Source organism: Pseudomonas sp. PHC1 (assembly GCF_046487845.1).
Taxonomy (GTDB): Bacteria; Pseudomonadota; Gammaproteobacteria; order Pseudomonadales; family Pseudomonadaceae; genus Aquipseudomonas; species Aquipseudomonas sputi.
Genome location: NZ_JBJXHJ010000024.1, coordinates 1 through 113,638 on the forward strand (window position 1 = coordinate 1; position 113,638 = coordinate 113,638).

The 113,638-nt window shown below is 60.6% G+C and carries 98 protein-coding genes and 6 pseudogenes (1 of these 104 cut by a window edge); 40 read left to right on the forward strand and 64 right to left on the reverse strand.

Features of this window, described 5'->3' with window-relative positions:
* Positions 1-82: 82 nt before the first annotated feature.
* The 4 genes from ACKJSM_RS23995 to ACKJSM_RS24010 all read right to left on the reverse strand — a co-directional run bounded on the left by ACKJSM_RS23995 (position 83) and on the right by ACKJSM_RS24010 (position 5,771).
* Positions 83-553: a hypothetical protein gene (locus tag ACKJSM_RS23995; RefSeq protein WP_410239054.1), complete on the reverse strand. Its 471-nt coding sequence runs from the start codon at positions 551-553 to the stop codon at positions 83-85.
* Positions 554-743: 190 nt separating this feature from the next.
* Positions 744-1,385 (reverse strand): DUF1345 domain-containing protein, encoded by a 642-nt coding sequence (locus ACKJSM_RS24000; protein WP_410239055.1) that lies wholly within the window; start codon positions 1,383-1,385, stop codon positions 744-746.
* A gap of 114 nt (positions 1,386-1,499) precedes the next feature.
* Positions 1,500-4,598, reverse strand: coding sequence for an efflux RND transporter permease subunit (locus ACKJSM_RS24005; protein ID WP_236179157.1), 3,099 nt, complete (start codon positions 4,596-4,598; stop codon positions 1,500-1,502).
* Between the two features lie 15 nt (positions 4,599-4,613).
* Entirely contained in the window at positions 4,614-5,771 is a 1,158-nt protein-coding gene (locus ACKJSM_RS24010; protein ID WP_410239056.1) for an efflux RND transporter periplasmic adaptor subunit, read from the reverse strand.
* Positions 5,772-5,974: 203 nt separating this feature from the next.
* Here ACKJSM_RS24010 and ACKJSM_RS24015 point away from each other — a divergent pair, with 203 nt between their 5' ends.
* Positions 5,975-6,676 carry a response regulator transcription factor gene (locus ACKJSM_RS24015; RefSeq protein WP_236179191.1) on the forward strand — a complete coding sequence of 234 codons (702 nt, stop codon included), beginning with the start codon at positions 5,975-5,977 and terminating at the stop codon, positions 6,674-6,676.
* Between the two features lie 4 nt (positions 6,677-6,680).
* Positions 6,681-7,982: an ATP-binding protein gene (locus ACKJSM_RS24020; protein ID WP_410239057.1), complete on the forward strand. Its 1,302-nt coding sequence runs from the start codon at positions 6,681-6,683 to the stop codon at positions 7,980-7,982.
* Positions 7,983-8,041: 59 nt separating this feature from the next.
* On the opposite strand, the gene pncA is transcribed toward ACKJSM_RS24020, so the two are convergent.
* The 4 genes from pncA to ACKJSM_RS24040 form a co-directional block, all read right to left on the reverse strand.
* Entirely contained in the window at positions 8,042-8,668 is a 627-nt protein-coding gene (gene pncA, locus ACKJSM_RS24025; RefSeq protein ID WP_410239058.1) for a bifunctional nicotinamidase/pyrazinamidase, read from the reverse strand.
* A 50-nt stretch (positions 8,669-8,718) separates the two neighbouring features.
* Complete coding sequence (locus ACKJSM_RS24030) at positions 8,719-9,477, reverse strand: anti-sigma factor family protein (protein ID WP_410239059.1); 759 nt, start codon at positions 9,475-9,477, stop codon at positions 8,719-8,721.
* Positions 9,474-9,959 carry an RNA polymerase sigma factor gene (locus ACKJSM_RS24035; protein WP_410239126.1) on the reverse strand — a complete coding sequence of 162 codons (486 nt, stop codon included), beginning with the start codon at positions 9,957-9,959 and terminating at the stop codon, positions 9,474-9,476. Before ACKJSM_RS24035 ends, ACKJSM_RS24030 begins: the two co-directional genes overlap by 4 nt.
* 62 nt (positions 9,960-10,021) lie before the next feature.
* Positions 10,022-10,555 carry a tetratricopeptide repeat protein gene (locus ACKJSM_RS24040; protein ID WP_410239060.1) on the reverse strand — a complete coding sequence of 178 codons (534 nt, stop codon included), beginning with the start codon at positions 10,553-10,555 and terminating at the stop codon, positions 10,022-10,024.
* 158 nt (positions 10,556-10,713) lie between these two features.
* On the opposite strand from ACKJSM_RS24040, the gene ACKJSM_RS24045 reads away from it, so the two are divergent.
* The 3 genes from ACKJSM_RS24045 (at position 10,714) to nudC (ending at position 13,219) form a co-directional block, all read left to right on the forward strand.
* Entirely contained in the window at positions 10,714-11,487 is a 774-nt protein-coding gene (locus ACKJSM_RS24045) for a class I SAM-dependent methyltransferase (RefSeq protein WP_236179233.1), read from the forward strand.
* An 82-nt stretch (positions 11,488-11,569) separates the two neighbouring features.
* Positions 11,570-12,382 carry a crotonase/enoyl-CoA hydratase family protein gene (locus ACKJSM_RS24050; protein WP_410239061.1) on the forward strand — a complete coding sequence of 271 codons (813 nt, stop codon included), beginning with the start codon at positions 11,570-11,572 and terminating at the stop codon, positions 12,380-12,382.
* A gap of 6 nt (positions 12,383-12,388) precedes the next feature.
* Positions 12,389-13,219 (forward strand): NAD(+) diphosphatase, encoded by an 831-nt coding sequence (gene nudC / locus ACKJSM_RS24055; protein WP_064381471.1) that lies wholly within the window; start codon positions 12,389-12,391, stop codon positions 13,217-13,219.
* Here nudC and ACKJSM_RS24060 read toward each other — a convergent pair.
* From ACKJSM_RS24060 to ACKJSM_RS24070, 3 genes are all read right to left on the reverse strand, one after another.
* Positions 13,187-13,966 (reverse strand): TSUP family transporter, encoded by a 780-nt coding sequence (locus ACKJSM_RS24060; protein WP_027611974.1) that lies wholly within the window; start codon positions 13,964-13,966, stop codon positions 13,187-13,189. The two genes, nudC and ACKJSM_RS24060, sit on opposite strands and share 33 nt — an antisense overlap.
* 201 nt (positions 13,967-14,167) lie before the next feature.
* Entirely contained in the window at positions 14,168-14,647 is a 480-nt protein-coding gene (locus tag ACKJSM_RS24065; RefSeq protein ID WP_410239062.1) for a DUF1348 family protein, read from the reverse strand.
* A gap of 53 nt (positions 14,648-14,700) precedes the next feature.
* Positions 14,701-15,267 carry a TetR/AcrR family transcriptional regulator gene (locus tag ACKJSM_RS24070; protein WP_236179237.1) on the reverse strand — a complete coding sequence of 189 codons (567 nt, stop codon included), beginning with the start codon at positions 15,265-15,267 and terminating at the stop codon, positions 14,701-14,703.
* A 240-nt stretch (positions 15,268-15,507) separates the two neighbouring features.
* Here ACKJSM_RS24070 and pssA point away from each other — a divergent pair, with 240 nt between their 5' ends.
* A complete protein-coding gene (pssA, locus tag ACKJSM_RS24075; protein WP_410239063.1) occupies positions 15,508-16,851 on the forward strand; it encodes a CDP-diacylglycerol--serine O-phosphatidyltransferase in 1,344 nt (447 codons plus the stop codon).
* 63 nt (positions 16,852-16,914) lie between these two features.
* Here pssA and efeO (ACKJSM_RS24080) read toward each other — a convergent pair whose 3' ends face one another.
* From efeO (ACKJSM_RS24080) to efeU, 4 genes are read right to left on the reverse strand one after another with little or no spacing between them, the layout of a single operon-like run.
* Positions 16,915-17,739, reverse strand: a complete 825-nt coding sequence (gene efeO / locus ACKJSM_RS24080; protein ID WP_410239064.1) for an iron uptake system protein EfeO — start codon at positions 17,737-17,739, stop codon at positions 16,915-16,917.
* Between the two features lie 25 nt (positions 17,740-17,764).
* Positions 17,765-19,063 (reverse strand): iron uptake transporter deferrochelatase/peroxidase subunit, encoded by a 1,299-nt coding sequence (gene efeB / locus ACKJSM_RS24085; protein ID WP_410239065.1) that lies wholly within the window; start codon positions 19,061-19,063, stop codon positions 17,765-17,767.
* Positions 19,064-19,080: 17 nt separating this feature from the next.
* Positions 19,081-20,280, reverse strand: coding sequence for an iron uptake system protein EfeO (gene efeO, locus ACKJSM_RS24090; protein WP_410239066.1), 1,200 nt, complete (start codon positions 20,278-20,280; stop codon positions 19,081-19,083).
* A gap of 8 nt (positions 20,281-20,288) precedes the next feature.
* A complete protein-coding gene (efeU, locus tag ACKJSM_RS24095) occupies positions 20,289-21,128 on the reverse strand; it encodes an iron uptake transporter permease EfeU (RefSeq protein ID WP_236179265.1) in 840 nt (279 codons plus the stop codon).
* Between the two features lie 179 nt (positions 21,129-21,307).
* Here efeU and ACKJSM_RS24100 point away from each other — a divergent pair, with 179 nt between their 5' ends.
* The 6 genes from ACKJSM_RS24100 (at position 21,308) to ACKJSM_RS24125 (ending at position 28,106) form a co-directional block, all read left to right on the forward strand.
* Positions 21,308-22,324: an AraC family transcriptional regulator gene (locus ACKJSM_RS24100; RefSeq protein ID WP_236179267.1), complete on the forward strand. Its 1,017-nt coding sequence runs from the start codon at positions 21,308-21,310 to the stop codon at positions 22,322-22,324.
* A gap of 211 nt (positions 22,325-22,535) precedes the next feature.
* Positions 22,536-24,200 (forward strand): AMP-binding protein, encoded by a 1,665-nt coding sequence (locus tag ACKJSM_RS24105; RefSeq protein ID WP_410239067.1) that lies wholly within the window; start codon positions 22,536-22,538, stop codon positions 24,198-24,200.
* A 16-nt stretch (positions 24,201-24,216) separates the two neighbouring features.
* The gene (locus tag ACKJSM_RS24110; protein ID WP_410239068.1) at positions 24,217-24,978 is read left to right on the forward strand and encodes an SDR family NAD(P)-dependent oxidoreductase; all 762 of its coding nucleotides are present in this window, start codon (positions 24,217-24,219) and stop codon (positions 24,976-24,978) included.
* 12 nt (positions 24,979-24,990) lie between these two features.
* Positions 24,991-26,181, forward strand: a complete 1,191-nt coding sequence (locus ACKJSM_RS24115; RefSeq protein WP_410239069.1) for an acetyl-CoA C-acyltransferase — start codon at positions 24,991-24,993, stop codon at positions 26,179-26,181.
* A 9-nt stretch (positions 26,182-26,190) separates the two neighbouring features.
* Entirely contained in the window at positions 26,191-27,318 is a 1,128-nt protein-coding gene (locus ACKJSM_RS24120) for an acyl-CoA dehydrogenase (RefSeq protein WP_410239070.1), read from the forward strand.
* Positions 27,319-27,332: 14 nt separating this feature from the next.
* The gene (locus tag ACKJSM_RS24125) at positions 27,333-28,106 is read left to right on the forward strand and encodes an enoyl-CoA hydratase (protein WP_236179286.1); all 774 of its coding nucleotides are present in this window, start codon (positions 27,333-27,335) and stop codon (positions 28,104-28,106) included.
* 37 nt (positions 28,107-28,143) lie between these two features.
* Here the strand turns inward: ACKJSM_RS24125 and ACKJSM_RS24130 are convergent, their stop codons facing one another.
* The 11 genes from ACKJSM_RS24130 to argH all read right to left on the reverse strand — a co-directional run bounded on the left by ACKJSM_RS24130 (position 28,144) and on the right by argH (position 39,862).
* Positions 28,144-29,295: an acyl-CoA dehydrogenase family protein gene (locus tag ACKJSM_RS24130; RefSeq protein ID WP_039768643.1), complete on the reverse strand. Its 1,152-nt coding sequence runs from the start codon at positions 29,293-29,295 to the stop codon at positions 28,144-28,146.
* 3 nt (positions 29,296-29,298) lie between these two features.
* Positions 29,299-30,405 (reverse strand): enoyl-CoA hydratase/isomerase family protein, encoded by a 1,107-nt coding sequence (locus tag ACKJSM_RS24135; RefSeq protein WP_410239071.1) that lies wholly within the window; start codon positions 30,403-30,405, stop codon positions 29,299-29,301.
* Positions 30,406-30,594: 189 nt separating this feature from the next.
* The gene (locus ACKJSM_RS24140; protein ID WP_410239072.1) at positions 30,595-31,281 is read right to left on the reverse strand and encodes an HPP family protein; all 687 of its coding nucleotides are present in this window, start codon (positions 31,279-31,281) and stop codon (positions 30,595-30,597) included.
* Positions 31,282-31,438: 157 nt separating this feature from the next.
* Complete coding sequence (locus tag ACKJSM_RS24145; protein ID WP_410239073.1) at positions 31,439-32,617, reverse strand: MFS transporter; 1,179 nt, start codon at positions 32,615-32,617, stop codon at positions 31,439-31,441.
* A gap of 16 nt (positions 32,618-32,633) precedes the next feature.
* A complete protein-coding gene (locus tag ACKJSM_RS24150; RefSeq protein ID WP_410239074.1) occupies positions 32,634-33,986 on the reverse strand; it encodes an MmgE/PrpD family protein in 1,353 nt (450 codons plus the stop codon).
* Positions 33,983-34,873 (reverse strand): polysaccharide deacetylase family protein, encoded by an 891-nt coding sequence (locus ACKJSM_RS24155; RefSeq protein ID WP_410239075.1) that lies wholly within the window; start codon positions 34,871-34,873, stop codon positions 33,983-33,985. The genes ACKJSM_RS24150 and ACKJSM_RS24155 overlap by 4 nt, the downstream gene beginning before the upstream one ends.
* Entirely contained in the window at positions 34,866-35,714 is an 849-nt protein-coding gene (locus ACKJSM_RS24160; RefSeq protein ID WP_410239076.1) for a polysaccharide deacetylase family protein, read from the reverse strand. The genes ACKJSM_RS24155 and ACKJSM_RS24160 overlap by 8 nt, the downstream gene beginning before the upstream one ends.
* A gap of 141 nt (positions 35,715-35,855) precedes the next feature.
* Positions 35,856-36,680: an ABC transporter substrate-binding protein gene (locus ACKJSM_RS24165; protein ID WP_236179320.1), complete on the reverse strand. Its 825-nt coding sequence runs from the start codon at positions 36,678-36,680 to the stop codon at positions 35,856-35,858.
* A gap of 39 nt (positions 36,681-36,719) precedes the next feature.
* The gene (locus tag ACKJSM_RS24170) at positions 36,720-37,484 is read right to left on the reverse strand and encodes an amino acid ABC transporter ATP-binding protein (RefSeq protein WP_039768627.1); all 765 of its coding nucleotides are present in this window, start codon (positions 37,482-37,484) and stop codon (positions 36,720-36,722) included.
* 10 nt (positions 37,485-37,494) lie between these two features.
* Positions 37,495-38,373, reverse strand: a complete 879-nt coding sequence (locus ACKJSM_RS24175) for an amino acid ABC transporter permease (protein WP_410239077.1) — start codon at positions 38,371-38,373, stop codon at positions 37,495-37,497.
* Between the two features lie 61 nt (positions 38,374-38,434).
* Complete coding sequence (gene argH / locus ACKJSM_RS24180) at positions 38,435-39,862, reverse strand: argininosuccinate lyase (RefSeq protein WP_410239078.1); 1,428 nt, start codon at positions 39,860-39,862, stop codon at positions 38,435-38,437.
* A 308-nt stretch (positions 39,863-40,170) separates the two neighbouring features.
* On the opposite strand from argH, the gene ACKJSM_RS24185 reads away from it, so the two are divergent.
* Positions 40,171-41,136 carry a LysR family transcriptional regulator gene (locus tag ACKJSM_RS24185; RefSeq protein ID WP_410239079.1) on the forward strand — a complete coding sequence of 322 codons (966 nt, stop codon included), beginning with the start codon at positions 40,171-40,173 and terminating at the stop codon, positions 41,134-41,136.
* Here ACKJSM_RS24185 and ACKJSM_RS24190 read toward each other — a convergent pair.
* Genes ACKJSM_RS24190 through arnB form a run of 10 tightly spaced genes read right to left on the reverse strand, consistent with a single transcriptional unit; the run spans position 41,120 to position 52,082 of the window.
* Entirely contained in the window at positions 41,120-41,647 is a 528-nt protein-coding gene (locus ACKJSM_RS24190; protein ID WP_410239080.1) for a GNAT family N-acetyltransferase, read from the reverse strand. The genes ACKJSM_RS24185 and ACKJSM_RS24190 overlap by 17 nt on opposite strands.
* A 36-nt stretch (positions 41,648-41,683) precedes the next feature.
* On the reverse strand, positions 41,684-43,303 hold the full coding sequence (locus ACKJSM_RS24195) for an ArnT family glycosyltransferase (protein WP_410239081.1): 1,620 nt from the start codon (positions 43,301-43,303) through the stop codon (positions 41,684-41,686).
* Positions 43,276-44,655, reverse strand: coding sequence for a UDP-glucose dehydrogenase family protein (locus tag ACKJSM_RS24200; RefSeq protein ID WP_410239082.1), 1,380 nt, complete (start codon positions 44,653-44,655; stop codon positions 43,276-43,278). Before ACKJSM_RS24200 ends, ACKJSM_RS24195 begins: the two co-directional genes overlap by 28 nt.
* The gene (arnF, locus tag ACKJSM_RS24205) at positions 44,652-45,056 is read right to left on the reverse strand and encodes a 4-amino-4-deoxy-L-arabinose-phosphoundecaprenol flippase subunit ArnF (protein ID WP_410239083.1); all 405 of its coding nucleotides are present in this window, start codon (positions 45,054-45,056) and stop codon (positions 44,652-44,654) included. Before arnF ends, ACKJSM_RS24200 begins: the two co-directional genes overlap by 4 nt.
* Positions 45,053-45,397, reverse strand: coding sequence for a 4-amino-4-deoxy-L-arabinose-phosphoundecaprenol flippase subunit ArnE (arnE, locus tag ACKJSM_RS24210; protein WP_410239084.1), 345 nt, complete (start codon positions 45,395-45,397; stop codon positions 45,053-45,055). The genes arnF and arnE overlap by 4 nt, the downstream gene beginning before the upstream one ends.
* Positions 45,394-47,031: a lipid IV(A) 4-amino-4-deoxy-L-arabinosyltransferase gene (gene arnT, locus ACKJSM_RS24215; RefSeq protein ID WP_410239085.1), complete on the reverse strand. Its 1,638-nt coding sequence runs from the start codon at positions 47,029-47,031 to the stop codon at positions 45,394-45,396. The genes arnE and arnT (ACKJSM_RS24215) overlap by 4 nt, the downstream gene beginning before the upstream one ends.
* The gene (gene arnD / locus ACKJSM_RS24220; RefSeq protein WP_410239086.1) at positions 47,028-47,912 is read right to left on the reverse strand and encodes a 4-deoxy-4-formamido-L-arabinose-phosphoundecaprenol deformylase; all 885 of its coding nucleotides are present in this window, start codon (positions 47,910-47,912) and stop codon (positions 47,028-47,030) included. The genes arnT (ACKJSM_RS24215) and arnD overlap by 4 nt, the downstream gene beginning before the upstream one ends.
* A complete protein-coding gene (gene arnA / locus ACKJSM_RS24225; protein WP_410239087.1) occupies positions 47,912-49,918 on the reverse strand; it encodes a bifunctional UDP-4-amino-4-deoxy-L-arabinose formyltransferase/UDP-glucuronic acid oxidase ArnA in 2,007 nt (668 codons plus the stop codon). Before arnA ends, arnD begins: the two co-directional genes overlap by 1 nt.
* The gene (gene arnC / locus ACKJSM_RS24230; RefSeq protein ID WP_410239088.1) at positions 49,915-50,937 is read right to left on the reverse strand and encodes an undecaprenyl-phosphate 4-deoxy-4-formamido-L-arabinose transferase; all 1,023 of its coding nucleotides are present in this window, start codon (positions 50,935-50,937) and stop codon (positions 49,915-49,917) included. The genes arnA and arnC overlap by 4 nt, the downstream gene beginning before the upstream one ends.
* Positions 50,934-52,082, reverse strand: a complete 1,149-nt coding sequence (arnB, locus tag ACKJSM_RS24235; protein WP_410239089.1) for a UDP-4-amino-4-deoxy-L-arabinose aminotransferase — start codon at positions 52,080-52,082, stop codon at positions 50,934-50,936. The genes arnC and arnB overlap by 4 nt, the downstream gene beginning before the upstream one ends.
* A 431-nt stretch (positions 52,083-52,513) precedes the next feature.
* Between arnB and xerC the strand changes: the two genes are divergently transcribed.
* Positions 52,514-53,404: a tyrosine recombinase XerC gene (gene xerC, locus ACKJSM_RS24240; protein ID WP_011334252.1), complete on the forward strand. Its 891-nt coding sequence runs from the start codon at positions 52,514-52,516 to the stop codon at positions 53,402-53,404.
* On the opposite strand, the gene ACKJSM_RS24245 is transcribed toward xerC, so the two are convergent.
* From ACKJSM_RS24245 to ACKJSM_RS24270, 6 genes are all read right to left on the reverse strand, one after another.
* Positions 53,405-54,457 (reverse strand): ABC transporter ATP-binding protein, encoded by a 1,053-nt coding sequence (locus tag ACKJSM_RS24245; RefSeq protein ID WP_410239090.1) that lies wholly within the window; start codon positions 54,455-54,457, stop codon positions 53,405-53,407.
* A complete protein-coding gene (locus ACKJSM_RS24250) occupies positions 54,454-56,049 on the reverse strand; it encodes an ABC transporter permease (RefSeq protein ID WP_410239091.1) in 1,596 nt (531 codons plus the stop codon). Before ACKJSM_RS24250 ends, ACKJSM_RS24245 begins: the two co-directional genes overlap by 4 nt.
* Before the next feature lie 3 nt (positions 56,050-56,052).
* Entirely contained in the window at positions 56,053-57,066 is a 1,014-nt protein-coding gene (locus ACKJSM_RS24255; RefSeq protein ID WP_410239092.1) for an iron ABC transporter substrate-binding protein, read from the reverse strand.
* Positions 57,067-57,266: 200 nt separating this feature from the next.
* Positions 57,267-58,796: an ArnT family glycosyltransferase gene (locus tag ACKJSM_RS24260; RefSeq protein WP_410239093.1), complete on the reverse strand. Its 1,530-nt coding sequence runs from the start codon at positions 58,794-58,796 to the stop codon at positions 57,267-57,269.
* Positions 58,793-60,502 carry a lipid IV(A) 4-amino-4-deoxy-L-arabinosyltransferase gene (gene arnT / locus ACKJSM_RS24265; RefSeq protein ID WP_410239094.1) on the reverse strand — a complete coding sequence of 570 codons (1,710 nt, stop codon included), beginning with the start codon at positions 60,500-60,502 and terminating at the stop codon, positions 58,793-58,795. The genes ACKJSM_RS24260 and arnT (ACKJSM_RS24265) overlap by 4 nt, the downstream gene beginning before the upstream one ends.
* Positions 60,503-60,782: 280 nt before the next feature.
* A complete protein-coding gene (locus tag ACKJSM_RS24270; RefSeq protein WP_410239127.1) occupies positions 60,783-61,436 on the reverse strand; it encodes a histidine phosphatase family protein in 654 nt (217 codons plus the stop codon).
* Between the two features lie 326 nt (positions 61,437-61,762).
* Here ACKJSM_RS24270 and ACKJSM_RS24275 point away from each other — a divergent pair, with 326 nt between their 5' ends.
* The gene (locus ACKJSM_RS24275) at positions 61,763-63,076 is read left to right on the forward strand and encodes a sensor histidine kinase (protein ID WP_410239095.1); all 1,314 of its coding nucleotides are present in this window, start codon (positions 61,763-61,765) and stop codon (positions 63,074-63,076) included.
* On the opposite strand, the gene ACKJSM_RS24280 is transcribed toward ACKJSM_RS24275, so the two are convergent.
* From ACKJSM_RS24280 to ACKJSM_RS24300, 5 genes are all read right to left on the reverse strand, one after another.
* Complete coding sequence (locus ACKJSM_RS24280) at positions 63,034-63,585, reverse strand: membrane integrity-associated transporter subunit PqiC (RefSeq protein WP_410239096.1); 552 nt, start codon at positions 63,583-63,585, stop codon at positions 63,034-63,036. The genes ACKJSM_RS24275 and ACKJSM_RS24280 overlap by 43 nt on opposite strands.
* Before the next feature lie 16 nt (positions 63,586-63,601).
* On the reverse strand, positions 63,602-65,257 hold the full coding sequence (locus ACKJSM_RS24285; RefSeq protein WP_410239097.1) for an intermembrane transport protein PqiB: 1,656 nt from the start codon (positions 65,255-65,257) through the stop codon (positions 63,602-63,604).
* 112 nt (positions 65,258-65,369) lie between these two features.
* Positions 65,370-66,671, reverse strand: a complete 1,302-nt coding sequence (locus ACKJSM_RS24290; RefSeq protein WP_410239098.1) for an NAD(P)/FAD-dependent oxidoreductase — start codon at positions 66,669-66,671, stop codon at positions 65,370-65,372.
* On the reverse strand, positions 66,668-67,756 hold the full coding sequence (locus tag ACKJSM_RS24295; protein ID WP_410239099.1) for a polyamine ABC transporter substrate-binding protein: 1,089 nt from the start codon (positions 67,754-67,756) through the stop codon (positions 66,668-66,670). Before ACKJSM_RS24295 ends, ACKJSM_RS24290 begins: the two co-directional genes overlap by 4 nt.
* A gap of 73 nt (positions 67,757-67,829) precedes the next feature.
* A complete protein-coding gene (locus tag ACKJSM_RS24300; RefSeq protein ID WP_007951306.1) occupies positions 67,830-69,188 on the reverse strand; it encodes a glutamine synthetase family protein in 1,359 nt (452 codons plus the stop codon).
* Positions 69,189-69,349: 161 nt separating this feature from the next.
* Between ACKJSM_RS24300 and ACKJSM_RS24305 the strand changes: the two genes are divergently transcribed.
* The 4 genes from ACKJSM_RS24305 to ACKJSM_RS24320 all read left to right on the forward strand — a co-directional run bounded on the left by ACKJSM_RS24305 (position 69,350) and on the right by ACKJSM_RS24320 (position 74,282).
* Entirely contained in the window at positions 69,350-70,258 is a 909-nt protein-coding gene (locus ACKJSM_RS24305) for a helix-turn-helix domain-containing protein (RefSeq protein ID WP_410239100.1), read from the forward strand.
* Between the two features lie 99 nt (positions 70,259-70,357).
* A complete protein-coding gene (locus tag ACKJSM_RS24310; protein WP_108562011.1) occupies positions 70,358-70,867 on the forward strand; it encodes a sigma-70 family RNA polymerase sigma factor in 510 nt (169 codons plus the stop codon).
* On the forward strand, positions 70,867-71,814 hold the full coding sequence (locus tag ACKJSM_RS24315; protein WP_410239101.1) for a FecR domain-containing protein: 948 nt from the start codon (positions 70,867-70,869) through the stop codon (positions 71,812-71,814). The genes ACKJSM_RS24310 and ACKJSM_RS24315 overlap by 1 nt, the downstream gene beginning before the upstream one ends.
* 68 nt (positions 71,815-71,882) lie before the next feature.
* Positions 71,883-74,282 (forward strand): TonB-dependent receptor, encoded by a 2,400-nt coding sequence (locus ACKJSM_RS24320; protein WP_236179420.1) that lies wholly within the window; start codon positions 71,883-71,885, stop codon positions 74,280-74,282.
* 94 nt (positions 74,283-74,376) lie between these two features.
* Here ACKJSM_RS24320 and tspO read toward each other — a convergent pair whose 3' ends face one another.
* The 5 genes from tspO to ACKJSM_RS24345 form a co-directional block, all read right to left on the reverse strand.
* Entirely contained in the window at positions 74,377-74,823 is a 447-nt protein-coding gene (gene tspO / locus ACKJSM_RS24325) for a tryptophan-rich sensory protein TspO (RefSeq protein ID WP_236179668.1), read from the reverse strand.
* 37 nt (positions 74,824-74,860) lie between these two features.
* On the reverse strand, positions 74,861-77,422 hold the full coding sequence (locus ACKJSM_RS24330; RefSeq protein WP_410239102.1) for a PAS domain-containing protein: 2,562 nt from the start codon (positions 77,420-77,422) through the stop codon (positions 74,861-74,863).
* 157 nt (positions 77,423-77,579) lie between these two features.
* On the reverse strand, positions 77,580-79,118 hold the full coding sequence (locus tag ACKJSM_RS24335) for a cryptochrome/photolyase family protein (RefSeq protein ID WP_410239103.1): 1,539 nt from the start codon (positions 79,116-79,118) through the stop codon (positions 77,580-77,582).
* 25 nt (positions 79,119-79,143) lie between these two features.
* Positions 79,144-79,686, reverse strand: coding sequence for a DUF3833 domain-containing protein (locus tag ACKJSM_RS24340; protein WP_236179431.1), 543 nt, complete (start codon positions 79,684-79,686; stop codon positions 79,144-79,146).
* 376 nt (positions 79,687-80,062) lie between these two features.
* Complete coding sequence (locus tag ACKJSM_RS24345; RefSeq protein ID WP_165369533.1) at positions 80,063-80,224, reverse strand: hypothetical protein; 162 nt, start codon at positions 80,222-80,224, stop codon at positions 80,063-80,065.
* 334 nt (positions 80,225-80,558) lie between these two features.
* Here ACKJSM_RS24345 and ACKJSM_RS24350 point away from each other — a divergent pair, with 334 nt between their 5' ends.
* The gene (locus ACKJSM_RS24350; RefSeq protein WP_236179497.1) at positions 80,559-81,218 is read left to right on the forward strand and encodes a carbonic anhydrase; all 660 of its coding nucleotides are present in this window, start codon (positions 80,559-80,561) and stop codon (positions 81,216-81,218) included.
* Between the two features lie 374 nt (positions 81,219-81,592).
* Here the strand turns inward: ACKJSM_RS24350 and ACKJSM_RS24355 are convergent.
* Positions 81,593-82,474, reverse strand: a pseudogene (locus tag ACKJSM_RS24355) (DUF4113 domain-containing protein); the annotation flags it as partial.
* Positions 82,475-82,507: 33 nt separating this feature from the next.
* Here ACKJSM_RS24355 and ACKJSM_RS24360 point away from each other — a divergent pair.
* Positions 82,508-83,242 (forward strand): annotated as a pseudogene (locus ACKJSM_RS24360) (TRAP transporter large permease subunit); the annotation flags it as partial.
* Positions 83,222-83,604: pseudogene (locus ACKJSM_RS24365) on the forward strand (DUF1850 domain-containing protein). The pseudogenes ACKJSM_RS24360 and ACKJSM_RS24365, both read left to right, overlap by 21 nt.
* Before the next feature lie 65 nt (positions 83,605-83,669).
* Here the strand turns inward: ACKJSM_RS24365 and dctM are convergent.
* The 3 genes from dctM to ACKJSM_RS24380 form a co-directional block, all read right to left on the reverse strand.
* Positions 83,670-84,953 (reverse strand): C4-dicarboxylate TRAP transporter large permease protein DctM, encoded by a 1,284-nt coding sequence (dctM, locus tag ACKJSM_RS24370; protein ID WP_410239104.1) that lies wholly within the window; start codon positions 84,951-84,953, stop codon positions 83,670-83,672.
* Complete coding sequence (locus ACKJSM_RS24375; protein WP_236179501.1) at positions 84,950-85,582, reverse strand: TRAP transporter small permease; 633 nt, start codon at positions 85,580-85,582, stop codon at positions 84,950-84,952. The genes dctM and ACKJSM_RS24375 overlap by 4 nt, the downstream gene beginning before the upstream one ends.
* Positions 85,583-85,649: 67 nt before the next feature.
* Positions 85,650-86,645: a TRAP transporter substrate-binding protein gene (locus ACKJSM_RS24380; protein WP_410239105.1), complete on the reverse strand. Its 996-nt coding sequence runs from the start codon at positions 86,643-86,645 to the stop codon at positions 85,650-85,652.
* Between the two features lie 169 nt (positions 86,646-86,814).
* Here ACKJSM_RS24380 and ACKJSM_RS24385 point away from each other — a divergent pair.
* A pseudogene (locus tag ACKJSM_RS24385) lies at positions 86,815-87,974 on the forward strand (IS3 family transposase).
* A gap of 3 nt (positions 87,975-87,977) precedes the next feature.
* On the opposite strand, the gene ACKJSM_RS24390 reads toward ACKJSM_RS24385, so the two are convergent.
* A complete protein-coding gene (locus ACKJSM_RS24390) occupies positions 87,978-88,217 on the reverse strand; it encodes a hypothetical protein (RefSeq protein WP_410239106.1) in 240 nt (79 codons plus the stop codon).
* A gap of 18 nt (positions 88,218-88,235) precedes the next feature.
* Positions 88,236-90,089 carry a DUF1302 domain-containing protein gene (locus ACKJSM_RS24395; RefSeq protein WP_410239107.1) on the reverse strand — a complete coding sequence of 618 codons (1,854 nt, stop codon included), beginning with the start codon at positions 90,087-90,089 and terminating at the stop codon, positions 88,236-88,238.
* A gap of 335 nt (positions 90,090-90,424) precedes the next feature.
* On the opposite strand from ACKJSM_RS24395, the gene ACKJSM_RS24400 reads away from it, so the two are divergent.
* From ACKJSM_RS24400 to ACKJSM_RS24410, 3 genes are all read left to right on the forward strand, one after another.
* Positions 90,425-91,972 carry an AMP-binding protein gene (locus tag ACKJSM_RS24400; protein ID WP_410239108.1) on the forward strand — a complete coding sequence of 516 codons (1,548 nt, stop codon included), beginning with the start codon at positions 90,425-90,427 and terminating at the stop codon, positions 91,970-91,972.
* 13 nt (positions 91,973-91,985) lie between these two features.
* Entirely contained in the window at positions 91,986-93,149 is a 1,164-nt protein-coding gene (locus tag ACKJSM_RS24405) for an acyl-CoA dehydrogenase family protein (protein ID WP_410239109.1), read from the forward strand.
* A gap of 110 nt (positions 93,150-93,259) precedes the next feature.
* Positions 93,260-94,516: an MFS transporter gene (locus tag ACKJSM_RS24410; RefSeq protein WP_123419696.1), complete on the forward strand. Its 1,257-nt coding sequence runs from the start codon at positions 93,260-93,262 to the stop codon at positions 94,514-94,516.
* A gap of 37 nt (positions 94,517-94,553) precedes the next feature.
* On the opposite strand, the gene ACKJSM_RS24415 is transcribed toward ACKJSM_RS24410, so the two are convergent.
* Positions 94,554-95,507 (reverse strand): LysR family transcriptional regulator, encoded by a 954-nt coding sequence (locus ACKJSM_RS24415; RefSeq protein ID WP_410239110.1) that lies wholly within the window; start codon positions 95,505-95,507, stop codon positions 94,554-94,556.
* Positions 95,508-95,726: 219 nt separating this feature from the next.
* Here ACKJSM_RS24415 and ACKJSM_RS24420 point away from each other — a divergent pair, with 219 nt between their 5' ends.
* The 3 genes from ACKJSM_RS24420 to ACKJSM_RS24430 are packed head-to-tail and all read left to right on the forward strand — an operon-like array spanning position 95,727 to position 97,763.
* Positions 95,727-97,091, forward strand: coding sequence for a DUF1329 domain-containing protein (locus tag ACKJSM_RS24420; RefSeq protein WP_410239111.1), 1,365 nt, complete (start codon positions 95,727-95,729; stop codon positions 97,089-97,091).
* Positions 97,091-97,477 (forward strand): YidH family protein, encoded by a 387-nt coding sequence (locus ACKJSM_RS24425; RefSeq protein WP_410239112.1) that lies wholly within the window; start codon positions 97,091-97,093, stop codon positions 97,475-97,477. Before ACKJSM_RS24420 ends, ACKJSM_RS24425 begins: the two co-directional genes overlap by 1 nt.
* Positions 97,478-97,505: 28 nt before the next feature.
* On the forward strand, positions 97,506-97,763 hold the full coding sequence (locus tag ACKJSM_RS24430; protein ID WP_410239113.1) for a DUF202 domain-containing protein: 258 nt from the start codon (positions 97,506-97,508) through the stop codon (positions 97,761-97,763).
* Between the two features lie 13 nt (positions 97,764-97,776).
* On the opposite strand, the gene ACKJSM_RS24435 is transcribed toward ACKJSM_RS24430, so the two are convergent.
* The gene (locus ACKJSM_RS24435) at positions 97,777-99,738 is read right to left on the reverse strand and encodes an alkyl/aryl-sulfatase (protein WP_410239114.1); all 1,962 of its coding nucleotides are present in this window, start codon (positions 99,736-99,738) and stop codon (positions 97,777-97,779) included.
* 100 nt (positions 99,739-99,838) lie between these two features.
* Positions 99,839-100,756 carry a LysR family transcriptional regulator gene (locus ACKJSM_RS24440; protein WP_410239115.1) on the reverse strand — a complete coding sequence of 306 codons (918 nt, stop codon included), beginning with the start codon at positions 100,754-100,756 and terminating at the stop codon, positions 99,839-99,841.
* An 80-nt stretch (positions 100,757-100,836) separates the two neighbouring features.
* On the opposite strand from ACKJSM_RS24440, the gene ACKJSM_RS24445 reads away from it, so the two are divergent.
* The 5 genes from ACKJSM_RS24445 to ACKJSM_RS24465 are packed head-to-tail and all read left to right on the forward strand — an operon-like array spanning position 100,837 to position 106,692.
* Positions 100,837-102,075 carry a 3-hydroxyacyl-CoA dehydrogenase NAD-binding domain-containing protein gene (locus tag ACKJSM_RS24445; protein WP_410239128.1) on the forward strand — a complete coding sequence of 413 codons (1,239 nt, stop codon included), beginning with the start codon at positions 100,837-100,839 and terminating at the stop codon, positions 102,073-102,075.
* Positions 102,072-103,847, forward strand: a complete 1,776-nt coding sequence (locus ACKJSM_RS24450) for an acyl-CoA dehydrogenase C-terminal domain-containing protein (RefSeq protein ID WP_410239116.1) — start codon at positions 102,072-102,074, stop codon at positions 103,845-103,847. Before ACKJSM_RS24445 ends, ACKJSM_RS24450 begins: the two co-directional genes overlap by 4 nt.
* 36 nt (positions 103,848-103,883) lie before the next feature.
* A complete protein-coding gene (locus ACKJSM_RS24455; protein ID WP_410239117.1) occupies positions 103,884-105,047 on the forward strand; it encodes an iron-containing alcohol dehydrogenase in 1,164 nt (387 codons plus the stop codon).
* A complete protein-coding gene (locus ACKJSM_RS24460; RefSeq protein WP_410239118.1) occupies positions 105,047-105,511 on the forward strand; it encodes an acyl-CoA thioesterase in 465 nt (154 codons plus the stop codon). The genes ACKJSM_RS24455 and ACKJSM_RS24460 overlap by 1 nt, the downstream gene beginning before the upstream one ends.
* Positions 105,508-106,692: an acetyl-CoA C-acyltransferase gene (locus tag ACKJSM_RS24465; RefSeq protein ID WP_410239119.1), complete on the forward strand. Its 1,185-nt coding sequence runs from the start codon at positions 105,508-105,510 to the stop codon at positions 106,690-106,692. Before ACKJSM_RS24460 ends, ACKJSM_RS24465 begins: the two co-directional genes overlap by 4 nt.
* Before the next feature lie 653 nt (positions 106,693-107,345).
* Here the strand turns inward: ACKJSM_RS24465 and ACKJSM_RS24470 are convergent.
* Positions 107,346-107,461, reverse strand: a pseudogene (locus ACKJSM_RS24470) (FAD-dependent oxidoreductase); the annotation flags it as partial.
* A 510-nt stretch (positions 107,462-107,971) separates the two neighbouring features.
* Here ACKJSM_RS24470 and ACKJSM_RS24475 point away from each other — a divergent pair.
* The 4 genes from ACKJSM_RS24475 to ACKJSM_RS24490 all read left to right on the forward strand — a co-directional run bounded on the left by ACKJSM_RS24475 (position 107,972) and on the right by ACKJSM_RS24490 (position 110,793).
* Positions 107,972-108,514, forward strand: a complete 543-nt coding sequence (locus tag ACKJSM_RS24475; protein ID WP_410239120.1) for a redoxin domain-containing protein — start codon at positions 107,972-107,974, stop codon at positions 108,512-108,514.
* Positions 108,515-108,525: 11 nt separating this feature from the next.
* Positions 108,526-109,065 carry a DsbA family protein gene (locus ACKJSM_RS24480; RefSeq protein WP_078047886.1) on the forward strand — a complete coding sequence of 180 codons (540 nt, stop codon included), beginning with the start codon at positions 108,526-108,528 and terminating at the stop codon, positions 109,063-109,065.
* Between the two features lie 98 nt (positions 109,066-109,163).
* Entirely contained in the window at positions 109,164-110,264 is a 1,101-nt protein-coding gene (locus ACKJSM_RS24485) for a low temperature requirement protein A (protein ID WP_410239121.1), read from the forward strand.
* Between the two features lie 226 nt (positions 110,265-110,490).
* Complete coding sequence (locus ACKJSM_RS24490; RefSeq protein WP_410239122.1) at positions 110,491-110,793, forward strand: putative quinol monooxygenase; 303 nt, start codon at positions 110,491-110,493, stop codon at positions 110,791-110,793.
* A 161-nt stretch (positions 110,794-110,954) separates the two neighbouring features.
* Here the strand turns inward: ACKJSM_RS24490 and ACKJSM_RS24495 are convergent, their stop codons facing one another.
* Positions 110,955-111,938 carry an LLM class oxidoreductase gene (locus tag ACKJSM_RS24495; RefSeq protein ID WP_410239123.1) on the reverse strand — a complete coding sequence of 328 codons (984 nt, stop codon included), beginning with the start codon at positions 111,936-111,938 and terminating at the stop codon, positions 110,955-110,957.
* 571 nt (positions 111,939-112,509) lie between these two features.
* On the opposite strand from ACKJSM_RS24495, the gene ACKJSM_RS24500 reads away from it, so the two are divergent.
* Together ACKJSM_RS24500 and ACKJSM_RS24505 are read left to right on the forward strand one after the other, a co-directional pair.
* Positions 112,510-112,728, forward strand: a complete 219-nt coding sequence (locus tag ACKJSM_RS24500) for a hypothetical protein (protein WP_410239124.1) — start codon at positions 112,510-112,512, stop codon at positions 112,726-112,728.
* 128 nt (positions 112,729-112,856) lie between these two features.
* Positions 112,857-113,438: an MliC family protein gene (locus ACKJSM_RS24505; RefSeq protein WP_410239125.1), complete on the forward strand. Its 582-nt coding sequence runs from the start codon at positions 112,857-112,859 to the stop codon at positions 113,436-113,438.
* Between the two features lie 117 nt (positions 113,439-113,555).
* Here the strand turns inward: ACKJSM_RS24505 and ACKJSM_RS24510 are convergent.
* Positions 113,556-113,638, reverse strand: a pseudogene (locus ACKJSM_RS24510) (integrase) (its annotated part continues 55 nt past the right edge of the window); the annotation flags it as partial.

Genomic DNA, 113,638 nt, shown 5'->3' on the forward strand with positions numbered 1-113,638 from the left:
TTGAAATACAAAACGCCCGATGCGATGCATCGGGCGTTGGGGTGAAACAGGTGTAAACCTATTTCAGGACTAGACAGAGTTGTTATCGGCGTTGAGACCATTTCTCTGCCTTTAAATCAAACTCGAGAGTGAGCTCGTGTGTCTTGGCCTGTTCAAGACCATCAGATACTGTTGCACTGATGTTGCCTTTGATAGAAGCGTTTTCTGAATCGAACGTGAAAGCTGTGGTGGGAGTGTTCGTAAAATATTCTGATGGCGGATCTTCAGCCGTGTCACTGTAAGTAACCAACACATCTGCATTTGCTAATTTAGCTTTGGAGTCGACTGGGTCTTTCAAAAGTATTACCCGGATAGTCTTAATCTGATTGTCTATTGGATTGCGACTGGCAGCATCGATTGTCCAGCGAGGTGGTTCTCCCACTTGCGGGTAGCTGATTCGACTGAAGGTAGCTTTGAAACTCAACGGTTCACCTTTGTCGATAGACGCATTGAATTCGGCGGCACGGGTGAGCCTGCCTTTTTGAAGTGTATTGACTTTCTGTGCAGCACTCATGAGCAGAATCTCCATCATTATTTGGGCGAGAGTCAGCCGTGGTTCGGTATTATGCTAACCACGGAAGTTGCATCTGATCCCAACTACTTCTGCTTGTAAACTGTCAGACTTGTCAGTTTACATATCAGTTTTTTTATGATTCTTCTGCAGCAGTTTCTCGCGTAGCTTGTGATCGAACACATTTTTCTTATTAGCCAAACAATCCCGCCGCAATATTGATCGAGAAACCCAGTATCGCCGTATTGAACACAAACCCGATCAACGACTGTGCCAGCACGATCTTGCGTATCTCCCGAGTGGCGACGCCAACATCCGCCGTCTGCACGGCCACGCCGATGGTGAACGAGAAGTACAGAAAGTCCCAATAGTTGGGCGTTGTCAGGCCTTCGGCAAAGCGCAGCGCCGGCTCCTTGCCGTCCCAGGTATAAAACAGCCTGGCGTAGTGGACGCTGAAAATGACCCCGATCAGCAACCATGAGCCAATCACCGTCAACGCGGTAAAGCCGTAGTGCAGGAGCCTGTGGGAAGTTTGCAGATCCTTGCTGCCGACCAGTTCCAGGGTAATGGCTGCCAGACTGGCCAGCGCCGCGATACACACCACGAACAATACCAGGCCGGCGTTCTCGTCCTCGACTTCGGCGATGCGCCTGACGTCCGGCGCTTTTGCCCGGGCTGTCAGCCAGAACATCAGGATCAGATAGGTCCAGACGCCGGTGTTCCAGCCGATGAGGATTTTGCTGATGACGGAGTCGGCCGGGGCCAGCAGGCCGACGGCGAGTCCGAATAACGCGGCAGCGGAGAGGCGAGGGTGGGTGCGGGCGAGGAAGCGCATGGGAACTCGATGGGCCAGGGTGTGCAGACACCTTAGCCCAGCGCTGGCAGATGCGGCCACAACGCCGGATGTTTGCAAAACCCTGAGGGAGCGAGCCCGCTCCCTCAGTTGGGATCACTGGGGTTTGGCAAACCTGCGCACAAGTTTGATCACGACAACGAAGAACACCGGCACAAAAATCACCGCCAATGTGGCCGTAATCATCCCGCCAATCACCCCGGTTCCGATCGCCTGCTGACTCGCGGAACTGGCGCCCGTGGCGATCGCCAGCGGCACCACGCCCAGAATGAACGCCAGCGAGGTCATGACAATCGGCCGCAAACGCAGACGTGCCGCTTGCAGCGTGGCGTCAATCAAATCATGACCTTCGTCATACAGGCTCTTGGCAAACTCGATGATCAGAATCGCGTTCTTCGCCGACAGACCGATGATGGTGATCAGTCCGACCTTGAAGAACACATCGTTGGGCATCCCGCGCAAGGTCACTGCCAGCACTGCGCCGAGTACGCCCAGCGGTACAACCAACAACACCGATGTTGGAATCGACCAGCTCTCGTACAGCGCCGCCAGACACAGGAACACGATCAGCAGCGACAACCCGAGCAGGATCGGCGCCTGGCTGCCGGACAAACGTTCCTGCAACGACAGACCAGTCCATTCCTGACCCAGACCTTTCGGCCCCTGGGCCACCAGCCTTTCAATCTCCGCCATGGCTTCGCCGGTGCTGTGGCCGGGCTTCGGCTCGCCGGAAATCGAGATCGCCGGGTAGCCGTTGTAGCGGGTCAACTGCGCCGGGCCCTGGGTCCATGTGGCTCTGACGAACGCCGACAGCGGCACCATCTGCCCGGCATCGTTGCGTACGTGCATCTTCAACAAGTCATCGACCTGACTGCGACGGTCACCTTCAGCCTGCACAACAACCCGTTGCATCCGCCCCTGATTGGGGAAGTCGTTGACGTACGCAGAGCCGATGGCAGTGGACAGCACGTTGCCGACATCGGCAAAGGCAACACCCAGGGCATTGGCCTGTTTACGATCCACTTCCAACTGCACTTGCGGCGCTTCGGCCAGTGCGCTTTCACGGACGTTCATCAGGATCGGGCTTTTCTCGGCAGCGGCCAGCAGTTGGGTACGGGCTTCCATCAAGGTCGCATGGCCGAGGCCGCCGCGATCCTGCAGGCGGAACTCGAAGCCGCTGGACGTGCCGAGACCATCCACCGGCGGCGGCAGCACGGCGAAGGCCACGGCGTCCTTGATCTGGCTGAGGGCGATGTTGGCGCGGTCGGCAATCGAGCTGGCCGAGTCGTCGCTGCCACGCTGCGACCAGTCCTTGAGTGTGGTGAACGCCAACGCAGCGTTCTGCCCGCTACCGGAGAAGCTGAAACCGAGAATCACGGTGCTGTCGCCCACGCCTGGTTCGCCGGCGTTGTGCGCTTCGATCTGCTCGACCACCTGCACCGTGCGGTTCTTGCTCGCACCGGGTGGCAGTTGAATGTCGGTAATGGTGTAACCCTGGTCCTCGACCGGCAGGAACGAGGAGGGCAGGCGCGCGAAGCACAGGCCCAGTCCGACCAGCAACACAACGTAGATCAGCAGATAACGACCGGTGCGTTTCAGCGCATGACCAACCCAGCCCTGATAACGATCGCTCAGTTGCTCGAAGCGACGGTTGAACCAGCCGAAGAACCCGGATTTCTCGTGGTGTTCACCCTTGGCGATCGGCTTGAGCAAGGTGGCGCACAGCGCCGGGGTCAGGGTCAGGGCGAGGAACGCCGAGAACAGGATCGAGGTGGCCATCGACAGTGAGAACTGGCGGTAGATGACACCGACCGAACCCTGCATGAACGCCATCGGAATGAACACCGCGACCAGCACCAGCGTGATGCCGATGATCGCTCCGGTGATCTGGCTCATTGCTTTGCGCGTCGCTTCTTTGGGCGACAGGCCTTCGGTGGCCATGATCCGCTCGACGTTTTCCACCACCACGATGGCGTCGTCCACCAGAATGCCGATGGCCAGCACCATGCCGAACATGGTCAGCACGTTGATCGAGAATCCCAGTGCCAACATGGTGGCGAAGGTGCCCATCAGCGCCACTGGCACCACCAGCGTCGGGATCAGCGTGTAGCGGATGTTCTGCAGGAACAGGAACATCACCGCAAACACCAGCAACATCGCCTCGCCGAGGGTGTAGATCACTTTGGTGATCGAGACCTTCACGAACGGCGAAGTGTCGTAGGGGATCTTGTATTCCACGCCCGCCGGGAAATAGCGCGACAGTTCATCCATCTTCGCCCGGATCAAGGTTGCGGTGCTGAGCGCGTTGGCGCCGGGCGACAGTTGCACGCCGACGGCGGTGGACGGCTTGCCGTTCAGACGGGTGCCGAACTGGTATTCCTGACTGCCGATCTCGACCCGCGCCACATCCTTGATGCGCACGGTGGAGCCGTCCGGATTGGCCTTGAGTACGATGTCGGCGAATTCTTCCGGCGTCGAAAGCTGACCTTTGACCAGAATCGTCGCGGTGATTTCCTGGGTGCTCGGGTTCGGCAGATCGCCGATGCTGCCCGCCGAGACCTGGGCGTTCTGCGCGACGATGGCGGCGTTGACGTCGGCCGGCGTCAGGTTGAAACCGATCAGCTTCTGCGGATCGACCCAGATCCGCATCGCCCGCTCCGCGCCGTACAGCTGGGCCTTGCCGACGCCGTCGATGCGCTTGATCTCGTTCATCACGTTGCGCGCCAGGTAGTCGCTGAGCGCCACGTCGTCGAGCTTGCCGTCGCTGGAGGTCAGGGTGATCAGCAGCAGGAAACCGGCGGAGACTTTTTCCACCTGCAAACCTTGCTGATTGACCGCTTGCGGCAAGCGCGACTCAACCACCTTGAGGCGGTTCTGCACATCGACTTGTGCCAGTTCCGGGTTGGTGCCCGGCTGGAACGTCGCCTTGATCGTGGCGCTGCCCAAGCTGCTTTGCGATTCGAAATACAGCAGGTGATCGGCGCCGTTGAGCTCTTCCTCGATCAGGCTGACCACGCTTTCGTCGACGGTCTGCGCCGAGGCGCCCGGGTACACGGCATAGATTTCGATCTGCGGCGGCGCGACGTCGGGGTATTGCGCCACCGGCAATTGCGGGATGGCCAGCGCACCGGCCAACAGGATGAACAACGCGACGACCCAGGCGAACACCGGGCGGTCGATAAAGAACTGCGGCATAGAAGAGCGTCCTGCTTACTGACCAGAGGTCTGGGCAAGTGGAAGAGGGGTGTCGTCGATCTGCACCACTTCGCCCGGCCGGGCGTGTTGCAGGCCTTCGATGACAATGCGGTCGCCGGCCTTGAGGCCACCGGTGACGATCCAGCGGTCGTTCTGCACCGCACCCAGTTGCACCGGCTGTTGGGCGACGCGCATCTGATCGTCGAGGGTCAGGACCTGCGCCACGCCGGCGCTGTCACGTTGCACCGCACGCTGGGGAACGGTGAGGCCATGTTGAATCACGCCTTGTTCCAGACGCACACGCACGTAGCTGCCAGGCAGCAGATCGAGATCCGGGTTGGGGAACTCGCTGCGCAGAATGATCTGACCGGTGCCCGGATCGACCGTGATGTCGCTGAACAGCAATTTGCCCGGCAGCGGATAAAGGCTGCCGTCGTCCTGGATCAGCGTGGCCTTGACTTCATCCTGGCCAACCTGCTGCAACTGCCCGGAACGGAAGGCCCGGCGTAGCTCATTCAATTCACGGGTCGACTGGGTGAGGTCGGCGTGGATCGGGTTCAGTTGCTGGATCAGCGCCAGCGGTGTGGTTTCGTTCTGACCGACCAGCGCGCCCTCTGTCACCAGAGCACGACCGATGCGCCCGGAGATCGGCGCAGTGACGGTGGCGTAACCGAGGTTCAGTTTGGCGCGCTCGACGGCAGCCTTGTTGGCGGCAACGTCGGCGGCGGTCTGCCGGGCGTTGGCGCGGGCATTGTCGTAGTCCTGAGCGCTGATGGCCTTGTCGTCGATCAACTGGGCGTAGCGCTGCTCCTGCAGTTTTGCCTGGAACGCGTTGGCCTCGGCCTTGCGCAGGGCGGCTTCGGCGCTGTCGAGGTCAGCCTTGAACGGAGCCGGGTCGATGCGGAACAGCACGTCGCCCTTTTTCACGTCGCTGCCTTCGCGGTAGGTGCGTTGCAGCACCACGCCGGCCACTCGGGCACGGACTTCGGCGATCCGCGGTGCGGCAATGCGCCCGCTCAGTTCGCTGCTGATCGACAGGGGGTGTGCCTCAAGGGTTTCGATTCGCACGGTGGCCGGCGGTGCCTGTTCCTCGGCGTTCGAGGATTTATCACAGGCACTCAGCGTCAGCGCCAATGCGATCAGGCCGAGCCCGGCCAGCAGATTCTTCGACATGTACAACCCCCAATATTGATCTGCGCATCCTACGGACAGTCGCCGAGGTTAGCGGTGAAGCTTTGTAGGCGCTGTGTGAAATTGTGTAAGGGTTTTGCTCAGGGACGAGTGAGGGCGTATATCCTTTACGCCTTGAAATTTATTGCGACAGATATGCCGCCTTCGCGGGCAAGCCAGTCGCCACAGCACTTTCTGGATCATCAATGCCCAACATCCTCCTGGTCGAAGACGACACCGCCCTCGCCGAACTGATCTCCAGTTACCTCGAACGCAACGGTTATTCCGTCAGCGTGATCGGCCGAGGCGACCATGTGCGTGAGCGGGCGAGGCTCAATCCGCCGGATCTGGTGATTCTCGACCTGATGCTGCCGGGTCTTGACGGCTTGCAAGTCTGCCGCCTGTTGCGCGCCGACTCGGCAACGCTGCCAATCCTGATGCTCACCGCCCGCGACGACAGCCACGATCAAGTACTGGGCCTGGAAATGGGCGCCGACGACTACGTCACCAAACCCTGTGAGCCACGAGTTCTGCTGGCGCGGGTCCGGACCTTGCTACGGCGCAGCAGCCTCGCTGAACCGATGACTGCCAACGACCGGATCCTGATGGGCAATCTGTGCATCGATCTGTCCGAACGCACGGTGACCTGGCGTGAACAGCCGGTCGAACTGTCCAGCGGCGAATACAACCTGCTGGTGGTGCTGGCCCGTCATGCTGGAGAAGTGCTGAGCCGCGATCAGATCCTGCAGCGCCTGCGCGGCATCGAGTTCAACGGCACCGACCGCTCGGTGGACGTGGCGATTTCCAAGCTGCGGCGCAAGTTCGACGACCACGCGGGCGAGGCGCGCAAGATCAAGACCGTGTGGGGCAAGGGCTACTTGTTCAGCCGCTCCGAGTGGGAATGCTGATTCGATGTTCAGAATCCTGTTTCGCCTCTATCTGGTGACGATCGTTTCCTACAGCGCGGCGATCTATCTGGTGCCGGATCTGGTGGTGATGGCGTTCAGGGAGCGATTCGTTACCTACAACCTCGACTATTCCCGTGGCCTGCAATCGCTGATCACCAAGCAGTTTCGCGCGGTGCCGCAGGATCAGTGGCCGGCGCTCGCGGCATCGATGGACAAGGATTTCCAGCCGCTGCACATCGTTCTGGCCCGTATCGATGACCCTGGCTTCACCGCCATCGAGCAAGAGCGTCTGCGGCGCGGCGAGAATATGGTGCGGGTGGGCGACTGGGGCTGGCGCACGCTGGCGGTCACGCCGTTGAACGACGAGATGGCGGTGCAGATGGTGGTGCCGCCGGATCCGATGGACGTGAGTCTGTTGTACTGGAGCATCAACGTGCTGATCGGCGCGAGTCTGCTGGCGTGTCTGTTGCTCTGGTTTCGTCCGCACTGGCGTGATCTGGAACGCCTCAAGGGTACCGCCGAACGTTTCGGCAAGGGCCATTTGAGCGAGCGCACGCAAATCGGCCCGAGTTCCAATATCGGCAGCCTGGCCCACGTGTTCGACACCATGGCCGGTGACATCGAAAACCTGCTCAATCAGCAACGGGATCTGCTCAATGCCGTGTCCCACGAATTGCGCACGCCGCTGACACGCCTGGACTTCGGCCTGGCGCTGGCACTGTCCGACGACTTGCCGCAAGCCAGCCGCGAACGCCTGCAAGGGCTGGTCGCGCACATCCGCGAACTCGATGAGTTGGTGCTGGAGTTGCTGTCCTACAGTCGCCTGCAGAATCCGGCGAAGTTGCCGGAGCAGGTCGAAGTATCGCTGGACGAGTTCATCGACAGCATTCTGGGCAGCGTCGACGAAGAGCTGGAATCTCCGGAAATTGTCATCGATGTGCTGTTGCACAATCAGCTGGAACGCTTCTCCCTCGACCCGCGCCTGACTGCGCGCGCGATTCAGAACCTGCTGCGCAATGCCATGCGCTACTGCGAAAAACGCATTCAGATCGGCGTGCAGGTCTGCCCGAAGGGCTGTGAGATCTGGGTGGATGACGACGGGATCGGCATCCCGGAAGAGGAGCGGGAGCGGATTTTCGAACCATTCTATCGACTGGATCGCAGCCGCGACCGGGCGACTGGTGGGTTTGGCCTGGGGCTGGCGATCAGCCGTCGTGCGCTGGAGGCACAGGGCGGAACCTTGACGGTGGAAGGTTCGCCATTGGGTGGGGCGCGGTTCAGGCTTTGGCTGCCAACCCCCGTTTAGCGCTCGTTCCCACGCGGAGCGCGGGAACGATCAGAGCGTTGGGTGGGAGCGAGCGCCAGTCAAAGCAGTTCAGTGGACTGGATCAGGCCAACGCCGGCCACTTGCATCCGCTCGATCGCCGCCGCCAGCGATCCATTCAGATCAATCGCCCGACACGCATCCAGCACCACAAACGTGTTGAACCCCGCCGCCCGTGCATCCAGTGCGGAAAACATCACACAGAAATCCAGCGCCAGGCCGACCATGTACACCGTGTCGATGCCGCGCTCCTTCAGATAACCCGCCAGACCTGTGGTCGTGACGCGGTCCGCTTCCAGAAACGCCGAATAGCTGTCGATGTCCGGGTTGCAGCCCTTGCGGATGATCAATTGCGCATGGGGCAGATCGAGTTTCGAGTGAAATTCGGCCCCCTGTGAACCCTGAATGCAGTGATCCGGCCACACAGTCTGCTCGCCATACGGCAGTTGAATCACGTCATACGGCTGGCGGCCGGGATGGCTGGAGGCAAACGAGGCATGTCCGGCCGGGTGCCAGTCCTGGGTGATGACCACTTGCTTGAACCGCCCGGCGAGACGGTTGATCAGCGCAACGATCAGGTCACCCTCGGGCACGGCCAGTTGGCCGCCGGGAGTGAAGTCGTTCTGTACATCGATGACCAGCAGAGCCGAGCGTGGCGAAATCGGCATAAATCCATCCTTCTTGGAAAATAACCCGAGCAGCATAGTGACAAAATTCTTTACATGTTCAGCCGGGTCTTAAACATTTGCGCCATGTCTTCCAGCTCGGAAGCCGGGTGATGGCCGATCAGCATCCAGGCGTGTTCGCGTTCGGACCAGTACACCACGTTCATCCCGTGCCGGCGTTCATGGGCCAAGGGCCGGCTGCCGCTGTTGGTGCGGGTGACGCACAGCGCCAGCGGGCCGTGGGTGGCGTCGAGCCAGGTCATCTGGGCGATGGGCACACCGTCGTATTCGAGCAGTTGCGCGCGTTTGAACAGCGCGCCGGGCACTTTCAGTTTCGCTGGCGACAGGCTCAGGCCCAGCCGCGCATCGACGGTTCGCAACTGCGCCAGTTGCGAGGCCTCGTCGGTGGGCAAGTGTTCGAGGGTCTGCGGCACATACAGCGCCATGTAATCGCCCACCCGCGCGCGCCAGTTGTGCGCTTGCTGTGCTTGCCAGGTCAGGAACAAACGGTCTGCCGCCACCCCCGCGAGCGCCGCACCGGCTGCGGCCGCACCGAGGAACCAGCGTCGGCTGACGCCGGGCTTCTGCGGTGAGGGCGCAGCATCAAGCCGAGCCTGCAAGCGATCGAGCGGCGCCTGTTGCACCAGTTCGTCATAAGCAGCCTTGAACGGCAGACTGCTGCGGTCAAGCCATTGCACCCGCAGATTCAGTAGCGGATCGTCGGCGATGAGGCTGTCGAGCTGGCTGCGTTGGTCACGGTCCAGTTCATCGTCCAGATACGCCACCAGTTGCTCGTCGGAAGGCGTATTCATTGCCGGTCTCCTGCGGGGCTGTTCGGGACCGCTTGCAGCGGCGGGTATTCGGCCAGTTTCAGGCGCGCGGTGGCCAGGCGGCTCATGACTGTGCCGATCGGCACTTGCAGGATCTCGGCGACTTCGCGGTAGGACAGGCCCTCGACGTACGCGAGATACACCGTTTCGCGCTGGGTTTCCGGCAATGCATCGACCCGGCGGATCACCTGCGAGGCCATCACATGAGTCTGCGCGGCGTATTCGCCATCGAATGTCAGCTGACCGTCGGCGTCCGTCACACCCTGGCCCTGGCGCACCCGGCGGGCGCGCACTTCGTTGAGCCAGATCGAATGCAGGATGCTCAGCAGCCAGCGATCCATGCGCGTGCCGGCCACGTACTGGCCCGAACGTTCCAGCGCCCGCACGCAGGTGGCTTGCACCAGATCCTCGGCCACGTGCCGGTTGCGCGACAGCAGCAAGCCGTAGCGCCACAGGCGCGCCAGGTGTTGCCCGAGTTCGGCTCTGAAGGCCTGATCGCTGAAAATGTTCGCCTCCGCGTGTCGTGTCAGGTTTTCGATGAATCGTTGATGGCTTCGGCCAGGTCCCGGTATTCCTCGCAGGTCGTGCCACAGATCTTCTGGATGTGCTGCAACTGTTCCTGCGCCAGATCGACGCGGCCCTTGATGACGTAAGCCTCGCCCAGGTATTCACGGACCTGCGCGTACTGCGGATCAAGCTTCACCGATTGCAGGTAATAGCCGATGCCTTCGTCGGTGCGCCCCAGTTTGCGCGTGGCGTAACCGCGATAGTTGAGAGCCTTGGCGGTGTTCGGTTGTTCCAGCGTATCGAGCAGGGCCAGGGCCTCTTCGTAACGGCCGGCCTTGGCCAGACGGTAGGCGTAATCGGTCCGGTCGGCGTCGGGCACGAGTTGGCTGGTCTGCATCACGCACTTCTGCGTTTTGGTGTCGAACACCTGGCCTTTGGGGCAGTTGGGTTTCTGCACCGGCGCCTCTTCATCACCATTGGCGAAGGCAAGCGGACTCGCAAAAGCGGCGGCCACCAGCAACGGGGCCGCGAACATAACGGAACGGATAGTCATGGGCAAGGCTCCACAAGGGGTCGTGTTTCACTTTGAACACCGCAGGGTGAACATTTATTCATTGGTTTGTCAGGCTTTGTTAAAGGAAAGCGTTTTTTCCAGCGCTATGCTGGTCAGCGTTCGTCGTCGATCTGCAGTTCTACCCTGGGAGTTTGGCCATGAAAGATCAGGTTCACCACTCGGCCGCCAGCGGCTACAAAACCGCCGCCGACACCTACGTCAAAGGCCGGCCTGACTACCCGCCGGCCGTCGCCGAATGGCTGACGGGCACCGTGGGCCTCGATGCCCACAAGACGGTTATCGACCTCGGTGCCGGCACCGGCAAGTTCACCGGACGGCTGGTGGCGACCGGCGCCCAGGTGATTGCCGTGGAACCGGTGGCGCCGATGCTGGAAAAACTGTCGCTGGCCTGGCCGCAGGTGTTGGCCGTCAGCGGCACGGCAACGGATTTGCCGCTGCCCGATGCGTCGGTGGATGCCGTGGTGTGCGCGCAGGCCTTTCACTGGTTTGCCCGTACCGAAGCCCTGGATGAAATCGCCCGGGTCCTCAAACCGGGCGGCAAGCTGGGCCTGATCTGGAACCTGCGCGACACCCGGATCGACTGGGTGCCCAGACTGGACGCCATCGTCAACGCACTGGAGGGCGACACGCCGCGTTTCTACACCGGCGAATGGCGCAAGGCTTTTCCCCATCCGGCGTTCGGCCCGTTACAGGCGCAGCATTTCCAGCACGGGCATACCGGCGCGCCGGAAGATGTGATTTTCAACCGGGTGCGATCCACCAGTTTCATTGCCGCGTTGAGCGATCAGCAGCGCGCGAAGATCGATGCGCAAATTGCTGAACTGATTGCCGGCGAGCCGCAGTTGCGGGGCAGGGAGGTGGTGACCGTGCCTTACGAGACCGCTGCCTTCGTTGCGCTGAAGAACGGCTAGAGTCCCGCATTTGGCCGAACCGCCGTGCTGATGCCTTGTTATAGTTCGGGCCTCATCTTCAGCCCGGTAAAGGATTTCTGCCATGACTCAATACACCGCCTTCAGCGTCGAACTGGCCGACAACATCGCCCATGTGCAGATCAACCGGCAGGAAAAGATCAACTCGATGAACGCCGCGTTCTGGAGCGAAATCGTCGAGGTGTTCCAGTGGATCGACGACACCGACGAAGTGCGGGTGGTGGTGCTCAGTGGTGCCGGCAAACACTTTTCCTCGGGCATCGACCTGATGATGCTGGCCGGTGTGGCCAATGAGCTGGGCAAGGACGTGGGCCGCAACGCGCGCCTGTTGCGCAAAAAGATCCTGACCCTGCAAGCCTCGTTCAATGCTGTCGACAATTGCCGCAAACCGGTACTGGCGGCGATCCAGGGTTACTGCCTGGGCGGCGCCATCGACCTGATCGCGGCCTGCGACATGCGCTACGCCGCCGAAGACGCGCAGTTCTCGATCAAGGAAATCGACATCGGCATGGCGGCTGACGTCGGCACCCTGCAACGGTTGCCACGGATCATCGGTGACGGCATGCTGCGTGAGCTGGCTTATACCGGTCGCACCTTTGGCGCCGAAGAAGCGCGCAGCATCGGTCTGGTCAATCGCGTCTACAGCGACAAGGACAGCCTGATCGAAGGCGTGATGGACATTGCCCGGGACATCGCCGGCAAGTCGCCGATCGCGGTCACCGGCACCAAGGAAATGATCAGCTACATGCGCGACCATCGCATCGACGACGGTCTTGAGTACGTTGCCACCTGGAACGCCGCCATGCTGCAATCCAACGACTTGCGCGTGGCCATGGCCGCCCATATGAGCAAACAGAAACCCGAATTTCTGGATTGAGAAACCATGACATCTCGCTGGACCACTGCAGTACTGGACACCGATCAACCCGGCGGCTGGGCCGTGGCGCGCAGCCCCGAGGGTTTCCTGTTCGATGACAACGGCGCGCTGTTCCCCCGGGAATGGCTCAAGCGTCAGGACTTGTCGATTCTTGCCGAGCACGGCATTGGTCACCTCGATGGCGAACCGGTGTATCTGCTGGAACTGCACAGCACCAGCGAGGTGCCGGGCTGCAACTGGAAAGGCCTGCGGGCGTTCATGCTCGACGGCGATCACACGATCTACAAGGTCCTGGGATACGCGGCGCAAATCGGGACCTGGGCCCGTGAGCACCGTTTCTGCGGCAATTGCGGTCAGGCCATGACCCAGGTGCCAAGGGAGCGGGCGATGTATTGCCAGCCTTGCGATCTGCGCAGTTATCCGCGCATTTCGCCGAGCATGATCGTGCTGGTGACCCGTGGCGATGAAGTCCTGCTGGCGCGCTCACCGCGTTTCGTCACCGGGGTCTACAGCACGCTGGCCGGGTTTGCCGAACCGGGGGAGTCGGCCGAGGATTGCCTGATTCGCGAAGTGCGCGAGGAAGTGCAGATAGAGGTGAAGAACATTCAGTACATGGGCAGCCAGTGCTGGCCGTTTCCACACTCGATGATGCTCGGCTTCCATGCCGAATACGCCGGTGGCGAGATTGTCTGCCAGGAAGACGAGATCGAAGACGCCCAGTGGTTCAACGTGCACGATTTGCCGCCGTTGCCGGCGTCAAAATCGATTGCCCGGTACCTGATCGATGTCTACGTGGCGCGGCGCTTAGGCCACGCTGAACCAGTGCTGCCAGGCTAGACGCACGGTCAACCCCAACACCACGGTGATGAACACCGGACGAATGAACTTGGCGCCGCCGCTGATCGCGGTGCGCGCCCCGAAGAATGCGCCGACCATCACCGACAGGCCCATGCTCAGGCCGATGATCCAGTCCACCTGCCCGGAAAACACGAACACCGACAGCGCCGCAATGTTGCTGACGAAGTTCATGCTGCGCGCCACGCCGCTGGCCTTGACCAGATCGATGGGGTACAGCAACAGGCTGCTGACCGTCCAGAACGCACCAGTGCCGGGGCCGGCCACGCCGTCGTAGAAACCGAGGCTGAAGCCCTGGGTCGATTGCCATTTCTTCTTGATCGGTGCGTCGCTGTCCAGCGGCGCTTTCGGCGTGCCACCAAACAACAGGTACAGGCCGCAAGCGAAGACGATCACCGGCAGCATCTTGTTCAGCCATTCCGCCGGCAGATAGTGGGCGACGATGGCGCCGGTCAGCGCGCCGACCAGGGTGCCGACGATGGCGTGCATCCACTGCCTGGGATGAAACAGCTTGCGCCGATAGAAGGTGAAACTGGCGGTGGCCGAACCGAAGGTCGAACTCAACTTGTTGGTGCCCAGCACCAGATGCGGCGGCAGACCGGCGGTGAGCAACGCCGGTGTGGTCAACAGACCGCCACCGCCAGCAATGGCGTCGATGAATCCGGCAATGAAAGCGACAAGGGCCAGAACGGCCAGGGTGGTGAGGTCAACGCTGAGTTCGAAAGGCATGGAATCGGCTTATTCGGCAGGTTGCAGAGCTGGGCTGCGGGGAGGGCCGTCATGTTACTCATTTCCAGGTGTTGCGGCGACCTGCCTCGGCTCTGTCAGCGAGCCTTTGCCAATCCAAGGGTTATCTACGATCTTCGTCAATCAGACATGATCAGCTGAAAACTGCAGGGGCTGCTGAGTGCAGCCCCTGCAGATACATTTTTACAGACCCAGTTCGGACAACCCCGGATGATCATCCGGGCGTCGGCCCAGCGGCCAGTGGAACTTGCGTTCGCTTTCCTTGATCGGCATGTCGTTGATGCAGGCATAACGCTGGAACATCAGGCCGTGCTCGTCGAATTCCCAGTTCTCGTTGCCGTAGGAACGGAACCAGTTGCCCGAATCGTCGTGCCATTCGTAGGCGTAGCGCACGGCGATGCGGGTGTCGGAGTAGGCCCAGAGTTCCTTGATCAGGCGGTAATCCAGTTCCTTGGCCCATTTGCGGGTCAGGAAGCCCTTGGCTTCTTCGCGGTTGTTGGCGAACTCGGCGCGGTTACGCCATTGGGTGTCCAGGGTGTAGGCCAGCGACACGCGCTCCGGGTCGCGGGAGTTCCAGCCATCCTCGGCCAGGCGAACTTTTTCAATGGCTGATTCACGGTTGAACGGTGGCAATGGCGGACGAACTTCGGCTGCAGTAGACATGTTTGTCTCCCGATCTATTAACAGTTAAACAACGTGTCAGGCTTATTAAGGCGTTACAGGTCCAATAACTTTCGCGCCATGCATTGCGCATTATCGGCGGCACTGTGATCACCCATCACAAGCGCTACGGTAATGGCGCCGTCAATCAGGATCAGCAATTGTTTGGCCAGCAACTGCGGGTCCTCGGCACCATGTTCGGTACACAACTCGCACACGTAGTCGAGCAGTTTCTGTTTGTGGTCTTTGGCGACCTGGCGGACCGGATCCTCGGGATCGCCGGTCTCGCCACTGGTATTGATGAAGGCGCAGCCCCGGAAGCCTTCCGAGGCGAACCATCCCTTGAGCACGGTGAACAGGTTGAGCAGGCGATCGGCCGGGGTCTCGGCCTGATCGACGGCGCTTCTGTACCAGTGCATCCAGCGCACATCGCGGCGTTGCAGGGCGGCGACGGTCAACTCCTCCTTGTTGGTGAAGTAGCGATAGATACTTTTTCTGGAAACACCGGCGGTTTTCACCAGAAGATCCATCCCGGTGGCAGCGATGCCACTCTTGTAGATCAACTTTTCGGTGACATCCAGAATGATGTCTCGGGTTGTGTCGTTGCTAGTGATTTCGTTCATGTGGCGCACAGTAGAACGATCGTTCTCCTTGGTCAAGCAATTATTTTTTGATCGTTCCCACGCTGTGCGTGGGAATGCCTCGAGGGACGTTCTGCGTTCCAGCTCTGGAAGGGAGGCGGAGCGTCCCGGGCTGCATTCCCACGCAGGGCCCGGGAACGATCATTACAGACGCTCACAAGACCCGAAGGAGTTGATGGTGTAAGCTCTCGGGTTCTTCGGATTCGACCCATTGCGAGCCCTATGCCGTTGCTTTTCAAACGCTCTCTGCTGCCCAAACTGCGCAGCTTTCCGCTGACCGCCGAGGCCGTGACGATCCTGCCCGGCGCCGCCGATTTCCGCCGTTGCCTGCTGGAGAAAATCGCCCAGGCGACCCAGCGCATCTACCTCGTCGCGCTCTATCTGCAACACGATGAGGCCGGCCAGGAAATTCTCGATGCCTTGCACGCCGCCAAACTCAAGCGTCCCGAGCTTGAAATCGCGGTGGTCGTCGACTGGCTGCGGGCCCAGCGCGGCTTGATCGGTGCCGGCAAGCAGCCGGGCAACTCGGCGTGGTATCAGGAGATGACCCGTACCCACCCGAGCGTGGTGCCGGTCTACGGCGTGCCGGTACAGACTCGCGAGCTGTTCGGCGTGCTGCACCTGAAGGGCTTCGTGATCGACGATTGCGTGGTCTACAGCGGTGCGAGCCTGAACAACGTCTATCTGCACAAATTCGACAAGTACCGTTTCGACCGTTATCACGTGCTGCAGAGCCGCGAACTGGCGGACTCGATGCACCATCTGGTCAAGCACGGCCTGATCGAATCGAAAGCGGTGCATCGCCTCGACCTGCCGAACCTGCCGACCACCCGCAGCCTGCGCAACGACATCGGCGACCTGCGCAGCCGCCTCAAATATGCGGCGTACGACACCAGCGCCGGCAGCACGGCGCACACGGGTCTGTCGGTCAGTCCGTTGCTCGGCGTGGGCAAGAACAACCCGCTGAACCGGGTGATTCTGGAACTGATCGCCAGTGCGCAGAAGCAACTGACCATCTGCACGCCGTACTTCAACCTGCCGCTTGGCGTGATCCGCGAGATCAACCGGGCGCTGGCGCGCGGCGTGAAGATCGACATCGTGGTCGGCGACAAGACGGCCAACGATTTCTACATCCCGCCGAGCGAGCCGTTCAAGGTCATTGCCGCGCTGCCGTATCTCTACGAGATCAGCCTGCGCCGTTTCGCCAAGCGCCATCAACGCAACATCGACAGCGGCCAGTTGAACCTGCACCTATGGCGCGAGGGCGACAACAGCTATCACCTCAAGGGCATGTGGATCGACCAGCGCTACACGCTGCTGACCGGCAACAACCTGAACCCGCGGGCGTTCCGTCTGGATCTGGAAAACGCCTTGCTGATCGATGATCCGAAAGGCGAGTGGCTGGAGCCGCGCCGCGTGGAGCTGGAGAACATCTTCGTTCACACCACGCGGATCGCACGTTTCCAGGATCTGGAAGCCTTGCCGGATTACCCGGCGGGTGTGGCCAAGTTCCTCAAGCGCGTGAGCCGGGTGCGGGTCGAGCGGTTGCTCTATCGCATTCTCTAATACCGGCCCACAAAAAATCCCCCGAACGCAGGACGCGTCCGGGGGATTTTTTATGCGCAGAACTCAGTTCAGACCGAGCTTGCCACGCAAGGTCGACAGGTCTTCGGCCAGGGTATTGACCGGGCCGACCAGTGCCTTGCGGTCGTTGTCCTTCACTTTGTCATACGTTTCGAAACCGCCATCCTTGGTCTTGTACTTGGCCAGGATCTTGTCCACGGTGGCGAAGTTCTTGTCGACTTTGGCGACGAAGGCCTTGTCCTGTTTCTCGATCTGCGGACGGAACAGGTCGACGATTTTCTTCGCGCCGTCGATGTTGCCTTGGAAGTCGTAGAGGTCGGTGTGGCTGTAACGGTCTTCCTCACCGGAAATCTTGGTCGCGGCGACTTCTTCGAGCAGTGCAGCGGCGCCGCCGACGACCTTTTCCGGCGGGAAGGTCAGGCCGGCGACGCGGGTCTGCAGGTCTTTCACGTCCTTGTTCAGGCCGTCCGCCAGGGCGTCGAGACCCTGGGTGCTCTTTTCCGAGAACAGCGAGTATTCGATGCGGTGGAAACCGGTGAAATCTTCGGCTTTCACGCCTTGCTCGTGGTCGTCGACGCGGGAGTCGATGGACGCGTCGAGGTCACTGAACAGCTCGGCGATCGGTTCGATCGACTCGTAATAGACGCGCGTCGGCGCGTAGAGCTTTTGCGCGGTGGCCAGATCGCCTTTTTTCACGGCGTCGGTGAATTGCCGGGTGTGGCTGGCCAGTTCATCCAGTTGTTCGGTGACGTAGATCTTGTAGTCCGACACTGGCCCCACCAGATCCAGTGGCGCAGTCGCGGCGAACGCCGACAGAGGGGTGTTGAGCAAACCTAAGGTCAGCAATAACGCGAGGGGCGTCTTTTTCATGGGGCGGCTCCTGATGTGACTGTTGTTATGCGGTGGTGTTGGATTGGGTGGCAGCCAGCAGCGAGCGACCGATGAAGTCCTTGTCGCCCGTGACACCCGGCAGGGTGAAGAAGTAACCGCCGCCGACCGGCTTGAGGTATTCCTCCAGCGGTTCGCCGTTGAGGCGGGTCTGCACGCTGATGAAGCCTTTTTCCAGGTCGGCCTGGTAACAGATGAACAGCAGGCCCATGTCGAGCTGGCCGTTCTTGTTCACGCCGTTGGAGTAGTTGAACGGCCGGCGCAGGATCAGGTTGGCCTGGCTCGCGGCGGTGCGCGGGTTGGCCAGGCGGATGTGCGCGTCGAGCTTGGTCAGCTTGCCTTCCGGGTCCTTGCTGTAGTCCGGGACTTCAGTTTCATGGCTGGCGCCCATCGGCGCACCGGTGGTTTTGACCCGGCCGATGATGCTTTCCTGCTCCTGCAACGGCGTGCGGTCCCAGCGTTCGACGAAATTGCGGATGATCCGCACCGCCTGATAACTGCCGTGGGCCGCCCAGGCCGGTTCGTCACTGCCCGGTTGCACCCAGACGATGCGGTCCATGGCTTTGCCATCGTTGGAATCCGGGTTGGCCGAACCGTCACGAAAGCCCAGAAAGTTACGCGCCGATTGCGCCGGTACACCGGGTTTGGCCGGGGCTTGCGGCGGCACGCTGCCTTCTTGTTTCCAGCGCACCAGCAACAGGTCCGGCAGGTTTTTCACGATGTCGCGCAGGGCGTGAATGTTGGTGTCGGCGGTGTTGGAGCAGAACTGCAGGCTCAGATCGCCATGGCAGCTGTCGGCTTCCAGCGCATCGTTGGGGAAACCGACCATGCGCACCAGACGTTTGGGTTTGACGGACGCGAGGCCAAAGCGCTCATCGAACAACGATTCGCCGACGGACACGGTGATGGTCAGGTTGTCCGGCGTCACCACCGGGCCGAGGATGCCGGAGTCCGGCGGCGGCAGCTTCGGATCGATCTGCGCCACCGGGCCGCCCTTCATCAGGAACGCGATGCGCTCGTTGAGGGTGCGGAACAGGCGCTCAAGGTCGTCACGGTCGCTGGCCAGCACATCGAACGACACCAGCATGCCGGCCGCCGGACGCGGGGTGACGATGCCGCTCTGGTGCACGCCATGAAAATCGTGATGGTCCTGGGTCTTGTCGCTGCTCGGCGCTTCGGTGACTTGCGCAGGCGCGGCGGCCATCGCCGGGCAGCTTAACGCCGTGCCGGCCAGGGCGACACCGGCGGCGCCCATGCCCATCAGTACGCGGCGACGTTGCAGGTTGAAGTGTTCGGAATCGTTCATCGGTATTCGTCTTCTGCTTACAGGCCGGAGAGGCCGAGGGCGGGATCAATGGCGTCGAGGGCGTCGGCCAGGGCCTTGGCCTTGTCGGCGATCTGCTTGCGTTGCTCACCGTTGACGGTGTCGTAACTCGCGTAGCCGTCCTTGACCTTGAAGCCGTTCAGCGTGGTATCGAAATCAGCCAGCGCGCCGTCGATTTTCGGCAGCAGCTCGGCGGCGGATTTGCTCAGCAGCGGGCGCAGCAATTCGACGACTTTGTGCGCCGTCTCCAGGTTGGCTGCGAAGCCGTTGAGATCACCGTGGCTGTAGCGTTCCTCTTCGCCGCTGGCGGCGCGCACGTCGGCGAGGGTGTTGAGGTTGCGCACGACGATTTGCACCAGTTGCTCCGGCGGCAGCGACTGGGCCAGCAGTTGCTGTTTCAGCGTGGTGACGTTGTCGAGCAAGCCTTGGGCAATCGGTGTCAGGCCATCGAGTTTGCGTTGCTGGAACAGCGCGTATTCGAGGCGATGGAAGCCGACGAAGGCCGGATCCTGCTCGCGTTTTTCGAAGTAATCGGCGCGGGCGTTGATGCGGTTGTCCAGCTCCGCCAGGCGTTGTGCGGCCGGCGCCAGACGCTGATACGCGGCGCGGGCCGGCAAATACAACGCCTGGGCCTGAGCCAGATCGCCGCTGTCGATGGCATGATTGAGCGCCGTCACGGCTTTGATCAGCGCGCTGCCCTGGCTGGCCAGGTAGACGCGGAACTCCGACAACGGGCCGACGAAGGCCACCATCGATGGCTTGGCCTTGGCGGCCGCATCGGAGGCAGCGGTTGGTGTCACGTGCAGGGTGCCGTGCGGGTTGCTCAGCAGGCCGCAGGTGATGGCGTAGTCGCCGGGTTGCAGGTTGGCGTTGATCACCTGGCTCAGGCCCGGCGCGATGTTCTCGCGCTCTTCGATCACCAGCACGCCGTCGAGGATTTCCCATTCCACCGCCCGGTCGGAGCGGTTGACGATGCGGAAACTGGCGCGGCCGGCCGGCACCGTCAGGGCGTTCGGTTCGCAACGGTGCGGATGGATGTTCACCACCACTTCGTCGCGGTTGTGCTGACGTTTGGCGGCGGCCAGTTTCGAGGCGTAGTAGAACAGGCCACCGGCGGCGATCATCACGACCACCGAACCGGCCACCGCCCAGCGCAAGGCGCGGGGAGGCGAGGCCTGAGGAATATTAGGCTTTGACATGAAGGCCCTTATTGGCTGGAAACGGAAGACGATTGGGCAGCAGGCTTGGGCGCGGGCATGAAGAACATGACCAGCGCCACCAGCAGATAAATCAGGTACGCGCCGAGGGTGCTGACGGTTGGTGCATCCTGATAACCGAACATGCCGGCCAGCACCGAGCCCAACGGGCCATCCATCGGCAGCGTCGCGCTGAAGTCGAAAAGCACGGTTTGCAGGTGGTTCCACACCCCGGCTTCATGCAGGGCCTGCACCGAGTTGGCGAGAATCCCGGCGGCGACCACGAGGATGAACAGCCCGGTCCAGCGGAAGAACGCCGACAGGTTCAAACGCATGCTGCCGCTGTAAATCAGCAAGCCGACGACGACCGCCAGGATCAGGCCGAGCAGGGCGCCGATCGGTGCGGCCGGGCCTTCGCTCTGCTGGAACACGGCGAGCAGGAAAAACACGGTTTCCAGACCTTCACGGGCCACGGCGAAAAACACCATGGCGATCAGCGCGATGACCTGATGCTTCGAAGCGGTCAGCGCCTGGTCGAGGGAAGCTTGCAGCGAGTGCTTGATCGAGCGCGCGACCTTGCGCATCCAGAACACCATGGAACTGAGAATGCCCACGGCCACCAACCCGACCACGCCTTCGAACAGTTCCTGCTGCTTTTGCGGGAATTCGGCGCTGACCAGTTCCAGGCCACCACCGACCAGCAAGGCCAGCGCAGCGGCGAGAAACACCCCGATCCAGACCGCGGGCATCCACTGGCCACGGCCGGTCTGTTGCAGGTAACTGGCGATGATGCCAACGATCAGCGCGGCTTCGATGCCTTCACGCAACATGATCAAAAAGGGAACGAGCATTCGACGATCACTGTGTAACGAATTGAGGTTACAAGTTGTAACATAATGAAAGTCATTCTCACATGGCATTCATTGGCATTTACCTGAACCTCAGCTGAACAAGTCTGAACATCCACGTCGCCCCGTCAGCTGCGCTAAGATGCCCGCCACTCGAACAACAACAGGATTCAGCGGGTTCCATGTCGGAAAAAGACACCATCGCCATTCAACTGGTGCGCGAAGCACTGCTGCAAAGTTGTGCCCCGGGCGTGGCCACGGACGAAGTCTTGAGCAAGGTCGGGATTGAACCGGCGCTGCTGTCCACCGATGACGCCCGCGTGCCGGCCAGTCAGTACGCGCGGTTGTGGCGCCTGTTGGCGCGGCGCGGCGATGACGAGTTCTTTGGCATGGACCCGCGCAAGCTGAAATCCGGCAGCCTGGCGTTCCTCTGCCGCAGCGCCATGGCCCAGCCGAATCTGGCTGCGGGGCTGAGCAGCGGTCTGAATTTTCTGTCGTTGATGCTCGAACGCATGCCGGCGCAACTGGTGCACCAGCAGAGTCTGGCGGAGATCGTCCTGCTGGAGGACGACCCCGAGCCGCGTCGCGCCTTCACTTACTTCACGTATTGGATGATCGTTCACGGCGTGGCGTGCTGGCTGGCGGGGCGGCGGATTCCGATCCTGGCCATCGAGCTGCGCTGTCCGGCACCGGATTTCTGTGATGACTATCGGGTGATGTTCTCCGAGAACCTGCGCTTCGACCGGCCACGCACGCGGATGATTTTCGCCGCCGATGTGCTGGATCTGCCGATCAAGCGCAGCGCCGAAGAGTTGAAACGCTTCCTGGCCCATGCCCCGGCCAACATTCTGGTGAAGTACCGCGACCCGGAAAGCCTGGCCAGCCGTATCAAGCAGGATCTGCGGCAGCTGCCCGCCGAACATTGGCCGGAAACCGATACGCTGGCCCAGCAGTTGTGCATGTCGGCCTCGACCCTGCGCCGACGTCTGGCGGAAGAAGGTCAGACCTATCAGGGCCTGAAGGACAGCGTGCGCAAGGAGCTGGCGATCACCTGGCTGGCGGAGCCTGCGATCAGTTTTGCCGACATCGCCACGCGGCTGGGGTTTGCCGATGCCAGTTCGTTCTACAAGGCGTTTCGCAAGTGGTCAGGAACCAATCCGGGGCACTATCGCAGCTTGATCCTCAACGAGGCGGTCTGATCCGGCCCCGACTCACCGCCAACTCTCGTTACCACGCTCTGCGTGGGAACGATCATCGCGCTACCGTGTGGGAGCGATCAAAGTCCGGAACCTTGGCCAAACCAGTCATCCACTTTGAGGGCTTTGACCATTGCCGCAGCCGGCCTGCGGCGCGAGTATTCCCCTGTTGTTTACGCTTCCCCAACCTAATAAGAACAGAGGGATTCTGGCAATGCGCGATTACTTGTCTGCCACCGCACAGTTTGATTATCAGCACACCGTGGACGCCGCGCTCAGCGGCACGCTCGAGGCGCTCAACGCTTGCGTCGAATGCTGTGACCGCCACGCCTTGCCGGGGCGCATCGCGCTGTTCTGGGAAGGCCGCGACGGCGCCAGTGCAACGTACACGTTCAACGATCTGCAGGACAAAGCCGCGCGCTTCGCCAATTTCCTTCTCGCCCAGGGCGTGCAGAAAGGCGACAAGGTCGCCGGCCTGCTGCCGCGCAACATCGAATTGTTGATCACCGTGTTCGCCACCTGGCGCATCGGCGCGGTGTATCAACCGCTGTTCACCGCGTTCGGCCCCAAAGCCCTCGAGCATCGCCTGAACAGCTCCGGCGCCAAAGTGGTGGTCACCGACGCCGTCAACCGGCCGAAACTCGCCGAAGTTGCCGATTGCCCCACGCTGGTCACGGTCGGCGGTCCTAAAGGCCAGGGCATCGTCCGTGGCGACTTCAGTTTCTGGTCCGAGCTGCCCAACCATTCCAATGTCTGCGAACCGCTGATGCTGACCGGCGAAGACCCGTTCCTGCTGATGTTCACCTCCGGCACCACCGGCCCGTCAAAAGCGCTGTCGGTGCCGCTCAAGGCCATCGTCGCGTTCCAGAGCTACACCCGCGATGCCGTGGATCTGCGCCCGGAAGATGCTTTCTGGAACGTCGCCGATCCGGGCTGGGCCTACGGCATTTATTTCGGTGTTACCGGCCCGTTGTCGATGGGTCATCCGATCACGTTCTACGATGGCCCGTTCACCCTCGAAAGTACCTGCCGGGTCATCAACAAGTACGGCATCACCAACCTCACCGGTTCGCCCACGGCATATCGCCTGCTGATTGCCGGCGGCGATGAGTTCGCCCAATCGATCAAGGGCAAGCTGCGCATCGTCAGCAGCGCCGGTGAGCCGTTGAACCCGGAAGTGATCCGCTGGTTCGCCGACAACCTCGGCGTGGTCATTCACGACCACTACGGCCAGACCGAACTGGGCATGGTCCTGTGCAACCACCACGGCCTGCAACACCCGATCCACCTCGGTGCCGCCGGTTTCGCTTCGCCGGGCCATCGCATCGTGGTGCTTGACGAGCAGAACAACGAACTCGGCGTCGGCCAGCCCGGCATTCTCGCCATCGACCGCACACAGTCGCCGATGTGCTGGTTCGCCGGTTATGAAGGCGCACCGACCAAAGCCTTCGTCGGCGATTACTACCTGAGCGGCGACACCGTCGAGTGGAACCCGGACGGCAGCATCAGCTTCGTTGGCCGCAGCGATGATGTCATCACCACTTCCGGCTACCGGGTCGGCCCGTTCGACGTGGAAAGCGCACTGATCGAACACCCTGCCGTCGTTGAAGCGGCAGTGGTCGGCAAACCCGATCCGGAGCGCACCGAGCTGGTCAAAGCGTTCGTTGTGCTCAACCCGCAATACCGTGCCGAACCGGCGTTGGCCGAAGAACTGCGCCAGCACGTGCGCAAACGTCTGGCCGCGCATTCGTACCCCCGTGAAATCGAATTTGTCAGCGAGTTGCCGAAAACCCCGAGCGGCAAATTGCAGCGCTTTATCTTGCGCAACCAGGAAATCGCCAAGGCTCAAGAGGCCGCGGCGCACAACGTTTCAGCTTGAATCCAAGGAAACCGTCATGCAGATCGAGAACAAGGTTTTTATCGTCACCGGCGGCGCGTCCGGCCTGGGTGCCGCCACCGCTGAGTTGCTGGTGAGCGGCGGCGCCAAAGTGATGCTGGTGGACCTGAACGCCGACGCCGTCGCCGCCCAGGCCCAGCGCCTTGGCGCGCAAAGCGTAGTGGCCGACATCAGCAACGAAGCCGCCGCCGAAGCCGCCGTGCAGGCGACCGTAAAAGCCTTCGGCAGCCTCAACGGGCTGGTGAACTGCGCCGGCATCGTTCGCGGCGAGAAGATCCTGGGCAAGAATGGCCCACATGCGCTTTCCAGTTTCGCTCAGGTAATCAACGTCAACCTGATCGGCAGCTTCAACATGCTACGTCTGGCGGCCGCTGCGATTGCCGAAAGCGAAGCCAACGCTGACGGCGAACGTGGCGTGATCATCAACACCGCCTCCGTGGCGGCGTTCGACGGTCAGATCGGCCAGGCCGCGTATTCCGCGTCCAAAGGCGCCATCGCCAGCCTGACCCTGCCTGCCGCCCGCGAACTGGCGCGCTTCGGCATCCGCGTGATGACCATCGCCCCGGGCATCTTCGAAACCCCGATGATGGCCGGCATGACCCCGGAAGTGCGCGACTCGCTGGCCGCCGGCGTACCGTTCCCGCCGCGTCTGGGCAAACCTGCCGAATACGCCGCGCTGGTGCGGCATATCATTGAAAACAGCATGCTCAACGGCGAGGTGATCCGTCTCGACGGCGCCTTGCGCATGGCCGCCAAGTAAGGAGGATTTCCCATGACTATGTCCAACGATCCGATTGTCATCGTCAGCGCCGTCCGCACCCCGATGGGCGGTTTTCAGGGCGAACTGAAAAGCCTGACCGCGCCACAACTCGGCGCTGCCGCGATCAAGGCGGCGGTTGAACGCGCCGGTGTCGCCGCCGATGCAGTCGATGAAGTGCTGTTCGGCTGCGTATTGCCGGCCGGCCTCGGTCAGGCGCCTGCGCGTCAGGCCGCACTGGGCGCCGGGCTGGACAAGTCCACCCGTTGCACCACGGTCAACAAGATGTGCGGCTCGGGCATGGAAACCACCATTCTGGCCCACGATATGCTGCTGGCCGGCAGCGCTGACGTGGTGATCGCCGGCGGCATGGAAAGCATGTCCAACGCGCCGTACTTGCTGGACCGCGCTCGCGCCGGCTATCGCATGGGCCACGGCCGGGTGCTGGATTCGATGTTCCTCGACGGCCTCGAAGACGCCTACGACAAGGGCCGCCTGATGGGCACCTTCGCCGAGGATTGCGCCGAAACCAACGGCTTCAGTCGCGAGGCTCAGGACGCTTTCGCCATCGCCTCGACCACCCGCGCCCAACAGGCGATCAAGGATGGCAGCTTCAAGGACGAAATCGTTCCGCTGACCGTGACCGTGGGCAAGGAGCAAGTCGTTATCAGCAACGACGAGCAGCCGCCAAAAGCCAAACTGGACAAGATCGCCTCGCTGAAGCCGGCGTTCCGCGAGGGCGGTACTGTGACGGCGGCCAACTCCAGCTCGATCTCCGACGGCGCCGCCGCACTGGTCCTGATGCGCCAGTCGCAAGCGCAGCAACAAGGTCTGAAACCGCTGGCGGTGATTCACGGCCACGCAGCCTTTGCTGACACCCCGGGCCTGTTCCCGGTGGCACCGATCGGCGCGATCAAGAAGCTGATGAAGAAAACCGGCTGGTCGCTGGATCAGGTCGATCTGTTCGAAGTCAACGAAGCCTTTGCCGTGGTCGGCATGGCGGCGATGACCCACCTGGAAATCCCTCACGACAAGCTCAACATCCATGGCGGCGCCTGCGCCCTGGGCCACCCGATCGGTGCCTCCGGTGCGCGGATTCTGGTGACCTTGCTCTCGGCCCTGCGCCAGAAAGGCCTGAAACGTGGTGTCGCGGCGATTTGCATCGGCGGCGGTGAGGCCACGGCGATGGCGGTGGAATGCATTTAAGGATTTGCCATGATTCCCAATGACGACCAACAACAAATCCGCGACATGGCCCGGCAGTTTGCCGAGGAACGGCTCAAACCGTTCGCCGCCGAATGGGATCGCGAGCACCGCTTCCCGAAAGAAGCCATCGGCGAAATGGCCGAACTGGGTTTCTTCGGCATGCTGGTGCCAGAGCAGTGGGGCGGTTGCGACACCGGTTACCTGGCCTACGCCATGGCCCTGGAAGAAATCGCCGCCGGCGACGGCGCCTGTTCGACCATCATGAGCGTGCACAACTCGGTGGGTTGTGTGCCGATCCTCACGTTCGGCAATGACGACCAGCGCGAGCGCTTCCTCAAACCGCTGGCCAGCGGCGCGATGCTCGGTGCCTTCGCGTTGACCGAACCGCAGGCCGGTTCCGACGCCAGCAGCCTGAAAACCCGCGCACGGCTGGAAGGCGATCACTACGTGCTCAACGGCTGCAAACAGTTCATCACCTCCGGGCAGAACGCCGGGATCGTGATCGTGTTTGCCGTCACCGACCCGAGCGCCGGCAAGCGCGGGATCAGCGCCTTCATCGTGCCGACCGATTCGCCGGGCTACAAAGTCGCCCGCATCGAAGACAAGCTCGGCCAGCACGCTTCGGACACCTGCCAGATTCTGTTCGAAGACGTGAAAGTGCCGGTGGCCAATCGGCTGGGTGAGGAGGGCGAGGGCTACAAGATTGCCCTGGCCAACCTCGAAGGTGGCCGCGTCGGCATCGCTTCGCAAGCGGTGGGCATGGCCCGCGCCGCGTTCGAAGCGGCGCGTGATTACGCCCGCGAGCGCGATACTTTCGGCAAGCCCATCATCGAGCACCAGGCTGTGGCGTTCCGTCTGGCGGACATGGCGACCCAGATCGCCGTGGCACGGCAGATGGTGCATTACGCCGCCGCCCTGCGCGACAGCGGTCAACCAGCGCTGGTGGAAGCGTCGATGGCCAAACTGTTCGCCTCGGAAATGGCCGAGAAAGTCTGCTCCATGGCGTTGCAAACCCTCGGCGGTTACGGTTACCTCAACGACTTCCCGCTGGAGCGCATCTACCGCGACGTGCGGGTCTGCCAGATCTACGAAGGCACCAGCGACATTCAGCGCATGGTCATTTCGCGCAATCTTTGAGAAGGAATCTGCACATGAGTTACGAAACGATTTTGCTGGAAACCCATGGCCGCGTCGGCCTGATTACCCTCAATCGCCCGCAGGCACTGAACGCCCTCAACGCGCAACTGGTCAGCGAAGTGAACCGCGCGCTCGATGGTTTCGAAGCCGACGCGAACATTGGCTGCATCGTCATCACCGGCTCGACCAAAGCCTTTGCCGCCGGCGCCGACATCAAGGAAATGGCTGATCTGACCTACCCGCAGATCTACATGGACGACCTGTTCAGCGACAGCGACCGCGTGGCCAACCGCCGCAAGCCGATCATCGCGGCGGTCAACGGTTTTGCCCTCGGCGGTGGCTGTGAACTGGCGCTGATGTGCGACTTCATCCTGGCCGGCGACAACGCCAAATTCGGCCAGCCGGAAATCAACCTCGGCGTGCTGCCGGGCATGGGCGGCACCCAGCGCCTGACCCGCGCCGTGGGCAAGGCCAAGGCCATGGAAATGTGCCTGAGCGGCCGCATGATCGACGCCGTGGAAGCCGAGCGCTGCGGCATTGTTGCGCGGATCGTGCCGAGTGCCGAGTTGCTGGATGAGGCGCTGAACGTCGCGGCGGTGATCGCCAGCAAATCGCTGCCGATTGCGATGATGGTCAAGGAAAGCGTCAACCGCGCCTTTGAAGTGAATCTGACTGAAGGCGTGCGATTCGAGCGCCGGGTGTTCCATGCAGCATTTGCGACGCAGGATCAGAAGGAAGGGATGGCGGCGTTTGTGGCGAAGCGGCCGGCTGAGTTCCAGGGCAAGTAATGGAGTTCGCCCCCACGCTTTGCGTGGGGGCGATCAGTCAGAGCTGGTAGTTCTTCAACTCCCGAGCAATCACCATCCGCTGTATCTCGCTCGACCCCTCATAAATCTGGGTAATCCGCGCATCCCGGTAATACTTCTCAACCGGGTAATCCTCCAGATACCCATACCCGCCATGGATCTGAATCGCTGACGAGCACACCTTCTCAGCCATTTCCGATGCAAACAGCTTGGCCTGCGAAGCCTCCGACAGACAGGGTTTGCCCGCCGTGCGCAGCCGCGCCGCGTGCAGGATCATCAAGCGTGCCGCGTTGATCTGCATCTGCATGTCCGCCAGCAGGTTGGCGATGCTCTGGTGTTCGACAATCGCCTTGCCGAACTGCACCCGATCACGGGCGTAACCCAGCGCCGCTTCGAACGCTGCACGGGCGATGCCCAATGCTTGCGCCGCGATACCGATGCGTCCGCCTTCCAGGTTGGAAAGGGCAATCGCCAAACCTTTACCGCGTTCACCCAGCAGATTGGCTTCGGGAATGCTGCAGTTGTTCAGCGTCACCGCGCAGGTGTCGGAGGCGCGAATGCCCATCTTGTGTTCGGTACGGTCGACGATGAAGCCCGGCGTGTCGGTCGGCACCAGAAACGCCGAGATCCCACGCTTGCCCAGATCCGGATCGGTCACGGCAAACACGATCGCCAGTTTCGCCCGCTTGCCGTTGCTGACAAATTGCTTGGCGCCGTTGATCACCCATTGGCCGTCGCGCAGTTCGGCGCGGGTGCGCAGGTTGTGCGCTTCGGAGCCGGCCTGGGGTTCGGTCAGGCAGAAACAGCCGATTACCGCGCCGCTGGCCAGATCCGCCAGCCAGGTCTGTTTCTGTTCTTCGCTGCCGTAGTTGAGCACCGGCCCACAGCCCACCGAGTTGTGGATGCTCATGAACGCGCCGGTGGCGCCGTCACCGGCGGAGATCTCTTCCACTGCCAGCGCATAGGCCACGTAGTCAACGTAAGTGCCGCCCCATTCCTCAGGCACCACCATGCCCAGCAGGCCCAGCTCGCCCATTTTCGCCACCAGGCCATCATCGATCCAGCCAGCCTTTTCCCAGGCTTGTGCGTGGGGTGCGATTTCGCCACGGGCAAAGTCCCGGGCCATGTCGCGGATCATGACCTGGTCTTCAGTCAATTCGAGATCGTGCATGGCTCAGCTCCCGCTCTCAGCGAAACCGTGGAAGAAACTCTCGACCTGTTCGGCGTGCAGCCCGGCCAGGGTCGGCGGATTCCAGCGTGGTGATTTGTCTTTGTCGATCAGCAAGGCGCGCACGCCTTCGATCAGGTCGCCGCGTTCGAACCACTGGCGATCCAGATGCAGTTCGAGGGCGAAGCAGTGTTCCAGGCTCAGATGACGGCCGCGACGGAGCATTTCCAGGGTCACGCCCATGGCCAGCGGCGAGCGGGTTTCCAGCAGGTCAGCGGTGGTGGTTGCCCATTCGTGGCTGTCGGCGACGGTCACGGCACGCAGTTGCTCGACAATGCTCGGCACGTCCGGCAAGGCGAAGAAGTGGTCGATGGCCGGGCGCAAGGCTTGAAGCGGCGCGTCCGGCAGGGTTTGCACGGCGTGGCGGGCGAGCAGGCTTTGCAGATCCTTCAACGGCGTGTCGTGCCATTGCAACTGGTCGAGCTGTTCGTCGAGGGTGCCGAGTTTGCTGCTGTCCAGGTACCAGTCGGCCAGCCCGCAATACAGCGCATCCGCCGCGCGGATCTGCACGCCGCTGACGCCCAGGTAAATCCCCAGTTCGCCAGGAATGCGCGGCAGGAAATAACTGCCACCGACATCCGGGAAATACCCGATCGCCACTTCGGGCATCGCCAGACGGCTCTTCTCGGTGACCACCCGCAGATCGGCGCCTTGCACCAGGCCCATGCCGCCGCCGAGAACGAAACCGTCCATCAGCGCCAGCACCGGTTTGCGGTAGTGGTGGATCGTCAGGTCGAGGGCGTATTCCTCGACGAAGAAATCTTCGTGCAGCGTGTCGCCGCTTTTATGGCTGTCGTACAGGGAACGAATGTCGCCACCGGCACAGAAGGCTTTTTCGCCGGCACCGCGCAGCACCACCGCGTGGATATCGGCATCGGCGGCCCAGGCATCCAGCTGCTGCTGGAGCTGGCGCACCATGTTGAGGGTCAGGGCATTGAGGCCGGCGGGGCGGTTGAGGGTCAGGTGACCGATGTGGTTGCGAACCTCGGCCAGCACTTCGTGTGGCGTGGCATCCATGGACGAAGTCCGCGGGGATGAAGCCTGAGCAGTCATCACTAACTCCCTGCTTTTATTGTCTTTATTCGAGAAGCTCGCACGCGAGCGTTAGCCGATCGTAACAGTGCAAATTTGCCGTGTACAACGGGGATATGTGCACGGGCTGTCTGCATTTTTACCTTAGGCTAAATGCACGGGATCGCGGCTTCTTTTCAATCGACAACGCTGACAGGGACAGGCCCGGACTCAGCTGAACACCTGGCCAATGCTCCGCCGCCTGGCGTGCCGTTCACTGGCATGAATCAACTGCTCCAGATCCTCCGGCGTGACGTCGATAAACGCTTCCATCTGCGCCAGCGCCAATTTCAGATCTTGCGCCGTGATGGACTGAATATCCATCGGTGCCACGGCCGGCGCCGGTTCCGCGGGGCGTTTCGGGTAGCGGATGCGGGTCAGGTTGTTGTAGGCCAGTGCACCCAGCAGCAGGCAGGCGGCGCTGAGCATCACCGGTTCCAGGGCTTTCCAGTCCATGGCGATGGTCATCGGGTCGGCCAGCACCATGGTCAACGCGACGGCGCCGGCCGGCGGGTGCAGGCAGCGCAGCCAGCACATCAGGATCAGTGCCATGCCCGCCGCGAGGCACGCACTGCCCAGGGTTCGGCCGAGCACATGGGCCACCAGCAACGCGACGACACCGGCGCACAGGTAGCCGCCGATGATCGACCACGGCTGGGCGAGGGCGCCGGAGGACACCGCGAACAGCAGCACCGCCGAGGCGCCCAGCGGGCCGATCAGGTGGTAGGCCACTTCAATGCCGAACACCTGACTGCACGCCCACACGCTGAACAACGTGCCCAGCGCCATGCCGATGGCGGCGCGGCTCCATTCGGCGGGGCGGGTGTTGATGGCGGCGGGCAACCAGCGAGCGAGCATGCAGAATCGATCCTTTGCGAAATTCAGGGCAAAAAAAAGGACTTGTCCGTCAATGCGGAAAGTCCTTCGAAGTGTTCCAGCTATTGGGGGAGGAACGCGCACAGTGTGCCAAGCAATCACGATGCTGACAAATTCATATAAATGCAGTTTCAGTGCATTATTTATGAAGTAAAGCCACGCGCCGCCCGCTCATGAAACACAGGAACCCGCCCATCGCCGTCAGTGCGCTGAGGGCGTAGAACATGGTCGGCGCCGGCGTGTGCATCAGCAGGAAGCCGCAGATCACCGGGCTCAGCGCGCCGCCGAGGGCCGCGAGGTTCTGCGCGCCGTAATAGCTGCCGCGCAGTTCTTCCGGGGCCAGGGTGTCGACGAACAGGAATTCCGACGGGTAAATGATCATCTCGCCGAGGGTGAAGATGAACATCGCGATGCACCACGTCACCAGGCTGTCGGCGAGGCTGAAGCCGATCAAACCGAGGATGAACAGGCTGGTGCCGGCGGCGATCCAGTAGCGCAGTTTTTCCCGGTTGAGGAAACGACCGATCTGGTATTGCAGCAGGATCACCGCGATGGCGTTGCAGGCGAGCAGGGCGGCCATGGTTTGCAACGCGCGCTGCGAGTCTTCGACCACCAGCAGGTATTGCGACAGGTACAGGGTGAAGCGGCCATGGACCACGGTGCTGAGCAGACAGCCGCAGGTGAACATGATCAGCGTGCGGTCGTTTTTCAGGGTGATCAGGGTCTTCAGGAAGCTTTGCGGCTGGCCGATCGCGGCGACCGGGCTGGCGTCCTTCGGGATGCCGATCATCAGGAAGATGCTGCCGAAAGCGATGCCCGCGGCCATCAGGAACGGCGCAATCGGGTACACCCCGGCGATCACCACGCCGAGCATCGGGCCGGTGGCGTAACCGATGTTGGTCAGCGTATAGCGCAGGGAAAACGCCTTGGCCCGTTGGCTCATGGGCAGGTTTTCACTGAGGATCGCCTTGGAGCCGATGAGGAACAGCGCCGAGGCGGTTTCAGTGATGACCAGGGTGGCGGTCGTCAGGTACAGGTCTTGGGCGAAGGTCAGCAGCACGAAGCCGACGGCGCTGGAGAGCATCGCCAGAATCAGCAACCGGCGTTTCTCCAGCCGGTCGATGATGTAGCCGCCGTACAGCGCGAGCAGGGTGGCGATGAACACCGCGATGCCCAGCAACAACCCGACATCCTGTTGGTTGAGGCCGAGTTTGTGACTCAAAAACAGCGTGAGCAACGGACTGGTGATGGCGCGGCTGACGACGATGGTCAGCGAAACGATCATCAGGCGGCGGATAACGAGCGAGTAGGTGGCCACGGAAAATCAAATGTCCTTATTCGGTTAACAGGTGCTCGAGATCGCGCACGGAATCCAGCGTTTGCAGTTGCCGCAGTTGCGCCCGTAACGGCTCGGCCTTGAGCGGTGAAAGCACTCGCAACGCCAGACTGAAAAACTTCGCCTCCAGCGCCGCCTCGCTCAACGGATTGCCCGGCGCCCCCAGCGGCACCTCGACACACAGACTCGCCTGACGCCCGTCGCGGGTTCGAACAACGACCAGCGGCTCGCCATCCTCCGCCAGTCGCTCATCCACTTCAAGGCGAATGCGCGTCAGCCAGTGGGCGATTTGCGGATCGTTGCGTGGCTGCTCATCGTAAGCCTCTAGCTGGCAATGGCCATGCACCAGTCGTGCGGCGAGGGCGTAGGGCAGGCTCATCTGCGCGGCGGCCAGGCTGCGAGTGTCGCGACCGCCGCACATGTCGAGCAGAAACCCGCACAGGTTGACCTGGACGTCTTCCACCTGATCCGCGCCGACCTGCAACTGTTCCAACAACAACCCGAGCGCATCGATGGCCGAATGAGTGCCACGGCAGGCGGCGTAGGGCTTGATCGAACAGCGCGCGAGTTTCCAGACCTGGCCCAATTCAGCATCCAGCGCATCCGGTTGCGCGCTGCCCGGCGCCAGGGTCTTGAGAAAGCCACCCCAGACATCCTCGAACAACACCGACGGCCCACTGACGCCTTCGCGGGCAAAACGCGCCGCCAGCAAACCGCCCTCGGCCGCCCGGCCACTGTGCAGTTTCTTGCTCTGCGAGCCGTCATGAATGAACGCCCACAAGCCGCCGCTGAAACTGCCGGCGATGCCCAGCGCCGACACGGTTTGCGCCGCATCCAGCGCAAAGACCCGCGCACAGGCCGCCGCCGCGCCGAACACGCCGCAGGTGGCGGTGGAATGCCAGCCGGCGCCGTTGTGCGCCGAATAACTGCCGCAGGCTTCCAGCACCCGTCGGCCGATCTCGTAGCCAATGACCACGGCGGTGATGAACTCGCGACCGTCCACCGGCCGATCCACCAATGACAAAGCCGCCATCACCGCTGGCAACACCACCGCGCCGGAGTGATCGCAACCGCCGGTGTCGTCCAGCTCCAGTGCGTGGGCGGCGATGCCGTTGAGCAAGGCGGCATGCCCCGGGCCGACCCGCAACGATGAACCCCAGACCAACGCGGTGCCCGACTCGGCACCGAACACCTGGCGCGCCTGAAGCGCCACCGCACTGTCGGCTCCGGCCAGCGCCGCGCCGAAGGTATCGAGAATGTGCCGCTTGGCTTGTTCCACCAACGCCGGCGGCAGGTCTTCAAACCGCGTTTCGACGCAAAACTGCGCCAGCCGCTGCATGCGTTCGGTCATACAAGGTAGTCCCGATAATGGCGCTCATACACCGACGCCGGATGATCCTGCGCGACCGGCGCCGCGGTTTGCGCCCACCACTGCGCGACTTCGGCGCCGGTGGCGATCCACACGTCGTCATGCTGCTGAATGCCTTGCAGCAATTCGCGCAGCACACCGATGCGCCCCGGTGTGGCGATGATTTCCGGGTGCAGACGCAGCACGTAGCACAGGCCGAAGCGATGGAACCCGGCGAAGTCCATTTGCAGGTTGCCCAGGGTGTGGCTGTAGGAGGCGATCCGTGATTGCGCCGGCGGCACGGCCGGGCTCAGGTTGAAGGCGAAATAGGGTTCGTCTTCCAGTTCGTAATGCAGCGGCAACTCGACCACTTCGGGCGCGGTCGGGTGCAAAAAAGGCAGATCATCGCCACGCCATGATGACGACCAGTGAATGCCATGACCTTTCAAGGCTTCGATGAAGCCCGGCGCGCCGTTGCCCGCCGGAATCCGGAAGCCGGTCGGATGCACGCCGGTCAACGCTTGCAGCGCTGCGCAGCCCTTGGCGACGTCCGCGCTTTGCGCCGCCAGATCCAGCGTGTCGTAATCCTGATGGCGGTAGCCGGCGCAGGCGATTTCATGGCCGTCAGCCTGGATCGTCGCGATGTGCTGCGGGTTTTCCTCGGCGACGATGCCGGGCACGAACCAACTGCTGCGTACCCCGAGTTCCCTGAACAGGCCGAGCAAACGCTCGACGCCCCGTTGCGTGCCGTAGCGCCACACCGACAGCGTCTTGTCGCGCCCGGCGACTTCCGGGGCCTGGGTGAGAATGCCGTGGATATCGTTGTAATCGACGGTCAGCACCACCGCGCAGCGTTTGCCGGCGGGCCAGAGGTTGTCAGCGTCAGCCATGGTGATGCTCCTTCAGCCACCAGCGGGCGACGTCGCGGCACGTAGCGAACCACACGTCATCGCGTTGGCGCATGTGTTCGAAGAGTTTTTCCAGCAACAGGACGCGCCCCGGTTTGCCGGTGATTTTCGGGTGGAACAGGGTGGTCAGGCACAGGCCTTCGTCCATCGCGCCGTCGTATTCGCGTTGCCAGTTGTCGAGGGTCAGCTCGTAGCTGGCGGTGCGGTCGAGCCCGGACGGGAAGTTCGGGGCGCGGGTGTAGGCGAGGGAGGCGTAGTCGTCCATTTCCCAGCGACCGGGGATCTCCACCAGCGGTGTGTCGTGGCCGGGGACGTTGACCAGATACGGGCGATCGTCGCCGCGCATGCTGCTGGAATAGATGACACCGTTGTCGGCCAGCATCGCCGGGGTCTCGGCGCGCCAGTCGCCGGACGGGGTGCGAAAACCTTCGGCGCGGATGTGCAGGTATTGCCAGAACACGTCGCGGGACTTGTTCATCACGGCCTGCTGCTGGTCCAGCGTCAGGCTGTAGAAGGATTCGTGTTTGTAACCGTGGTAGGCGACTTCATGACCGCGCTCAACAATGGCCTGGCACTGTTTCGGCCAGTTTTCCACGACCCACGCGGGGACGAAGAAGGTGGTCGGGATCTTGAAGGCGTCGAGCAGATCCAGCAGGCGTGGCAAGGCGCGGTAGGGGCCGTAGCCGCCGAAGCCGAAGTATTCGGGTTTGTGCCAGATCGAGTTGTTGAGCATGGCGTCGCCGGTCGGGCCGTCGAGGTCGAAGGCCAGGGCGAGGCAGGCTTTGTGCGGGGCGGGCCAGGTGGGTTGGGGTGGGGAGGACATCACAGCGCTCCGATACTCATCTGTAGGAACTGCCGAAGGCTGCGATCTTTGTTCGGGACGCAGAGCGTCCCTGGCTGCATTCCCACGCAGAGCGTGGGAACGATCCATCAAAAGATCGCAGCGGGCATCAGTGGCGAGGCCTTACTTGCCCGCGTTGATGGTCACGTTCTTGATCGCACCCAGCTCCAGATCCCATTTCTTCAGGATCGCGTTGTAGCTGCCGTCATCCACCATGCTCTGCAGCGCCACCTTCACCGCCTCACTCAGCTCAGGCTTCTTCTTGCTCACACCCAGCCCGGTGAACTGCACGGAGATCGGCTGGCCGACCGTCTTGTACATGTCCTTTTCCTGGGTCTTGAGGTACGACAGGGTTTCGCTGCCCTGCATCGCCGCGTCGATACGGCTCTGGCGCAGTTGGGCGCGGGCGTCGGCCGAGCCTTCGGTGCCGATCACGTTGATTGCAGGCTTGCCCGCGGCTTCACAGTGGGCCTTGCTCCACTCGGCGATTTCCGCCGGGAACGTGGTGCGGCGGCTGGTGCCAACTTTCTTGCCACACAGGTCGATGATCTCGTTGGTCGCGGTGTTTTTCTGCAAGGTGTAGAACTGCGGGCCGCTGGTGAAGTAGTCGACGAAGGTCACGCTGGCCTGACGTTCGGCGGTGTCGGTCATGCCCGACAGAACCATGTCCACGCGCTCGGTGGTCAGGGCGTTGATCATTTGCTCGAAGCCGGTTTCCTGCCACTTGATCTTCACCCCGAGGCGTTCGGCCAGGGCGTTGCCCAGGTCGTAATCCAGGCCGGTGAGCGTGTTGGTGGCCGGGTCCTTGAAATCCATCGGCGGATAGTTGGGCATGATCGCGACGACGATCTCGCCTTTCTCCTTGATGCTGGCCGGTAACTCGGCGGCCACGGCGACACCGCAAGACATGAGGGAGGTGAGTACTGCTGGAATGACGAAGTTCTTCATGGACGTTCTCTTATGAATGTTGTGAAGGCCAAAGGGGCCTCAGGTTCGAACGGCAGAAATGAAGCTTTGGGTGCGTGGGTTTTGCGGACTTATTAGTATTTCTTCGGGGCTTCCAGCCTCCACGATCTGCCCGCCGTCCATGAACACCATGCGGTTGGAAACCTCCCGGGCGAAGCCCAGTTCATGGGTGACGACGATCATGGTCATGCCGGTCTGCGCCAGATCGCGCATCACCGACAGCACCTCACCGACCAGTTCCGGGTCGAGTGCCGAAGTGGGTTCATCGAACAGCATCAGCTTGGGGCGCATGGCCAGGGCGCGGGCAATCGCCACCCGTTGCTGCTGACCGCCCGACAGTTCAATCGGGTAGCTGTTGCGTTTGTCGGCCAGGCCGACCCGGGCCAGCAGTTCCAGGGCCTCTTCGTGCGCTTCCTTGGGCGAACGCTTGAGCACCTGGCACGGGCCTTCGATGATGTTTTGCAGCACAGTCATGTGCGGGAACAGGTTGAAGCGCTGGAACACCATGCCGGTGGCCAGGCGCTGGCGGGCAATCTGCGACTCGTTGAGTTCGTGCAGTTTGTGCCCGACGACGCGGTAGCCGACCAGTTCGCCGTCGACCCACAGGCCGCCCTTGTCGATCTTCTCCAGCTGATTGACGCAGCGCAGCAGGGTGCTCTTGCCCGAGCCGGACGGGCCGATGATGCACAGCACTTCACCTTGCTCGACTTCGATGTTGATGTCCTTGAGCGCGTGGTACTGGTCGTAATATTTGTTCAGGCTCACGGCCTTGACGATGTTTCTCATGACGGATTCCTCAAGAACGCTTGCCGGCGCCGCGAGCGAAACGACGCTCCAGACGGCTTTGACCAAAGGACAGGACGGTGACGGTGGCCAGGTACCAGATACCGGCGACGATCAGCAGCTCCATGACCCGGGCGTTGGCGTAGTAAATGTTCTGGGCGTTGTAGAGCAGTTCCGAGTATTGGATGACGCTCGCCAGCGAGGTCATTTTCACCATGCCGATGAACTCGTTGCCCACCGGCGGAATGATGATCCGCATGGCCTGGGGCAGGATGATCCGGCGCAGCGCCTGCAGGCGCGGCATGCCGATCGACTTGGCGGCTTCGTACTGGCCGGTGTCCACCGACAGCAGGCCGGCGCGTACCACTTCAGCGGTGTAGGCGCCCTGGTTGATGCTCAAGCCGAGGAGGGCGGCCACGAACGGGGTCATCAGGCTCACGGTGTCGAGCTGGAACAGGCCGGGAATACCGATGGTGGGGAAGATCAGCGCCAGGTTGAACCACAACAGCAGTTGCAGAATCAGCGGCGTACCGCGAAACAGCCAGGTGTAGGTCAGCGCCACGTAGCGCAGGATCGGGTTGGCCGACATGCGCATGATCGCCGTGATCACCCCGAACACGATGCCCAGCGCCATCGCCAGCACGGCCATGACGATCGTGTTGAACAGGCCCCACATGATCGCTTGGGAGGTCAGGAACTGGCCGATGTACGACCATTCGATCTTGCCTTCGGCGAAGGCCCGTACCAGACCGATGATCGCGATGACGATCAGGGTGGCGAAGAAGATCCGCCCGTAATAGCGCCGTGGCACGTGCTGGTACTGGGTAATGTCGAACTGGTTTTCCGCCAGTTTGCGCTCCGCCTGGAGTCGTTCTGCCTGAGTCTGGCTCATGGTGTTTCTCCGTACACTGTACTTTTCGATCAACCCCCTCCCGGTGGGAGGGGGACCCGGCTTAGAGGCGGAAGCCCTGGTAGTTTTCGGTCCACTGTTGCTGCGCGGCGAGGGCGGTTTTCAGTCGGCCGATCTGCTCGCGCACCTGTTGCGGCGCGGTGCCGCCCCAACCGCTGCGGGCAGCGATGGCGGCTTCCAGGGTCAGGCTGTCACGCACGTCTGCCGTCAGGCGCGGGTCGATTTCGGCCAGCAGCGCCGGCGAGGCTTCCCACAGTTCGATGCCGTGTTTCTCGCAGGCCTGCACCAGCGCACCGGTGATTTCGTGGGCTTCCTTGAACGGCACGCCGCGCACCGCCAGCCAGTCGGCGACTTCGGTGGCGAGGGTGAAACCCAGTGGCGCCTGACGCCGCAATTCCTCGACGTTGACGGACATGGTCGCGACCATCCCGGCCATCGCCGGCAGCACCAGCAGCAGGGTGTCGACGCTGTCGAGCACGCCGTTCTTGTCTTCGCTCAGGTCGCGGTTGTACGACAGCGGCAGGGATTTGAGCGTCGACAGCAGACCGGTCAGGTTGCCGATCAGGCGCCCAGCCTTGCCCCGGGCCAGTTCGGCGATGTCGGGGTTTTTCTTCTGCGGCATGATTGAACTGCCGGTGGCGTAGGCGTCGTCCAGATCGACCCAGCGGAACTGGCGCGACGACCACAGGCAGAACTCTTCGGCCAGACGCGAGATGTTGATCCCGAGCATGCTGGCGATGAACAGGAATTCGGCGACGTGGTCGCGGCTGGCCACGGCGTCGATGGAGTTTTCGCAGACCCCGGCATAACCCATCTCTTTGGCCGACTGCTGCGGCTGGCGAGCGATGGCGGAACCGGCCATGGCTGCGGCACCGAGGGGCGACAGCGAAGTGCGCGCGTCCCAGTCCACCAGGCGTTGCACGTCACGCACCATCGATTGCGCGTGGGCCAGCAGGTGGTGGGCGAACACAATCGGTTGCGCTTGCTGCAAGTGGGTGAAGCCCGGGCAGATGCTCTCGACATGCTGCTCGGCCTGATCCACCAGCGCCGTTTGCAGGGCCAGCACTTCCACGGCCAACGTGCGAACGTGATCACGCAGGAACAGGCGCAGGTCGTTGGCGGTCTGGTCGTTGCGCGAACGGCCGGCGCGCAGCTTGCCGCCCAGAGCGCCGAGGCGTTCGGTCAGCAGGCGCTCGATAAAGGTGTGAACGTCTTCGTCGTCCAGGGTCGGGGCGATGCGCCCGGCTGCGAAATCGGCACCGATGCCGTCCAGGGCTTCGATCATCGTGCGGGTTTCCTGCTCGTCGAGCAGGCCGGCACGTTGCAGTTCCCCGGCGTGGGCCTTGGAGCCGGCCAGATCGTACGGCGTCAGGCGGAAATAGCGCTCGGGGCAACGGGACAGGGCCGCCAGGGCTGCGGACGGGCCGCTTTTGAAACGGGCACCCCATAGACGGTCGGTGGTTTGAGACATTTGTTGTTTTCCTCGTCGGTAACGCGAACTGAAATCGGTGTGCATGGCCCTGAAAATCGCGCTGGCTATTCAGCGAACAGCAGCAGACAGAATCAGGCCAAAGCAGTTTTCAAGAGGGCAGTTGCAAAGAGACAAGAGCTGATCGAAGTGTCAGCTTTTAATGTTTGGCGATCAGTGAGTTGGCACTGATGTTCGAGATTTTTTGGCGGTTGCCAAGGCCTGTTTTCTGTGGTCATTATTATTAGTCGGCGATGTTTTTGTTGTTGGACACAGATTGTTGAACATTGCGCCAGAGGTAAATCAGCATTATGGAAACCCCACTTTCCAATTCCGGAAACCCACCGGTCAAAACCGCTCACCGGGCACCTTTGGCCCTCAGCGGACTGGACTTCAAACTGCTCAAGGTGTTCAAGGCGGTGGTCGAGGCCGGTGGCTTCAGCGCGGCGCAAAACGAGCTGAACGTGGGCCTGGCCGCCATCAGCAAACAGATTTCAGACCTGGAAATCCGCATCGGCATGCGCCTGTGTACCCGGGGGCGCGAAGGGTTTCACCTGACCGAAGAAGGGCGTCTGGTGTATCAGGCGTCGATTGATCTGTTTGCCTCGGTTGACAACTTTCGCGATCGGCTTAGTTCGGCACAGAATGAACTTATCGGCGATCTCGGAGTGGGGGTGATCGATAATACGATCAGTGACGATAATTCCCCGTTAGTTGCTGCGCTTAGAACGATAAATGAACACTCGCCGAAAGTAAGGTTTCAACTTCAGGCGACCCAGTTGGATGAGGTGGAAAGAGGCGTAGTTGAAGGGCGCTTAGTGGCCGGAATAGTCCCGGTTTATCAAAAGCGCGAAGAGTTCGATTATTACCCGCTCTATGAAGAACGCTCGCAGGCCTACTGCGCCGTCGGCCACCCGTTGTTCGACATGCCGGCGGAGCAAATGGGCGGCAACGTGCTGCAGGATTACGAGTGCATCAACCACCGCTACGCGATCCATCGCGACAAGCTCAACTTCGCCCGCTACGACAGTTTTTCCGCCTCGGCGACCCAGGTCGAAGCGGTGGCATTGCTGATCAAGACCGGGCGTTTCGTGGGCTTTCTGCCGCAGCATTACGCCGCCACACTGGTGGCCGCCGGGCAGTTTCGCGCGGTGTGCCCGGAGCTGATCCACTTCGTCACGCCGTTCAATCTGATCCTGCGACACAACACCGTGCGCAGTCCGTTGGTCAAGGCGTTTGCCCAGGCGCTGGGGGTTGATCTCAAGGCGACGGCGTGAGCATCAGGCGCAAGGCGCAACGTCGCTCGCCGGGCAATCCGTGAGCGATTTCATCGCGCAATACTTGGTTCAGACGCGCATCGGTGTCCTTGGCGTTCAATCGCGCAAAACCCATGCGTTGATAGAACGGCGCATTCCACGGCAGATCGCGAAAGGTCGTCAGCGTCACTGCGCGAAGTTGCCAAAGACGCGCCTGTTCAATCGCCGCCAACAGTAACTTGCGACCGACGCCCCGGCCCTGAAAGTGTTGGCTGACGGACAGTTCCTCAATGTGCAACTGATGGTCGACCGTCACCGCCCTTAAAAAACCTGCAAGTTGCCCGTCGTTGTTTTGCGCCACCCACAGTTCGCCCCGCTCAATAGCCGGTAAATGCGCCGAGGCCTTCGGCACATCGGCATCTGCCAACCAGGCCAGTGACGGGTCAAGGCGAAACAACTCGGCGGCCGAACGCTCAATGGCGGGAAGGGCGATGGCATCGGCTGCCAGGGCCTGTCGCACGGTAAAGGTCATCAGTCAGCGGTCCCTGTGGAAATCACGCCGCGCAGGTTAAGGCGCCAGCCACAGCAACACATAATCGTTTTTGTCGAAACGCCCGCTCAGCACCGGTCGCAGCGCCCCAAGCGGCGTGCCTTGCAGGGCTTGATAGTCGCTGTGATCCATCATCAGCCACGCCGGCCCCTTGAGTGCTTCGAGCGCTTGCGTGGTTTCAGTGAACAGCGGTTGCAGATCCTGCTCGACGTTGACCATGAACTTGATTGCCTTGGCGTCCTTGCCCATGCCGTGCAGCACCAGCGGCGCGGGTTGCTCGTGGATCCGCACCATGGCCGCCTGGCTGAAGGATCGCGTGTCATACAGCTGGCGCTCCACCGGCTCGAACACCAGCGCGTACGCCGACCAGACCGCCAGAACAGCGCTGAACGCGAGGACTTCGGTTCGCCAGCGCGGCAGCCACAAGCGCGACAACGCGGCTACTTGCAGCAATCCCAGCACGATCATTACCGACGTCAGGCCGGTCAACGACTCGGGAAACCGTCGCTTCGCCACCCATAACAGGACGATCAGCAACGCGGGAATCAACAACCACAATCCCTGCATGGCGACGCGCAGCCAGGCAAACACCCGGCCGTGCAACACCTGAAACGGATACGCCGCAATGATCGCCGCCATGGGCAGCATCGGCAGCAGGTAACGGGCCTTTTTCGCCTGTGGAATCGACAGCCCGAGCATCACGATCAACCCCGCAGCGGCGCAATACTGCACCAGTCGCAAAGCCGGGCCGCGTTGCCGGGGCTTGCTCAACCATGCCGCTGCCAGTGCCAGCAAGGCCAGCGGATACGCCAGCGCGTAGTTGCCCAGTGAGCTGGTGAAGTAATACAGCGAACCGCTGATGCCTTCGCTGCCGTCCATGCGCCCCATGAACTGCATACGGATCACGTCCTGACGAAACGCCGGCCCACCGCTGACCTCCGCCAGCCACAACAACAGCCCGACGCAGGCCGCCAGCAGCAGCGAAGCCAGCACCCCGAAGAGCAACAGGCGTGACCATTGGCGATCCAGCAGGTAATAGCTGCACAGCATGCCGGTCGGCACCACCAGCCCGATCGGCCCGCGAATACCGAACCCCAGCAGTAACAGAATGAACACCAGCGGCCAGCGCCGACCGGCAGCGAAATGATCGTGGGCATAGCCGAGGTAGAACACCGAAAACGCGACTGCGGCGAGCATCAGGTCCTGCGACACCGCGCGCGTTTCGGTGATGAAGGTGCTGGTGAGCATCAGCAAGGCGATGCTGACCACCGCCCAGCGCACGGACGAGGGCGCGAGCAAGCGATACATCAACGTCACGATCACCGCGCCGGCAACCGCGCTCGGCAGCCACGCTGTCAGGCTGTTGACCGTGCCGAACGGCAACGACAGCAGCCAGATGAACAACGTCGAGAGCGCCGAATAGTCGGCGTACGGCTCACCATAGGTGGTGGGAAATACACTGGGCCCGTGGCGCAGCATTTCCTGGGCGAACAACACGAAGCGCGAGTCGAAACCGATAGGCGCCTGCCCGTACACGCCGGCGATGAACAGCACAAACGCGAGCAGCCCTGCGATCAGGGACTGCCGGCGAATGGTACAGGACAACTTGATCAAGCCACGTCCGAGGCGTGCGGCCATTGCTGCAACGGAATCGGCAAGGTACGCGATTCGCCACGGCCCATCGGGAAGTAATGGAAACCCTTACGGGCCAGGCGTTCAGCGTCGTACAGGTTGCGACCGTCGAAGATCACCGGGGCCTTGAGGCGTTGCTGGATCAGGTCGAAGTCCGGCGCCTTGAACTGCTGCCATTCGGTGCAGATGATCAGTGCATCGGAACCGGCGAGCACCGATTCCGGGGTGCCCATCAGCATCAGTTTTGTTTCGTCCGGGTACAAATGCTGGGTTTCCTGCATGGCTTCCGGGTCGAACGCCTGTACATTGGCGCCGGCGGCCCACAACGACTCGAGCAGGACACGGCTCGGCGCGTCGCGCATGTCGTCAGTGTTCGGTTTGAAGGCCAGTCCCCAGACGGCGAAGGTCTTGCCGCGCAACTCGCCCTTGTAGAACGCGTTGATCCGTTCGAACAGCTTGTGTTTCTGCCGCTGGTTGATCGCTTCCACCGCTTGCAGCAGATCGCTGGAGCAGTGCGCCTCTTCGGCGCTGTGGATCAGCGCGCGCATGTCTTTGGGGAAGCACGAACCGCCGTAACCGCAACCGGGGTAGATGAAGTGGTAGCCGATGCGGCTGTCGGCGCCGATGCCCTGGCGCACCGATTCGATGTCCGCGCCCAGGTGCTCGGCCAGTTCGGCGATCTGGTTGATGAAGCTGATCTTGGTCGCCAGCATGCAGTTGGCGGCGTACTTGGTCAGTTCGGCGCTGCGCAGGTCCATGAACATGATGCGGTCGTGGTTGCGGTTGAACGGCGAGTACAGGTCACGCATCACGTCGCGCACTTCTTCGCGCTCGCAACCGATGACGATCCGGTCCGGCCGGCGGCAGTCGGCGACCGCTGAACCTTCCTTGAGAAATTCCGGGTTGGAGACGATATCGAACTGCAACAGGCGCCCAGCCTTGAGCAGCGCTTTGTCCAGGTGCGTGCGCAAGGTGTCGCCGGTGCCCACGGGTACGGTGGATTTCTCCACCAGAATCAGCGGCTGTTCACGGTGCCGGGCCACCGCGTCACCCACCGACAGCACGTAACGCAGGTCCGCCGAGCCGTCTTCTTTGGACGGGGTGCCAACGGCAATGAACGCGACCTTGCCATGCTGCACCGCGAGTTTTTCGTCGCAGGTGAATTGCAGGCGTCCGGCGTCCAGGCCTTCGCGGACCAGACTGGCCAGCCCCGGCTCGAAGATGCTGACGTGACCCTGGCGCAGCAGTTCGACTTTTTTCTCGTCGATGTCCATGCACACCACGTCATGGCCGACTTCGGCCAGCACGGCGGCCTGCACCAGGCCGACATAACCGCTACCAAACACTGTGATTTTCATGGCGAACTCCTCAACTCAGGCGCACGGGCCGGACGGGTGTTGATGGTGATGACCCCGAGCATGACCAGCGCCACGCCCAGTGATTTAGAGAAACTGAAGGATTCGTTGAACAGCGGCAGGCTGGCCGCCAGCAGGTACACCAGCGCATAGCTGATGCTCAGCAGCGAATAGGCCCGGCCCAGCGGCAGATCGCGCAGGGTGGCGAGCCAGCAGAGCATTGACAGGGCGTAGGCGAAGATCGCCGCCAGCACCACGACCAGCGCGACTGAGTCGACAGCGGGCAGGGCCAGCCACTGATCCGGGCGAGGCAGGCGCGTCATGCTCCAGCGCATGCTCAGTTGCGCCACGCTGACCAGCAGCACGCTGGCCAGGGCGAAGAAGATTCCACGACGCGAGTTCATGACTGTTGCCCCAACAGCGCCACGCCACCGATTACCAGCACCACACCGAACCAGTGCTGAGCGTCGACGGGCTCCCTGAATACGAAGCGAGCGATCAGGGTGATGATCACGAAATTGAGGCTGAGCATCGGATAGGCGATGCTGACCGGCAGGCGCTGCAACACCAGCAGCCACACCAGCAGGCCCGCGCCGAGGGCGAGCAGGGCCAGCCACAGCCATGGCGAACGCACTTTGCGCGACCACGACAGGCTCGCGCCGCGCCAGCGCTCGACGGCGAATTTCTGCGCGACCTGGCCCAGGCAGGTCAGCAGGCAGGCGAACAACAGCAACCACAGGCTCATGACGCCTCCTGCGGAAGAATCATGATCACCAGATTGCCTTGCTCATAACGAACGCCGTCCTTGGGCAGTCTGTCGAGTTCGTCCAGTTCGTCTTGCCCCTTGATCCGCATCACCACGCCGACCGAACCGGTCTTGCGGGCTTCGCGCATCCACTGTTGCACCTGATCGGGATCGACCCGTTGTCGAATGCCGTCAGGATAGGCAAGCCCATATTTCAATTCGCCTATCGTGTTGTACATCGCCACTTGGGGGCGTTTGACCCGCCAGGACAGGGCCGACGCGGCCCCCAGGTCGTTGCTCAAGAGGTGCGTGGTGCTCCCCAGTTCCGCTTGATGGGCGAGGACGAACTGATCGGGCATCTTGTTGGCGACCACCGATTTGGGCATTGCCGCCGGCAGCAAGGCGATCAGCAGCAGGCTGCCCACCGCCGGCGCCGCCCAGCACTGCAACGGGCGGAACGCTTGCAGCAGGTTGCTGATGATCCAGCCGGTCAGTGCGATGAACACCAGCACCAGACTGTGCAATTCGTGGTCGTACAGCGGACGCTTGAGCTGCACGTAGACCAGACCGACCAGCGTGACCAGTCCCAGCAACAGATTCAGCAGGCCATTGAGGCCCAGTGCTCGGCCTTGTTCCAGACGCAAGCGATCAGCCAGCGCGTGGCCCATCAGCAACGCCAGCGGCAGCAGGCACGGCAGGATGTAGGTCGGCAGCTTGCCGTTGCTCAGGCTGAAGAAAAGCAGCGGCATCAGCAGCCACAGCCCGAGAAACGCGATGCCGGTTTCGCGGCGGGTCTGCCAGGCCTGCTTGAACGCGACCGGCAACATCCCGACCCACGGCAGACTGAACGCCACCAGCAGCGGCAGATAGAACCACCACGGCGCGTCATGCTGGGCATCGTCGCCGGCAAACCGGCGGATGTGTTCGTGCCAGAAGAAGAACCGCCAGTAATCCGGTTCCTGACCGTGCACCGCCAGCACCCATGGAAGGCTGACGATGATCGCCACGGCGATGGCCACTGGGCCGTACAGCAGCAATTCCTTCCAGCGTTTCTGCCAGAGCATCCACGGCAACGCGATCAGCACCGGCAACAACCAGGCGAGAAAACCCTTGGTCATGAAGCCCATGCCGCACGCCAGGCCCAACACCGCCCAGCCGGCCAGGCGTTGGCTGTCGAGGGCGAACCACAGCGCCACCAGACTCAGGTTGACCCAAAAGGTGAATTGCGGATCGAGGTTGGCGTAACCGGCCTGGCCGGCGACGATGACGAAACTCATGTAGAGCAGGGCGCAGACGAAGCTTTTGCGCGGCTCGTTCCACAAACGTCGGGCGATGAGGAAGCACAGCAGCACGCTCAACCCGGTGCTCAGGGCCGAGGCAAACCGCACGCCGAACAGGTTCTGGCCGAACACGGCCTGGCCGAGGGCGATCATCCAGTAACCGGCTGCCGGTTTTTCGAAGTAACGCAGGTTCATGAAATGCGGCGACACCCAGTTGCCGCTCAGCAGCATTTCCTGGCTGATCTGCGCATAACGGGTTTCATCGGGAATCCACAAACCATGGCTGCCCAGCGGCAGCAGATAAGCCAGCAAAAAAATCCCCAGCAACAGCGGCAATGCCCAGCGTTTGCTCATGCGTCTTGCACTCCCAGCCAGCCTTCGCGGCCTTCGAGGGCGCCGCGTTGCACACGGCCGACGGGCAAGGTGTTGAGAAATTCGGGGAGCAAATCGCCCAAGGGCTGAAAGTGGATATGTCGCTGGCGCGCGTCGGCCAGCAGTCGACGAAAGTCTTCGGCCATCAGAATCCCTTCTACTTCGGCGTGAATGGTGTAGACGTTGAGGTTTTCAGGGCGGAACCGGTCGAGGATGAAGGCGTTGAAATCCTTCGCCGCGACACTCGGCCCGACCACTTCATCGAAAGTCGGCAGGTCCACCGGAATCTGCGGCGCACCGACCGAACCATCGGCCAGCAACGGACGGAACACCCGCTGCCCACGGCAATCGCTGTTGTAGCGAAAGCCGAAGGCCTGCTTGGCTTCGATCACACGCTCGTCCGCACGCCAACCGGCGGCGGCCGAACACGTGACCTTTTCGCCCAGGATGTCGCCCAAGGTGTCGACGCCCTGACGGATCTGCTCGACCAGTTGCGCAACGCTCCAGCGCCCGGCATTGGCCTGCCAACCGTGGTGATCCCAGGCGTGCAGGCCGACTTCGTGGCCGGCGGCCCGGGCCTGACGCATCAGGTGCCCGAGGTCACGACCGATCGGCTTGCCCGGCCACGCCGTACCGGCCAGCAGGATGTCCCAGCCGTACAGGCCGGCGGCGTTGGAGCGCAGCATCTTCCAGAGGAACTGCGGACGGATCAGGCGCCATAGATGCCGGCCCATGTTGTCCGGGCCGACACTGAAGAAAAACGTCGCTTTGATCTGCGCTTCATCGAGAATTTCCAGCAAGCGCGGCACGCCTTCGCGGGTGCCGCGAAAGGTGTCGACGTCGATGCGCAAACCGGCCTGCATCAACATGCCCCTTTATTGGAAGGCCTCTCGATTTCGAGCATCGCCTCGCGCAAGAAGAAATCCAGCGTGTTGCCGATGGTCTCGCGCATTTCCACGGTCGGCGTCCAGTCCAGCAGGCGCTTGGCATTGGCGATGCTCGGCTTGCGGTGCTCGACGTCCTGATAACCGGCACCGTAGAACGCCTTGCTTTCCACGTCGCGGAAACCGGCGAACGGCGGGAAGTTGCTGCGCAACGGGTGAGCCTCGAACTGGCGCAGCAGTTCTTCGCCCAACTGGCGAATGCTCGCTTCGTTGTCCGGGTTGCCGATGTTGATGATCTGGCCGTTGCAGACGTCGTTGTCGTTATCGATGATCCGCGCCAGTGCCTCGACACCGTCGGCAATGTCGGTGAAGCAGCGTTTCTGCGCGCCGCCGTCGAACAGACGAATCGGTGTGCCTTCCACCAGATTGAGGATCAACTGGGTGATGGCGCGGGAGCTGCCGATACGCGCCGAATCGAGGCGATCCAGCCGTGGGCCCATCCAGTTGAAGGGACGGAACAGGGTGAAGTTCAGGCCCTTGGCGCCGTAGGCCCAGATCACCCGATCCAGCAGTTGCTTGGACACCGAATAGATCCAGCGCTGCTTGTTGATCGGGCCGACAATCAGGTTCGAGCGGTCTTCGTCGAAATGTTTGTCCTGGCACATGCCATAGACTTCCGAGGTCGACGGGAAGATCACGCGCTTGTTGTACTTGACGCAGTAGCGCACCAGTTTCAGGTTTTCTTCGAAGTCGAGCTCGAACACCCGCAGCGGGTTGCGCGTGTATTCGATCGGCGTGGCGATGGCCACCAACGGCAGCACCACGTCGCATTTTTTGATGTGGTACTCGATCCACTCCGAGTGAATGCTGATGTCGCCTTCGACGAAGTGGAAACGCGGGTGGCTGCGCAGACGGTCGATGGCATCGGAGCCGATGTCCAGGCCATAGACTTCGTAGCGCTCGTCACGCAGCAGGCGCTCGGACAAATGGTTGCCGATGAAACCGTTGACGCCGAGGATCAGCACCCGTGTACGACGCGGGCCACGGCCGGATTCGGCACCGCGCAGCAGCGAACCGTCCACCAGACCCAGTTCACTGGCCAGTTGCGGGCCGCTGAGGTACAGGCCGTTGTCATTGCGCTGGCCGGCATTGATCACCAGCGAGTCTTCACCGCAGGCGATGCGCAGCGGATCGACACTGATGACCCGGCCCGGCGCCTGGCCTTCGTTGCCCTTGACCACGTCGGCGCTCCAGACGATCAGCTTGTGCTCGCCCACGGCGCAGAAGGCGCCCGGATACGGACGGGTTACGGCTCGCACCAGGTTGAACAGTTGCTCGGCCGGTTGCGCCCAGACCAGTTTGCCGTCCGCCGGGGTGCGACGACCGAACACCGTGGCTTGGGATTCGTCCTGCGGGGTTTCGGTGATCTTGCCCTGAAGCATCGCTGGCAGCGCGTCGCGCAGCAGGTCGCTGGCGGCCGTGCGCAGTTTGCCGTGCAGGCTCAGCGCGGTGTCGCTGCGTTCGATGGCTACACGTTGTTGGGCGACGATGGCGCCGGCGTCGGCGCGTTTGACCATGCGGTGCAGGGTGACACCGGTTTCGGTTTCGCCGTTGACCAGCACCCAGTTGGCCGGCGCGCGGCCACGGTAACGCGGCAACAGCGAGCCATGCAGGTTGAACGCGCCCTTTTTGGCGAGGGCCAGCAATGGCTCGCTCAGCAGATTGCGGTAGTAGAACGAGAAGAGGTAATCCGGGTCGAGCTTGGCAATCCGTTCGATCCACAGCGGATGGTTGGCGTCTTCCGGTGCATGAACCGCGATGCCTTTGTTGGCGCACAGTTGTGCAACCGAGGCGTAGAAGGTGTTCTCCTTGGGGTCATCTGCATGGGTAAACACCGCCGCAATGTCATAGCCACTGTCGAGCAGGGCTTGAATGCCGGCGCAGCCAATATCGTGGTAAGCGAAGACAACAGTTTTTGCGCTCATGAGAGAACCTGATCGGACGTGGAGTTGGAAGTGAGGCCGTCAACAGTGATGGCAGGGGCCGGCGTGGCGGGATGGCCGCGCAGGACTTTTTCAATGAAGAACCGCGGGCGGGCGCGCACATCGCTGTACATCCGGCCCAGGTATTCGCCGAGCAGGCCCATGCCGATGAATTGGCCGCCGGTGAACACGAACAGCACGGCGAACAGCACGAACAGGCCATCGCCGGCCCATCCGGCGCCAAACGCCAGGCGCATGAAGATCAGCGCCGCCGCGAACAGCACGCCGAGCCCGGCCATGGCGAAACCGACAATGCTCAGCAGGCGCAGGGGCGTGGTGGTCATGCAGGTGATCAAGTCGAACATCAGGTTGATCAGGCGCATCGGGCTGTATTTCGAATCACCGTGTTCGCGCTCGGCGTGGGCCACGGTGATTTCCGTGGTGTGGCGGGCGAAGCTGTTGGCGAGGATCGGAATGAACGTGCTGCGTTCGCGGCAGGCGAGCATCGCGTCGATGATCGTGCGGCGGTAGGCGCGCAGCATGCAGCCGTAGTCGCTCATGGCGACGCCGGTGGAGCGCTGCACGGCGAGGTTGATCAGTTTCGACGGGTAGCGGCGCAGCGCCGAATCCTGACGATTGGCGCGCACGCTGCCGACCACGTCAAAGCCTTTTTCCGCCTCGGCGACCAGCCGGGGGATTTCCTCTGGCGGGTTCTGCAGGTCGGCGTCGAGGGTGATCACCACGTCGCCCTTGCACTGTTCGAAACCGGCCATGATCGCCGCGTGCTGGCCGTAGTTGCGGTTGAGGATGACGGCCACAAACGGGCTGTCTTCGACTGACGCGGCGTCTTCGAGCAATTGCGCGGAGGTGTCGCGGCTGCCGTCGTCGACCAGCACGATTTCGTAGTCATGACGCAGTTGCTGGCAGGCGGCTTGGGTGCGGCGCAGCAGTTCCGGCAGGCTGTCTTCTTCGTTGTAGACCGGGATGACGATCGACACGCAATGAATCGGATAAGGTCTCACGGGCGTTTCCCCATCAGGTGTTCAATGGCCCCGACGACCCGGTCCAGATCCTGGTCGGTCATGTCGGGAAACAAGGGAATCGAGCACAGCCGCGCCGAGTTCCACTCGGTGTCGGGCAGGGACAGGTGCGGATCACGCTGGCGATACCAGGTGTGCAGGTGGGTGGCGATGAAGTGGATGCCGGTGCCAATGCCTTGCTCCTGCAAACCCTTCATGAAGGCTTCGCGATCCATGCCGCAGCGCTCGCTGTCGATGCGCAGGATGAACAGGTGCCAGGCGTGGGTTTGCGCGTAGGCAGGCACCGCCAGCGGTTGCACCGGCAGGCCTTCGAGTTTTTGCAGGTATTGCGTGGCCAGTTCGGTGCGACGGGCGTTGATCGCGTCCAGACGCTCCAGTTGCACCAGCGCAATCGCGGCGTTGATGTCGGCCAGGTTGTATTTGAAACCGGGCTCGATCACCTGGGCCTGGGGTTTGCGGCCATGGGTCAGGCGGTCGTACGCATCGACGCCCAGACCATGAAACTTGAGCATGCGCACGCGGTTGGCCAGGGCTTCGTCGTCGGTGACGAACATCGCGCCTTCGGCGCAGGTCATGTTCTTGATCGCGTGGAAAGAAAAGATTGCGGTGCCTTGCGAGCCGACGTGACGACCCTTGTAGCGGGTGCCAGCGGCGTGGGCGGCGTCTTCGATCACGGCGATGCCATGCTTGTCGGCCAGCGCGTAGAGCGGGTCGAGATCAAACGCGGCGCCGGCGTAATGCACCGGAATGATTGCTTTGGTGCGCGGGGTGATGGCGGCTTCGATGCGCGCGGCGTCGGTCATCAGGGTGTTGCGGTCGACATCGACGAACACCGGCGTGGCGCCGAGCAGCGAGATCATGTTGGCGGTCGACACCCAGGTCTGCGACGGGGTGATGACTTCATCGCCGGGGCCGATTCCCAACGCCAGTAACGTTACATGCATGGCACCGGTGGCCGAGGAAAGTGCCACGGCATGACGACTGCCGACGTACTGGGCAAATTGTTCTTCGAGGGCCTGGTTTTTCGGCCCGGTGGTGATCCAGCCGGAGCGCAGGACTTGCTCCACGGCGGCAATTTCTTCATCACCGATACTGGGGCGGGAGAAGGGGAGAAACGCCTGACTCATGCACACCTCATTGCAAAGAAAAAAGAAATAGATCCATTGAATGGTTGGATCCAATCAAAGCGTAGACGCGAAAAAATCCTTTGCATCAATAAGTTGCCAAGACGACATAACGTCGGGTTCGGTTGACTTTTCAGGCATTGCCCGGCAGCTTGGGCAGCGCCGGCACAGGACTCAGTGGAATTAAGGTTATGCCCGTTTTTGTGAAAGGAACATGAAAAACCGGTCGGCGAATCGTTTATCTGAAACCCATACAGCCACTGTTCAGACTTCTACCGTTTATCGCGGTTTTTAGTAGAAAAGTCCTACGGAAGTGTTCTCCTTATATTAAGAATGTTGCAGTTGTTAGTTGCTGTGTTGAACTGTTTTTACTCAAGGCCCGACGTTTGATTGACTTACCCGTTGCATCCCCCGACCCCCTGAAAACCAACCCGATGACCGTGTATCTGGCGCGTCTGGCGCCCTCCAGCCAACTGACCATGCGTTACGTGTTGCAGGACGCTGCCGACCGTCTCGGTTTCGAAGACATGAACGTCGAAGAAATTCCCTGGCATGCGCTGCAACCGGAAGATGTGGTTGCATTAGTCGCTGCATTGCGCGCCGACAATTACGCACCGAATACTTCTTCGCTTTATGTAAACGCCATTCGCGGTGTAATGAATGAAGCCTGGCGCATGAGCCTGATCAGCCAGGAACATCTATTGAAAATGCGCTCGGTCAAAGGCATTGCCGGCACACGCCTGTCTCAGGGGCGCAATTTGAAGCGCACGCTGATTCATGAATTGATGGAAGTCTGCGCCGCTGATCCACGGCCACAAGGTTTGCGCGATGCGGCGGTGATTGCGCTGTTGTACGGCACTGGCATGCGCAAGTCGGAGTCGGTGGATCTGGATCTCAATCAGGTCGATTTCAACGAGCGCAGTCTGTGCGTGACTGCCAAGGGCAATAAACAACTGATCAAATACGCGCCAGCCTGGGCGTTCGCCAAACTCAATGCCTGGCTGGAGTTTCGTCGCTCGGAACTCAAGGAAGGCGAGAGCGACGACGCGTTTCTGTTCAACCGCATCCGCCGTGGCAGCCATATCACCCGCGAGCGCATCACCAAGCACGCGATCTATTACATCGCCCGCCAGCGCGGGACCCAGGTCGGGGTGAAGATCATGCCTCATGATTTCCGCCGTTCGTTCATCACCCGGGTGATCGAAGAGCACGACCTGTCGATCGCCCAGAAGCTCGCCCACCACAGCAATATCCAGACGACCGCCAACTATGACGTGCGCGACGACAACGAGCGGCGCCGCGCGGTGGATCGCTTCGACCTGTAGTCAGGGCGTTGCAAAGACGTGGGCCGCCCCCATAATGGACAATTGCACGGCGCTGCCGGCCGGTGGCGCGTGCATGCCGGAGCTGCGCACCAGCAGTGAGCGACCGGGGCTGGCTTGCGTGCGAAGTTCCACCGTGAGGGTGCAGACGTTGCCGCCGAAGTCCCGATCAGTGACCACCGCGTGACAGCCGTCCGGATCGGCGGGAATGTCCGAGAGTTGCAGTTGCTCGGGCCGCAACATGATCTGCGCGGCGCCGGAAAAACCATTGCTGTTGACCATCACCCGGCCCAGATCGCAATGGGCCCAACCGGCTTCGATCCGGGCGGGCATGACCACGGCTTCGCCGAGAAAATGCGCAGTTTGCTCATCGTTGGGGTAGCGGTAGAGGTCCATCGGATGGCCTGACTGCACCAGCCGACCGTCGCGCATGACCGCCAACTGATCGGCGAACGACAGCGCTTCGCCCTGATCGTGGGTCACCAGAATCGTGGTCACGCCAGCCTCTTCCAGCAGGCGCGCGACCATTTTGCGCATGGCGCCGCGCAGGCCGGTGTCGAGGGCGGAGAAGGGTTCGTCGAGCAGCATCAGGCGTGGACGTTGGGCCAGTGCCCGGGCGAGGGACACCCGCTGCTGTTGGCCGCCGGACAACTCGTGGGGCCAGCGTGTGGCCATGTCGGCGTTCAGGGCGACGTTGTCCATCAGCGCCTGAATACGTTCGGCTCTGGCGCTGCCGGTTTCTGCCAAGCCGAAACCGATGTTGTCGGCCACGGTCATGTGCGGGAACAGCGCGCCGTCCTGCGGCACGTAACCGATCTGCCGCTGATACGCGGGTACGGCGTGGGTGCGGTCGACCAGGGTCTGGCCGTTGAGCATCAGGCTGCCGGCGTCGGGGAATTCGAACCCGGCGATCATCCGCAACAGGGTGGTCTTGCCGGACCCGGACGGGCCGACGATCACCGTGCGGCTGCCGGTCGGGACGGGCAGGTTGATGGAGTCCAGCGCCGTCTGTGCGCCGAAGGATTTGCTGAGATTGATGATGTCGAGAGCGTTCATCGGCCGGCACTGCGCCTGGATTGGTGATAGAGGATGGCCGTGAGCGGCAGCGACAGCAGCACCATCAGCAGGGCGTAAGGCGCTGCGGCGGCGTAGTCGATTTCGCTGGTCATGGCCCAGAAACCGGTGGCCAGGGTGCTCGTGCCGTTGGGCGCGAGCAGCAGGGTCGCGGTCAGTTCATTGGTGATCGCCAGAAACACCAGCGCCGCGCCCGCCGCCGCACCGGGCGCCGCCAGACGCAAGGTGATCAGCCACAGGGCGCGCAACGGTGAACGGCCGAGGCTTTGTGCGATGTTTTCCAGCTCCACCGGTGCCTGTGCAAACCCGGCGCGCAGGCTGACCAGCGCCCGGGGCAGGAACATCAGCAGGTAGGCCAGCAGCACGGTAATGGTGGTCTGGTAGATCGGTCGGGCGAAATGGATCGTCACGGTGACCAGCGCCAGCGCCACGACAATCCCGGGCAATGCGCTGGTGATGTAATTGCAACCCTCAAGCAGGCGTTGCAGCTTGCCGGGCGCCCGGATCGACAGCCAGGCAATCGGAATTGCCGCGAGGCTGGTCAACAGCGCCCCGGCCACGCCGAACGACAGTGTCTGCAGCAACGCCGGCAGTAACTCATTGCCCTGCCAGACCTCGGCACCGCCAGCGATCAGCCATTTGCCGAGGGTCAGCAACGGCACGCCGAGCGCCAGCAGGCAGGTCAGGCCTTGCAGGCACAAACCCAGCGCGGCGGTGCGCCGTTGCAAGCGCACGGTGCGTTGTTCGCGAGCGCTGCCGGAACCGACGCGGGCATACCGCGCATGACCACGGGCGCCGGACTCCACCACCAGCATCGCCAGGCAACACAGCGCCAGAACGCTGGCGAGCATGTTGGCGGCGGGGCCGTTGAAGGTGGATTTGAACTGGTCGAAAATCGCCGTGGTAAAGGTATCGAAGCGGATCATCGCGTACAGGCCATATTCGGCCAGCAAATGCAGGCCGACCAGCAATGCACCGCCGCAGATCGCCAGCCGCAGTTGCGGCAACACCACCCGGAAAAATACCGCCCATGGCTTGAGGCCGAGGGATTCGGCGACGTCTTCAATCGCTGGATCGAGGCGACGTAACGTCGCCGCAATCGGCAGGTACAGGAACGGAAAATAGGCGATCACCGACACCAGCACCCCGGCCGGCAGCCCATGAATCGACGGAAACAGGCTGACCCACGCGTAGCTGTGCACGAACGCCGGCACCGCCAACGGCGCAACCGCCAGCAATGACCACAGCCGTCGCCCCGGCAGATCGGTGCGCTCGGTCAGCCAGGCCAACGTGGTGCCGAGCACGATGCAGATCGGCAGCGTGATCAGCACCAGCAGCACGGTGTTGATCAGCAGCTCGGCGACCCGAGGGCGAAAGACCAAGGCTTCGATGGTCGCCCAGCCGGTGTACCACGACACGCCGATCACAAAGCCGATCGGCACCAATGACAGCAGCGACACCGCGATGGCCAGCACGAACACCCACGGACTTCCGCGCCCATTGAGGGCGCGGGTCCGGCGTGACAAATGGGCGGAGGGCGCCGCAGCGATCCCCGCCGGCAGAGTTTCAGGCATCAATTACAGCAGTCCTGCCTGGGTCATCAGTTCGACGGCTTTCTTGCTGTCGAGCTTCGATGCATCGACTTTCGGCGCGTCCAGGTCCTTCAACGGCACCAGTTTGGGGTTGGAGGCCGAGTTCTTGCCCACTGCGTATTCAAAGGAATTGCCGGTGCGCAGGACTTCCTGGCCTTGTTTGCCGGTGATGTACTGGAGGAATTTCTGCGCGTCCTCCTGGTGTTTGCTGGAAGCCAGCACGCCGCCGCCGGAAATGCTCACGAACGCCCCCGGATCCTGATGCTTGAAGTAGTGCAGGGCAGTGTTCTTGCTGTTTTCGCCGGTCTTGGCCTGATCGACGAACGCGTAATAGTGATAGATCACGCCGCTGTCGACTTGCCCGGCATTCACCGCTTTGAGCACCGAACTGTTGCCCCGGTAGGCGGTGAAATTGGCTTTCATGCCCTTGAGCCATTCGAGGGTGGCGGCTTCGCCTTTCTGTTCCAGCACGGCGGCGACGATGGCCTGGAAATCCGCACCGGCAGGCGACGCGGCCCAGCGACCTTTCCAGGCCGGGCTCGCGAGGTCCATCAGGGATTTGGGCAGGTCTTTTTCCGCCAGTTTCGTCGGGTTGTAGACGAACACCGTCGAGCGCGCGGCGATGCCGACCCACTGACCGTGGGCCGGTCGATAAGCCGCATCGACTTGCTGAAGGGTTGCCGGAGCCACCGGCGCGAACAGCTTGGCGTTGTCCACCAGCACCATGGCCGGGGAGTTTTCCGTCAGGAACACATCCGCCGGCGACGCCGCACCTTCCTGCACGATCTGATTGCCCATTTCCGTGTCGTCGCCGTTGCGCACGGTGACCGGGATCCCGGTTTCCTCGGTGAAGCCGGCGACCCAGGCCTTGGTCAGGGTTTCGTGCTGGGCGTTGTAGACCACAAGGCCGACGGAGTCGGCGGCAAAGGTCTGCCCGGCAGCGAGCAGCGCAGTCGCCAGCGCGGCCTGTTTCAGAAAGGACGGAAGGGATGGACTCATGGCGGGGGCAGCTCCTGTTTTTAGACGTTATGGGCAAGCATTCGCGGGAGTTTCAATGCGAATGATTTGCATATGTTGGCTGGCTGGCAATGTAGAGAGGCAAATGAGAAAAAAACGTCAAAACAACCGTTAATACATGTCATTGCCATTCAGGTTAGCAGTCACTTGGCGGGGACGCCGGGCGAACCCGGCGCCGTCTTTCAGGAGCCTTGGGGGAGGTAGGCCACGCTTTGATCCTCGCGGCCGTGAAACAGCTGTTCGCCGCGGGTGGGCGTGGTGGTAATGACCTGATGGTCGCGGCTGAGGTGATTCAGCGGTATGGGATCGCCGGTGCGGTACTGGGCGACAAAGATTGTCCGTTGCGGATCCCAGTGCTGACCGCTGGTGCGTTCCAGCCAGGCGAACATGGCTGCGGTATCGCCGTCGCGCGGGAAATCCCGGCTCTGCGGCACGTAGTAGAACGGCGCACCGCCGGTCTGCAGATACATCGGCACTTTATTGTCGACCTCGACCATGACCAGATGCCATTGGCTCAACGGTGCGCGTTGGCAGGCTTGCAGACGCACGGTTTCGCCGAAACGGATTGCGCCGCCTCCGCTGTTGGTCCACGGGTAAAGCACACCGAGTATGCCGAGCAGCAGGACAGTGGCCACGCCGAAACCGATTTTCAGGCCACGCCCGCCGAACGGGCCTTCGGCATTTCGAGCCGCCAGGCGCCGGGTAATCCACCACGCCCCGAGCAGTTGCGCGAACGGCACCAGTGGCAGCACGTAATAACTGCGCCGGCTGCCGCTGGCCGTGAAGAACAGCATTAATAACCCCAGGCCCTGAATCAGCCAGCGGGTGTCCGGTTCGATGCGTTTCCAGTTCCGCACCGCGACCCACAAGGCAATGATCCAGCACGGCGCCCAGGGCAAGGTATAAATCGGCAGGTACAGCAAATAGGTGTAGATCGGGCCGATGTTGTCGAATGGCTGGAAAAACCGCACGACGTTTTCCCGCAAGACCAGCCCGAGGCCGCTTTCCCCGTAATTTGGCGCGCCGTAGAGGTGGGACAGCAGGAACGGCGTCATGTAGAACGCCCCGGCAATCACCAGCGCGGCGATTAGTCTCAGATTGAGATGACGCTTCCAGCGGCCTTCATGCAACAGGTGCGGCAGCAGCACCAGCCCCGGCAGGATAAAGCCGATCAGCCCCTTGAACAGTGAGGTCAGGGCCAGCAAACCGCAGAACACCACGTAGCGCGAAAACCGGGTGTCTTCAGGACCGCGCCAATACCACCAGACCGCTGCCAGCACCCCGCACACGGTCAGAATGTCGGCCGTGGCGACCCGCGCCCAGAACACGAAATAGAAGGTGGTCGCCAGCATCCAGCCGGCGATCAGGCCCGTGCCCTTGCGAAACCGCTGCTCGCCCAGTTGATACACCAGCCACACGCTCAACCATGCGGACACCACCGAAGACAGGCGCAGCGACCAGTGATCGAGACTGCCGGTCAGCCAGGCGGTCGCGGTGATCAGCCAGTACGACAAAAGCGGCTTGTCGTAGTAGGGATCACCCTTGAGGTACGGGTCGAAGTAATCACCGCTTTGCAGCATCTGCAACGCGATGTTCGCCCAGCGGGTTTCCGCGCCCCACAGTTCGCGACTGCCCAGGCCGAGCAGCAACATCAGGGCGCTGGCCGCCAGCAGGAGCAACAGGGCGGCGCGGTCGTTGTTGCGCACCGTCATGGCTGTTTCTGCGCAAAGATGAAAATGTGCAGATTGCCGCGCCGATAATGCCTGCCGTCCACGGGCAGCAATTCGACTTCCTGTTCTTCCTGCGTACTGTTGACGCGCAAGACCACGCCGACGGCGCCTTTTTTCCGCGCGTCGGTCATCCACTGGCCGACGCTGTCCAGGGTGACTTTGCGCGCCGCCATGGCCGGGTCTTCGAGGCCGTACTTCAGTTCGCCAATGGTGTTGAACAGATCCACTTGCGGGCGTTTCAAGCGCCACGCCAGTGCCGAGGCCGCGCCCAGGTCGTTGCTCAGCAGGGACGCGGTTTCACTCAGTTCCCGTTGATGCTCGGCAATGAACTGGTCGGGCATCTTGCTGTTGACGATCTGCGCCGGCATGCCGGCGGGCAGCAACGCCACGAGCAGGCCGATGCCCAGCGCCGGCATTGCCCACAATGTCAGTGGCTGCAGCACTTGCAAGGCGTTGGCGATGATCCAGCCCACCACCACGATATAAGCCAGCGACAGGCTGAACATCTCGGTGTTTTCGTAGATTTCCTTCGTGGCCTGAAGATAGAGCAGGGCCACCAGCGCAACACTGGCAAGTACTGTGTTGAACACACCGTTCAGGCGCAGGATCCGGCCGCTGCGTTGATCCAGCCACTGGACCACGGTCTGCCCCATCAACAGCGCGACGGGCAGCAGGCACGGCATGATGTACGTAGGAAGTTTGCCGCTGCTCAGACTGAAAAAGGCCAGTGGCAGCAGGAACCACAGTGCCAGGTAAGCGGTTTTTGCCTCACGCTTTTCGCGCCACATGCGCAGTAAGGTCGAAGGCAGAAGCAGCGCCCACGGCAGGGTCGAGGCAAACAGCAACGGCAGGTAGAACCACCACGGGCGGGCATGTTGCGCGTCGTCACCGGCGGCAAAACGACGGATGTGTTCATGCCAGAAGAAGAACCGCCAGAAGTCCGGTTCTCGGTAATGGACTGCCAAGACCCACGGCAGGCTGACGAGAGCGCAGACCACCACGGCGAGCAGTCCGTAACGCACCAGCTCACCGAACCGCCGTTGCCAGACCATGTAGGGCAGGGCGATCAGCACCGGCAACAGCAGGGCCAGGAACCCTTTGGTCATCAGCCCCATGCCGCAAGCGACACCGAGCAGCGCCCAGCCACCCAGGCGAGCGCGGGGCGTGCGGCTGTCGATGGCAAACCACACAGCCACCATGCTCAGGTTGACCCACAAGGTGAATTGCGGATCGAGATTGGCATAGCCGGCCTGACCGGCAATCAGCCCGAAACTCATGTACAGCAGGGCGCTCGCGGCGTTGATGCGCGGGTTGTTCCAGAGTCGACGGGCCAGCAGGTAGGTCAGCCAGACACTCACGCCGGTACTCAGTGCCGAAGTAATGCGCACGCCGAACAGGTTGTCACCGAAAATCGCCTGGCCGATGGCAATCATCCAGTAGCCGGCAATCGGTTTCTCGAAGTAACGGATGCCCATGAAGTGCGGTGCTACCCAATTGCCACTCAGCAGCATTTCCTGGCTGATCTGGCCGTAGCGGGTTTCATCGGGGATCCACAGGCCGTGGCTCATCAACGGCAGCAGGTAGAACACCACGAACGCCAGAATCAGGCCGGGGATGGCCCAGCGTTCGACTGTTGTTGTCGGGGGGAAGAGGGCAGTGTGTCGCAGCGGGTTGTTTTCAGACGTCATTACAAAGCCTTGGTACCGTACGAAGTTCTGATGTCGATGACCTGCCCTGCGTGTTCCTGAGCGGACGAGTCATCGTGTTGAATGAATGCAGGTGTCGGGGCAGTTCCTGTATCCAGAGAACTGACGTACCTCCGGGCCGAAGTTCTCGCGATATAGCCAAGTCTAAAAAAACCAGCTGTCCAGTAAGTCGGAAGGCAGATACATCTCTCATTACAATTTAATGAAGTGTGCTTTGTTTAATTGAAAACAGCTCGGAACTGTCAATTAGCTGTCCAAGGCGTTAATCACTATTGAGTTGAGACCAGGCCTCGGCATTCAGAATGCCCAGCACTTCAAGTTGCCCCTTGGCATCAACGCGAACAAACAGCGTGCTTCCATAATCAGCGGCGATCGCGTGGGGGAAACCGGTCTGTTTTTCAAAATCGCTGATGCAGCCGCTGTGGGTGACCAGCACCAGATTGCGCTGTGCAACTTTGTGCGCCACCACCTCGTTACGCAGCGACGAACCGCAGGATTCAAGCCAGGACTGGGCAGTAGCGTCCTGTCCGAACATGGCACGCGCCGTTTGCACGGTCCGGGTCAGCGGGCTGGTGAACACCTGTGCCTGCTGCATGCCCAGGCTCGTGAAACCCTTGCCCACCCGTGCAGCCGAATTGTTGCCGACCTGAGTGATACCGTCTTCCGGGCCCAGACAAAGATGGTCAGAGCGGTCACAACGTTCGGCATGACGCACCAGTGCAACGACTTCGCCCGCCTGCCAGGCCCTTGCCCAATCCGCTCTTGAGGCCTTTCCCGCGTGGCCCAGATCAATGGGTGAGCGGGTCACCCAGACGAAGCCGCTGACCAGTGCAAACGCTACCACTACACCGATGACCGTCAGCAGTTTTCCAAGTCGCAATATTCGACGTTGTTTATAGACTGCCGTTAATTGCATCTGTCGCTCCACGCCATGCCCCTTAACTTCGCAGGCGCAACTGGCCCGCGATTTAATCAACTTTATGGTTGCGTACTTGAATGCTGGCTGAATGTTGGGGCTATTCACGTCGGGCCGCAGTGAAGAACATGTGAAAAATTTGCGGGCGTTGAAAGTGTGCAATTAATCAAGTTTCTGATAACCAGACTCAAATACGCTTTTTTTACCGGGCTGGCTTAACAACTGTTGCTGTTTGAGGTGAAGCTGAATCCGTTCGGTCCATCTATTGAGTACACACCTGATGTTGACCGCTGAGTCTGATAACAGAGGTGGAGTCCTCCAGCCGAATGGATTTCAAGCAAAGCCTGACGAAACGGATCGTCATCGTATTCGCCTCGATGAGTGCGCTGGTGGCCGGCGTATTTGCGCTGGGAATCGTTGCCACCGTGCATGTGGTGGAACACAAGTTGACGGCCACGACCTTGATGGGCGGACTGCATCGTCTGCTGGCAATGGATGACATCAGTCGCTGGAGCCATCGACCGGAAAAGAGCGAGCTGTTTTTCTTCGAAGGCGGACCTGGCGCCATGGCGCTCGTCCCGTCACTGGCGGCTCTGTCGCCGGGGTTTCAGGAGGTCATGTTCGAAGGCGATGGCTTTTTCGCCATGGTCGAAATGGTGGGCGGACGCAAGTACGTGCTGTTGCGTGACCAGGAAAGTCTCGAACAGCGAGAGCGTCTGTTGTTCATCGTGGTCGCGGTGGGTTTCATCCTGAGCATTCTGCTAGCAATTATGCTCGGTCGATTGCTGGCGCGACGGGTGATGGCCCCGGTCATTCGCCTGGCGCGCCAGGTTCGTCACCGCGATCAGTTACTGGTACTCGCGCCACCCCTGCATCCAGACTACGCGGCGGACGAGGTCGGCGAACTGGCACTCTCGTTCGATCAGACACTGGGCCGGCTGCGCGACACGCTGAGCCGCGAAAAACTCTTCACCAGCGACGTGAGTCATGAACTTCGCACACCGTTGATGGTGCTCGGCGGAGCCTGCGAGTTGCTGCTCGCCAATCCGTCGCTCGATACCCGCTCGGGCGCGCAGGTCAACCGCATCGCACGGGCCAGTCATGAAATGCGTCAGTTGGTGGATACCTTCCTGATGCTCGCCCGCGCCCAGGAAGATACCGGTGGCGACATTTGCGTTTCCCTCGGGGAGGTTGCACGCGTTCAGGCGGAGATCTGGGGGCGGCTGATCCGCGAAAAAGGGCTGGAATTTTTCTGCGACATCAACCCGGCCGGCACGGCTCGTTACAACCAGACCTTCCTGCAGTCAGTGATGGGCAACCTGCTGCGAAATGCCTGGCATTACACCGATCGGGGTTTTGTCAGGCTTAGCGTCGGGGAAAACGGATTTGTGGTCGAAGACAGCGGCATCGGCATTCCGGAGGAACAGCGACAAGCCATGTTCCAACCGTTCGTGCGCGGCGACGAGCGTCGAGGCGAGGGGCTTGGGCTGGGGTTGTCACTGGTGCAGCGCATCTGTAACCGGGAGCACTGGCAGGTCCGGCTCACCACGCGTGAGCCCAACGGTTGTCGTTTTACCGTCTCGCTGAGCCCGGTCCCTCAAGAGGACGGTGGGCAGCCGCGCGAAGTGCCCGCTGCCTGACTGATCAACGCAGCCAGGCGCTTGACGTTGTTCTGCTGGGCCACCACCAGATCGTCGATGGTCGGCCCGGACGGGGTCTGTAGCAGCGACCGGCAGGCGATCAGGGCATCGTCCCCGGCGTTGGCCTGGCGCAGGCGCCATTTGACGTCGATCAGCCCGTATTGCCCGGGTATCGAATCGAAACGTTGCACATCAATGCGCACGGAGGTTTTGCGCGGGCCGCCGGCATTACTGAGCTGATCCACCAGCGCGCTGCGCAACTCATCGCTGAGGCTGGCGCCCCACCATTCGGTCTCCAGGATCGCCAGGCCGCTGTTGCCCTGGCGGATGACGATCTGCGGCCGGTCGACCTGCGGCGGCACGCTGATGCCTTCGAGGGTGATTTCCGAACCGGCGCGGCCGGCCATCGGTTGCGTTGGCGTCAGGGTATGAAAGTTGATCGGGGCGCTGCTGCAAGCGCCCAGCAGCAGGCCGATGGCGAGCACGGTGAACTTCAGCGGTAAAGCCATGGGACAGCTCCTGTGCTCAGTTGCGCGGCGGCCCTTTGAGGTCCAGCGGCGCGGCGTTGTCGGGGCGGCCGCGAATCAACGATTCCGGATGACGGCCCAGATAATCGGACAGCTCACGCAGCGAACGCGACATGCGCCCGAGTTCGTCGAGGGTCTGGGACAGTTGTTCGCGTTGCGGCGAATCCTCGGCCAGGGTTGAACTGGCCGATTGCAGGGTCTTGCTCACGTCGGCGAGGGTGTTTTGCACGCCGGGCAGGGTCTTGGCGTTGAACTGGGTGAGGCCTTTGCGCAATTCCACGAGGTTGCTGTCGAGGTTACCGGCAATCCGTTCCACCGGCAGCTTGTTGAGCTTGTCGATCATTGCTTCGAGTTTTTCCTGCAACTGTTCGAGGCTGCCGGGGACGGTCGGAACGCTGATCGGGCGTGCAGTCGGGTCAAACGCGACCTTTTCGGCTTTGGGGAAGAAATCCAGCGCGATGTACAACTGGCCGGTCAGCAGATTGCCGCTGCGGGCCTGGGCACGCAGACCGTTGTCGATAAAGGTGCCGATCAGGCGCACGGCAGCGGCTTCATCGTCCGGATTGTGGTCGAGTACCTTGAGCATCTTGATGTGGGCCTGGCCGAGGCGCTGCGGGTAGATCACGATGCCGACGTTGAGCGGGAAGCTGCGTTTCTTCGCGTCGAAATCCAGGTTGACACTGACCACCCGGCCGATCTCGATGCCGAGGAATTCCACTGGAGCCCCGACTTTCAGACCACGCAGGGCCTGATCGAAACGCAGGGTCAGGTACTGCGCTTTGCCATTGGGCGGGGCGAGGGCGGTTTGCTGGTCGTCGAACAGGTCGTAAGTCCTTTCTTCAGCGGCGGCAACGTCGTTGGGGCTGTACTCCGGCGCGCGAAACGCGATGCCGCCTACCAGCAAGGTCGACAACGATTCGGTTTTCACTGCAAAGCCGTTGGCACCGACGTTGACATCAATCCCGCTGGCGTTCCAGAACCGGGTGTTTTCCGTGACGTAGGCATCGTTCGGCGCGTGGATGAACACCTCGATGTTCACCCCTTTGCCATCGGCGTCCAGCGCGTAGGCCACCACCTGGCCGACCGGGATCTTGCGGTAATAGACCGGCGAGCCAATGTCCAGCGAGCCGAGATCCGAAGCGTGCAGATTGAAGCGTTTGCCCGGTTCGCCATAGGTAATTGGCGGCGGGTTCTCCAGGCCTTTGAAGTGCTTCGAACGCGAGTTGGACTGACCGATGTCGGCGCCGATGTAGTCACCGGACAGCAATGTGTCGATGCCCGAGACGCCGCCCGCACCAATGCGTGGGCGCACGACCCAGAACTGCGAGTCTTCGCGGGTGAAGGTCTCGGCCTGCTTGGCCAGTTTGATCGTGGCGTTGACGCTTTTCTGGTCGTCGCTCAGTTCGACGTCCGTGACTTGGCCGATCACCACGTTGCGGTATTTGACTTCGGTCTTGTTGGCGGTCAGGCCGCTGCCGGTCTTGAAGGTGACGGTGATGGTGGGGCCTTCCTGCATCAGGTTGTGCACCACCAGCGAGAGGCCTACGAGAACCGCGACGATCGGTACGATCCACACCAGCGAAATGCTGAAACGCCGGGTCTTGACCGGTGCCTGGCCGGGCGCTCGCGGTTGATCGACAGCTGACGACTCCATCCATGACCTCCAGGGTGTGTGGGCACTGAGCGTCAGGAACGCAAAAGCACTTCCTCAATATAGAAGTGCTTCGCGATTGAGCAAATGTGCAAAACGCTTTAGCCCGTCGGCATCATCCCAGCAGTTCTCGCAGGCGATACCAGAACATGCCCAGTGCCAGCAGGGGCGAGCGCAGCGCCGGGCCGCCGGGGAAGGTCATGTGCGGCACGCCGCTGAACACGTCCATGCCCTGACTGTGGCCGGCGTGAATCGCTTCGCCCAGCAGCCTGGCGCACCAGTGGGTGACGTTGAGGCCGTGACCAGAATAGCCCTGGGCGTAGAACACGTTCGGGTGCTGCTTGAGTCGGCCGACCTGCGGGAAACGGTTGGCCGTGATGCCGATCTTGCCGCCCCACTGATAGTCGATGCGCACATCCGCCAGTTGCGGGAATACCTTGAGCATCTTCGGTCGCATGTACGCGGCGATGTCCGCCGGGTCCCGTCCTGAATAATGGCAGGCGCCGCCGAACAGCAAGCGCCGGTCCGCCGAGAGCCGGTAGTAATCGAGGCCGACTTTCTGGTCGCACAGCGCCAGATTCAGCGGGATCAATTCGGCGGCGCGTTCCGCCGACAGCGGTTCAGTGGCGATGATATAGCTGCCGGCGGGCAGGACCTTGCCGCTGAGTTGCTGTTCGAGTTCGTCCAGGTGCGCGTTGCAGCCAAGCACCAGACTGCCGGCGCGCACCGTGCCGGCCTTGGTGCGCACTTGAGCGGTCGGGCCGTGGAGGATTTCCAGCACCGGGCTCTGTTCGAAAATCCGCACCCCGAGTGAGGCTGCCAGCCGTGCTTCGCCCTGCACCAGATCCAGCGGGTGCAGATGCCCCGAGCCCATGTCGATCAGGCCGCCCTTGTAGACACCTGCGTTCACCACCTGCCGGCGGATGTCTTCGGGGGCAACCAGCCGCGTTTCATGGCGGTAGCCCAGTTGCGCCAGGCTGTCCTGCTCGGCCTTGAAGGCGTCGAACTGCGCTGGCGTGTTGGCCAGTTCGCAAAAGCCCCAGCGCAGGTCGCACTCGATGCCATTGTCGGTGATGCGCTGGCGCACCAGCTCCACCGAATCGATCCCGGCGCGGTTCAGGTAGCGCACGCCTTCAGTGCCGACATGCCGTGAGAAACCTTCCACGTCATGGCCGATCCCGCGAATCAACTGCCCGCCATTGCGCCCGCTGGCGCCCCAGCCGATGCGCCGGGCTTCAAGCAGAATCACCGAAAGCCCGCGCTGCGCCAGTTCGATTGCCGTGTTGACGCCGGTGAAACCGCCGCCGATCACGCAGACGTCGGCGATCAGATCACCCGTCAGCTCCGGATAGGGGGTGCTGGCCCGGGCCGACGCGGCGTAATAGGAGTGGGCGTGTTCCTGGGTGTACTGATTCATTTGTTCGACTTCACTTTGCTCCAGGACCGGGTCATCAGACGCATGATCGACTGGGGCGGGGTAGAGGAGATGTAGAGCTTGTCGAGGACTTCCTGGGGTGGGTAGACCTCGGGATTGTTGACCAGCTCGGGATCCATGTATTGCTTGGCCGCCGGGTTCGGGTTGGCGTAGCCGACCGAGGCGCTGACCTTGGCGATCACTTGCGGATCAAGCAGGTAATTGATGAAGGCGTGGGCTTCCCGGGTGTTGCCGGCATCGGCGGGAATCGCCAGCAGGTCGAACCACAGGTTCGCGCCTTCCTTGGGAATCGAGTACGCGATGTTCACGCCGTTCTTGGCTTCCTTGGCGCGGTTGGCGGCCTGGAACACGTCGCCGGAATAACCGAAGGCCACGCAGATGTCGCCGTTGGCCAGGTCGGACACGTACTTCGAGGAGTGGAAATAGGTGATGTACGGCCGGATGCTCAGCAGTTTCTCTTCGGCCTTCTTGTAGTCTTCGGGTTTCTCGCTGCGCGGGTCCATGCCCATGTAGTTGAGGATCGCCGGGAACACTTCATCGGCCGAGTCCATCATCGACACACCGCACTGGCTGAGTTTCTTCAGGTTCTCCGGTTCGAACAGCACGGCCCAGGAGTCGATGTGATCGATGCCCAGCACCTGCTTGACCTTGTCGACGTTGTAGCCGATGCCGTTGGTGCCCCACAGGTACGGCACTGAGTGCTCGTTGCCCGGATCGTTTTTCTCAAGCAGGGCCAGCAGTTTCGGGTCGAGGTTTTTCCAGTTCGGCAGTTGCGAGCGGTCCAGTTTGAGGAACGCGCCGGCCTTTACCTGACGGGCGAGGAAGTGGTTGGACGGCACCACCACGTCATACCCGGTGCGCCCGGCAAGCAGTTTGCCTTCGAGGGTTTCATTGGAGTCGAAAACGTCGTAGATCACCTTGATCCCGCTGGAGGACTGGAAGTCGGCGAGGGTGGTTTCGCCGATGTAATCGGTCCAGTTGTAGACGCTGACCTGGGGTTGGGCGAGGGCACCGGCACTGCACGCCAGGGCCAGAGCGGCGGGAATCAGGGATTTCAACAGACGCATATCGACACCTCTTCGATTGATCTTCCCACGCGGAGCGTGGGAACGATCGTTGGGTTGGTTGTTTTTGTTTGGGTTAAACGCTCAGCAACAGGAACTCCCGCTCCCATGAACTGATCACGCGCTTGAAGTTTTCATGTTCGGCGCGTTTCACCGCGACGTAGCCGCGCACGAACTTGCTGCCCAGGTATTGCGCGACGGTGTCGCACTCTTCCATTTGGGTAAGGGCTTCTTCGATGGTGATCGGCAGGCGCAGGTTGCGCCGCTCGTATGCCCGGCCTTCGACAGCGGCGCTCGGTTCGATGCCTTCGACCATGCCGATGTAGCCGCACAGCAGGCTCGCTGCGATGGCCAGGTAAGGGTTGGCGTCGGCGCCCGGCAGACGGTTTTCAACCCGCATCGCCTCGGGCCCGGAGGTCGGTACACGCAGGCCGACGGTGCGGTTTTCTTCGCCCCATTCGACGTTGACCGGTGCCGAGGTGTCCGGCAGGAAGCGGCGGAACGAGTTCACGTTCGGCGCGAACATCGGCAGCACTTTCGGGATGTACTTCTGCAGGCCGCCGATGTGATGGCGGAACAGGTCGCTCATGCTGCCATCGGCGTTGGCGAAAATCGGTTGGCCGCTGGCGATCTCGACCACGCTCTGGTGCAGGTGCATGGCACTGCCGGGCTCATCGCCGATCGGCTTGGCCATGAAGGTTGCGGTGACGTTGTGCTTGAGCGCCGCTTCACGCAGGGTGCGTTTGAACACGGTGATCTGGTCGGCCAGATCCAGTGCATCGCCGTGGCGGAAGTTGATTTCCATCTGTGCCGGGCCGTCTTCGTGGATCAGCGTGTCCAGATCCAGACCTTGCAGTTCGCACCAGTCGTAGACATCTTCGAACAGCGGATCGAATTCGTTGGCCGCGTCGATGGAGAACGACTGACGACCGCTTTCGGCGCGACCGGAGCGCCCCAGCGGTGCCTTCAATGGCAAGTCCGGGTCTTCGCAGCGCTGGGTCAGGTAGAACTCCATTTCCGGCGCCACGATCGGCTTCCAGCCTTTGTCGGTGTACAGCTGCAGGACTTTCTTCAACACGTTGCGCGGCGACAGTTCGATCGGGTTGCCGAACTTGTCGAAGGTGTCGTGGATCACGATGGCCGTGGGCTCGATGGCCCACGGGATCACGTACACCGCGTCGCTCACCGGTTTGCAGACCATGTCGATGTCGGCCGGGTCGAGCAGGTCGTAGTAGATGTCGTCGTCGACAAAATCCCCGGTTACCGTTTGCAGCAGCACACTTTCCGGCAGGCGCATGCCTCGCTCATGCAGGAACTTGTTGGTCGGTGCGATCTTGCCGCGGGCGATGCCGGTCAGGTCGCTGACCACGCATTCCACTTCGGTAATCTTGTGATCTTTCAGCCATGTGAACAGCTGATCGAAAGGGGCATTCATAAAGACCTCGTCGTTGGTTTTGTTGACGCGGGGGAACGCGATTTCATCTTTCGCAGGCTTCCCCTGTGGCGCGTTGACGACTATCTTGGGCGGGCCTTGTTGTTCCATCTATCCACTTTCAGCAGCACCAAAGCGCACCAAAAGAGTGCGCAAGGTCTCCCATGACAACGTGTAATCCGCTACAGGTTCAAGCGTTCAACACCGCCGATGTCAGCGAACAGATCCGCGCCACGCCGGGTTGGGTTCAGCATTACCAGCAGATGTCGCCGGGGCATTTCGCCGGGCAGATCCGCTATCTGGATTTGCAGGGTGTCGAGGTTTACGAAGAACAGATGAACACCCGGGTCGAGCAGAATTTCAGCGCGCCGCAAGGGGCGCTGGCGTTCTGTTTCGATCGCAGCGACAACGCGCTCTATCTGCTCAATGAAGAAAGCCGCAACATCTGGATCACCCCGGAGAACTACCAGGAAATCGCCGTGGTGTTCGGCCCGGATTTCGTCCAGCGCAATGGCCTGGACGTGGCCAGGCTGGAAGGTCTGTTCATGGCGCCGCTCAATGGCGCGCAGAATGGATTGTTCAGCCGCTGGTTAAGCTCCACTCTCACGAAGTTATCGCAAACCCTTGATCAGCCAAGCAAAGAAGCGCTGACCCAGCAGTTGCTGGAGGACTGCCTGTTCATCCTCGACAACGCGAGCGTGTGCCTGGACGGCGGTGGCTTGCAGCGGCGCGCCGAAGAGCGAATCACCCTCAAACGTGTGGGCGAGTGGGCAGCGGATTCGCCGGAAGAAACCCTCAATCTGCTCGAGTTAGCGCGGGTCGCCGGGGTTTCCCTGCGCCAGTTGCAGCAGACCTTCAAGGCCTATACGGGGATGTCGCCGAGCCACTGGCTACGGTTGCGCAGGCTCAACAGTGCGCGGCGTGAATTGCTCAAGCGTTCGCCTGCAGAGACCACCGTGGCGGAAGTGGCGATGAACTGGTCGTTCTGGCATTTGGGACGTTTTTCAAGCAGTTATCGAGCGTTGTTCAAGGAGTTGCCGAGCGAGACGTTGAAGCGCTCGTCGGCCCCCTGACAGGTGCATGCTTGAAATCGCCGGAAAAGAACGTGGTTTCACTTCATCATATTAATTAGAATCACTCTCATTTGTATCCTTCAGGCAGGATCTGTTGAGATGATTGAAGCGGCCAAGCCACCGGAACACAGCCTGCACGACCTGTATCGCGATCATCGAGGCTGGCTGGAAAACTGGCTGCGCCGACGCATGGGCAATGCGTGGGATGCCGCTGACCTGAGTCAGGATACGTTTCTGCGGGTGCTCGGCAGTTCGCAAGCGCTCGTCGATATGCGTGAGCCCCGCGCCTATCTGCTGACGGTCGGCAAGCGCCTGCTGAGCAATTTCTACACCCGGCGCAGCCTCGAGCAGGCCTATCTGAATGCTCTGGCACAGCTCCCTGAAGACTGCGTGCCGTCCCCGGAGCAGCGCTGGATTCTGCTGGAAACCCTACAGGCGCTCGATGAATTGCTCGATGGTCTGCCGCGCGCCGTACGCCGGGCATTTCTGTGGAGTCAGCTCGAAGGCCTGGGCTACCGCGAAATTGCCGAACGCCTGCAAGTGTCCGAACGCACCGTCAAGCGCTACATGGCCCAGGCTTACGAACACTGTCTGCTGGTGGACATGTAATGCGCACGGCACCGTCGAGCGAGGCCCGCGAGGTCGCACGGGCCGCTGCACACTGGCTGGCGTTGTTTGAATCCGGCGAGGCGACGGACGCCGATCACGCCCGATTGCAAACGTGGCGTAACAGTCACAGCAGTCACGAAAACGCCTGGCAAAAAGCCCAACTGTTGCGTCAACGCTTCTGCGAACTGCCCCCGGCGCTGGCGATGGCCACCCTGGACCGACCAGACCCCGCACGGCGTGCAGCGCTCAAACGCATGCTCGGTGTTGCCGCACTGGCGCCAGCGGCCTGGCTGATCGGTCGTCAATTGCCGCTGGATGTCTGGCGCGCCGATTTGCACACCGGTACTGGTGAACGCAAAAAATGGCCGCTGGCCGATGGCAGCTCGCTGCAGCTCAATACCGACAGTGCGCTGAACGTCGATCTCGCGGCCCGTCAGTTAACCCTGGTGCGCGGTGAAATGGCGCTCAGGGTGTCGGGCAGCGCGCCATTGGCGATCCGCTCGCCATATGGTCGGATCACGGTCAGCGGCAGTGAAGTCTGCGTGCGGCTCGACGAGCGCACTTGTCAGGTTGCGGTGGTCAGCGGGGCTGTGCAGCTGCAACCCCTGCAAGGGCCGGGATTGACCTTGCATGCGGGGCAACGGATCAGCCTGCAAGCCAGTGGTGCTGGCCCGATTGGCACGTTCGACGCCATGCTGCCGGACTGGCGCAGCGGTGTTCTGATGGCGCAAAACCAGCCGCTTGGGGATTTTCTGCGTGAGCTGGGCCGGTATCGATCCGGATTGCTGCGCTGGGATCCGGCGCTGGAAACCCTGCGTGTCACTGGCAGTTTCCGTCTCGACAACACCGATCGCGTGTTGGCCCTGCTGGCCGCGAGCTTGCCGCTGGACGTGCAATCTCGTACGCGTTACTGGGTCACTTTGGTGCCACGGAAAAATATCGGTTGAAGCCTGTCCCTTTTTTTCTCCTCGCTGGTCATTTCAGTCAAGTGAACTGAAAACGAGAGCTTCTCCCCATGTCCGCAGTATTTCCCAGCCGTATGCGTCCATTGTTGCAGTTGAGCCTGATGCTGAGTCTGAGTACCAGCCCGTTGTTGATGTCCGAGAGCCGGGCCGACGACGCCCGTCGTAGTTATCAAGTGCCGGCCGGCAGCCTGAGTGCCGCGTTGACCCGTTTCGCGGGACTGGCCGGCGTCAATCTGTCAGTGGACCCGGCGCTGGTCAGCGGGCGCAGCAGTTCGGGGCTGGCCGGTGATTTCGGGGTGGAAGAAGGCTTCGCCCGACTGCTGTCGGGCTCGGGCCTGCAACTGCAACCGGTGGGCGAGCAAGCCTACATTCTGGTGCCGGCACCTCAAGGCGGCAGCCTGCAACTGGCGCCGACCTCAATTCTTGGGACCCAGGACGCAGGTGGAGGGGATGTATTCGCCGGCGGCCAGGTGGCGCGAAGGGGTTCGCAAGGTTTGCTGGGCTCGCGGGATTTCATGGAAACACCGTTCAGCATGACTACCTACACCAGCGAGGCGGTGAAGAATCAGCAGGCGCGTACCCTGGGCGATCTGATCGCCAGCGATCCCTCCGTCCGCGCAACCAACCCGGCCGGCGGCCGCTACGAGCAATTCACCATTCGCGGTTTCAGCCTCTTCAACAGCGATGTCGCCTACAACGGCCTCTACGGCGTGCTGCCGACGTACACGATCGACATGGAAATGGCCGATCGCGTCGACATCCTCAAGGGCCCGAGTCAACTCATCAACGGTATCTCTCCGCGCGGCAGCGTCGGTGGCGGCATCAACGTCGTGCCAAAACGCGCGGCCGACACGCCGATCACCTCATTGACCGCCAACTACGCGTCGAACAACCAGGTCGGCGGCGCGGTGGATGTCGGCCGGCGGTTTGGCGAAGACAATCAGTTCGGCCTGCGCTTCAACGGCGTGAAACAATCCGGCGATACCGAGTGGGATCATCAACGTGTCGATCGTGACATGGCGGTGCTGGGTCTGGACTTTCGCGGTGAGCGCCTGCGCCTCTCGACTGATGTCGGGCACACTGAACGTGACACCGATGCGCCGCAGGAGCGTGTTCAGGTGGGCGCCAATGCGCGGATCCCGAGCGCCAGTGATGTGCGCCATAACTACGCGCAACCCTGGAGCAAGGCGCGTACCAAGGATACGTTCGGTACGGTCAACGCCGAATTCGATGTCAACGATTCGACGATGGTGTACGGCGGTGTCGGCGCACGTAAAAGCAATCACGATTTTCTTCGGCACGCGGTTTCGGTGACCAACAATGCGGGAGACTTCAGCGTCCAGCCCCGGGATTTCACCCGTGACGAAAACGTCCGTACGGCAACGGCCGGTGTGCGCAACTGGTTTCACACCGGACCCGTGAGCCACGAGATCAATCTGGCCGCCAGCTATTTCTACATGGACTTCGAAAACGGTGGCGCGCGTTACGCAGCGGCTCCGAGCAATCTCTATCACCCGGTGGAAACGCCGACACCGGTGCGTCCAACACGACAGGACCCCGAGGTCTACACCGAGAACCGCTTCAGCGGCGTGGCGTTGGCCGACACCCTGGGTTTCTTCGATGACCGCCTGCTGCTGACGCTTGGTGCCCGCTGGCAACGCGTGAGGGTTGATGACTGGTCCGACAACGTCAAGGGCGACACGGCTTACGATGAAGAGAAGGTTTCTCCGTCGGGTGGCCTGCTGTTCAAAGCCACTGACAGGTTGTCGCTGTACGCCAATTACATGGAAGGCTTGAGCCAAGGCAAGATCGCACCGTCGACCTCTGTGAACGAGGACGAAATCTTCCCGCCCTTCATCAGTCGCCAGGTCGAGGTGGGCGCCAAGTACGACGCCGGCTCGTTCGGCCTGACCGCGGCGGTGTTCCGGATCAAGCAGCCGGCTTACGAAACCAATGCCGTCACGCGGGTGTTCGGCCCCAACGGCAAACGGCAGAACGACGGTGTGGAACTGTCTGTGTTCGGCGAACCGCTCAAAGGCTTTCGACTGCTGGGTGGCGTCATGTATATCGACAGTGAACTGACCCATACCACCAACGGCACGTTCGACGGCAATCGTGCACCGGCGACGCCCAAGTACAACGTCAACCTGGGCGCCGAGTGGGACGTGCCGAACGTGCAGGGGCTGACATTGACCGGGCGGGGGATCTATTCCAGCTCGCAGTATCTGGATCAGTCCAACAACAAGGAAATTGACGCCTGGGAGCGCTTTGATGTGGGCGCACGGTACGCGTTCAGGGTCGACGAAAAGACCATCACGCTGCGGGCCAACGTGGAGAATGTGGCGGACAAGCGTTACTGGAGCTCCGCCGGGGCTTCGGATGACAGCGAGCCGGGTTTGACGCTGGCGACGCCGCGAACTTATCTGCTGTCGGCGACGGTGGATTTCTGAGCGTTAAATTCAGCGAGCGCGCCGGGATTGGTCACGGGTAGCCGGCGTAGCCCGCGCCAGTTGAAGTGCCCGTCATCCTCGTGACGGGCGCACACTAACCAATCCGGTTATTGCGCATGATCGAAAAATTAAGCGCCGCAGCGACACACAGCCAGGCCAGATAAGGAAACAGGATCAACCCGGTGATCACATCCAGGCGCAAGGCCAGGACCACCATCGCTGCGACGACCAGCCACAACAGTACGAGGATGATCATCGCGGCAACGATCCGCTGCGCACCGAAAAACACCGGCGTCCACAGCGTGTTCAGCGCAATCTGCGCCGCCCACAATGCCAGCACCTGTTCGCTGCCGGGAATCAGGGTCAAGCGATAGCCAACCCAGGCCAGCAGCAGATAGATCGTCGTCCAGGCCACCGGAAACACCCAGTTGGGCGGCGTGAACGTCGGTTTGTTGAGTTGCGCGTACCATTGGCCGGGCTTGAAAACCATGCCGGTGGTTGCGGCCGCACCGCACGCGATCAGAAAAATCAGGAAAGTCACCATTTCATACTCCTTGGCCGCACGCCGCAGCGGTCGTTCATTCGGATCTTGAGCACATCAGTTCACTGACCCGCGCCACCAGCGTGTCGACCGCGAAGGGCTTGGTCAGCACCTGCATGCCGGGACCCAGTTGGCCGGCGCCGATCACTGCGTTTTCCGCGTAACCGGTAATGAAGAGGGTCGTCAGGTTCGGGCGGATCTCCCGGCCGGCATCGGCCAGTTGCCGACCGTTCATGCCACCCGGCAGACCGACGTCTGTGATCAGCAGGTCGATGTGCACGTTCGATTGCAACACCTTCAACCCGGCAACACTGTCGCCCGCCTCGAGCAAGTTGTAGCCGAGATCGCCAAGCACGTCGGCCACCAGCGCGCGCACCGTCGGTTCGTCGTCCACCACCAGAATGGTTTCGCTGGCCTTGGGCACCATCGCCGGTGCGATGTGCTTGTCATCGTGGCCCTGCAAGGGATTACCACTGTGACGAGGCAGATAAATGCACATTGTGGTGCCCCGATCGACCTGAGAATGCACGCGCACCTGGCCACCGGACTGTTTGGCGAACCCGTAGATCATCGACAAGCCCAGCCCGGTGCCCTGGCCCAGCGGCTTGGTGGTGAAGAACGGGTCGAAGGCCTTGGCGATGACATCGGCCGACATCCCGGTGCCGGTATCGGTCACGCACAGGCACACATACTCGCCCTCGGGCATGTCCAGCGCGCCGGCGATCTCGGTGTCGATGATGCGATTGGCCGTCTCGATGGTGATGCGTCCGCCATCGGGCATCGCATCGCGGGCGTTGATGCACAGGTTGAGCAGCGCGTTTTCCAGTTGACTGGCATCGACCAGTGTTGGCCAGAGCACCGGCGAGCCAATGGTTTCCAGTAGAATGCTCGGGCCCACCGATCGCTGGATCAGTTCGGTCATGCCCGTCATCAGTGTGTTGACGTCGGTTGGTCGTGGATCGAGGGTCTGGCGTCTGGAGAAGGCCAGCAGGCGGTGGGTGAGGGCGGCGGCGCGCTTGACCGCGCCCTGTGCGGTCACCATGTACTTGTCGACTTCGTTCAAACGGCCCTGGTTGATCCGCGCACCCATCAATTCCAGCGCGCCGGAAATGCCGGCCAACAAGTTGTTGAAATCGTGAGCGAGGCCTCCCGTCAGTTGGCCGACCGCTTCCATCTTCTGCGATTGACGCAGTTTTTCCTCTGCCTGCATTAACTCGGCGGTGCGCGATGACACTCGTTGTTCAAGGGTGTCGTTGAGCGAACGCAACGCGGCAATAGCCCGGTCGCGCTCCGCCTCGACGGTGCGCCGCTCCTCGACGTCGATCAGCACGCCGGGAAAGCGCAGGGGAACTCCGTCATCTGCACACTCAACGCGCCCGTTAGCTTCGATCCACTGGTATCTGCCATCCGCGCGGCGCACGCGGTACTGATGGGAATAGGCGCCACCGCGGCCAATGGCTTCGTCGATGGCCGTGGTCAGGCTATCGCGGTCGTCGGGGTGCACGCTGGTGATGACTTGTTCGAGGCTTAAGCCTTCACGCCCCAGTGCCGGGTCGAGATTGAACACCTGGGCGAAGCCTTCGTCGATGGCAAAACGGTCGGTGAGCAGGTCCCAGTGCCAGGTGCCGATAATGGCGCCGGCCGCGAGCGCCAGTTGCACGCGCTCGACGTTTTCCCGGGCGATCGCCTCACTGGCTCGCAAGCGGTCCTCTGCCGCGCGCCGCTCGGTGACGTCGTTGAACAGGATCGCGATCTGCCGGTCGGCCGGGTCACCGACCCGCACCGCACGCACATCGAACCAGCGCTCAAACGTATTGGCGTAATTCTCGAAGTTCGCCGGCTCGCCGGTCTTGGCCACGTGGCCGTAGGTTTCGAACCAGAAGCGCTCCAGATTGGGCGCGAACTCGGTGACCCATTTACCGCGCAGGTTGACCCCGCACTGGCGCTCGAACGCCGGGTTGGCCTCGACGAAGTAGTAGTCGACAGGCTCGTCGCTGGCGTCGAATTTGACTTTGACGATAGCGAACGCTGACTCGATGGTTTCCAGGATAGTACTGAAGCGTTCCTCACTCTGGCGCAGCGCCGTTTCGGCACTGCGCGAGCGGGTCAGGTCAAGCATCGCGCCAATCATGCGTTCGGCCTGGCCGGCGGGATTGCGGATCAGGTGGCCGCGATCGAGCACCTCGGCGTAGGAGCCGTCCTGACAGCAGAACCGATACTCCGCGCTCCATGTCGTGCCGTCGCCATCGATGGCGGCGCGGATCGATGCCTGCACCCGCGCCTGATCCTGCGGATGGATCCGGGCGAACCGCCAGTCACCACTGGGATCAACGTTCTCCAGCGGGAAACCGTACGCCTGTTGCAACGCCTGGTTCCAGATGATCTGGTTGGTTTGCAGGTCCCAGTCCCACACCGCATCGCTGGTGGCCATGACGGCCAGTCGATAGCGTTCCTCACTGCGGGCGAGGGCGGTGCGACTGGCGTGCAGCGCAGCCGCCACACGTTGCTCCGTGTCGGCCTCATTGCCAGACAGCGCGGCGCGTAATCGCTTGACCTCGGACTCGAGCGCTTCACGACTAAGGTGTTTGAGGGTGTCCATCTCACCTTCTTGGTCAGGTTTTTCATGGGGCGGGTATGCCCGTCAGGTGCCATCATCAGCGCGAAGCGGTGTGGCGCTGTGGTTGCTCATCCGTTGACAGGTTGCGTCGTCGTTAAGTTTCACTGATGAAACAAGGTCGCTTCGGGCGAACCCTTTTTTAAATCGATTCGCCGTTATCCAGGCGCGCCAACAGTGCCTGGCCACGTTGCCAGAGTGCCTGTTGCTTTGCTTCCGGCATGCGGTCAAGGTTCTTGTACATCATGGCCATGCGCTGATTGCCGCGCAGCCGCTCACCGTGGCGCATCAAAAAATGCCAATACAGCGCGTTGAACGGACAGGCATTGTCGGCCGTGCTTTCGCTGACCTTGTACACGCAACCGTGGCAGTAATCCGACATGCGATTGATGTACTGGCCGCTGGCGCAATAGGGTTTGGAACCGAGATAACCGCCGTCGGCGTGCATCACCATGCCCAGCGTATTGGGCAGCTCGACCCAGTCAAAGGCGTCCATGTAGATCGCCAGATACCACTCGCAGATCTGGCTCGGCGCGATGCCGGCGAGCAGGGCGAAGTTGCCGGTGACCATCAGCCGCTGAATGTGATGGGCGTAGGCGTGCTGCAAGCTTTGCCCGATGGCTTGGCGCATGCAGTTCATCTGGGTGTCACCCGTCCAGTAGAACTCAGGCAGTGGCCGGCTGTTGCCGAACGAATTGCCCAGCGCGTAATCCGGCATTCTCAGCCAGTACACGCCCCGCACATATTCCCGCCAGCCAATCAGTTGCCGAATGAAGCCTTCGGCGGCATTGAGCGCAACGCTGCCGGCCCAGTACGCGGATTCCACATCACTGCACAGCTGCCGCAGATCCAGCAGGCCGATGTTGAGCGCCGCACTGATGCGCGCATGAAACAGGAACGGCTCGTCACTGGCCATGGCGTCCTGGTAATCGCCAAACCCCGCCAGGCCATAATCAAGAAAGTACGCCCACAGTGCCTGTGCATCGGCATGGGTGACGGGATAGTTGAAGTCATCGAGCGCGCCGTAGTGCTGGCTGAAGTGCGCCTTGACCAGTGCCAGCACATCGCGGGTGATGGCGTCGTTATTGAAGCGTGCCGGGTAGGGGGCTTTCACGCCTTTGGGCAACGCCTTGCGGTTCTCGGCATCGAAATTCCACGCGCCACCCACTGGTGAACCGTCGCCATTGAGCAGCAAGCGGCTCTTGCGACGCATCTCACGGTAGAAAAACTCCATGCGCAGCTGTTTCTTGCCCTCGGCCCATGCGGCAAATTCTTCGCGACTGCACAGAAAACGCGCATCGGCGTGCCAGTGGATGGGCAAACCGCATTCCTTGATCGAATGCTCCAGCCGCCAGTCGCCACACTCGGTGATGTGCACTTGCTCGGCCTGCAACAGCGCTTGCCAGCGATGCAGCTCTCCCGGCACCGAGCCGCTGTTTTCCGGGTCATCCAGGGTGACGTATTCAACACGTATGCCTTGGTCTCGCAATGCCTGAGCGAAATGGCGCATGGCGCTGAAGATCAGAGCAATCTTTTGAGGGTGGTGGGGCACATGGCTGGCTTCTTCCATGACCTCGACCAGCAGCACCGTATCGCGCTCAATGTCGAGTGCCTGTAAAGAAGCCAGGTCGAAGGACAACTGGTCGCCCAGGACCAGGCACAAGCGGCGGGTGATGTTCATTCAATCAAGCTCCGGTTCGCCCGGTTCACGGATTGGCTCCGGCGCCCTGGCGGCGGAAGAACAAGGTCACCTGGCCGACTTCGACCCCGAACTTGGACATGCGGGTGCGGTTGATCAACGTGTCCTCATCCATCAAGTACATCCAGTCGTCCATGCTCATTTCATAGGTCGAGTCGTCGACCGGCACGTTCAGCCGATAACGCCAGTGAAATGCATTGCCAGCCACCTGGCCTTGGGCAACGCCGACCACATCGCCGGCGCGGCCGCTCCAGCGTCCCTGGCCCTCGGGCGTCAGTGTCCATACGCGGTGTTGGCGGGTGCCATCGCTGTACAGAAAGCGCTCGTCGAGAATCAGGTTGTTGCCTTCGCGACGGCTGACAATGTTGACTTCGAAACGCTTGGTCACTTCGCCGCCGCGCTTCTGAAACATTCCCCAGGCCTTGACGGGCTGGCTGAAAAACCGATGCAGATCGAGGGCTGGTTGTTGATCGGCATAACGGCTGACATCCACGCTGGTGCAGCTTGCGATGCTGAGTATCAGTGTCAGTAACAGCACTAATCGAGTCATTGCTTTACTCCCTGAGGCAGAGGGGGGGCGAGGGACAGCGCTGGAAACGCTTTCTTGTACGCCATGAGGCGGGCGTACAGGGTTGTGGCCGTCTAATTTCGCTTTGTCGCGGCAGACTTGCGCGGGATGGCGGATCAGTAACCAAAATTATTGTACGAAGATAGTATCTCTGTATAGGTATTGTTCACGATAGGCGGAAAAAAGCCACCTGACAATCAAGCGGCAATTTTTTCGTGTAAATGCGCAGAACTGACATCACAAGCTGAAGGCTTGCTTGGGTAGCGGGGAGAGGGCGCGAATAGTGTTCACTGCGGTTTCCGGTGCTGTCGCCAGCAGGCAAAAAAAGGCCCGAATTCCTCCGGGCCAGTCATGCACATCAGTGCGAATCCGCCTCGCTCGCAGCCTCGGCAGCGGATCTTTCCCTGCGCCTCTGGAGCCAACTATAGAACGCATGCACGGGATGGAGGACGGCAGTCAGTACGCCAAGCAGCAGGATGGTGAAGAGGATGATCAGCGGGATGCTTTCGTGCGAGAACATGGTGGGTTACTCCTGTAGTCACTATGTCGTAACCCGCAGACTAGACGCTCCCAATCATGTTTTCGATGAACGAATGTTCATCCTTGAACGCTTCGGGTGTGTTACGGCGAATCTTCCGGACGAGTGCTGCATCATGGCGTGCTTTTCCGGCTGCGTGCGGGGTTTCATGACCGTGCCGATGATTTGCAGGTGCCGATAGAGGATGTGTTTGAGCTTCACGCTAGTCGTGGGGGCAGCTAATGCATGCGACGTCTGCGATAATGACGACCCAGTGAAGTGCGAAGGCATGTCGAGTATTCGTCTCGGCATCCGGAATCAGGCTTTGGAGGACTTTATGCGTGACATTATTGATGGCTTTCTGCGTTTTCAGCGAGAGGTGTATCCACAACGCGTGGAGCTTTTCAAGCAACTCGCGACAGAGCAAAACCCAAAGGCGTTGTTCGTCACCTGCTCGGACAGTCGTGTAGTGCCTGAACTCCTTACACAGCGCGAACCGGGCGAGTTGTTCGTGATCCGCAACGCCGGCAACATCGTGCCGTCGTATGGTCCTGAACCCGGTGGTGTTTCGGCCACCGTCGAATATGCGGTTGCAGTGCTCGGCGTACGGGACATCGTGATCTGCGGCCACTCGGATTGTGGAGCGATGGGCGCGATTTCACGCTGCACGTGTCTGGATCATCTTCCGGCAGTTGCCAACTGGCTTCGTCATTCGGACGCCGCGAAAGCGATCAATGCGGCGCATGAGTTCGACACACCCCGCGACAAGCTCGATGGCCTTGTTCGTGAAAACGTGATCGCCCAACTGGCGAACCTGCGGACTCATCCATCGGTGGCGCTTGCGCTTGAGCAAGGACGCTTGAATTTGCATGGCTGGGTCTATGACATCGAGGCGGGTTGCATCGATGCGCTGGATGGAGCCACTCGACGCTTCGTTCCTCTTTCCGATTCACCGACCACCGTTGCTGTCGCTGCGCGCAACGTTGGGCAGATGTAACGGCGACAGACAGATCGAAATGGGGAGAGTTTCGTTCCGGGCGATCGGTCCCAGGCCGAATTAAAGGACCCACCGATGACTCACCATCAACTTCACGACCAAGCCAGCAAAAGCCTCCCGTAGCGGGAGGCCTCCTGGGGGCATCGCCGGAACGCACACCTGGGACTACCACCAACTCGTGCGCTTACATCTCCAGGTCGAGATAGGCCTCAGCTATGGGGATCGTCGTGCCTGACTGTCTGGAATCCGTCGCGTCGCACTATCTCGGCGTTGGCAACTTGCTCAACAAGACAGAGTAGACATCCTTCTTCATTGGATTGAACAAAACAAAGGCGTATGGAGTGCTGCACGGATGGTCATGAGTGCTGCAGTCGCTAGCAACAAGAAATCTTCCACAGTTGATCAAGTCTCGTCGTATAGCTTTGACTCATCATTTCGCGGCGCATTGCCCAGGCTGGATTGGCTGGAACACTCGCTACTCGCAACGTGCCCTGACCCCATCGCTGATTGATCTGATCAAGCATGGCCATGGTCTTTGTCGCTTTGCCAGGTTGTGAGGTGGCAAACAAGTCGTCGGTGTATTCGCCGTGCTGGCAAAGATTCAGCAACAGAACCTCCGCCTTGCTGTATTTGAAGCCTGGTCTCAACAAGTGCTCCAGCGCGTCGACGGCCACCTTGGTCAGCAGTCTCACGTCATCAGTCGGGTAAGGTAGATCAACCACTACGCCGTTGGCGAATTTGGCTTCCTCCGGATTAAACATGCCGGTACGAATGCTGACTCTGATTTTCTTGCAGAGTGAATGCTGAGCTCTGAGCTTTTCTGCCGCCCGCTGCGCGTAGGTGGCGACCGCTTCTCTGATTGGATGTAGTTCCTGCAGGCGCTGTCCAAACATTCGGCTGCAGCAAATCTCTTGTTTAGGAGGGTTCGGCTCATCAAGTTCAAGGCAGGGGGAGCCTGCCAGCTCTCGTGCTGTTTTCTCAATAATTACGCTGAAGTTTTTACGTAACGTCCAGGCATCTGCTCTGGCAAGATCCATAGCTGTTTTGATACCCATGCTGTCCAAATGCGATTTCATTCGCCGGCCGACTCCCCATACCTCCGCGACATCGGTGTTTCGCAACACCCAGTCTCGTTTGTGTGGATCGCAGATGTTAACGACGCCGCCAGTTTGAGCTTGGAGGCGTTTGGCTGTGTGGTTGGCCAGTTTGGCCAAGGTCTTGGTGTGAGCGATTCCCACTCCGACAGGGATGCCGTCCGGGTTGATGCGGCGGCTGACAAGTTGCAGGTTGTCGGCGTAACAGCCATCGTTATTCTCGGTTCGGTAATCATTCTTCGGGGGGCCAGTTTCGCGTTGCGGTGCGCGTTCTGGATCGCTCTGGGTGTCTTCTGTGTCGGCTTTTTCCAGTTGGGTATCGGCGTGATCTTTGCGGTGATCGCCACGTTGGTGGTCATCTGCTGGTTCATTCAGGGAGGCCCAGAAACCCTGAGTATTTGCCTGCATGCCCTGGTCGAAGGTGCTCGTCATGCTGTGCCGGTCGGGATTGCTTGTGCGCTGGTGGGTATCATCATCGGCGTAGTGTCCTTGACGGGCATAGCCTCGACCTTTGCCGGTTACATACTGGCCATAGGCAGGGATAACTTGTTGTTGTCACTGATATTGACGATGGTTACCTGCCTGGTGTTGGGTATGGGGATCCCGACGATTCCCAACTACATCATCACCAGTTCGATTGCAGCACCCGCGCTGTTGGAGTTGGGTGTACCGCTGATCGTGTCGCACATGTTCGTTTTCTATTTCGGAATTCTTGCAGACCTTACTCCACCGGTTGCCTTGGCATGCTTTGCCGCAGCACCCATCGCCAAGGAAACAGGATTCAAGATCAGTCGGTGGGCGGTTCGTATTGCTCTGGCCGGCTTTGTCATTCCGTTCATGGCGGTCTAAAACCCTGCGCTCATGATGCAAGGCGACAATTTGTGGATGACTGCCATGATCGGCTTGTGCCTGGGGCTGGCGGGCGTCGCCTGGGCCCAACTCCCAATCTCAAGCTTTACACTGGCTTGGAATCACACAATCGAAAAATCCGGTGGGAGGAAGACTACCGTGTCTCGGAACAGGGACTTGTGCTCACCGAGGCCAGGGTCAAAGGGAATGGTGCGGGTACGGAGATTCCCCCGGAGGCCAGGTTGGAAAAAGGCAGTTGGCACTATCAACGTCACCTGCCGCCCTTGCAGCCTCTGAGTCTGGGACGCACCCCGCAAGCAGGTGACTACCAGTTATGCTTCCAACAGCAATGTCACGAGATGAGCGAGTGGCTAGGGCAACCCGTCAGCCATCCGTCCTCAGTGGAGTTATGGAGTTGCTGGACGGACTCGGGACAACAATAAGTAGCCACAAGCAAGCGCGAAAGCCCTGTCCGGGTATGAACGTCCATTACCCGGACAGGCGGGCTTCAACTCATGCCCAGCCAGTTTGGCAAAAACAGGGAAATCCAAGGCACGTAGGTAATCAGAATCAGGAACAGGAGCAGAATCATTAGCCATGGCATGGCGGCTCTGATGGTTGCCGGCAGCGTCATCCCCGTCACAGCAGAGGTCACGAACAGGTTCAGACCCACGGGCGGCGTGATCAAGCCGATCTCCAGATTCACCACCATAATGATGCCCAGGTGAATTGGATCGATACCCAGCTTCATGGCGATGGGGAAGAGGATCGGTGCCAGGATCAGGATGATGGCCGAGGGTTCCATAAAGGCCCCTGCAATCAACAGCACAATGTTCACCACCAGCAGGAACATCACCGGTGTCAACCCTGCTTCGATCACCCACGCGGTGATCTGTTGCGGTAGCTGCTCAGTGGTCAAAACGTGCGCGAAGAGCATGGCGTTGGCAATAATGAACATCAGCATGATGCTCAGCTTGGCCGAGTCCAGCAGGACCTTTGGCGTTTCGCGGAACGTTAAGTCTTTGTAGACGAACAAGGCGATGAAGGCCGAGTACACGGCCGCCACCGCCGCCGCTTCGGTCGGGGTAAACATCCCGGAGTAGATACCTCCCAAGATGATTAACATCAGCAGTAGACCCCAGATCGCCTTGCGTGCCGTGCTAAGCCATTCACGGAACGTCGCGCGCGGCATGGCGTGCAGCTTTTTCTTCACGGCGACGATGTAGATCGCGACCATCAACGCCAGCCCCAGCAGCAGGCCTGGTAACACGCCCGCCATAAACAGTTTGCCGACAGACGTTTCGGTCGCGGCTGCGTAGACCACCATGACAATCGAGGGTGGAATCAGGATACCCAAGGTCCCGGCGTTACAGACGATCCCCGCACCGAAGGCCTGCGGATAACCGGAGCGGACCATGCCGGCAATGGCAATTGAACCCACCGCCGCTACAGTGGCTGGGCTCGATCCGGAAAGGGCAGCGAACAGCATGCACGCCAACACGGCAGCGATAGCCAGACCGCCACGGATATGGCCGACACAGGCATTGGCAAAGTCAATCAGCCGCCGAGCGACGCCACCGGTGGTCATGAAGGCCCCCGCGAGCAGAAAGAACGGGATGGCCAGCAGCGTGTAGTGCTCCGACGTCTCGAACAGTTTGATCGCCAGTGAGCGCACGGAGTCCGGGCTGAATAAAACGATGGTCAGTGAGCCCGACAAACCCAGGGAGATAGCAATGGGAACGCCGATCAACATCAGCACGAACAGTGATGCAAACAGGAAGGCAATGGTCATGACTTGTCATCCTCGTGTTCAGTCAATTTCATCGCATCTGCGGCTTCATCGGCCAAGCCCAGGCCGGTCTGCCTGTTTTGCAGGATGCGCACGAGAATTTCAGCGAAACGGATGAAGACCAAGGCGAACCCTACGGGGACGATCAACCCGATGTGCCATTGCATGATCCCGTACTGACCCAAGTCTTCGGCACCTATGCGCGCAATCATCAGGGTCTGGATCCACCCGAAACTGGCAATGCTGAGCAGTCCGGCATAAGACAGGCAGAAAAGGCACGCGATGATGCCAATGAACCGTTGCACCGGTTTGCTGGCCAGCTTGACCAGGGCGTCGACGCCGATATGGCCTGCAGTGCGGACGCCGTACGACAACCCAAAAAAAATCAGCCAGCCAAACAAGGCCTTGGTCAGTGAGGTGCTCCAAGTCATTGCCTGTGCCAGACCCATGACGCCGTCGCCGATGGCGAACAGCGATTCGCTGGCGCCTTCCCAGCTCTCAGCGAGGCGGTAGAACAGGGTGTAGAGGTTGTTGAGGACAACGTAGACGAATGTTACCAACGTCATTGCGGCCAAAAGGAAGACGATGAAACCTTCCTCAAAGTGTTCCCAGATGCGCCGAAGAGCATTCATGGATGTCATCTCCTGTAGCGGACGACAGGCAGGTGTTGCCAAGGCGGCAACACTTGCCGACGACCGCTCATTGGGCCTGGTTGGCAGCTTCAGCGGCAGTGATCAGCTCGGCGCCGATATCGCCTTCGAATTTTTTCCACACCGGCTTCATCGCGACACGCCATTGTTCGCGTTGCTCAGGAGTCAGGGTAATGATCTCGGTGGTTTTGGCCGCGATGATGCTCTGCTTGGCATCCTGGTTCAGTTTGTCGGCCTCTTTGTTCACATGAGCGGTGACTTCGACGAGGATCTTGTCCAGCTCGCTGCGAAGCTCCGGCGACAAACCGTTCCAGAACTTGGTGTTGGTGATCAGCATGTAGTCCAGAACACCGTGGTTGGATTCGGTGATGTACTTCTGTACCTCATGCATTTTCTGGCTGTAGATGTTCGAGTAAGGATTCTCCGCGCCATTGACGACACCGGTTTGCAAGCCCTGATAAACCTCGGCGAAGCTCATCTTGCGCGGATTGGCGCGTATGACTTTGAACTGCTCTTCAAGCACGGCAGAGGCCTGTACCCGAAACTTCAGGCCACGGGCATCACCCGGCACTCGTAGCGCTTTGTTCGCGGACAGTTGTTTCATCCCGTTGTGCCAATAGGCCAGTCCAGTGATGTTTTTGTCTTCCATGGACTTGAGCAGTCCCTGGCCCTGCGGGCTCAGTTGGAAGCGGTCAACCGCCGTGATGTCATCAAAGAGGAAAGGCAGGTCAAACAGTTGAACGGTCTTGGTGTAGTGCTCGAACTTGGCCAGCGACGGTGCAATCATCTGTACGTCGCCGAGCAATAAGGCCTCCATCTCTTTGCCATCGCCAAACAACGAGGAGTTCGGGTAAACCTCGACCTTGACCTTGCCGGGCAAGCGTTCTTCCACCAGTTTCTTGAATAACAGGGCGCCCTGGCCCTTGGGTGTCTGCTCTGCAACGACGTGGGAGAATTTTATAATTACCGGATCTGCAGCCATGGCCATGCTTATGGTGCCTAGGGCAAGGGCGCACGCAACTGCTTTCCACATAGGTTTGAACATTGGGGGGATTCCTCTTGTTTTCGTTTTTCGTACAGTTCCATGCTCTGAAAAGCATGTGTACGGCGGACAAGAACAAGTCTAGGCAGAAAACTGGAATTTGGAGGGTGTAGTGGTCTAATGAAACCGGACACCCATTTAGGCGAGAATGCTCGCCAGATCGAGGTGTCAGATGACCAAACAACGCCGTTCCTTTTCTGCTGAATTCAAACGCGAGGCTGCCGACCTCGTGCTCAAGCAAAACTACAGCTACATCGAAGCCAGCCGTTCACTCGGCGTCGGCGAGTCGGCCCTGCGCCGCTGGGTTGATCAGGTTCAGCAGGAGCGCCAAGGTGTTACGCCGCAGAGCAAAGCATTGACCCCGGAACAACAGAAAATTCAGGAGCTGGAAGCCCGGATTGCCCGTCTTGAACGGGAAAAATTCATATTAAAAAAGGCTACCGCGCTCTTCATGTCGGAAGATCACGAGCGTACGCGCTGATCAATCAGCTGAGCGTCCATGAGCCGGTTGATTGGCTGTGCAAGGTGTTGAAGTCACCCGCTCGTGCTACTACGCCCAGCGCCTTAGGCGCCGCACGCCCGATGTTGAACGGCTTCGGTTGCGCAGCCGGGTGAGCGAGTTGTTCACGCAAAGTCGTAGCGCTGCCGGCAGCCGCAGCATCTTGTCGCTGATGCTTGAAGACGGTGAGCAGCTTGGTCGGTTCAAAGTGCGCAGCTTGATGCGCGAGCTTGATTTAGTCAGTAAACAACCCGGATCACATGCCTACAAACGAGCGACGGTAGAGCGACTCGATATCCCGAACATCTTGAATCGGGAGTTCGATGTCCCGGCCCCCAACCAAGTGTGGTGCGGCGACATCACCTACATTTGGGCCCAGAGGAAATGGCATTACCTGGCTGTCGTGCTGGATCTTTGCACGCGCCGGGTGGTGGGCTGGGGGTTATCGGAAAAGCCGGACGCCGATCTGGTGATCAAGGCGTTGGATATGGCCTATGAGCAACGTGGCAGACCTTCTGGCCTGCTATTCCATTCGGATCAAGGGCCCAGTATGCAAGTCGATTATTTCGTCAGCGATTGTGGCGTTATCGCATGCGCCAGAGCATGAGTCGCCGGGGAATTGCTGGGACAACGCGCCAATGTAGCGCGTGTTCCGCACCTTGAAAACGGAAAGGATACCGACCACGGGCTACAGAACGGCTCAAGAAGCCCAGCGCGATATCAGCCACTTCTTGATGCATCGGTACAACTGGGTTCGACCCCATCAATTCAACGGCGGGCTGGCGCCAGCTCGCGCCGAAGAAAAACTTAACGTCGTGTCCGGGATTAGTTGACCACTACATTGCGGACACTTCCCGGGCGTGCCGGATTGACCAGCGCAGGAAAGGCGGTTGAAAGGCGTTGGTTTTGTTCACACGAAACTCCGGTGCGGGTGGAAAACCACGCATGACGCCAGTATCGGCTGAGCCACTCGCGGCGAAGGCCGGGCAGATGGCGCTGGAAAGCAGCAACGCGGCACCCAATACAAATGGGGCTTTGGGTTTGTCAGAGGCGAAACGGGCAAGGCACTTGCGCATGTTTGTTTTCCTTTTACGTTAGAAGGTGGCACCAATAGCGATGGAGGCAAAGTCGCGGTCACCGCGCGTGCCGTAAGTGCCATCGATGTAATCGGTGTAAGACAGGCTCAGCGAATACTTGCTCATGAACGTCGCGTCCAGACCCAGGCTGACGGAGCGCGAATCTTCATTGAACGCCGAGCCATCGCCCGGCGAATAACCTTTGACGTCATGCGCCCAGGACAGGTTGGGACGCAGGTCCAGCCCTGGCATCACCCCCGAGTAGCTCAAGGTCGCGCGCATCCGGTAACCCCAGGAGAACGGTGTGACGAAGCCTTCGTCGGTGCAGTATTGCGGGCTGCCTGAAATGGCTCGACAGATGCTGTTGTCAGCCAGCTCGCCGTTGCCATAAGCGCCAGATCGACCATAGCGAGGCCCGTTTTTGCCCTCCAAGCCACCGACGTAAGTGGCGCCGGCTTCACCGACCAGTAGCAACTGATTCGCCCCCAAGACCTGGCCGAAAGAATGTATTGCAGAGACCTGCGCCTGGGTGACCTCCTTGCGCCGATAGCCGTTGAAAAAAGTTGAGTCGGTGGTCGGCCTCAGGTCGGGTTCGGACAGTGGACTGCGCCCGTGGGCATTGAGCAGCGACTGCAGCACATCCGTGCCATTGAGTTGCACGGGCATATTCGGGCGGTAGCTGAGTTCGCCCTGCACCGCCGTACCGCTGCGTAGGGTGGTCGAGAACGTCATGCCATATAAACGGATGTCTTCGGGGTATTGGGAAAGGTACTGAGAGGTTCCCATGCGCAGTGCGCCGGCGAGTGTCTGGCCGGCGCTGGAGGCCAGAAAAGCACCGCAACCTGCCGACGGCACACCAAGATTGCTGCACAATTGCGGAGCAAAACCGGTGTTGCTGTAATACCGACTGCTGACGGTTCCCAGATACGGCGAACGGCTGTGGTAATTGGCGGCATAGACCCCGAATTCAGCATCCAATTGTGTGACGTACCAACGTAACGACAGGCCCCATTGGCCGCTGTTGCGTGCGTCCTGATCACCGCTGCGGGGGATGCGCACGCCTTCCTCACCCATGACCACGACGAACGGGCCCAACCCTCGATTGGCAGCGGCGGCGTTGACCAGGCGTCCGCCGACATCGAGGCCGGTGCAGCCCTCAGGTGTGAAGTCGTTTCCCGAAAAAAAGGTGCCGCAGTTGTCCAACTGGGTCTGCTCCCAGTCCAACTGGTAGAAGGCGTCAAAGGACACTGCTTCATTGATGTTCTGCGTCATATAGAGCAAGTTCACCGGCACCAGTGCGTCCTTCACCTCCGAACCCGGCCGGCGCAGTGCCGCTTGGTTGAAAGGATTTACAACGTTCAAACCGCCCTGGATGAAAATGCTTTCCCCCCAGTTCACCACTTGCTTGCCGACACGCGCCGAGCCAGGCTCGCCGTTGATGTCGTAGAAGTAATAGACGAAGGCATCGAGCAGCTGGAAGCCTGCGGTTTTTGCCGACGCCTGGCGATCGTTGTCGTCGATGTCCTTGAAGCGTTGGCTGTGATCACGTTGCGCGGTGTCGTACCAGTAGGTACCACGCAGGAACATACCGATGTTGTCGCGCTTGAGCTCCAGGTCATGGGTGCCTTTGAAAATCGTCGAGAACACGTCCCCGGATCGATAATTGCGGCGGCCGTCATTGCCGTTCGCGGCCCCCAGTTGCAGCTTGGCCGGATTGGCAGTGCTCACCCCGACACCGAGTGCCAGTGCCGAATCGAGCTGCCCATCAATGTCGCCGAATGCAAATTCGACTGCGCCCACCGGGGCGGCGAGCAGACTGCACGACAGTAAAACCAGCGATGACCGTAGCCGGTCGCATACATGTGTGTTCACTCTTAACCTCTTATTGTGTTTATTCGAGAGTGAGGGGATGTCGCACCGACAAAAGGAAGAGCACCTCAGCACTTGGCCGGCGGCGGTCTGGCTTTTGTAGGTCGGTATCGATAATAGGGAGGCCCCGGCGGGGCTCACAAATAGCGTCTTTGAATCGTTTCCATAACACTTTGGCATGGGCGTGACGCTGCAAAAACCGTCGCGGCGCAGCGCACGCAATGGAGCTTTTCAGCTAGCTAAAACCGCTATGGCCGGCATCAACAACTTGTATTACGCCCCTCAAGCCCACGCTGTTTAGCATCGTCCCCGTCTTAACTGTCGACGAGAACAACAACGTGAACCTCGGAAAAATAATCAGTCGAAGTGCCAGATACTGGCCAGAGCGGATGGCCGTCATCGATCGTCACACCAGGCTGAACTTTGCACAGCTGGAGCAGCGGACAAACCAGCTTGCTTCAGCGTTACTGGGCCAAGGCATCAGCACGGGCGAGCACGTCGCCATCCTTGCGGAAAACCGGGTGGAACTGGTGGAGGCGGAAATCTCCTTCTACAAGGCCGGACTGGTGAAAGTGCCGGTCAATGCGCGGCTGTCGCTCGAAGAAGTCATTCAGATTATCAACGACTCTTGCAGCGTCGGACTGATCGCCACACCAACGTTTGCCGAGGCGTTGATCGCACGTCGGGCTGAAGTCCCGGGGTTGCGCTTGGTGGTGACACTGGGCGAGAAGGGCGGTGATATCGCCTATTCGGCACTGCTAGATCAAGGCAATGACGCGCCGGTCAATTGTGACCTGCCGGACGATGCACTGGCGGTCTTGCACTACACCTCGGGCAGTTCCGGTGTGCTGAAAGCCGCCATGCTCAGCGTAGGCAATCGCAAGGCGCTGATCCGCAAGAGCATCGCCAGCCCCACCCGGCGAGCCGCGCCGGACGATGTGATGGCCCACGTCGGGCCGATTACCCATGCCAGCGGCATGCAATTGATGCCCTTGCTGGCGGTGGGCGCGTGCAACCTGCTCTTGGAACGCTACGACGATCAACTGCTGCTCGAAAGCATTCAGCGTGAGCGTGTCACGCGCTTGTTTCTGGTGCCGGCGATGATCAACCGACTGGTGAATTTCCCCGGCGTCGATCGCTATGACCTGAGCAGCCTGCGTCTGGTCATGTACGGCGCAGCGCCGATGGCGCCCTCGCTGGTCAAACGCGCCATCGAAGTGTTCGGGCCGATCCTTGCCCAGGGATACGGTGCCGGCGAAACCTGCTCGCTGGTCACGGTACTCACCGAGCAAGACCATCTTTGCGAAGAGGGCGACTATCGGCGCCTGGCTTCCTGCGGACGCTGCTACTTCGAGACTGACCTGCGAGTGGTCAACGAAAACTTCGAGGATGTAAAGCCGGGCGAAATCGGCGAAATCGTGGTCAAGGGCCCGGACATCATGCAGGGGTATTGGCGCGCGCCGGAGCTCACTGCCGAGGTGATGCGCGAGGGGTATTACCTCAGCGGCGATTTGGCGACAGTCGATGAACAGGGCTACGTGTTCATCGTCGATCGCAAAAAGGAAATGATCATCTCCGGCGGCTTCAACATCTATCCCACGGAAGTCGAGCAGGTGCTTTACACCTTGCCTGAGGTTTTTGAGGCGGCGGTCATTGGTGTACCGGATGAGCAGTGGGGCGAGGCGGTGCGAGCCGTCGTTGTGCTCAAGCCGGGCACTGCACTGAGTGAGGCCGAGGTCATCGATCACTGCGCACGCACCCTGGCCGGGTTCAAGAAGCCCCGCGCCGTGGACTTCGTCAGCGAACTACCGAAGAACCCCAACGGCAAAGTCGTTCGCCGTCTTATTCGCGATGCCTACTGGCAAAACAGCGACCGCCGCATCTGACGAGGAGATCACCATGTATCAGCCAAGTGAAAAGGCAAGCCAAATCATCGAGGCCATCGGCGGTTTTATCCGCGATGAGATCCGGCCGCTGGAACAAAGCGCCGGCCTGAGTTGGGCGGAGCCGCACCCCCGCGAAGTTCTTCAGCAAGTGTGGCAGCGCTCTTGCGAGCAGGGGTTTTACAACGTCATGCTGCCGGAGGCGATCGGTGGCGCGGGGCTGAACGTTTCAGACCTGTGCGCGGTAAAGGAAGCCACAGTACTAAGCGGTTCCATGCTGGCGCCGCACATCCTCGGCGAACTGTCCGGGCCGCCGCGCATTGGGCATCTTTTCAAAGTCGCGAGCCCGGAACAAGTCGAGACTTTCTTGCAGCCGGTGTGCCGTGCCGAGAAAGCCGTGTGCTTCGCGCTGACAGAAAGCGAGGCGGGCTCCGACGCCACGGCGATCACCACCAGTGCGCGACGCGACGGCGATGATTATGTGCTGAGCGGGAGCAAGCGTTTCATCTCTGGCGCGCCTTATGCGGATATTGCCGTGCTGCTTGCGGTTACCGGCACCGGCGGCGGAGCCCAAGGCATTTCGGCCTTCTTCGTCGATCTGAAGGCGCCCGGCGTGCGGATCGAGAGCGACTATTCGGTGATGTCCGGTGGTGGCGCGCATGGCGATATCTTCCTCGACGACGTTCGGGTGCCTGTGGCCAACCGCATTGGCGACGAGGGCCAGGGATTCAAACTGGCGATGGGGCGGATCATGCTCAACCGTTTGCTGCATTGCCCGACGTTGTTAGGCATGGCAGGCTTGGCATTGAACCTGTCGATTGACTACGCGCGCACACGCAAGCAGTTCGGCCAGCCCATCGCGATGTTCCAGTCGATCAACCACATGATTGCCGATATGGCCACCGAGCTGCATGCCGCACGCAGCATGGTTTACGCCACCGCAGCGGTCAGCGACGCCGGCGGCAATATTCGCACCCAGGCGCCGATGTGCAAGCTGTTCGTCTCCGAAACCGCTTTCCGTATTGCTGACCGCGCGGTGCAAATTCACGGCGGCGCGGGGTTGCTGCGCGGCCATCCGGTGGAGTGGATTTTCCGCGCGACCCGAATGATGCGCATCTTGACGGGAACCAGCGAAATTCAGCGCAACACCATTGCCAAGGGTGTCCTGATGCCGAGCTAGCAGCGCGTGCCGCACGTCCGGTCGTGCAGGGCCGGACGCTCTGACAAGAACAATAACGAGAGACGACCATGACTCACACTGACACACCCGCACGTCTGGGCACCGCCTGGATGATTGCTGTATTGCTGGCGCTGCTGATGCTGGTGAACTTCCTCGACAAAGTGGTCATCGGCCTGGTGGCGGTGCCAATGTCCAAAGAGCTCGGCCTGACCCCGACCGAGTTTGGCCTGGTAGGGGGCGCGTTGCACTGGTTCTTTGCGATTTCCGCGGTCATCGGCGGCTTCGTGGCTAACCGCCGTCCCACACGCACGTTGCTGCTGGGCATGGGCGCATTCTGGGCGGTCGTGCAACTGCCGATGCTCTTCGTCACTTCTCTCTGGGCCATCATCGCTTGCCGAGTGCTGCTGGGAATCGGCGAAGGGCCGGCCTCGCCAGTCGCTACCCACGCCTTGTACAAATGGTTTCCCAATGACCGTCGCAACCTTCCGGTCGCGCTGTTGCATACCGGCAGTGCCTTGGGGTTGTTGGTTGCGGGCGCAATGATCCCCTGGATCAGCGTGCATTACGGCTGGCGAATGAACTTCATTGTTCTGGCGGTCATCGGCGCAGTCTGGTGTGTGTTGTGGTGGCTGCTGGGTCGTGAGGGTACGCTTGATCGCATCCGTCCCGGTCAGCTGAAGCAGGACGAGGAACGCGTACCGTATCGTCGCTTGCTCACGGACAGCACGGTGCTGAGCAATTACCTTTGCCATTTCGCCGCCAATTGGTCGTTGGCACTGACCCTGACCTGGGTGCCGAGCTATCTGGAAAACGGGCTGGGCATCGATCCCATCATGACGGGCCGGGTGTTCGTGCTGTTCGTGGTGGTAACCACTCCGCTGAGTCTGTTCATGGCTTGGCTGTCACAGCGCATGCTTCGCGGCGGGATTGCAACGCGCTGGTCGCGTGGAGCATTCGTTTCGTTTTGCCTGATTGCCAGTGGCCTGCTCAGCGCGGCGCTGTTTCTGCCGGGATTGTCGAGCATAGAGCGAATCGTCAGCCTAACGTTCAGCGGGGGCTTGGCGCTGGTAATGTATTCGGTAGGGCCGGCCATGCTCGCCGAGTTCACACCCGGTAGCCAACGTGCGGGCATTCTGGCGATCGGCAACGGCATTGCCTCGCTCGCTGGTTTGTCGGCGCCGGTGGTCACCGGCATCCTCGTGCAGGGTGCGGGGGCCGAGCATCCGGCAGGTTACGGTGAAGGGTTTCTGGTCTGTGGCGCAGTGCTGATCATTGCCGGGGTGATCGGTTTGTTCTGGATGGATCCGCAGAAAACCCGCCAGCGCCTGAACGAGGTGAAAGGTATCGCATTGCCTCGGGTCAACTGAACCGTGCGGCGCTGCACGGCCCACCGTTGCGGCGCCCTTAGTGATCGACCGCGCTCAAGGTTTCTTCGGGCACACGCTCGATCAAACTGCCTTTCCAGCGGTCGTCGACGACGGCCTCGACCAGGACGCCGCGGACCAGATCGCGCATGCAGGTGGCCGCAAACGACAATGGCTTGTGCTGCGAATAGGCCAGCGAAATCGTGCGGGTGATTCGCGGCTCGACGATCAACCGGGCCGATATCGGCTCCAGCAATTCCGTCAGCGGCGGCCAGTTGCTGATGGTCGCCGCCAACCCGGCGCGCACCAGGCTGCTGATGCCAGGCGCAGACTGCTGCTCGTAGCTTGAATCGAGGGTCACCCCGGTTTCCATCGCCGCCTGCTCGATCCGACGCCGCAGATGCAGGGCGCGCGGCGGCATCACCAGCCGGGTCGCGGCCGCTTCAGCCAGCGTGATGGACGAGTGATCAGACTCATGCACCGGTGTGCCTACCCAATACAGGTCTTCGGTGAAGACCGGTTCGGCGATGACGTGTTCCAGTTCCTCAGCGTTCGGCACAACGCCAAAATCCACTTTGCCCAGCTCGATCGCCTGGCCGCCTTCGCGGCTGAGACCATCCCATATCGTCAGCTTGATCCCCGGAAACTTTGCCTGCGCCTGCGTGATGATCGTCGGTAACAGCAACGACGAAGCGGTTGCCGGAATGGAAATCGCGACATGGCCCATCGGATTGCCCCGACTGGATTTGAGCTCGTCTTTCACCGAATCGAGCTTCTGAATCACCGAGCGCGCCACTTCGTATAACTGTCGCCCGGCATCGGTCAGTTCGATGCCGTCGTGCTGACGGGCGAGTAACTGCATTTCCAGCTCGCTTTCCAATAAACCGATCTGACGGCTCAGGGCAGGCTGAGCGATGAACGCCCGGCGTGCAGCATTGGAGAAGCTTCCAGCTTCTGCAATCGCGACGAGGTAACGCAGCTGTTTCAAAGTCATGGGCAAATCTCTGGCTATGCCGAAGTGCTATGGCAACTATCTGAAGACGCTATTTGTCGAGGCCCAGAGGGCTACTTAGTATCCATTGATACTCATCTAGAGGCTATCTGACCGGCGCTAAAAATTGTTTTTGCCCACCATCCAGCCAGCCGCTATGTCGTCTGGCGGGACCACTGCACATGTTCACTCTCTGATAAACACAATAAGAGGTTAAGAGTGATGCCAGCACGTACCAGAGGTTTTATTCAGTCGTCGTTGATTCCGTTGTCATGCTGTGTCTTGCTGGCAATACCGTGGGCGACAGGAGCGCTCGCCGCCAGTGAATTACCGCAGAACCTGACGCCGATCGGCGCCGAGCGCGACGCCACTCCCGACGGGCGAATCCCTGCATGGCAAGGCGGACTCACAACCGCGCAACAGCGACTGGAAAGCAACGGCACGCCGGTCGATCCTTACGCCAATGAACGACCGCTGTACGAGATAACCGCACAGAATTACCGCCAGTACGAAGATCAGCTGTCAGCCGGGCAGATCGCTTTGCTCAAGCGTTTTCCAGAGACGATGAAGCTGCCTGTCTACCCCACCCATCGCAGCGTCGCCATACCCGCGCACCTCGCCGCATCCGCCGCACGCAACGCCACGCACGCGCAGCTCGACGACCAAGGCAACGGTCTGCGAGATTTCGCCGGAGCGGTTGCCTTTCCTCTGCCTAAAAATGGCCTGGAAGTGATCTGGAACCACCTGACCCGCAACCGCAATGCCAGTTACAGCGTTGTCTCCGACAGCGCCACGCCGCAGGGCAACGGCCGATTTACGTTGATGAGCGCGCGTCAGGAATTCGCTCGACCTGACGGGTTGCCGGGCGCTGCTGCCGACAATGTTCTCTACTATTTTACCCACCGAATGACCGCACCATCGCGGCTCGCTGGGGATGCCATGGTGGTGCACGAGACATTAGACCAGGTCGCCGAACCGCGATTGTCGTGGGTCTACAGCTCCAGCCAGCGTCGAGTGCGGCGCGCGCCGGGCATCGCTTATGACACCGCCGGGCCGGGGACGGCTGGCCTGCGCACGGCGGACAGTCGTGACATGTTCAATGGCGCACCGGATCGATACGACTGGCAACTGGTGGGCAAGAAATTGCTCCACGTGCCGTATAACAGCTATCGCCTGGCCTCGCCCCGATTGCGCTACAGCGAATTGATCAAGCCTGGTCACGTCAACCCAATCCCCACCCGCTATGAACTGCATCGTGTGTGGGAAGTGGTTGCGACGTTGAAGCCGGGAGCCCAGCACATCTACGGCAAACGTCACTACTACATCGACGAAGACACTTGGGCCATTCTCGAGGCCGATGTCTATGACCAGCGAGGTGCGTTATGGCGCACCTCCGAAGCGCACAGTTTTTACCACGCCAGCGGTGAGGTGGCCGTAAATGCGATGGAAGTGACCTATGACCTTAAAAGTGGCCGATATCACGTCTCCGGCCTGATAAACGAGCAACGCAACCCCTACGCCTTCAACGTGCCGACCAGTCTCTCGTACTTTTCGCCCGGCGCATTGCGCAGCTTTGGTGTGCGCTGATGAGGGTGAATACTAAGCGTCGCAACTGGACTGAACTCCTGCTCGGCGGCGGTGAGGCGCCCGATCCGCGATTCACGCTGGCCAACGAACGAACCTTTCTTGCCTGGATTCGCACGTCACTGGCGCTGCTGGGCGGCGCCATTGCGATTGAGGCCTTCGCCACACAGGTCTTCGAGCCCGGTTTGCGCATGGCGGTAGCCATTACCCTTTTGGTGTTGAGTCAGTTGATCAGCGCCGGTGCCTGCGTACGCTGGCTGAGGGTGGAGCGTGCGTTGCGCCAGCGTCGGCCGCTGCCATTGCCAGCGCTCGCGCCTTTGTTGACGATGGCTTGCGTTACGGCGGTGGTTTTGATTGGCAGTGCGCTGTGGCCCCGCTGGCATGGGTGATCCGGGGCTGCAGGCGGAGCGGACTGAATTGGCGTGGCGACGGACTTTAGTCGCGTTGCTGGTAGTGGTGATTCTGGCGGGGCGAGTGGGTGCGTGGCTGTCGCTGGGGATAGGCGCTGTCGCCGCCCTTGGGCTGCTCGCCAGGCAAGGGCACCGCTACCGCCAGGGATTGGCAATGCTGCGCATGGAGCAGGCATCGCCGGCGCCCGTGGCGATTCTGGCGTTGGGCGCGAGCGTCTGTTTGCTGGCGTTGATCGCCATGATCGAGCTGCAAAGCGGCGCCTGAGCGCCGCCCACGGTCAGGGCGTGACGATATTGAAGCGTCCGTCCGTTTCCTCAAGTCCACCCATGAAGCGTAGAAATTTCACGCGCTCACCGGTGATCGTGATATCGCCCACCGTTGCCTCCTTCAAAAAGCCAGTCTGTTTCAGCGCGATGCGATCCAGCGTCGACTTGTTCATGCTGATATTCACGTCGGCTTGGTCATGCCGGGTCAAGTCGCGGTGGGTAAGGACACCGTTGCGCAAGGTCAGGGCGTAATCCTCGTTCAAATCGGTGAAGCGCCAGTTGATGGTCAAGTCATTGTCGGCGGCTTTTAGCGCGTCAACCCGGACGCTCAGGTAATCGAAGAACATTGCAGGGGGCAGCGCCCGCACCATATCGTCGGCATTTCCGCCGCTGCCTGTTGTAGCCGCAACGCCGTCGCGCAATTCCTGCGCGCCGCTGAGGTAGGCATTGCGCCAAGTCGCGTTCTCGCTCTGATAGCCCAGCTGTTCCAGCGCATCGGCCTGCAGGTTGTGTGCATCGGCGTTGTCCGGCTCGGCGAAGACCAAATGATTGGTCAGTTGCGCGACCCAGCGATAATCGCCTTCGTCGAAGGCTTTGCGCGCCTGCTTCAAGAGCTGCTCGGCACCGCCCATCGCCGCTACGTAACGCTTGCCCGCAGCCTGCGGCGGCAGAGGATTGAGGTTCGCCGGGTTGCCGTCGTAGAAACCCATGTAGCGCTGATACACCGCACGCACGTTATGGCTCAACGAGCCGTAATAATCACGGCTGTACCACTTGTTCGCCAAGCGTGGCGGCAGCGAACTCAAGGTGTCGGCAATCTCCATGGGCGTCAGTCCCTGATTGATCAGTCGCAGGGTCTGGCTGTCGATGAATGCATACATGTCGCGCTGGTCAGCCAGATATTCGCGGATCTGCGCACCGCCCCAGGTAGGCCAGTGATGCTGGGCAAAAACCACCTCGGCCTGATTGCCGTAGCGAAGCAGCGACTGATCCAGGTAATGCGCCCAGATCTTCGGGTCGCGCACCAGCGCGCCGCGCAAGGTGAGCACATTGTGCTGCACGTGAGTGGCATTTTCGGCCATGCACAGCGCCTTGAATCGCGGGAAATAAATGTTCATTTCCGCCGGCGCCTCGGTGCCGGGGGTGAGTTGGAATTCGACCTCGATACCCTCAAGGGTCAGGCGCTCCAGCGGCTGGCTGATTTCCTTGGTGGGCGCGATCAAGCTGATGGTTGCGTTGGCCGGAATACCCTTGCCCAGCCCGGCATCTACCTGGCCGCGCTCGCTGCGCGGCAATGGTGCGCCGTACATGTATTGAGCGCGACGTTTCATTGCCGGCCCGGCCAACACATTCTCTCCGATGGCGTGCTCGAAAAAACCTTGCGGTGCAATCACCTGGACCTTGCCCGCGGTGACATCCGCTTCGTCGATGATCCCCCTCACACCGCCGAAATGGTCAACGTGCGGGTGCGTGTAGATGACCGTGGTCACGGGCTTGCGCGGGCGATTCTTGAAGTACAGCTCAAGGCCGGCTTTAGCCGTTTCCACCGACAGCAGCGGGTCGAGCACGATCAAGCCATTGTCGCCTTCGACGATGGTCATGTTGGCCAGGTCCAGGCCACGAATCTGATAAATACCGTCAGTGACTTTGAACAGACCGGCAATGGTATTGAGCTGCGCGATGCGCCACAGACTCGGGTTGACGGTGCCGGGTGCGTTGGTCTGGTTGAGGAACGCGTACTGATTCAGGTCCCAGACGGTCTTGCCGAGCGCATTGCTGACCACCCCCTCATACCGCTCGATCAGACCGCGCTGCGCCGCTTCGAAATCGCCGCGGTTGGCGAAGGGCAAACGCTGCAACCATTGTTGATTGCTCTGCAGCGTGCTCGCCGTCGCATCTTTAGCCGGTGTGGCGGCAGAGCTCATTAGCGGTGCCAACAAGGCAAGTGAAAGCAACGTCGGTGGAAAACGCATGGAGAAGTCCTTGTTATTGTTTGGGCGATCCACTTTAGGGAGAGGGCCTGGCCGCAGCCAATACCAGAGCGGCATGGTGGCCATCGTGTTTTTTGATGGCTCAGTCCGGTGCAATCGCCAGGATCTGTTCAGCTAGCCAGGCTAATGCAGGATCGTGTTGGCGGTGCGTCAAGTAGACCAGATCAAGCTCGAAGAGCGGCAATGCGAATGGCAGTTCCAGCAAGTCCAAAGGCAGTAGCCTGGCGAACTGTTGCGCCAGTTGGGTCGGCAATACCGTGCACAGGTCGGTAGCGGCCACGAGGTGCGCGGCCTGCAAGTAATTGGGCGTGGTATAGACGATCTGCCGCACCAGATTCTGTTCGGCCAGCCACTGATCAATCATGCCTCGCGTCTGGCCACCATTCACCCAGACGTGGCGCAGTTGCAGAAAGCTGCGCAGATCCAGGCCAGCGCCCGATTGCGGATGCCCCTGACGCATCGCCACTCGTAACGTTTCGCTGCGCCAGCGCAACCGGGTAAAACGTGCCGGCACGTGATCAAAACGGCCCAGCACCATGTCCAGTTCGCTACGGTCCAGCGCCTCCGCCGGCAGGCTCGCCGTCAAGTGGACGACATCGATGCGCAAGTGTGGCGCCTGGGTCTGCAAGCGGGCCAGCAATGACGGCATGCACAACTGTTCGACATAGTCGGTGAGGGCGATCCGCAACTGTCGATGGCTGAGTGCCGGGTCGAACGCATCGCCCGTGGCCAGGCTTTGTTCGATCTGTTGCAACGCCGCGCGAATCGGTCCTTCCAGGGCCAACGCTCTAGGCGTCGGACACATGCGGCGGCCAACGCGCACCAGCAGCGGATCGTCCAATGCGTCGCGCAAACGCGCCAGGGCATTGCTGACGGTGGGCTGAGTCAGCGCCAGACGCTCGGCTGCGCGCGAAACATTCTGCTCACGCAACAGCATGTCGAAGATACGCAGCAGGTTCAGATCAAAATTTGAAATATTCATGCCGCAAATATATGGCATATGAAAATGAAATTTCAAAAATACTGGAAGCCTGCTTACGGTGGCGGCTGTTATTTCCTACCGATGCAGGAGCGCCGCGTGTGAGCACCCCTTTCGATATTCAGCAGGTCGCCGTGATCGGCGCCGGCACCATGGGCCGAGGCATTGTCATCAGCCTGGCCAGCGCCGGATACCCAGTGCTATGGCTGGAAAGCAACGCCCCAACACTGGATGCTGGTTTGACCATGATTAAACAGACCTGGGCACAGCAGGTTGGCAAACAGCGCATCACTCAGGAGGAGGCAGACGCCCATCTGGCGCGGGTACGTCCTGTGCAAAATTACGCTGACCTCGCTGAGGCGGATCTGGTCATCGAAGCGGTGTATGAAAGCCTGGAGCTGAAGCAGGAAATCTTCCGCACGCTGGATTCGCACCTCAAACCGCAGGCGATCCTGGCCAGCAACACTTCGGCACTGGACATCGACGCCATCGCCGCAGTGACCAAACGTGCACAACAGGTGCTGGGGCTGCATTTTTTCAGCCCGGCGCACATCATGAAGCTGTTGGAAATCGTCCGCGGCAACGCCACGGGCCGCGAAGTGCTGGACGCCGCGCTATTACTTGCTCAGCGCGCTGGCAAGGTGGCGGTGGTGGCGGGCAACTGCCCCGGTTTCATTGGCAACCGGATGCTGCGCAGCTACGTGGCCGAAGCGCGCAAACTGCTCCTTGAAGGAGCGATGCCGCAGCAGGTGGACGACGCGTTGCAGCAATTCGGCTTTGCCATGGGGCCGTTCCGCATGTATGACGTGGTCGGCATTGATCTGGAATGGCGCGCCCGACAATTGGCAGGGCAGGGCATGGATGATCCCTTGGTCAGGATCGACAACGCCTTGTGCGATCTCGGCCGTCTCGGCCAGAAGACCGGCCAGGGTTATTACCGCTATGCAGCAGGTAGCCGTGTAGCCGAGCATGATCCGTTAGTCGATAACCTGGTGCTCGAGGTGTCTCAGGGCCTGGGCTATCGTCGCCGTGAAATCGACGGGCAGGAAATTCTTCAGCGCTGCCTCCTCGCACTGGTCAATGAAGGGGCAAAAATTCTCGAAGAAGGGATTGCTGCCAGCAGCCATGACATCGATCAGGTCTGGCTCAACGGCTATGGGTTTCCTGCGCAAACCGGAGGGCCAATGCGCTGGGCGGATGAGCAGGGCATAAGCCAGATGGTCGCTGGGCTTGAACACTTGCAGGGCATGTTCGGCGAGCACTGGCGCCCAGCCGGTTTGCTCCAGCGATTGAAGGACAGCGGCAATCGTTTCGCCGATGTTGTGGAGGGCGCGGTATGAATTATCAAGCCCCTTTGCGCGATATGCGTTTCGTATTGCACGAGTTGTTCGACGTAGTGGGCCACTGCGAACAGCTGGGCGTGGAGCTCGACCGCGACACGCTTGACGGCATTCTTGAAGAGGCCGGACGTTTTACCGGCCAAGTCATTGCACCACTCAACCGCAACAGTGACGAGCAAGGCTGTCAACTGATCGGCACTGAGGTCCGCACGCCCGACGGGTTCCGCGATGCCTATCGCCAGTACGTCGACAACGGTTGGGCAAGCATGAGCGGGCCGACAGAGTACGGTGGCCAGGGATTGCCGCAAATGGTCTCGGCCTGCGTGCATGAAATGCTGATGGCGGCCTCGCTGTCGTTCCGGATTTATTCCGGCCTGACCGAAGGCGCGGTGCTGGCCGTGCATTGCCATGGCAGTGACGCACTCAAACACGCCTGGCTGGGCAAAATGGTCAAAGGCGAATGGACCGGCACCATGTGCCTGACCGAGCCACAGGCCGGCACTGACCTGGCGTTACTGCGCACCCGCGCGCAGCCCCAGGCCGATGGTGGCTATCGCATCGACGGCAGTAAGATTTTCATCAGCGGCGGTGAGCACGATCTGACCGACAACATCATTCATCTGGTCCTCGCGCGTCTGCCTGATGGGCCGGCGAGTGTGAAGGGTATCAGCCTGTTTCTGGTGCCCAAAATCCTCCCCGACGGCCAGCGCAACACGCTGAGCTGCGGCGCCCTGGAACACAAGATGGGCATCAAGGGTGCTTCGACTTGCGTCATGAATTTCGACGGTGCTCAGGGCTGGTTGATCGGCGAGCCAAATCAGGGCCTGGCTTGCATGTTCACCATGATGAACGACGCGCGATTCCAGGTCGGGTTGCAGGGCCTGGGCATTGCGGAAGCGGCTTTTCAAGGGGGCCTGGCTTACGCCCGCGAACGCTTGCAGTCGCGTTCGCTGACCGGCGCAGTGGCACCGGAAAAGGCTGCCGACCCGATCATCGTTCATCCCGATGTGCGGCGCATGTTGCTGACTCAAAAGGCCCTCACTGAAGGTTGCCGGATGTTGGGTGCGTATACCGCGCGACAACTCGATCTGGAACACGCAGCAGCAGAACCAGACGTTCGTCGAGCCGCCATGCGCCGCGCCGCGCTCCTGATCCCTATCGTCAAAGGGTTCTTCACCGATGTCGGCCAGGAAGTCGCCAGCCTCGGCGTGCAGCTGTTTGGCGGGCATGGCTACATTCGCGAATGGGGCATGGAACAACTGATGCGTGACAGTCGCATTACCCAGCTCTATGAAGGCACCAATGGCATCCAGGCACTGGACCTGATCCGGCGTAAATTGATCAGCGATGGCGGCGCCGAATTGCACGCACTGATCAACGAATTGGTACAGCACGCAGACACCGCCGGCGCTTACCCATCATTGAACGAAATGGCCGCAGCGATCAGTCAGCGCCTCGAAGAATGGCGAGCGCTGAGCGTTAGCGTTATCGAGGCCTGCCAGCGCGATCCGCAGGAGATCGGCGCGGTTTCCGTGGATTTCCTCGCGTACTCGGCCTACGTCCTGCTGGCCGGCTTATGGATGCAGGCAGCCGTGCGCGCCCATGAAGCGCTGGCCGCAAGTACCGACGATGAGGCTTTTTATCAGGCCAAGCTGCATACCGCTGACTTTTACTGGCGCCGCGTATTGCCCCGTGCAAGTGCGCATCGTGAAGCGCTGCTGGGCGGCGCGAGCTGCTTGATGGCGATGGCGGCGAGTGACTTCAGTTGCTGACCGCAGACGTATTACCAAGAACAGGGAGTCGCTGACATGCAGCCTTTCAGCTTTGCCACTACTGCGCAGATTCTTTGCGAAAGCGGCGCGGCGCAACGCCTCGCGAGCCTGTGCCGCGAGCGTGGTGCGCGGCGTATTCTGATCATTACCGACCCCGGCATCGCCCGTCTTGGCATGCTTGATGACGTCTTGCCCGGTTTCACCCTCGCGAAAGTTGGTGTGGCGATCTTCAGTGACGTGACGGCGGATCCGAGCCAGAACCGTGTGCTCGCCGCCGTGGACCGCGCACGGCATATTGGTGCCGACATGATCGTTGGCTTCGGCGGTGGCAGTTCGATGGACGTGGCCAAGCTGGTCGCTCTGCTCGCACATCCCGCATGCGGCCAGCCGATTACCGAGTTGTACGGTATCGACAAGGCCAAGGGGCCGCGCCTGCCGCTGATCCAGGTACCGACCACCGCAGGGACTGGCTCGGAGGTGACACCCATTGCGATTGTGACAACCGGTGAGACCACCAAAATGGGGATCGTCTCGCCCTTGCTGCTGCCGGATCTTGCCGTCCTCGACGCGGTTTGTACGCTAGGTCTGCCGCCGGCCGTCACGGCAGCCACGGGCATCGATGCCATGGTGCATGCGATCGAGGCCTACACCAGCAAACTCAAGCGTAATCCACTGTCGAGCCTGTTGGCGCGAGAGGCGCTGCGGCTGTTGGCTGACAATCTTGAACAGGCTGTATACAACGGCGGCAATCTACCCGCGCGGCAGGCAATGCTGCTCGGGGCGTGCCTCGCTGGTCAGGCATTTGCCAACGCGCCAGTGGCGGCGGTGCATGCGCTGGCGTATCCGCTGGGTGGACATTTTCACATTCCCCATGGCCTGGCGAATGCGCTGGTGCTGCCGCATGTAATGCGCTTCAACCTGCCCGATGCGCTGACCGACTACGCCGAACTGGCTTCGCCCTTGCTGGGACCAAGGCTGCAGGCGGGCGATCGCGAGAGCCGCAGCGAGCAATTTGTCTGCGAGTTGGCGCAACTGGGCTCCCGTTGCGGATTGCCGGACACGCTGCGCGATGCCGGCGTGCCCAGAGAAAGCCTGGGCCAACTGGCCCAAGACGCGATGCAACAACAGCGGCTGTTGGTGAACAACCCGCGCGCCGTTAGCGAAGCCGATGCGCTGGCGATCTATGAGGCGGCCTATTGATGACCGACATCCGAGAGCGCGCCAACTACTCACACTTCACCTCGATCACGACCCGTTGGCACGACAACGATGTGTATGGGCACGTGAACAACGTCGTCTATTACAGTTTTTTTGACAGTGCGGTGAACAACGTATTGATCGGGGAGGGCGGGCTGGATATCCATGACGGTCCGGTGATCGGGCTGGTGGTCAGCTCCAGCTGCGATTACCACGCTCCGGTCGCTTTTCCAGAGCGCATCGAGGTCGCGCTCGCGGTAAGCAAACTGGGCCGCAGCTCCGTGCATTATCAACTTGCGGTGTTTCCCGAAGGGCAGGCACTGGCCACCGCCACCGGGCGTTTCGTGCATGTTTTTGTCGATCGGATCGAACGCTGCCCGGTACCGATTCCCGAACGGTTGCGCGTGGCGTTAGGGGAACTGATCTGCAACTTGCCCGCTTCCACGACCAAGGATCTTGAACCATGAAAGATGCTGTGATTGTTTCCACCGCTCGCACGCCGATTGCCAAGGCCATGCGCGGCGCATTCAATGATTTCAAAACGCCCAGCATGACGGCAATCGCCATTCGCGCAGCAGTCGAACGTGCCGGCATCGAGCCGGACCAGATAGAAGACCTGGTGCTGGGCACGGCCATGCAAAGCGGCACTGCAGCGATCAACCCCGCGCGTCTGTCGGCGCTGGCGGCCGGTCTGCCGGTGTCGGTGAGTGGGCAGACCGTCGACCGCCAATGCGCATCAGGCCTCATGGCAATTGCCTTGGCCGCCAAGCAAATCATCGTGGACGGCATGCAGGTGACCATCGGCGCCGGTCAGGAGCAGATCAGTCTTGTGCAATCGACCCACAATCGCTTGGCGAGCGAGGCATACGACGACGCTGTGCTGCGCATGAACGAGCATGCCTACATGCCGATGTTGCAAACCGCCGAGCGAGTGGCCGCGCGGTACGGTATCAGTCGCGAGGCGCAAGACGCCTATGCGTTGCAGTCTCAGCAGCGCACGGCGGCGGCCCAGACCGCCGGCCTGTTTGCCGATGAAATCGTCGCGGTCACAGCACGCAAGAAGATCGTAAACCAGGTGGACGGTGCGGTCAGCCACGTGCAGGTCCTGCTCACCCAGGATGAGGGCAATCGGCCCGCTACCGTGTTGGCGGATCTGCAAGGCCTCAAACCAGTAATCGAAGGCGGCAGTGTCACCGCTGGCAATGCCAGCCAATTGTCTGACGGCGCCAGTGCGTGCGTATTACTCGAAGGTGGCTTGGCGGCGCGTTTGGGGGGGGCGCCGTTGGGACTTTATCGGGGCATTGCTGTCGCCGGGCTTGCGCCGGAAGAAATGGGTATAGGACCGGTATTGGCGGTGCCCAAATTGCTCCGTCAGCACGGCCTGAACGTAGACGATATCGGCTTGTGGGAGCTTAACGAAGCGTTCGCCTGCCAAGTTGTGTACTGCGCGGCGCGACTAGGGATTGATCCAGCGAAGTTGAACGTCAATGGCGGCGCTATCTCGATCGGGCATCCCTATGGCATGAGCGGAGCTCGAATGGTTGGGCACGCGTTGCTGGAAGGAAAACGACGCGGGGTGAAGTTCGTCGTAGTGACGATGTGCGTGGGGGGCGGAATGGGCGCGGCAGGGTTGTTTGAGGTGTTGTAAAAAAGGCGCTGTCATATTTGTCCGGATTGCCCTGATCAGGAGATATGTAGTGGCTCAGGCATCACAATCCGTTATGTAGAGTCGAGCAGGAGGGGGAGGCGGCCAACTTCTTTAATTGGCAGTCATTGCCATTATCGGTTCACAAATCAAATTGCTTCAAATCTGTCGGGCAATTGATATTGACAGAAGCGGGGCGGATGGAAGGGTAGGGTTGCGGAAATGGCTCGAAAGATGCGGAAATGGTCCAGAGATGCCCCGACCAGATTAGCAAACCCCAGAAACGACAAAGCCCTGAATAATCAGGGCTTTGTCGTACTTAAGATGGCGGAGGCGATGGGATTCGAACTCATGGACCTGTTACAGTCGACGGTTTTCAAGACCATGACTAAAGCAAGTATTTTCAATGGGTTATGGTCCAAAGTATTCCGCTTTGATTGTGCGCAAACGTCACTCGGTACGGCCGTTGAAAGCCGGTAGTCGCCTGTCGTCACCGTCAGCTATCGGCCAGTAGCGGACATCCGGGAACTACTGCTTCCGGCCAAAAGCGGTCAGTGACAATATTCGCAAAGGCTACCGCTCAGCTTCCCGAAGACCGATCTCGACTATTCGTTAGGTACAGCACCATCGCTGCACGAGCCGCATCTTTGATTACCTTCAGCCTCAACCAAGGTGATATTCGCGCCTTTATCAGCCAGGGGTGATACGCCAGCGAAGCGCCCACGATGCCGGCACTAATGACAACGACTCGTTTGTCCAGAGCATTTCGCATATCAACCTTCATTCTGTCGACCTGAAGGCGGTTTCAGTGTCTGCCTCTGGTCGATTTCTGCTTGTCGTAACGGGCAGCAGTTGTCGTCCAGAAAGCAGATGTAGATTTGTCTGAAGTGGCGAAATAGCTGCCAAAATCATCGTGTTAAAACGCCGCCTGAAATGGCAGCAAGATAAGCGCGTGAGTGTTGTTGGCACTGGAGGGTAGCGAAAAATCGTTCAGCTACTACGGTAAGCGTCATCAACGACTATAGTCATTGGTGAGCCAGAGCGAATCTGACCATTCCCCTGCCAACCTGGCCTAATCCAATTCCGCGATTACACGGCGGATCTTCTTGTGTTCCTTGATGCGGAACGTGAACGTTTCACTGCCGAAATCACTCAGGCTCAGGCTGAGATCGAGGCAGCGTTGTCTTTTTTTGAACCCCTTGATGGTGGATGGAGTTATCCCGCCGGGCACGTCGCATCCCACTGAGCAAGTCCCAACCACCCATCTATCAAGGTTCAAGCAATGAACACTTTAGAGTTCGATGATGCACAAAAAACCAATGGCGACCTGGTTCAGAGTCCGCTGCCGGCCGGCACTGTCGCGCCCGACTTCACTCTTCACGCAACCCCTGATCAACAGTTGTCGCTGCGTGAGCTAAAGGGAAATCCCGTGATATTGGCGTTTTATCCCGCTGACTGGACTTCGGTGTGTGGTGACCAACTGACCTTGTACAACCAGTTGCTACCCACATTCAGAGAATACGGTGCGGCGCTACTGGGTATCTCGGTTGACAGCGCCTGGTGTCATCAGGCCTTTGCCAAAGATCGGAATTTTCACTTCAGCCTGCTGGCCGATTTCGAGCCCAAAGGGGCGGTGGCACGACAGTATGGAGCGTACGAATCCCAGCTCGGAGTTTGTAAGAGGGCACTGTTCGTGATTGACAAGGAGGGGGTGGTCGCCTGGAGCTACGTCTCACCAATGGCAATCAACCCTGGGGCGGACGGCATTCTGGATGCGCTGGATGCTCTGGTGAATTCGCCACAAGGCACGCCAATCAAAAATTAACAGGTGATTACATGGCCACTCTCAAAGTCCCGGTAAGTGCCAACGACCATCGTCAGGGAAGTGCGCATGCCAAGGTCACCTTGGTGGAATTTGGCGACTATGAATGTCCCTATTGCGGTGAAGCGTATTGGATGGTCAAGAATCTGCAGCAGCATTTTCGCGATGATTTGCTGTTCGTGTTCCGTAACTTTCCTCTGACCACCGCTCACCCGCATGCGCTGGGTGCAGCGGTCACCGCGGAGTATGCCGGGAGTAGAGGGTTCTTCTGGGAGGCTCACGACGAATTGTATGAAAATCAGGATCGATTGGGCCTGCCGCTGTATCGCGCCATCGTTCTCAAACACGGCCTTCCCAAGGAGGAATTCGATCTTGCAATGCAAGAGGATACTTACATTCCCAAAATACAAGCCGATTTCAATGGCGGTGTACGCAGCGGCGTGAATGGCACCCCAGCGTTTTACATTGACGGGCTTCGCTATGACGGAGTTCCAGAGTTCATCGGGATGAGTCAGATGATTGAGCTTTTGTTAGTGCGTGGACGAAATCGCTAGAGAGCCAAATCGGCTTGGCATCACCCACATCGGAGCCGAGGAAAAACCAACGTTAGCTTCCTTTTACATTAAAGAGGTGGACACGGAGCCGGCAACTAATGAAATCTTTGAAGTATTATGAAGAAAATCGACACGCCACATGGTTGGAGTTGTTTTTTGACCTGACTTTCGTTGTTACGATAGGCCAGGTTACGCACACTCTCGGACATGTTCATGACGGCCACTTTGAACATAAGCAATTATGGACATTCTTACTGCTTTTTGTACCGTTGTGGTGGATCTGGTCCAGTCACACGATTTACTCCAACAGGTTCGATACAGACAGCAATCTTCACCGTTTGGCAACATTATTCATAATGCTCCTGCTCATTGTGCTATCGGCACGGATCGGGGAAGACCTGGAAGTGAACTACCCGCTTATTATTGCCTGCTATTTTGGTATACGTGCGATCATCAGTGTTATGTATATTTCGTCCATTAGTAAACTCGATTCTCGCGGCGAACTTTCCTCAAGACTCGGCTTCGCCCTATTAGTTAGCGCAGTTATTAGCCTTTCATCCGTTATTTTTGACCCGCCCTTGCGTTACCTTGTTGCTTATATTGGGATCGCTCTTGATATTCTGTTTCCTGTATTTTTCTGGACTAAATTAAAACCGTTGCCAGCACACACAGAGCACTTGGTTGAGCGCATAGGCCTACTCACCCTAATCTTATTGGGGGAGTCAATTATTAGCCTTTCCGGAGGCTTATCTAACATTCAATGGGGTTATTACAATGTGATGGCAGCCATCACCGGATTCATCATGATTTGCAGTATCTGGTGGATCTATTTTGATAGTTTTTACCTGTTGAACAAACATCAAAGCAGTATGAGTGGGCACGCCTTGATCTACTCGCACCTTTTTCTTTTTATGGGGCTGGCACTCCTGGCAAATTTGATCAGGCATGCGATCCTGAATGACATTGCGATGCGCGATTTCCAGATTATGTCGATCACCGGCATGGTCTTGTTTTTCCTGGGGAAGCAATATGGCTATTTCATAGCTGTGAGTCGAATAAGGAAATACATACTGCAAAACACCTTGATCGTGTTTTCTTTAGGTGGGTTAGTTATATTTCTACCGCGTGTCGAGTACATATTGGTCGGCTTGACAGTCACCATGATCTGTTATGTTCTCCTGAATTTCAGATATCGTTGAGTCTTGATTACCAGGCCACAGCTCGGGAAAAGTGATCAAGCGGCTGGTCTGCGGTTTGCGCGCTGCCTACTACGTCATTCTCAGTGTCCGAGCGACATGCGACGCTACCCTTGGTCTCTTTGGGTTTGTAATCCTGGTGTCGTCGACCATAGTTAATAGCCGGATGCCCCTTTTAGCTATTGCGACCAGATAGCACCAGCTGCATCGTAACAACAGGAGCCACGTCATGGTCAAAGTAGCGTTGTTCGTTCGTCTGGAAGCAAAACCTGGGAGAGAGAAAGAGGTGGAGCGCTTTCTCTTGAGCGGCCTTCCTTTAGTGGAGGAGGAGCCAGCCACTACAGCCTGGTTTGGAATCCGCTTGGGGCCGTCTACCTTTGGCATCTTTGACGCATTCCCGGATGAAGCGGGCCGGCAGGCTCATCTTTCGGGCAAGGTCGCGGCGGCGCTTATGGCAAACGTTGCCGAGCTGTTTGCCGAACCTCCATCAATCGAGAAGGTAGACGTCCTTGCGGCCAAGCTGCCCGGTTAAGCAAACCCAATAGGAAGCTCCAGTCAGTACTGGGAGGCCCACGATGTATTTTGTGAAACTCAGGATAGCCTGGGCCTGCTGCTGTTCCGGGCGGTGATCAATCAAAACACCTGTATTGAAGATAAATGGTGAACATTCGTCGGCGTAGCAGTGACCGATGTTCAATGCGCTGCCGGACGCGGCTGCACTCCGAACTGCGCAACGATGTACGTACCCAATTCCTCGATAACCTCCGCCGCAGGGCGCTTGCCGTATTTGAGATTGAGAATGACGTGGTCCACGCCGATTTCCTCAAGCGACTCCAGCAAAAACCGTAGATGGTAACGTCCCAGTCTGAAACCCAAATGGATACGAGTGGGTGGCGTGGACGGATTCTCATCGAGATCGATGTACAGCGACTGAGTAAAGGGCTTGTACACAGAGCCACATTGCCTGGTGACCTCCAATCGCCAATCTTCCACGACCAGCCGCTGCATATTCGGTACGCGTGGATAGTTGATCCATCCGTTGCTCTCACGCGCGATCCAATTCAGTGACTGGCGACTGTTGCCGGTCACGAGCATTGGAATGAATTGGGTGGTAGGTTTCGGAATCAGGTCTGCGCCTTGCATTTCACCAGTGCTCCAGTGGATGGGCTCAAAACTGGTGCTGTGGGCGCGGCGAATCACTTCGTAGTGTTCTCGAAAGATCTCTCCACGCCTTTCGGGATCGACGCCAAACGCCGAAAACTCCACTGGCCGATCTCCCGAAGCAACCCCCAGAATCAAGCGACCAGTGCTCAACTGATCGACGCTGGCTGACGCCTTGGCCGTGTGCAGGGGATGGTGCAGCGGGATGGCGATGGAGGCGGTGCCGAGTGCAATCTCTGAGGTATGGGCGGCCATATAACCCAGGTAAACCCAGGGGTCGAAGACTTGGCCGACATCGCCGAAGCCAGGGTCGCGAAGCGGCACGTCGCGAAACCAGAGCGCGCAGAAGCCCAGCGCCTCGGCTTGTTTAGCCAGTGTGACCTGGTTGAGCATGCTCGGAGTGTCCCCGTCGAACGCCTCCATGGGAAAGAATAATCCAAGGCTCAAATGCCCCTGAGTGAAGGTTCGGCTGAACCCTCGATGCTGCTGGTAAGGAATCGTGCTCGGCCGATACATACGGATTGACCTCATGGCAGAACGTGAACAGCGCCCCCGTTTCCAGAGGTGCTGCGGCATCGGTCGCTTTTGAACGGCAGGTGGGGGGACTGGGTCTGGCTTTTACCCGTTGCGCCGTAGTGCTGGTCGTGTGGACCGGACTCAGGGGGCAGTTGCTGGCGATAGGCGCGGGTTGGTCCGGGTGGGTGTTAAGCGGACGGTCAAAGGAAGTCAGATCTCTCGGCTCTATACCACCAGATGGGCAAGGCGTTCGAGGAATCATTCTATAAGCGTAGGCGGTTTTGCAGCTCTCCGCCATATTCTTACAATCGAGCCGCTGGCGGGCGAAAGTCGCGTATCGAAGGCAGTTATCGGTCGTTTCCTGCCGTTCTAGAACGGCCGCTATTGGCCGGAAGCAGTAGTTCCCGGATGTCCGCTTCTGGCTGTGGATTCAACCGGTCGATGCAACAGATTGGCTAAAGTCTCAATCATCTGCGCGGCGTTGCAATTTTTAAGCATGCGGTTACTAAGCCATTCTGCTGCGGCCGCATGAGCTAGGCTTTGCGAACCCCTTATTGGCAGGATGGATCGCATGCCTAATAACTCAGTTTCTAATATCGCCACTGCTGACGCCCTGACATTGCTCCTGCACAACCAGCATGCACTGGCGGCGGCAATCGAGGAGGTCGCCGTTTGGCTTTCAGCCAGTGGCGCGGCAGTGGTTGCAGATAACGCCGCGATGGCTATGGAGACATCAGACACAAATGCAAAAGCGATCACAGATGCGATTATGAGGATACGGCAATCCTAATATCGCCTTTGCAGGCAGCAATCGGCCCTTAGCAGGAATTAGCCGCCAAAAAAGCTAGGCCACCCTCCACGCCATTCAGCACAGAGCTAGACTGAGCCCAGTATTCTGAATCGCTAATGGTGATTCCCATGAAGCACTGGCTTTCCCTGCTGCTCACCCTGCCTCTGTCGCACACCCAGGCTGCGGGCCCTGCCTTCAGTTGCACTCTAGTCGAGGCCGGTAGCATCGAACAACAGATCTGCAAGAGCGAGCCACTCTCGGCACTGGACCGGCAAATGGCCGAGGTCTACACAGCCGCGCAGCAGAAGGCCGGCAATGAACATCCGCCGGTGCTCAAGGCCGAGCAAAGGGGCTGGATCAAGGGTCGTAACGATTGCTGGAAAAGCGCGGACCAGCCCACTTGCATCGCCGACAGCTACCGCCTGCGTATCGCCGAACTGCAGGCGCGCTACCGGCTGGTTGAGGCCTCCGGCCCGGTGTTCTACCAGTGTGACGGCAACCTAGCCAAGGAAGTGGTAGCCAGCTTCTTCCGCACCGAGCCGCCCACGGCCATCGTCGAGTTCGGTGACCGCAGTTCGCTGATGTACAAAGAACAGACCGCCAGCGGCGCGCGCTACCAGGGACAAAATGAGAGTTTATGGGAGCACCATGGCGAGGCCATCGTGGTGTGGGGCTATCAGGCTCCGGAAATGCACTGCACGGCGCGTTGAAAGCCATCGGGAGGGAGCCTATGCACCGATTTCTATCACTCAGCCTGCTAACCAGCAGCCTTTTGCTGTCGTACACGACACAGGCCGCCAACAATGCCGGGGCGGATCTACACCAACTGCAGGATGAACCCAGCGAGAACCTGCGCAGCCAGTCGCAACCTCTGTAATCTCAAACGGCACGGACCGCTGGGTTTTCTGCT

Excerpts from the sequence above, each read along its gene's own strand:
- ACKJSM_RS23995 (WP_410239054.1), bottom strand. The coding sequence starts at position 553 with ATGAGTGCTGCACAGAAAGTCAATACACTTCAAAAAGGCAGGCTCACC.
- ACKJSM_RS24000 (WP_410239055.1), bottom strand. The coding sequence starts at position 1,385 with ATGCGCTTCCTCGCCCGCACCCACCCTCGCCTCTCCGCTGCCGCGTTA.
- ACKJSM_RS24005 (WP_236179157.1), bottom strand. The coding sequence starts at position 4,598 with ATGCCGCAGTTCTTTATCGACCGCCCGGTGTTCGCCTGGGTCGTCGCG.
- ACKJSM_RS24010 (WP_410239056.1), bottom strand. The coding sequence starts at position 5,771 with ATGTCGAAGAATCTGCTGGCCGGGCTCGGCCTGATCGCATTGGCGCTG.
- ACKJSM_RS24015 (WP_236179191.1), top strand. The coding sequence starts at position 5,975 with ATGCCCAACATCCTCCTGGTCGAAGACGACACCGCCCTCGCCGAACTG.
- ACKJSM_RS24020 (WP_410239057.1), top strand. The coding sequence starts at position 6,681 with ATGTTCAGAATCCTGTTTCGCCTCTATCTGGTGACGATCGTTTCCTAC.
- pncA (WP_410239058.1), bottom strand. The coding sequence starts at position 8,668 with ATGCCGATTTCGCCACGCTCGGCTCTGCTGGTCATCGATGTACAGAAC.
- ACKJSM_RS24030 (WP_410239059.1), bottom strand. The coding sequence starts at position 9,477 with ATGAATACGCCTTCCGACGAGCAACTGGTGGCGTATCTGGACGATGAA.
- ACKJSM_RS24040 (WP_410239060.1), bottom strand. The coding sequence starts at position 10,555 with ATGACTATCCGTTCCGTTATGTTCGCGGCCCCGTTGCTGGTGGCCGCC.
- ACKJSM_RS24045 (WP_236179233.1), top strand. The coding sequence starts at position 10,714 with ATGAAAGATCAGGTTCACCACTCGGCCGCCAGCGGCTACAAAACCGCC.
- ACKJSM_RS24050 (WP_410239061.1), top strand. The coding sequence starts at position 11,570 with ATGACTCAATACACCGCCTTCAGCGTCGAACTGGCCGACAACATCGCC.
- nudC (WP_064381471.1), top strand. The coding sequence starts at position 12,389 with ATGACATCTCGCTGGACCACTGCAGTACTGGACACCGATCAACCCGGC.
- ACKJSM_RS24060 (WP_027611974.1), bottom strand. The coding sequence starts at position 13,966 with ATGCCTTTCGAACTCAGCGTTGACCTCACCACCCTGGCCGTTCTGGCC.
- ACKJSM_RS24065 (WP_410239062.1), bottom strand. The coding sequence starts at position 14,647 with ATGTCTACTGCAGCCGAAGTTCGTCCGCCATTGCCACCGTTCAACCGT.
- ACKJSM_RS24070 (WP_236179237.1), bottom strand. The coding sequence starts at position 15,267 with ATGAACGAAATCACTAGCAACGACACAACCCGAGACATCATTCTGGAT.
- pssA (WP_410239063.1), top strand. The coding sequence starts at position 15,508 with ATGCCGTTGCTTTTCAAACGCTCTCTGCTGCCCAAACTGCGCAGCTTT.
- efeO (WP_410239064.1), bottom strand. The coding sequence starts at position 17,739 with ATGAAAAAGACGCCCCTCGCGTTATTGCTGACCTTAGGTTTGCTCAAC.
- efeB (WP_410239065.1), bottom strand. The coding sequence starts at position 19,063 with ATGAACGATTCCGAACACTTCAACCTGCAACGTCGCCGCGTACTGATG.
- efeO (WP_410239066.1), bottom strand. The coding sequence starts at position 20,280 with ATGTCAAAGCCTAATATTCCTCAGGCCTCGCCTCCCCGCGCCTTGCGC.
- efeU (WP_236179265.1), bottom strand. The coding sequence starts at position 21,128 with ATGCTCGTTCCCTTTTTGATCATGTTGCGTGAAGGCATCGAAGCCGCG.
- ACKJSM_RS24100 (WP_236179267.1), top strand. The coding sequence starts at position 21,308 with ATGTCGGAAAAAGACACCATCGCCATTCAACTGGTGCGCGAAGCACTG.
- ACKJSM_RS24105 (WP_410239067.1), top strand. The coding sequence starts at position 22,536 with ATGCGCGATTACTTGTCTGCCACCGCACAGTTTGATTATCAGCACACC.
- ACKJSM_RS24110 (WP_410239068.1), top strand. The coding sequence starts at position 24,217 with ATGCAGATCGAGAACAAGGTTTTTATCGTCACCGGCGGCGCGTCCGGC.
- ACKJSM_RS24115 (WP_410239069.1), top strand. The coding sequence starts at position 24,991 with ATGACTATGTCCAACGATCCGATTGTCATCGTCAGCGCCGTCCGCACC.
- ACKJSM_RS24120 (WP_410239070.1), top strand. The coding sequence starts at position 26,191 with ATGATTCCCAATGACGACCAACAACAAATCCGCGACATGGCCCGGCAG.
- ACKJSM_RS24125 (WP_236179286.1), top strand. The coding sequence starts at position 27,333 with ATGAGTTACGAAACGATTTTGCTGGAAACCCATGGCCGCGTCGGCCTG.
- ACKJSM_RS24130 (WP_039768643.1), bottom strand. The coding sequence starts at position 29,295 with ATGCACGATCTCGAATTGACTGAAGACCAGGTCATGATCCGCGACATG.
- ACKJSM_RS24135 (WP_410239071.1), bottom strand. The coding sequence starts at position 30,405 with ATGACTGCTCAGGCTTCATCCCCGCGGACTTCGTCCATGGATGCCACG.
- ACKJSM_RS24140 (WP_410239072.1), bottom strand. The coding sequence starts at position 31,281 with ATGCTCGCTCGCTGGTTGCCCGCCGCCATCAACACCCGCCCCGCCGAA.
- ACKJSM_RS24150 (WP_410239074.1), bottom strand. The coding sequence starts at position 33,986 with ATGACCGAACGCATGCAGCGGCTGGCGCAGTTTTGCGTCGAAACGCGG.
- ACKJSM_RS24155 (WP_410239075.1), bottom strand. The coding sequence starts at position 34,873 with ATGGCTGACGCTGACAACCTCTGGCCCGCCGGCAAACGCTGCGCGGTG.
- ACKJSM_RS24160 (WP_410239076.1), bottom strand. The coding sequence starts at position 35,714 with ATGTCCTCCCCACCCCAACCCACCTGGCCCGCCCCGCACAAAGCCTGC.
- ACKJSM_RS24165 (WP_236179320.1), bottom strand. The coding sequence starts at position 36,680 with ATGAAGAACTTCGTCATTCCAGCAGTACTCACCTCCCTCATGTCTTGC.
- ACKJSM_RS24170 (WP_039768627.1), bottom strand. The coding sequence starts at position 37,484 with ATGAGAAACATCGTCAAGGCCGTGAGCCTGAACAAATATTACGACCAG.
- ACKJSM_RS24175 (WP_410239077.1), bottom strand. The coding sequence starts at position 38,373 with ATGAGCCAGACTCAGGCAGAACGACTCCAGGCGGAGCGCAAACTGGCG.
- argH (WP_410239078.1), bottom strand. The coding sequence starts at position 39,862 with ATGTCTCAAACCACCGACCGTCTATGGGGTGCCCGTTTCAAAAGCGGC.
- ACKJSM_RS24185 (WP_410239079.1), top strand. The coding sequence starts at position 40,171 with ATGGAAACCCCACTTTCCAATTCCGGAAACCCACCGGTCAAAACCGCT.
- ACKJSM_RS24190 (WP_410239080.1), bottom strand. The coding sequence starts at position 41,647 with ATGACCTTTACCGTGCGACAGGCCCTGGCAGCCGATGCCATCGCCCTT.
- ACKJSM_RS24195 (WP_410239081.1), bottom strand. The coding sequence starts at position 43,303 with ATGGCCGCACGCCTCGGACGTGGCTTGATCAAGTTGTCCTGTACCATT.
- ACKJSM_RS24200 (WP_410239082.1), bottom strand. The coding sequence starts at position 44,655 with ATGAAAATCACAGTGTTTGGTAGCGGTTATGTCGGCCTGGTGCAGGCC.
- arnF (WP_410239083.1), bottom strand. The coding sequence starts at position 45,056 with ATGAACTCGCGTCGTGGAATCTTCTTCGCCCTGGCCAGCGTGCTGCTG.
- arnE (WP_410239084.1), bottom strand. The coding sequence starts at position 45,397 with ATGAGCCTGTGGTTGCTGTTGTTCGCCTGCCTGCTGACCTGCCTGGGC.
- arnT (WP_410239085.1), bottom strand. The coding sequence starts at position 47,031 with ATGAGCAAACGCTGGGCATTGCCGCTGTTGCTGGGGATTTTTTTGCTG.
- arnD (WP_410239086.1), bottom strand. The coding sequence starts at position 47,912 with ATGCAGGCCGGTTTGCGCATCGACGTCGACACCTTTCGCGGCACCCGC.
- arnA (WP_410239087.1), bottom strand. The coding sequence starts at position 49,918 with ATGAGCGCAAAAACTGTTGTCTTCGCTTACCACGATATTGGCTGCGCC.
- arnB (WP_410239089.1), bottom strand. The coding sequence starts at position 52,082 with ATGAGTCAGGCGTTTCTCCCCTTCTCCCGCCCCAGTATCGGTGATGAA.
- xerC (WP_011334252.1), top strand. The coding sequence starts at position 52,514 with ATGACCGTGTATCTGGCGCGTCTGGCGCCCTCCAGCCAACTGACCATG.
- ACKJSM_RS24245 (WP_410239090.1), bottom strand. The coding sequence starts at position 54,457 with ATGAACGCTCTCGACATCATCAATCTCAGCAAATCCTTCGGCGCACAG.
- ACKJSM_RS24250 (WP_410239091.1), bottom strand. The coding sequence starts at position 56,049 with ATGCCTGAAACTCTGCCGGCGGGGATCGCTGCGGCGCCCTCCGCCCAT.
- ACKJSM_RS24255 (WP_410239092.1), bottom strand. The coding sequence starts at position 57,066 with ATGAGTCCATCCCTTCCGTCCTTTCTGAAACAGGCCGCGCTGGCGACT.
- ACKJSM_RS24260 (WP_410239093.1), bottom strand. The coding sequence starts at position 58,796 with ATGACGGTGCGCAACAACGACCGCGCCGCCCTGTTGCTCCTGCTGGCG.
- arnT (WP_410239094.1), bottom strand. The coding sequence starts at position 60,502 with ATGACGTCTGAAAACAACCCGCTGCGACACACTGCCCTCTTCCCCCCG.
- ACKJSM_RS24270 (WP_410239127.1), bottom strand. The coding sequence starts at position 61,436 with ATGCAATTAACGGCAGTCTATAAACAACGTCGAATATTGCGACTTGGA.
- ACKJSM_RS24275 (WP_410239095.1), top strand. The coding sequence starts at position 61,763 with ATGGATTTCAAGCAAAGCCTGACGAAACGGATCGTCATCGTATTCGCC.
- ACKJSM_RS24280 (WP_410239096.1), bottom strand. The coding sequence starts at position 63,585 with ATGGCTTTACCGCTGAAGTTCACCGTGCTCGCCATCGGCCTGCTGCTG.
- ACKJSM_RS24285 (WP_410239097.1), bottom strand. The coding sequence starts at position 65,257 with ATGGAGTCGTCAGCTGTCGATCAACCGCGAGCGCCCGGCCAGGCACCG.
- ACKJSM_RS24290 (WP_410239098.1), bottom strand. The coding sequence starts at position 66,671 with ATGAATCAGTACACCCAGGAACACGCCCACTCCTATTACGCCGCGTCG.
- ACKJSM_RS24295 (WP_410239099.1), bottom strand. The coding sequence starts at position 67,756 with ATGCGTCTGTTGAAATCCCTGATTCCCGCCGCTCTGGCCCTGGCGTGC.
- ACKJSM_RS24300 (WP_007951306.1), bottom strand. The coding sequence starts at position 69,188 with ATGAATGCCCCTTTCGATCAGCTGTTCACATGGCTGAAAGATCACAAG.
- ACKJSM_RS24305 (WP_410239100.1), top strand. The coding sequence starts at position 69,350 with ATGACAACGTGTAATCCGCTACAGGTTCAAGCGTTCAACACCGCCGAT.
- ACKJSM_RS24310 (WP_108562011.1), top strand. The coding sequence starts at position 70,358 with ATGATTGAAGCGGCCAAGCCACCGGAACACAGCCTGCACGACCTGTAT.
- ACKJSM_RS24315 (WP_410239101.1), top strand. The coding sequence starts at position 70,867 with ATGCGCACGGCACCGTCGAGCGAGGCCCGCGAGGTCGCACGGGCCGCT.
- ACKJSM_RS24320 (WP_236179420.1), top strand. The coding sequence starts at position 71,883 with ATGTCCGCAGTATTTCCCAGCCGTATGCGTCCATTGTTGCAGTTGAGC.
- ACKJSM_RS24330 (WP_410239102.1), bottom strand. The coding sequence starts at position 77,422 with ATGGACACCCTCAAACACCTTAGTCGTGAAGCGCTCGAGTCCGAGGTC.
- ACKJSM_RS24335 (WP_410239103.1), bottom strand. The coding sequence starts at position 79,118 with ATGAACATCACCCGCCGCTTGTGCCTGGTCCTGGGCGACCAGTTGTCC.
- ACKJSM_RS24340 (WP_236179431.1), bottom strand. The coding sequence starts at position 79,686 with ATGACTCGATTAGTGCTGTTACTGACACTGATACTCAGCATCGCAAGC.
- ACKJSM_RS24345 (WP_165369533.1), bottom strand. The coding sequence starts at position 80,224 with ATGTTCTCGCACGAAAGCATCCCGCTGATCATCCTCTTCACCATCCTG.
- ACKJSM_RS24350 (WP_236179497.1), top strand. The coding sequence starts at position 80,559 with ATGCGTGACATTATTGATGGCTTTCTGCGTTTTCAGCGAGAGGTGTAT.
- dctM (WP_410239104.1), bottom strand. The coding sequence starts at position 84,953 with ATGACCATTGCCTTCCTGTTTGCATCACTGTTCGTGCTGATGTTGATC.
- ACKJSM_RS24375 (WP_236179501.1), bottom strand. The coding sequence starts at position 85,582 with ATGAATGCTCTTCGGCGCATCTGGGAACACTTTGAGGAAGGTTTCATC.
- ACKJSM_RS24380 (WP_410239105.1), bottom strand. The coding sequence starts at position 86,645 with ATGTTCAAACCTATGTGGAAAGCAGTTGCGTGCGCCCTTGCCCTAGGC.
- ACKJSM_RS24390 (WP_410239106.1), bottom strand. The coding sequence starts at position 88,217 with ATGCGCAAGTGCCTTGCCCGTTTCGCCTCTGACAAACCCAAAGCCCCA.
- ACKJSM_RS24405 (WP_410239109.1), top strand. The coding sequence starts at position 91,986 with ATGTATCAGCCAAGTGAAAAGGCAAGCCAAATCATCGAGGCCATCGGC.
- ACKJSM_RS24410 (WP_123419696.1), top strand. The coding sequence starts at position 93,260 with ATGATTGCTGTATTGCTGGCGCTGCTGATGCTGGTGAACTTCCTCGAC.
- ACKJSM_RS24415 (WP_410239110.1), bottom strand. The coding sequence starts at position 95,507 with ATGACTTTGAAACAGCTGCGTTACCTCGTCGCGATTGCAGAAGCTGGA.
- ACKJSM_RS24420 (WP_410239111.1), top strand. The coding sequence starts at position 95,727 with ATGCCAGCACGTACCAGAGGTTTTATTCAGTCGTCGTTGATTCCGTTG.
- ACKJSM_RS24425 (WP_410239112.1), top strand. The coding sequence starts at position 97,091 with ATGAGGGTGAATACTAAGCGTCGCAACTGGACTGAACTCCTGCTCGGC.
- ACKJSM_RS24435 (WP_410239114.1), bottom strand. The coding sequence starts at position 99,738 with ATGCGTTTTCCACCGACGTTGCTTTCACTTGCCTTGTTGGCACCGCTA.
- ACKJSM_RS24440 (WP_410239115.1), bottom strand. The coding sequence starts at position 100,756 with ATGCCATATATTTGCGGCATGAATATTTCAAATTTTGATCTGAACCTG.
- ACKJSM_RS24450 (WP_410239116.1), top strand. The coding sequence starts at position 102,072 with ATGAATTATCAAGCCCCTTTGCGCGATATGCGTTTCGTATTGCACGAG.
- ACKJSM_RS24455 (WP_410239117.1), top strand. The coding sequence starts at position 103,884 with ATGCAGCCTTTCAGCTTTGCCACTACTGCGCAGATTCTTTGCGAAAGC.
- ACKJSM_RS24460 (WP_410239118.1), top strand. The coding sequence starts at position 105,047 with ATGACCGACATCCGAGAGCGCGCCAACTACTCACACTTCACCTCGATC.
- ACKJSM_RS24465 (WP_410239119.1), top strand. The coding sequence starts at position 105,508 with ATGAAAGATGCTGTGATTGTTTCCACCGCTCGCACGCCGATTGCCAAG.
- ACKJSM_RS24475 (WP_410239120.1), top strand. The coding sequence starts at position 107,972 with ATGAACACTTTAGAGTTCGATGATGCACAAAAAACCAATGGCGACCTG.
- ACKJSM_RS24480 (WP_078047886.1), top strand. The coding sequence starts at position 108,526 with ATGGCCACTCTCAAAGTCCCGGTAAGTGCCAACGACCATCGTCAGGGA.
- ACKJSM_RS24485 (WP_410239121.1), top strand. The coding sequence starts at position 109,164 with ATGAAATCTTTGAAGTATTATGAAGAAAATCGACACGCCACATGGTTG.
- ACKJSM_RS24490 (WP_410239122.1), top strand. The coding sequence starts at position 110,491 with ATGGTCAAAGTAGCGTTGTTCGTTCGTCTGGAAGCAAAACCTGGGAGA.
- ACKJSM_RS24495 (WP_410239123.1), bottom strand. The coding sequence starts at position 111,938 with ATGTATCGGCCGAGCACGATTCCTTACCAGCAGCATCGAGGGTTCAGC.
- ACKJSM_RS24500 (WP_410239124.1), top strand. The coding sequence starts at position 112,510 with ATGCCTAATAACTCAGTTTCTAATATCGCCACTGCTGACGCCCTGACA.
- ACKJSM_RS24505 (WP_410239125.1), top strand. The coding sequence starts at position 112,857 with ATGAAGCACTGGCTTTCCCTGCTGCTCACCCTGCCTCTGTCGCACACC.